The sequence below is a fragment of the Brucella tritici genome, from assembly GCF_008932285.1.
GTDB lineage: Bacteria > Pseudomonadota > Alphaproteobacteria > Rhizobiales > Rhizobiaceae > Brucella > Brucella tritici.
Genome location: NZ_WBVY01000001.1, coordinates 225,706 through 340,611, shown reverse-complemented (window position 1 = coordinate 340,611; position 114,906 = coordinate 225,706). Strand labels below are relative to the sequence as shown.

The following is a 114,906-nucleotide window of genomic DNA, read 5'->3' as shown; positions in this document are numbered from 1 at the left end:
TGTGATCTTCTATGCGACGTCGAACCGGCGTCATCTGATGCCGCGCGACATGATCGACAATGAGCGTTCAACGGCAATCAATCCTTCGGAAGCCATTGAGGAAAAAGTATCGCTTTCAGACCGTTTCGGTCTCTGGCTTGGCTTCCACAAATGCAGCCAGGACGATTATCTCGCCATGGTTGACGGCTATGCGGCTTATTTTAAGCTGGCTTACGATCCGGCCAAGATGCATGCCGAAGCGCTGGAATGGTCCACGACACGCGGAAACCGTTCGGGACGTGTTGCATGGCAATATATCCAGGATCTGGCAGGTCGCCTCGGGATTGCGATGTAAAACGATGAACCGACCATAAAAAGAAAGGCGGGCTTTTGGCCCGCCTTTCTTTAGTTGAACATTTTTTATCAGGATTCCAGATACTTGTTAGGATTGACCGGAGACGAATTCTTGCGCACTTCGAAATGCAGCTTCGGAGACTTCGCGTTGCCGCTCATACCCGACTTTGCAACTTCTTCGCCGCGACGAACCTTCTGCCCACGTTGAACCAGTATCTGGCTGTTGTGACCGTAAACAGTGACAAGGCCATTATCGTGACGGATCAGAACCGTCTGTCCGAATTCCTTGAGACCGTCACCGGCATAAATGACGACACCGTTTTCAGCAGCCTTCACCGACGTACCTTCCGGAACCATAATGTCGATGCCGTCGCTCACCGATGTACCGTCACGCTGGCCGAAGCTTGCGAGAATACGACCACGTACCGGCCAGCGCATCTGGGAAATGCCGGTTGAGGAAGGCGCTGCCGCCTGATCCTTCTCGGCATCCTCGATCACCTTGTTGCTCGCCTGTGGCGGCGTGTAAGGCTTCACATCTGCATTGGCGGTCGGTGCCGCGGCTGCTTTGGCCGGATTTTCCGGCGGCTGCGAAACCGCTGCAACCTGCGTTGCATTACCTGCTGCGGCAGAAGGAATGACGAGTGCCTGGCCGACGCGGATAGCGCCGTTCGACAGACCGTTTGCCTTCTTCAACTGCTCGATAGGAACATTGTGCTTCTGCGCAATGGAGAAGAGCGAATCGCCACTCTTAACCGTGTATGTACCGTTCGGCGCCGGCGGCGTCGTAGCATTTGCGCCTGCCGAAGCCATATCGTTTGCCGAAGGCTTCTTGCCGTTGACGGCAGGTGCCTGCGGGACAACCGCGATGTTGTTATCCGTTGGCCGTGGCATGGATGGGTTCGCCGGAAGCTGACCGAGAACCTTTTCCTGCGCGCCATTTACGGTGTTGCGCGTAGATGTTGCCGCGCTGGCAACTTTGGTTTCAGCGGCATTGACCGTGTTGTTCACACGGTTTGCGGCCATATCCTGCGCCTGCCCGACGTGATTCTGAATGTTATTGGATGCCGCTGCGACCGGAGCCTGAACCGACTGTCGTGCTGCCGCCACAGGCGCTGCCATCGGCGCAGAAGACACCGGAGGCAGTGAATTGCGCTGAACGGAACCGCTCGATGCGGGAGCTACGGGAGCCGCAGATGCATAAAGATCGCCAGCCGGCTGCTGTGCGACACGCTGACTGGACGTAGAGCCCGTACTGATACCATCAGTGAAGCGCATCGTATCGGCACTGCACCCGGCACCAAAACCGGCAATCAGAACGATCGCGACATTCCGCAGGAGACGTTCAGACGTGTGCTGCAAAATTTGTAAACGCATGTTCAACTCGCCCATACTCGAAACTCAGTAAGGTGATTAAAACGCGTTAATGTTACTCTCTGGTTAAGAACGGTAAATCTTCGAAAAAAGATTCACCAATTAAATACCATAAGCGCACAAAGCGACCGAAAGCCCTCCCCGGTGCGGACGGAGAGAGCCTGATAGCCATCATTTTGACGAATCGATACGCGCGCCGATCACAGAACGGACGAGACACCCTCGATGAAAGGCTGGTAGCGGACCGCCATCAGGTCCTCCTGCTCGAATCGGCTGCCGACCTTGGCGATGCGGGTCATGACCTGCCGACCATCGCCTGGGCCGATCGGGGCGATCAGCACGCCGTGCGTTGCCAGCAAATCGACGAAATGGCGTGGCACTTCTTCAAAGGCGAGCCAGATCAGGATACGGTCAAAGGGGCCCCCCGGCATTCCATGGCGACCATCGGCATGTTTGACCATGATGTTTTCGCGCTTCAGCGATACGAACTGCTGCAAGGCGTGATCACAAAGCTTGCGATAACGCTCAACGGTCGTGACGCGACCGGCCAACGACGACATGACAGCCGCCGTGAAACCCGACCCGGTTCCGATCTCCAGCACCCGATGACCCGGCTCCAGCTTGAGCGCGGCAATGGCGCGGGCCTGCTCATCAATCCCCTCCATGTACTCGCCGCAGTCAAGCGGCGCGGTACGGGGACTATAGGAAAGATGAGACCACGACGACGCGAGAAAGCTCTGGCGCGGTGTGGACTCGATGGCTGCAAAGAGGCGCGGATCGTCAATCCCATATCCGCGCATCCGCATAACGAAGGATATAAATCCTTCTCTGTCCGAAAGCCGTGGGCGCTCAGACGCTGCCTGCCTCATGCTTCAACCCCAAGTGCTGCGCTCAATTCTGCCCGCACCTTATGCGCGGTCAGATCAAGGTGCAACGGGGTTACCGAAATGCAATCGGAACGAATGGCTGCGATATCGCTGTCGTCCGCGACCGGCGCTTTGCCCCGACCAAAATGCAGCCAGAAATACGGGAAGCCGCGTCCGTCGCGACGCTCATCGAGGCGTGCGTCATGGCTGAGCTTGCCTTGAGCCGTAACGCGCGTTCCCTTGACTTCATCCGCACCGCAATTCGGGAAGTTGAGGTTCAGCAGGACGCCTTCCGGCCATCCTGCTTCCATCAGCTTGCGGATAAGGTCAGGGGCGTGGGTTTCTGCCGTTTCCCAAGGCACGATGCGGCGGTCGCCTTCATATTCATATTCCTGCGACAGTGCGATGGACCGGACGCCGAGCAGCGTGCCTTCCATAGCGCCGGCCACAGTGCCCGAATAGGTGACATCGTCGGCAATATTCGCACCGGAGTTCACGCCCGAAAGAATGAGATCGGGCGCACCCGGCAGAACGTGGCGCACACCCATGATGACGCAATCGGTCGGCGTACCGCGCAATGCGAAATGGCGGTCATCGATCTGGCGAAGGCGGAGTGGTTCCGACAGCGTCAGCGAATGCGCGAGGCCGCTCTGGTCGGTTTCCGGAGCGACTACCCAGACATCGTCGGAGAGCTTGCGTGCGATCCGCTCCAGAACTGCGAGGCCTTCAGCGTGGATACCATCATCGTTCGTCAGCAGAATTCGCACGTCGTCACTCCTTCATTTATCAATAAATGTGATTCACGCAGCTTTCTCTATCCGCGTGAGGCCGCCCATGTATGGCTGCAATGCTTCAGGAATATGAATGCTGCCATCTTCTTCCTGATAATTTTCCATGACAGCGATCAGCGCACGACCGACGGCGACACCCGAACCGTTCAGCGTATGCACGAAACGGGTCGATTTCTCGCCTTCCGGACGATAGCGGGCATTCATGCGACGTCCCTGGAAATCACCGCAGACCGAGCAGCTGGAGATTTCGCGATAGGCGTTCTGGCCAGGCAGCCATACTTCAATATCGTAAGTCTTCTGTGCGCCGAAGCCCATATCGCCGGTGCAGAGCACGACGGTACGGAACGGCAGACCAAGGCGTTTCAGCACTTCTTCTGCACAGGCGGTCATTCGCTCATGCTCTTCAACCGAGCTGTCGGCATCGGTGATCGACACCATTTCCACTTTCAGGAACTGGTGCTGGCGCAGCATGCCGCGCGTGTCGCGACCGGCGGAACCCGCTTCTGAACGGAAGCATGGGGTCAGCGCCGTGTAGCGCTGGGGAAGCGACTTAGTATCGACGATTTCATCTGCAACCAGATTGGTCAGCGGAACTTCGGCGGTTGGAATCAGCCAGCGGCCGTCCGTGGTGCGGAACAGGTCTTCCGAGAATTTCGGTAGCTGGCCGGTGCCGTAGACAGCTTCGTCGCGCACCATCAGCGGCGGCATCGTTTCGGTATAGCCGTGTTCCATGGTGTGCAGGTCGAGCATGAACTGGCCAAGCGCACGTTCAAGACGCGCAAGCGGCCCCTTCAACACGGTAAAGCGCGAACCTGCGAGCTTTGCAGCGCGCTCAAAATCCATGTAGCCGAGCGCCTCGCCTAGCTCGAAATGTTCCTTCGGCTGGAAGGCAAAGTTGCGCTGGTTGCCGACGCGACGAACTTCGACATTGTCGCTTTCGTCCTTGCCGAGCGGTACGTCTTCAAGCGGAATATTGGGGATGGTCGACAGGGCGTCGTTCAGTTCCTTGGTCAGGCGACGTTCTTCATCTTCGGCCTGAGCAAGAAAATCCTTCAACTCGGCGACTTCGGCCTTCAGCTTGTCAGCCGTTGCTGCGTCCTTCGCAGCCATGGCCTTGCCGATTTCCTTCGAGGCAGCGTTGCGGCGCTCCTGGGCGGCCTGAACCTTGCCGACATATTCGCGGCGTTTTTCATCCAGCGCCATCAATTCGGACGACAGCGACTGAGCCCCACGCTTGGCGAGCGCTTTGTCGAGGGTTTCAGGGTTTTCGCGAATCCATTTGATGTCGAGCATGGGAAAAGCCGTTTCGTGAAATTGAACAGAAGCGAGGCCGCACAACCTGCGACCTCACAGAATTATCGCGACAAATCAGGACGATGAAGCGTTGTTTTCAGCGTCGGAAGCTTCCTGCGCCTCATCCCGCTTCTTCTCGATCATGCGAGCCACGATGATTGAAATCTCGTAGAGAAGGATTGTCGGCAAGGCAAGGCCGATCTGGCTCGCCGGATCGGGCGGAGTAAGCACCGCCGCGACGATGAAAGCGATGACAATTGCGTATTTGCGCTTGTCCTTCAGGCCAGCCGAGGTCACCAGACCGACGCGAGCCATCAGGCTCGTCACGACCGGTAGCTGAAAAACCAGGCCGAAAGCGAAGATGAGCGTCATGATGAGGCTCAGATATTCCGATACTTTCGGAAGGAGCGAAATCTGCACTTCGCCGCTGCCGCCAGTTTGCTGCATTGCGAGGAAGAACCACATCACCATTGGCGTAAAGAAGAAGTAGACGAGCGCGCCCCCGGTCAAGAACAGGATCGGCGATGCGATCAGGAACGGCAGGAACGCCATACGCTCATGCTTGTAGAGGCCGGGTGCCACGAACTTGTAGATCTGCGCGGCAATGATCGGAAATGCCAGCACGATGCCGCCGAACATGGCGACCTTCACCTGCGTGAAGAAGAATTCCTGCGGCGCAGTATAGATCAGCTCTGCTTTCGAACGATCCATGCCCGCCCAGTCGAGCGCCCACTGATAAGGCACGACGAGCAGGTTGAAGAGCTGTTTTGCGAACGCGAAACAGAAAATAAATGCCACGAAAAATGCCAGAATTGCCCAGATCAGGCGGCGGCGCAGCTCGATCAGGTGCTCAAGCAGAGGCGCTGCGCTCTGTTCGATTTCGTCCTCGTCGCGTTTCACGCTTTGGTTCCTGTCTTCTTCGTGGTCTTCTTGGCAGTTGCGGCAGCAGCCTTGGCTGTTTCCGGTTTCGCCGCTGCGGGCTTTTTGGCAGCAGGCTTTGCGACGGAAACCGCCTTCGGAGCAGCTTTCGCTTTGGCTGTCTTGGCTTCGGTCGCGTTATTCTCTGCCTTCGGTGCAGCCTTGCGGGTGGTCTTCTTCGGCGCTACGGCTTTTTCCGCGGCTGGCTTCACAGCAGGCGGAACCGGTGCGCCACCGGCATCGACCGGCGTCGTCACTTCAGCGACTTTATCAGGTGTCGCCGGCGACATGGACGATGTGGACTGGAGGCCGGCACGCAAATCCTCGCCTGCACTTCGAATCGGATCGAACACTTGCGTGATTTTTGAGCGCGGATCGAGCTTGCGGGTCTCATCGATGATGGTTTTGACGTCGTCAAGCTCGGCCTCTTTCAAGGCTTCGTCGAACTGCTGCTTGAACTCGTTGGCGGTCGCACGCATGCGCGCTGTAGCCTTGCCGAATGCACGCAGCATTTTCGGCAAATCCTTGGGACCGACCACCACGATCATCACGATCGCAATAATCAGAAGTTCAGACCAACCGATGTCGAACATATTCTTGATACCCCGCGCAATTCGCGCGCGCGTCCCGTCTTTCGGCGGAAAACCGCACTTGTAAATGGCAAAATATGCTGCGCGCGCTTGCACGTGCGCAGCATGCTTTATCCGTTAGATCAGGACTTGGTGGTTTTCTTGACGTCGTTGACGGTTTCGTCAGCCTTGGCGTCGATCGTACGACCCGCATCCCTGGCTTCATCCTTGGCGTCTTCGTCGGACATGCCCTGCTTGAAGTTCTTGATGCCCTTGGCAACATCACCCATCAGCTCGGGAATCTTGCCGCGGCCAAACAGAAGAAGGACAACCGCCAGGACGATCAGCCAGTGCCAGATGGAAAAGCTACCCATTTTATTCCTCTCATTGCCGCGAACGCGCGGCATGTTCCTGCAATGCCAGTTACGATTTAAGCGCTTTCAACAAATCTTTCAAACAGAAGTGTGACGGTGAACGGCTCTGCAGCAAATAAAATTCACTTGAAAGGGCAGACTGAGACTATTCACCACGTGGGGCGAGCAGGCCAAGGCTCTCCAGATCGATATCTTCGAGCGGCTCTTCGTCTTCTGTCAGCTCGTCGGGGTCGATATTCGGTACCGGAACGGCAAAGCTCGACGGCATACGTGCAGAAAGCAGCCCTGCCCCCCGTAGCTCTTCCAATCCGGGCAGATCACGGATTTCAGGCAGGCCGAAATGGTCAAGAAATGTGTCTGTTGTACCGTAGGTAACCGGACGACCGGGTGTCCGACGGCGACCGCGCAATTTTATCCAGCCGGTCTCCATCAGAACATCCAGCGTACCCTTTGAGGTCTCCACACCGCGAATGTCTTCCAGCTCGGCACGCGTGACCGGCTGGTGATAGGCGATGATGGCCAGCACTTCCATCGCAGCGCGGGACAGCTTGCGCTGCTGCACAGCTTCGCGGCTCATGAGAAAGGCGAGATCGGGAGCGGTACGGAACGCCCATGCGCTACCGACCTGAACGAGATGCACGCCGCGCGTTTCATATATTTTCTGCAAATGCTTCAAAACTGGCACGACGTCCACATTGGCTGGCAGGCGTTCTGCCAATGCGCGTTCGGAAACCGGTTCGGAAGAGGCAAAGACAATGGCCTCGACAATGCGCGCGAGGTCAGCAAGTCCCTGTGTCGAGACAGAAACCTCTGTTTCGATCTGATCATCGTCACTATCGATTTCAGCCAGATTTCGACGTTCCGCTTCAGACATCCTCGTCCTCATCCAATTCGCTGATATCTCCTGTCGCCCGTATGTAGATCGGCTCGAAAGGAGCGTTTTGCCTGACTTCCAGCTTGCCTTCGCGCACAAGTTCAAGACTGGCGGCGAAGGAACTCGCAAGCGCCGAAGCCCTCTCGCGCGGCGAAAGCGCATAATCGATCAGGAAACGGTCGAGAGAAATCCAGTCCCCCACTGACCCCATCAAACGCACAAGCGCCACCCGCGCTTCTTTCAACGACCAGACTGCCCGCCTGGCAATCTGCACCTGCGAAACGGACTGTCGCTGCCGCTGCGAAGCATAGGCGGTGAGAAGGTCGTATAATGTCGCAGAAAACTGGCTGGTCCTGTCCACCATAACCATTTCTGGCATGCCGCGCGCAAAGACATCCCGCCCCAGCCGGTTGCGGTTGACGAGTTTTGCCGCCGCATCGCGCATGGCTTCAAGTCTCTTCAAACGGTAATGCAACGAAGCAGCCAGTTCTTCACCGGTCGCTCCATCATCGCCCTGTTGCTTCGGGATCAGCAGTTTCGACTTGAGATAGGCAAGCCACGCCGCCATGACGAGATAGTCGGCGGCAAGTTCAAGGCGCAAGGCGCGTGCCTGTTCCACGAATACCAGATACTGCTCTGCGAGCGCCAGAACGGAGATACGGGCGAGATCGACGCGCTGGCTCCGCGCAAGGTGGAGCAGCAGATCAAGCGGACCTTCAAATCCCTGCACATCGATGAGAAGCGACGGCTCGCTTTCACTGCGCTCGGAATCGCCCTGCCACAGCGCATCCATCGGCACGAGCGTACCGTCTTTGCCGTCTGCGTCTGCTCCCGATGCCGCCAAACCCGTTTCCCTGCTGATAAGGTCCACCGGCGGTTCAGTCCGCCGGTGAAGTCAGTTTACCAAGTTTTGACGATTACGCTATCAGTTCGAACATGGCGTTGAATTCTGCGCGCAGTTCGTCCTCATCGGAAAGATCGGGGTCGCCCGCATAGACTTCCGCCAGATCGGCACGACGCTTCGCCTTGCCTTCAAGAACCGGCACACGCGCCGCAACCTGCTTCAGTTCTTCCATCACGCCTGCGCAATAGAGAACCATATCGCAACCGGCACCGATGATGCCGTCCGCAATATCGCCAAGCCCGCCCGAGAGCGCCTTCATGGAAATGTCGTCGCTCATAACGAGACCGTCAAACTGAATGACATCGCGAATGATCGTATTGATGACGGTCGGCGACAATGTCGACGGGCGCTGCGGATCAATGCAATCGAACACGACATGCGCCGTCATTGCCATTGGCAGGTCATTGAGCGCCTTGAACGGCACAAAATCATGCGCAACCAGTTCATTCAGGGGAACGGTGACACGCGCCAGTTCCTTGTGGGTGTCTGCAAACGCACGACCGTGCCCCGGCATATGCTTGACCACAGGCAGCAAACCGCCGGCAAGCAGACCTTCAGCAGCAGCTCGCCCCATCTCGGCAACCGCGTGCGGATTCTTGGAATAGGCCCGGGCACCGATGACATCATGTGCGCCTTCGACGGGTACGTCCAGAACCGGCAGGCAGTCCACATTGACGCCAACCTTCAGCAAATCGAATGCGTGCAGGCGGGCATGAAGCCATGCGGCGCGCAGGCCAGCTTCGCGATCACGCGCATAGATCGCACCGACTTCCGAGGCCGAAGGATAATTTGGAACAAGCGGTGGACGAAGGCGCTGAACGCGGCCACCTTCCTGATCGATGAAAACCGGCGTCTGGTCCCGGCCCGTCAGGTCGCGCATATGCGCCGTCAGCTCGGAAACCTGTTCCAGACTTTCGACATTGCGCGCAAAAAGAATAAAGCCCCATGGTCTTTCATCGCGGAAAAACGCGATTTCGTCCTCGGTCAGTTTCGTTCCCGACACACCGGCAATCCATGCCTTGCACTCTTTCATGCGCTCTTCCCCAAAATTGTCTGGAAATGCTGTACTCAAACACCCCTGCCCCGGTCTAACCGAAAAGAACAAGGCTAGTGGTCTGATTCCGACATTTGCATCCCTCGGATATGAGCGCCGGGCAAATGTCGAAATCAAAAAGACCACTAGTAACTTTATGAATCTAGTGGATTTTTCGAATTTGACGTTTGAAACGAGATTTATATCGGAAGGGTATCAAACGTCAAATTCAATCCACTAGATAGTGGACCATGAAAAAGGGCGACCGAGGCCGCCCTTTCAATAATCAATGTCCGACAAATCACTGCGTCACAAAGCAGCTGCCGCCAGCGGACTTGAGGCGTCCGCAAAGTGCGGATGCGTCTTCCTTGGAGCCCCCCTGAACGCGGACACGATAGTAGGTGCCTTTGCCCGGAATGTCGGCACGCTTGATGTCGACGCTGCGGCCACCGATCACGCTGCCATATTTCTGGGCCATGTTGGCATAGGACTTCTGAGCCAGCTCGGCTGATGGTTGCGACGCAATCTGGATGAAATAACCGCCTGCACCTGCTGCCGAAGCAACCTGCGGCGCTGCCGGAGCTGGAGCAGGATTGGCAGCAGCCGGGGCCTGCGTGCGCTGCGGAACATTGCCGACGATGTTGACCGGCTGTTCAGCAGGCCGTGATGGCACCACCGGAGCACGGACAGGAAGACGCGGCGCTTCCGCAGCCGGCTGAGGCTGTTGTGCCTGAGGAGCCGGTGCAGGTGTTTGCGCAGCCGGTTCTACAGGTGCATTGCCAGCGGCCAGCGCAGCGATTTCATCGCTGCCGGCAGGAGCCACCGGCTGAGCAGTATTGTTTGCCGGAGGCAGTTGCGAAACGGTTTCCTCCGGTGCCGAAGAAGGCTGGACGATAGAACCATCCGGGCGAACGATCATGGTTTCCACTTCGCGCGGCTGGACCAACGGCGCATTGTGGTTCGCGTTCTGATTCTCGACCGGGGCATTGTTCGCTACGGGCTGCTCGTCTGGCGTATTGTCCGCCATGTTCTCGCTGTCATCAGTACCGGAAATATCCACCGGCTCTTCACCGGAAGTAATCAGGGACTTTTGTTCCGGATTATTCGGCAGCGTACCCGCAACGCGATCATAAACCGCCTTGTCCTGGTTTGGCACCGTAGCACCGCCCGGATTTTCCGGCTGCATCTTGATCGGCTGATTGTCGGCGCGAATCACGACCGGTTCACCGGAGCCGCTTCCTCCGAGGAAATGATAGCCGATCCCGCCAAGAAGCACCGCCACACCGGCCACGCTGGCCAGAATGAGGCCGCGACGGCCACGAACCGGACGATTGCGATAGGCCTCGGCGGCGCTGCCAAGATCGTCTTCCGCCTGCATCGCAGCGCGTTCGCCATAGTCGCCGCCTTCAAGGGTCTGTGCGCCCTGGGCTGCCCAATGATTGTAGAAGTCGTCTTCATTGCCCAATGGATTGGAGGCTTTTGACTGCGCTGGCGCCTGGGCCGTTGCCTGCGAGCGACCATATGCCCCCGCAGCAGCGGCAGCACCAACGCCCATTGCGGCAGCGCCCACGGCAGCACCGAGGCTGGCGCCGGAGTTTGGCAGATAGCTCGAAGCGCTTTCGCGGAATATGTCCTCAAAAGCCCTGTCAGCTTCGCTCTGCGCGTCGGTCTTAGCCGTTTCATCCACACCGACCGTATTAAAGACCTCGGCGAATTCCGCTTCGAGATCAGTCAGTCCGGCATTGGTTTCTTCTTCGCCGTAATTGATTTCCGGCAAATCGAGGGAATGCGTCTGCTCGACTTTTTCTTCGGCCACGCTCAAGGTTTCGACTTCGGGTGCAGGCGCGCTGACCGCAGCCGCATGAGCACTGCCGAACTGCGAGAACGAAGCCGGAGACGAGCGGTAATCGTCGTCGGGGCGTACCGCATGTGCGTAGGCAGTGGCTTCTTCTACAGGTTCCGAGCTCAGATCGAGGTCGTCTTCCGTGAAGAAATCATCTTCGCTGAAAACATTCTCGTCCTGAATGCTGGAAACATCGCCAGACGTTTCAAAACCAAAATCATCTTCCGAAAGGCTTATTTCATCCAGCTCCGAAAGATCGTCTTCCGTGCCTTCAGCAGCGATTGCGGCGGCTGTTTCCTCAACATCGAAGGAAAAATCGTCTTCGAAAGAGAAATCATCCTCGTCATCAAGCGAAGGCGCTGAAACCGCAACAGGTGCAAAATCAGCCTGTGGCGCGGTTGCTACCGCGTCCTGCCCTGCAACGCCTGAGGAGAAATTGCTCCGCGTATAGTATGGATACCCCGCAGGCACAGCCTGAGGCTGAGCGGCGTAGGTTTCGACAGCCGCAGCCGCCTGTGGCGCGGCATCATAGGCTGGCTCATCAAGTCGCAAATCGTCGAAATGCAGGTCTTCCAACTCCTGCTCGTCCTGATATCCGATATTCTGCACAGGCACCACGTCGTGGTGGACATAGGGTTCCTCTGCAGGGGCGACAGGGGACGTGACTTTGGAAAAGTGGGCCTCGTCGTGAGACACCGGCTGCGGCTCGTCACCGAACAGGAGATTTTCCAGTTCGTCCTCAAGCGAGACCGGCGCTGTAACGGCGGCATAGGACTGCTCTGCCGGCTCGACAGCCTGAACGTTCCAGTCATGATCGCGCGCAGGCTGGTAAGCCTCTTCATGCGGCTCAATGGCTGCCTGATAGATCGTCGGATCGTAATCGGTCTCATCGATATGGAGCGGTTCGACAGTCTCCCGGCGAACATAGACCGATGATGATGCGGCATAGCTCTCATCGTTCGAATCGCGCGCAGCCGAATAATCGCTGTAGTCGAATTGCGGCACCGGTTCGCTACGATCAGCTTCTTCAAACTCAAGTGCTTCGAATGAGGGCGCTTCCAATTCCGGCGCCTGCTCATCTTCATCCATCTGAAGATCAAGCTCGTCTTCCAGAGCCGAAGCAAGTTCTTCCTCATGAATCAGAGGTTCATCCAACAGATGAGAATCATCGTGCGTGGGCGTCGCTGCGAACTGTGAGTGGTCCGTAGGCTGAGAATAATCATTGAAGTCACCGAGCAATTCGCGCTCCAGATCCAGCGATGGATCGAAGCCCGGCTCTGTCCGGTTGTCTTCAAAGTAACTAGGTCGGCGCTCATTCCAAGCGACGTTGTCATCAGCAGGCGTGCCGAAGTCCATGATCCGTGACAGTTCCATCAGTGGATCGTCTTCGTGCAACGGACGCTCGCCGTAATTACGGGGATTTGCACTGCTGTCCGTCATGGCGTGTTCCTAACTCAAACCCTGGACGTCGCAAGACGTCTCCATACATTGCTTTTTAGCGAGGCAATGTGGGCAAAAGTTGACGGAAGTTTCCTGCGCCAGAAGGAAGACCAATGACTTGCGTTCATTATGGCCTTCCACCTGTTCGACTTGCCAACTTTTGCCTTCAATCAGTCTTTCGACCTGAAAAGCTTTGTGACAGCCGCCTGATCTCCGAAGTCATCTCGAACCGCATAGCGCGGCCTGCACACTGCGGAGACCATTCTTCGAGTATAATCCGTCTCAAACGGCTTTCACCTTCGAACTATACTCTAGCGCATTTCCGTTGGAGCATCCGCACCGATTATCGTCAATCCGGAAGTCAGCACATCGGAAACAACCTGTACCAGCCCTAGCCTGGCTAATGACAAGTCTGGATCGTTAACCTTAATAAAACGTAAGTCCGGGTTCTCTGTGCCTCTATTCCACTGCGAATGGAACGCGCTGGCGAGGTCATAAAGGTAGAAAGCAAGCCGATGCGGCTCCTGATGAACGGCTGCAGCCTCGATCAGACGCGGATATTCTGCCAGCTTGCGAACGAGTGCAATTTCGCTTTCGTCGGTCAGCTTGTCGAAATGCGCAGCCATGCCGACTCGGTCGAGATCGGCGAGACCAAGCTGGTCCGCAGCCTGACGGAAAACCGAATGGCAACGTGCGGAAGCATATTGCACGTAGAAGACGGGATTATCCTTGGACTGCTCCGTCACCTTGGCAAAATCGAAGTCCAGCGGCGCATCGTTCTTCCGGTAAAGCATCATGAAGCGAACCGGGTCACGACCGACTTCGTCCACCACATCGCGCAGCGTGATAAACTCACCTGACCGCTTCGACATGCGCACAGGTTCACCATCGCGGAAAAGCTTGACCAACTGGCAGAGCAACACCGTCAGCTTGGCCTTGCCGTCGGAAACAGCTCTTGCGACCGCTTCCAGACGCTTGACGTAACCGCCATGGTCGGCGCCCAGCACATAGATCATCTCGTTGAAGCCGCGGTCGTACTTGTCCTTGAAGTATGCCACGTCGCCCGCAAAATAAGTGAAAGCCCCGTCAGACTTCATCAAAGGACGATCGATATCGTCACCCACTTCCGTCGAACGGAACAAGGTCTGCTCGCGATCTTCCCAGTCTTCCGGCAACTGCCCCTTTGGCGGCGGCAGCTTGCCCTTATAGACATGGCCCTTGAGCGTCAGATCGTTGATTGCATTGCGAATCGCCCGTGCGTGATCGACATGCAGCTTGCGCTCGGAGAAGAACACATCATGGTGCACATTGAGCGCATCCAGATCAGCGCGGATCATCGCCATCATGGCATCGATCGTGCGATCCTTTACGAGAGCAAGCGCTTCGGCTTCCGGCATTTCCAGAAGCTTCGTGCCAAACTCCTTGGCAAGTTCCTGCCCGACCGGAACGAGATAGTCTCCGGGATAAAGACCAGACGGAATTTCGCCGATATTTTCGCCGAGCGCTTCGCGGTAGCGCAGCATGACGGACCGTGCCAGTACATCGATCTGCGCACCAGCATCGTTGATGTAATATTCCTTGACCACATCATAGCCAGCGAATTTCAGCAGATTGGCCAACACATCGCCGACGACTGCGCCACGGCAATGACCGACATGCATCGGGCCGGTGGGGTTTGCCGAAACATATTCGACATTGACCTTCGATCCTGTGCCAAGCTTCGAGCGGCCGAAATCCGTGCCTTCGTTCAGCATCGCGGAAAGTTCGCGCTGCCAGTAGGTAGCCTTCAGACGCAGATTGATGAAGCCCGGACCGGCGACATCGACAGTTTCGACATCTTCGTCCGCGGCAAGAGCCTCGGCGATACGACCGGCAAGTTCACGCGGATTCTGACCGACGGCCTTGGAGAGCACCATCGCAGCATTGGTGGCAATATCACCATGGGAAGCATCTCGCGGCGGCTCGACACCGATGCGCGAAAGATCAAGTTCGCCACCGTCTTTCGGTTTCAGATCAATATCTTGCAACGTCTTTTTGATACGTGCGTCGAAATCTGCAAAGATATTCATGGTCTGTCCTGTCAGGCTTACGCCGGGCTTTGTTTTGTCGCATTGTCCTACGCAAAACCGCTTCGCACTTTTGCTGGAAATGCTCTAATCCTGTGCGGAATCCAGCTAAACTGCCGATAGATGCCGCTTCGTTTGGCCCCGATTAAGCTAAATCGGGTGTGTGGTCAAACAATCGTCGGTGTTCTCGCACGGCATAATTGTCAGTCATCCCCGCCAGATAGTCGGCAACCCGCCGCGCCCGAGCCGCCTCATCCAGCGTCTCGCAGCCAGATTGCCACTCTGGCGGCAAGATCGAGGGGTTGGCGAAACAGGTATCAAAGAGGTCCTGCAATATCTTGTCCGCAGCATGCCTGCGCACCACGACGCTGTCGTGGAAATAGAGGTTCTTGAACAGAAACCGCTTCAGCACCTTTTCGTCGGTGCGCATGGCATCGGAAAACGCCACCAGTGCATGCGACTGGCCGTGCACATCTTCCACGCTTTGTGGCTTCGCCGCTGCCAGACGACGTTGGGTCTCTTCGATCACATCTTCCACCATGATGGTGATCTGCCTGCGCACCAGTTCATGTCCGGTTCGCACGGGATCAAGATCCGGATAACGTGTCCGCACGAGATCGAGCAGGCGCTTCGTCAACGGTACGTCATCAAGAGCTTCAAGGCTCAAAAGCCCTGCCCGCAGACCGTCATCAATATCATGGGCATTATAGGCAATATCGTCGGCAATGGCCGCACATTGCGCTTCCAGACTGGCGAACCGCGTGAGCTCCAGATCATAGCGTTCATTGAAATCGAGAATCGGCAATGGAACAGCAACATCCGGATGCGTCGCAAACGCGCCCAACAGAGGCCCGTTGTGCTTGACCAACCCCTCCAGCGTTTCCCACGAGAGATTAAGCCCGTCGAAATCTGCATATCGATGTTCGAGCTTGGTCACGATCCTGAGCGACTGCGCATTATGATCGAACCCACCAAATGGCTTCATGCGCTCGTTGAGCGCTTCCTCTCCGGTATGACCGAAGGGTGTGTGGCCAAAATCGTGGACAAGCGCCACCGCCTCGGCCAGATCTTCATCGAGCCGCAATGCGCGAGCCAAGGCCCGCGCAATCTGGGCAACTTCTATCGTGTGCGTAAGACGTGTGCGGTGATGATCGCCTTCATGAGCGATGAAAACCTGCGTCTTATGTTTCAGACGACGAAATGCCGTGGAATGGATGATACGGTCGCGGTCGCGCTGAAACGGTGTACGGGTTGGGCTTTCCGGCTCTGGTACCAGGCGTCCACGGCTTCGTGCAGGATCACAGGCATAGGGCGCGCGTTCGCGATAACCAAAGCCTATTCCTTCCAGCGACATTGCGATGCATCCTTCACTGTAATATGATTACACAAAACTGGTGCGGACCGGGTACAGACATTGACTTCCGCAGTTCGCGTTCATAGCTATCAGCTAATCATGAAGGCAAGTATGCGGCTATCGGAAATCTGGAAAAATCGTCCGGTTCGATATTCGTAATTGCAAACGGAACAAGGCAGATGACAGGCATTACCGTTTCAGATTCCGCAGCAAAGCGGATCGCCAAGATTCTCGGATCGGAACCGGGAAAGACTGCCCTTCGCGTTTCGGTCGAAGGCGGCGGGTGTTCCGGCTTCTCCTATAAATACGATCTGGTTGATGAGCAGACCGACGACGACATCGTTATCGAGAAGCTCGGCGCCAAGGTCCTGATCGATTCCATTTCAGTTCCCTATATGGATGGTTCGGAAATCGATTTCGTCGATGATCTGATGGGACAGTCGTTCCAGATCCGCAATCCGAACGCCACTTCGGCCTGCGGCTGCGGAACCAGCTTCGCCATCTGACTAACACGCACGAAAAAATTAAAACCGGCTGCCATGTGGCGGCCGGTTTTTTTCATGGCTGCCGGAAAACAACCAGCCTTAAACCTTTACCGAAGCGACAGTCGCTTCGATATGGTCCACCAGGGCATCCGGCAGACCGAGACGACCAGCCAGCATATCCAGATATCCGCGTTCAGCCCTGTTATCGGGGTCTATCGCAAGGCGCGACGCCGTATAAAGCTCGACCTTCTGCTCTTCCGTCTGTGCGGCTGAAACCAGAACATTGAGATCGACGGGATCGGCAAGTTCCTTCTCAAGGAAGGCTTCCGCTTCATCGTCGAGACCGGAAATCTTCACCTTCTCCATGATGCGAGCCCGCTCCGCATCATCAATATGGCCATCGGCTTTGGCGGCAGCAATCATCGCCTGCACAAGTGTCAGCGCAAAACTGTTGCTCATGGCTGGAGATTGCGGGTGGAACGGAGAATCGGCCGGAGGTGGCGGAAGCAGTTCAGGCTCTTTCGCGATCGGCTGTTCAGCTTCCTGCGGTGCCTGACCGGACTTATAATTCTTGTAGGCGAGATATCCCAATCCGGCGATGGCAGCGATGCCACCCACTGTCGCCACATTGCCCGCGAGCTTGCGTCCGGTCTTCGTGCCAAGAATGGCTGCGGCGATGGCACCCGTTGCAAGCGGGTTCTTCTTTGCCAGGTCTGTCACCTGCCCGGCCTTGTCGCGGACACTTCCCGATGTACCGGGCACTTTTGATCCCAGAAACTGTTCGAGAAGTTTCTTGGCGTCGAACATTCGAATATCTCCTGTTTGGCTCCTGTCCAGAGCAAATAGGAATGCAAAACCGGCAATACAAATAGTCTTGGGCCGAATTTTTCTCGGATATCGAGATTGTGGGCGATGAAAAGCTGTGACGCGCGATTGCGCCCTGCTTGCCCTCACCTCCCCAAGCGCATAATCATAAGGTTATGAAAATCGCGACCTGGAACATCAACGGCGTCAAAGCCCGCATCGAAAACCTCCAGCATTGGCTGCAGGAGTCCTCGCCCGACATCGCCTGCCTGCAGGAAATCAAGTCGGTCGATGACCAGTTTCCGCGTCTGGAGATTGAAGCGCTCGGCTATCATGTGGAAACACATGGCCAGAAGGGCTTCAACGGCGTCGCGCTTCTGTCCAAGAAATCACCGGATGAGGTCAATCGCGGCCTTCCCGGCGACGATGGTGATGAGCAGGCACGTTTCATCGAAGGCGTCTACTCGACGGACAAGGGCGTTGTCCGCGTCGTTTCGCTTTACCTGCCGAACGGCAATCCGGTAGATACCGAAAAGTTTCCCTACAAGCTTTCGTGGATGCAGCGGCTTGAACTGTGGGCGAAAGATCGCCTTGCCCTGGAAGAACCTCTGGTGCTTGCCGGTGACTACAACGTCATCCCCGAGCCGTACGACGCCAAAAATCCCGAGCAGTGGGTTGGTGACGCGCTCTTCAAGCCACAATCGCGCCAGGCATTCCGCAGGCTTGAAAATCTGGGCTTTACCGATGCAATCCGTGCGTCAACCGACGACACCGGGATTTACTCGTTCTGGGATTATCAGGCCGGTGCCTGGCAGAAAAACAACGGCATCCGCATCGACCATCTGATGCTGTCGCCGGAGGCGGCCAATCGTTTCATATCAAGTGATGTGGAAAAGCACGTCCGTGCCTGGGAAAAGCCGTCCGACCATGTACCGGTGACGATAACGCTTTCAGTCTGAGGCTCATTCAAGACGAAGATCAGAAATCGCCTTTGGTGGCATAGTCACTGGAGAGTGCGATCGCATTACGACGATCTGCTTCACCGGCAATCGAGAATGCCTGTTCCTGCATATCGCGTATCCATGGGCAATCCTCGGTCGGGCAGCGCTCGAATGCCGCCGTCATCATGGCAAGGCCGCGAACGGTCTTGCCTGCCTGAAACAGCATATTGCCGAGCATAGCCTGTGCACCGGCATTGCCTTTCTTGGCGGCAAGCTGGAACCAGCGTGCGGCCTGCACGGAATTGCGTTCTCCGCCGTCGCCATCAAGCAGCATCTTGCCAAGCTCGAACTGGGCCGCTGAATCACCGAAATTCGATGCGGCCTGCACATAGAGATTGCGCGCCATGCCCGGATTTGCATTGACCGGCGAACCCGGAATGCCACGCTTCACATAGCCCGCAAGCGCCACGAGAGCATCGGCCACATAGGAGTCGTTTTCCGACCCCGGTTCCGAGCCTTCGCGAACGATCTTTTCGAAAATCTTGTAGGCTTCGTAGTCGTTTTCCGGCACGCCATCGCCATCGGCATACATGCGAGCCAGTTTCCACTTTGCGCCCTGATGGCCGCGTTCCGCAGCATAGCGCAGCGCCTTGATCGCCTCGTCCTTGTGACCGTTCTTGTATGCGGAGAAGCCGAACTTGAAGAGTTCAAACGGGCTTCTCGACTTTTCGGAATCGTCATTAAGGTCGAAAGCAAAGGCGCTGTTACAGGCAATGGCCAAGCCGAGAGCCATAGCAAGGGCGCTATATGAAAAACTGCGGATACGCATCACAACGCTGGTCTTTCACACTCAGTGGAGGAAACATTCATAGGGGGCAGAATGCACGCTGTTTTCGTCAAGACTGAGACCCGATCTTGGCCGAAAAAAGCCTTACCATCATTGGAAAGAATAAAGGGCGCACGAACAGGGTTGATCCTGTTCCCAATCCGTTTGCTGTGCAACAACGCGCCCTTCGTCATTCCTGCCTATCCTGCTGGAGCTTGATAGCTCTCAATACTTTGGTGGCTTCTGCCTTTCCATGATCGGTGACGCCTGTTTGTGGCGGGAAATGGGCAAAATGTGCCTGAGCTCTTTCTAACCTAAAGCAACGGTAAAGACTGTTGCTAATTGACAACAAACTCACTGTTGTTCCGATCAACAATCTGCTCTTGTTGACGCGAAGGATAAGAGTTCGCAGTCTGCCGCAACATCAGGGACGCTGGGGAATCGGGAAGCCACCTATGAGCAAATACCGTCGTCCTTACAGACGTCCCTACCGGCCTGCCCGCAAAAGCAATAGCATAGGTTTTCGCGGCATCTTATTGACTCTATTGCTTTTTTCAATTCTCGTTGCACTCATCGCCTACCTGCCGATGCCATCCGCTCCAAGAGAAGCATTGAACGGTTCGGTCTATGTGATCGACGGCGACACTGTGGTCCTCGGCAAGAAACATATACGTCTCAAGGGTATCGATGCGCCGGAGATGCAACAGCAATGCGTGCGAGCAGGAAGCACTTACGATTGCGGCAGAGAAGCTCGCAACATATTGCGAGGCAGAATCGGCAGGTCCTCGATTCGGTGCGAGACGGAAGGGCGAGATCAGTATAGCCGCGATCTGGCGCGCTGTTATCTCGGTGAAACCGATCTCAACCGCTGGATGGTTGAGCAGGGCTGGGCCGTTTCCTATGGCGATTATCAGCGCGAGGAAAGAGACGCCCGCAGCAACCGGCGCGGCATATGGGCCGGGCAGTTCGAGCAGCCGTCCCTATGGCGCAAGGAACATCGCAATGAGGAAACTATACAGCAATCGGACAGCAAACCGCTGCTGGCTGTAATCGGCGATGCCCTTACCTATATAAGGGAGCATATTCGGACTTTTATTGAAATGATCCTGCCCCGAAACTGATGGAATTCGCTGATACAATTCATGGAAAAACTGGACGAACTCAGCCGCTCGATCCGGGCCTGTCGTATCTGTCGCGACACACCAGAATTTCTGCCGCCCCTACCGCACGAGCCCAATCCCGTCTGCATCGTCTCGGATACAGCGAGAATTGCCATTTGTGGTCAAGCTCCCGGCATTCGCGTGCACAACACTTCCCTGCCGTTCAACGATCCGTCCGGGGATCGCCTTCGGCAATGGCTCGGCGTGTCGCGCGAGGAATTTTATGATCCATCACGCTTTGCCATCGTCCCGATGGGCTTCTGCTTTCCCGGCTATGACAAGCATGGTGGAGATCTTCCGCCGCGTCGCGAATGTCGGCAGATCTGGCATGACCGTGTTTTCGCGGCAATGCCGCAACTGGAATTCGTGCTGGTGGTCGGACAATACGCCCTGGCCTATCACCTGCCCGGCTATCGGGGCCGTAATCTCACTGAAACCGTCAGGAACTGGCAGCATTTCATTGAAACGCCCAATCAGGCGGGTCGAATCGCCCTGCCCTTGCCACACCCATCCTGGCGCAACAGCGGATGGCTCAAAAGAAATCCATGGTTCGATGCTGAAGTTGTGCCTGTTCTTCAGGCAAAAGTACGAGACCTCATCCAAGACGATAAATAATTTTTACTCCATTCGTTTTCATCAGAATATTTTTCCTGTAACTTCGGATCATTGCGAACCATAAGGTATGACGTTTCACCTATTCGCAAAGTTCGGGAAACGATTTCTAAAACCGGGAACGGAAACGCATGGACAGGCTCGACAGGAAGATACTGCGCTTATTGCAGGAAGACGCGACACTTGCAGTGGCAGACGTTGCCAAGAAAGTTGGCCTTTCTACGACGCCATGCTGGCGCCGCATCCAGAAACTCGAAGAAGACGGCGTCATCAAGCGCCGTGTCGCCATTCTCGATCCGATCCGCGTCAATGCGCGGGTGACGGTGTTCGTATCGGTACGCACAAGCTCCCACAGCCATGAATGGCTCAAGCGCTTCTCCGAAGTGGTTCAGGAATTCCCTGAAGTCATCGAATTCTACCGCATGAGCGGTGACGTGGATTATTTGCTTCGCGTGGCCGTGCCGGACATCGGCGCTTATGACGCCTTCTATAAGCGCCTCATCAGCAAGATCGAAATTCGCGATGTGTCTTCGTCCTTCGCCATGGAGCAGATCAAGTACACCACCGAACTGCCGCTCGACTACATGGTGCTCGATAAAGATAATAACTGACGCTTTTAAGCCTTTGTTTCAAAAGAAAAGCCCGCCATTTGGCGGGCTTTTTTTGATGATCTGGCGACCATTATTTCGAGCCGGATATTCCAGCCTGTTCGAACGTCGCCATGCCGCTATGGCACAGTGCCGCCGCCTTGACGATACCGGCTGCGAGTGCCGCACCTGTGCCTTCGCCAAGGCGCATTCCCATATCAAGAAGCGGTTGCTTGCCCATCTTCTCAAGAAGCTTGCGATGGCCCGGCTCGGCGGAAACATGGCCGAACAGGCAATGATCTATTGCTTCCGGGTTGGCGGCATAGAGAACCGCTGCGGCAGCACTTGCCACAAAACCGTCGACGATAACCGGAATTTTCTCCATGCGCGCGGCCAGAATTGCGCCAGCCATGGCTGCGATTTCGCGACCGCCGAGACGGCTCAACACTTCCAGCGGGTCCTGGAGATGCGCCTGATGAAGAGCGACGGCCTGACGAACCGCGGCAAGCTTGCGCTCAAGCAACTCACCTGTTGAACCCGTGCCCGGCCCGACCCAGTCTTCCGCCGTACCACCGAAGAGCGCCAGCGCGATTGCTGCGGCAATCGTGGTGTTACCGATACCCATTTCGCCGATGCACAAGAGATCGGTTCCACCGGCAATCGCTTCCATGCCGAAAGCCATGGTCGCGGCGCAAGTGCGCTCATCCATGGCAGGTTCTTCCGTAATGTCCCCGGTCGGGTGTTCCAGCGCCAGATCGAAAACCTTCAGCCCGAGATCGTTGGCGATGCAGATCTGGTTGATGGCTGCGCCACCGGCAGCAAAATTCTCGACCATCTGCGCCGTGACGCTTGGCGGAAATGGCGTGATGTTCTTGGCCGTAACCCCGTGATTGCCAGCAAACACCGCCACCAGCGGGCGATTGATCTGCGGTGTGCGCTTGCCAGTCCATGCGGCAAGCCATGCCACGATGTCTTCCATGCGTCCGAGCGAACCTGCGGGCTTGGTCAGTGTAGCCTCACGCTCGCGAACAGCCCTTTCCGCTCCGAGATCAGGCCCCGGCAGATTTCGGATCAGTTCTCGGAAATCGTCAAAAGGTAGACCGCTAGCGCTCATAAGTTCAGTCCAATCAATGATGGGAGGTGTAAATTCGTTGGGCCCGTCCTATAAGCACTGACGCGAATTTTCAAATCACCTCTTTGAGTTGAAGCAACATTGAGGCGAATTATCGCGGAAATCCATTTCGGGAAACAAAGTGGAACAGTCACTTGCAGCGAAATAGTCTCATTGGCGACACGATCCGGAGTCTGGGCTTTCTGAGCCGCCTGCCGCTTCCACAAAGCTGGTTCGAAAACGGTGATGATTCGTTGCCCCGCAATGCCCGCGCCTTTCCGCTCGCAGGAGCGGTACTGGGCCTGCTGGCAGGCGCTGTGCTTTTCGTGGCCTATAAAATGAACCTCCCGCCCCTTGCCTGCGCGCTGCTGGCAATTGGCGCCCTCGCGGCGATGACCGGCGCACTCCATGAAGATGGCCTGGGCGATACTGCTGACGGCTTCTTCGGCGCATCTTCCGTGGATCGCCGGCTGGATATCATGAAAGATTCCCGCATCGGGACTTTCGCCGCGCTGACGCTGATTGTCTTCGTGGGTTTGAAAGCGGCTCTATTGATGGCGATCATCGATCGCGCAGGCACGGGATACGCAGCGCTTGCGCTGATCGGCTGCGAGGCGGCAAGCCGATCAGGCATGCTGGCATTCTGGCACGCCCTTCCTTCCGCGCGTCCCGGCGGGCTGTCCGACAGCGTTGGCCAGCCACAATGGGAGACCGTTGTTTGCGGTTTCGGGATTGGGCTGGTCTTTCTTGTCTTCACGCTCATACCATCGGGCGGTTTTCTCTCGCTCATCAATGCGCTTGTGCTGGCGACTGTTCTGCTTGTCGGCTTTGCCAGACTTTGCATCGCAAAAATCGGCGGACAGACGGGCGACACATTGGGCGCGGCACAGCAGATAGGTGCAGTTGCCGTTCTCGCCGGGCTTGTCATGGCCCTTTGATGCAACCACATTGCATTCATGGACACGACAACCATCGAATCCCCGTGCATATTGGTTTGCGCGATAGATACGGAAACCGGCTTCTGCCTCGGCTGTGCCCGGACGCTGGATGAAATCGCACGCTGGTCCAGCATGAGCGCGGAAGAGCGAATGGCCGTCTGGGCGCTTCTCGCCGACAGGCATGAGATTATTGTAGAAAAGAGAATTGGCTGATGGGGCGCTTTTTCTGGCTGATTATTGCGGCTGTCGCGATTGTTGTCCTGCTGCTGATGTCCAACAATGACAGCGGCTCAACGCTTGGCATGGACAATGACGTGTTTGCCCGCGCGGCCTATCTGGGCATTTGGGGCGTGGTGCTTGCTGCCGGTCTGCTCGGCTCCGGGATCAAGCTGACCGACTTTGCGCGCAATATGGCCATGTGGGCCGTGATTATCCTCGGCCTCGTTGCAGGCTACCAGTATCGTTATGAGCTGCAAGACGTCGCGAGCCGGGTCACGGCCGGGCTGATCCCCGGAAGCCCTATTTCAAGCCGTAATGCCGATGGCACTTTAACCGTCACGCTTGCAAAGGCTGCGAATGGTCATTTCGAGGTCAATGGGCGCGTGAACGGTGAACGCGTTCACTTTCTGGTCGATACCGGCGCATCTTCAGTCGTCCTGTCACAGCAAGATGCAGAGCGCGCAGGTATAGACACGGCCTCGCTCAACTATTCCGTTCCGATCATGACGGCCAATGGCACGGCAAGTGCAGCAGTCATCAACATTGCCACATTGCAGATTGGCGATATCGAGCGCCAGAATGTGCGCGCCATGGTGACCAAGGAAGGCCTGATGACAGGCAGCCTGCTTGGCATGAACTTCCTGCAAACACTCGGCGGCTTCACCGTTCGCGGCGACCAGCTTATTCTGATTGATTAGCGCGCATCCCGAAAAATGTGAAATGTTTTTCGGATAAGATACCTGTCAAAACAAATACTTAGAGCATCGATCTGATCCAATCAGATCGAAACGTGTTCTAAGCAGCTTCTGCTGCCGCTTCAGTCACGACGGCATAGGCCTGACGCAGCACATCACTGTTTGCGCCCGGCTTGGTGGCATCCGTCGAAAGGATTTGCCGCCAGCGCCGCGCACCCGGCTGCCCGGTAAAAAGCCCGACCATATGGCGGCTCACATGCGAAAGCCTGCCGCCTGCTGCGATATGACGATCTGTATAAGCGCACATTTCATCGATGATATCAGCGATCGAGGTAACTGCCTGTCCGCCTCCATAAAGGCGCGCATCCACCTCTGCCAGAATCTCGGGATTATGATAAGCGGCACGACCGAGCATCACCGCATCGGCGGCCTGCAAGTGTTGCTCTGCTTCATCAAGCGTATTGATCCCGCCGTTTATGCCGACGAAAACATCGCCAAGCCGCGCCTTGAGGCGATAGACGCGATCATAGTCGAGCGGTGGAATCTCGCGGTTTTCCTTCGGCGACAGTCCTTTCAGCCAGGCCTTGCGGGCATGGACCCAAAGCGCGTCAGCACCAGCATCAAGTGTCAGATCGGCCAAAGTATCGAGCGCAACTTCCACATCCTGATCGTCAACGCCAATACGGCATTTGACGGTAACGGGCACGGAAACGGCCTCTTTCATTGCAGAGACGCAACGCGCCACCACATCCGGGGTCTGCATGAGGCAGGCTCCGAATGTACCTGACTGCACGCGATCCGACGGGCAACCGACATTGAGATTGATTTCATCATAGCCGTAATCGGCGCCGATCTTCGCAGCTTCTTTCAGCTTCACCGGATCGGAACCACCTAACTGCAGCGCCACAGGATGTTCAGCGGTGTCAAAACCCAGCAACCGGTCGCGTGGGCCGTGAATGATCGCATCCGCCACAACCATTTCAGTGTAGAGCAATGCATGCCTGGAAAAGAGCCGGTGAAAATACCGGCAATGTCTGTCCGACCAGTCGATCATGGGCGCAACGGCAAAGCGCACATCCGGATAGTTGCGTGTTTTTGATTTTATTTCAGTCATTTATACAACAATCCTGAGAATGCGATTCAGTCGCAATCGGCGCTTTCGGCATTTATTTAAATTCGGAAGGGTGCCAAAAGCCACAATTGATCGAAATGATCAAGTTTCGCCAATATTGCAGTCGCCCCTCAATATAGTGAGCCGAAGCGAATTTTCATACCCGATGCGGGAACAGTATCTGCTCCAAAGACTGTCTTCTCACCCAATAAACATTATGATCGATCACGGAAGCATTCTCCCGATTCTCATCTGCGTAGTTAAAGGAAATTCGACGTGACCTCCTTTTCCCCTTTCGGCAAATCATTCGATGCGTTTCTGTTCGACATGGACGGCACGATATTGAGTTCCATCGAAGCGACCGAACGTGTGTGGAGCGAATGGGCTATACGCCATGGCATTGATCCAGTCACATTCCTGCCGACGATCCATGGTGTCCGGGCAGTTGAAACCGTCCGCCGTCTTGCTCTGCCGGGCGTGGACCCGATCCGCGAGGCGGAGATATTGCTTCAGGCCGAAATGGCGGATCTGGACGGCATTGCACCTATCGACGGCGCATATGACTTCCTCAGTTCATTGCCGCAAGACCGTTGGGCAATCGTGACCTCGGCACCACTTGAACTTGCTACCCGTCGCGTCGCCGCAGCAGGACTGCCGATGCCGAAGACCATCGTTTCTGCCGAAGATGTGGAGCGTGGCAAGCCAAGCCCCGAATGTTTCCAGCTTGGCGCGAAACGACTTGGTTTCGATCCGCATAATTGCCTTGTGTTCGAGGATGCGCCAGCCGGTATCGTTGCTGGAGAAACTGCCGGTGCGAGCGTTGTCGTAGTCACCGCAACGCACCCGCATTCCCCAAAGACATCCCATCTGAGCATTGACAGCTATCGCTCACTGCAGCTCGACATTCTGGATGATGGCAGACTGGCGCTGGAACCGACCACGCCAATCTCGGTAGGTTAGATAACCCGCCGTCCCTCTCGCCAGACGGTGCGGATGATCGGAACGTGATCGGCAATCTGCACCCGGACCAGATCAGCCCGTTTGCCGGCGACGATCTCGCCGCGATCATCCAGCCCTACCGCTTTGGCAGGGTTGGCGGAAACCAGACGAATGGCCTGCGGCAGCGAGATATTTTCGGCGACATCTGCGAGAAAGAACGCCGATTGCATCATGCTGGCCGGAATATAGTCCGACGATATGATGTCGAGATTTCCGGCCTCCGCCAGTTCGCGCGCGGACACATTTCCCGAATGTGAACCGCCGCGTACGACGTTCGGCGCTCCCATAAGCACCGACATCCCGGATTCTTTTGATGCCTTCGCTGCCGTGTGTGTCGTGGGAAATTCTGCAACGCGTATTCCCTGCGCCTTTGCTTCCGCGACATGCTCCGGCGTCGCGTCATCGTGGCTTGCCAGAATAACGCCGCGCTGGTGGCACAGTTCGGCAATCGCCTTGCGTGTCGGCGCGGAATATTGCTGGGACTGCCCGATACGCCGCTCGCAATAGAGCCGGAATTCTTCTTCCGAGAATTTCAGCTTGCGGATGAAATAGGTCTTGTAGGTTTCGATATCTGTAAACTGCCGCTGCCCCGGCGCGTGATCCATCAGCGACACCAGCCTGACCAGCGCCTGATTGCCAAACTGTTCGAAGGCCGGAAGACAGTCAGGCGCCGAAACCTCGCAACGCAAATGCAGGAAATGGTCGGCGCGCAGACGGCCCGCATCGCGGCCTTCGGCAATTGCCGACGATAGCTTGCGCATGTCGTCAATGCTCGTCTCGGCGTCGTCATCAAAGCCAATGCGCAACGCATCGAAAACAGTGGTAATCCCGGAAGCGGCAATCTGTGCGTCATGTGCCTGCACGGCGGCAATCGGGTTCCAGCGCACCTTCGGGCGCGGCGCATAGTGTCCTTCGAGGTGATCTGTGTGCAGTTCCACCAGTCCGGGTGTCAGGAAGTCGCCTGCCATATCCTCGCCGACACTGGATGCGCCAGCGGAGATATCGGCGATCTTGCCGTCAACAAGCTTCAGGGAACCGAGAACGACATCGTCGGAGAGCACGATGCGGGCATTGCGCAGAACCGTTTCATTTCCCATTGCTTACGGCCTCCCAACCGCTCGTGAGGCCCGAGCAGACGCTATCTTGCCGCCTGTCAGAGGATGCAGCGAATGAATCTCGAAAGGAGCCCCTTTCTCAGGTTCCACGAACAGAGCGAGATTCGCAACCTCTACGGCGTCATCCAGCAGCGGCGTGAAAAACTCGTCCAGCGTCCGCTCCACGCGAGCGCGGTCCTTCTCCTCCACCGGGCCGGTCAGGGTCATATGAAAGCGGAACTCGTCGAAAACATAAGGATAGCCCCAGCGTTCGATATTGTGGCGCTGTGTCTCGCTGAGACGCTCCGGTCGCCGCTTTGCAATTTCCGCCTCGGTGAGCGGTGCGCGAAACCGGTCGAAGGCAACCACAACATCATTGGCAAGCAGGTTCAGCTCGGCAACCGGCTCTTCCGGCACGAGAGCGAAGAACGGGCCAATTGCGTGCAGTTTCAGACGGGGAATAACGACCGGCGATGCCGACGATGCGAAATGCATCAATGCGGAAAGCAGGTCGTTTTCGGTGTGTTCTTCATCCAGACGGAAGGGAGCCTTCATCGTCGCATGAAAGCCATAACGGCGCGGCTCTTCCGTCAGTTGGGAGATTTCGTCGGTTGCGAGCGAGCGAATCGCTGGCATCTTGACCGGCTCGCCGCTGAACGCATTGCGTCCGAGCCAGTTTGCGGCAACCTTAAGAAGCGCATCACTGGATGGCGGCGTGAAATAAATCGCATAACGCATGTCAAATCCTTAGGCGAGGTTCGCTACACAACGTCAGCAGAACTCCAAAATATCAGGTAATGCATCGTGCTTTTAAAAAGCTATCCCGATTTTGAGGGCGATGCGGTCGGCGGATGCTTACACAATGAATGTGGCAAGTCGATAAAGGCCAGATGACAGTACCCACAAACCAATTTTACATAGCGGCAAATTAGTATAGGCGTTAGCCCCATTGGAAGTGAGGAGACTGACATGGGCGGATTTGCGTCTATCGGCGAATGCATGATCGAGCTTTCTGGCAATGAAGGCGATCAGTGGCGCATGGGTTTTGCGGGTGATACGCTGAACACCGCCTGGTACATGCGGGCGCTGACGGAAAAATCCTACCCTGTCGAGTACGTTACCGCTTTCGGCGAAGACAGCTTTTCGCAGAAGCAGCGCGTGTTCTTGACGTCGAACGGTATCGGCATCGCGCACAGTCCCATCATCGATGGACTTCATCCCGGCCTTTACGCAATCACGCTTAACGGTGCCGAGCGCTCCTTCACCTATTGGCGGAGCGACGCCGCGGCACGGCGTCTCGCCAGCGACCGCGAAGCCCTGGAAAAAAGCCTGACCGGCCGCGACATCATCTATTTTTCGGGCATTTCGATCGCCATCATCCTGCCTGAGCATCGCGAGACGTTTTTCGACGTCCTGCGGGAATGCCGTGCAGCCGGTTCGCGAATCGCATTCGACCCGAATTTCCGCCACCAGCTCTGGCCAGACCGGAAAGTTGCGCAGGAGATCATCAGCGAAGCCATGCGCATCGCGGATATCGCCCTGCCTACATTCCCCGACGAACAGGCGCTCTTTGGCGACAAGGATGCTGGCGCCTGTGCAGATCGTCTTGCCGCACTCGGTGTGAAAGAGATCGTCGTCAAGGACGGCACGGAACCAGCTCTGGTCGTCTCTGGCGATGAAAGGACGCTGGTGCCGTCCGTCGTGGCGCAAGCCGTGGACACTACCGGCGCTGGCGACAGTTTTAACGGTGCCTATCTTGCTGCACGCCTGAACGGGCTTTCTCCGGTGGAAGCCGCCCGCAAGGCGCATCTGGTTGCAGCGCGTGTGGTCGAGATACGCGGCGCGCTCGCTCCGATGGAAACCGCACGCGCCGCTTTTGCTGATTGATTATTTTTCGCGTGAAAAGCTGAAATGGCTGGTCTGGGCGTAAATCTCGCCCGGACGCAATATTGCCTGCGGGAAATAGGAATATTCCAGCGATCCCGGCCAGACCTGCGGCTCAAGGCAGAAGCCTGCATGTTTTCCGTAGGGCTTGCCCATCAGGCCGATACAATCATTGGCCATGGTGTTACCTGCATAGAACTGAACACCCGGCTCCGTCGTGGAAACGTCGAGGCGAATACCGGAACGAGCGCCCTTGACCGAAGCGCATGGGCGTAATGGTCCCCGCGCCGCGGTCATGCAGAAATTGCTGTCATATTCGACCTGACTGCCGTTTTCCTCGAAGCGAATCGGACGGAATTCCCGGAAATCATATGGCGTTCCTTTGACCGGCAGAACGCGTCCGTCCGGAATGAGAGCGTCGTCGACGGGCATATAGGCATCGGCTTCGATCTTGAGTTGATGATCGAGGATATCGCCCTCGCCGCCATCATCCAGATTGAAGTAGCTGTGATGCAGCAAATTGCAGACCGTTGGCTTGTCGGTCACTGCCTCCAGCCGCACGATGAGCGTCCCATCGCCTGTGAGCATATAGGTGCAGCTCACATTCAGGTTGCCGGGAAAGCCCATCTCTCCGTCAGGCGCCACTGTCGCAAGCGTCACGAAATCCGGACCGTTTCCGGTGATCTTCCAGACGCGGTTGCCAAGCCCCTTGCTGCCGCCGTGCAGATTGTGAATGCCCTGAAAATTCGGCTCCACCTCATAGGTCGTTCCGTCCAGATCAAACCGGGCGTTGCGGATGCGATTGGCCGAACGACCTGCAATCGCGCCCAAATGCGGTGAATGGGCCGGATAGTCGGCAAAGTCGCGATAGCCGATCACCAATGGAGCCGCATGGCCCTCCATGCGCAAATCCTGAATGGCCGCGCCCCAATTTATGATCCTGGCCGTCAGCGGGCCGTTGGAGATTGTGAGCCGGTGAACCGCCTGCCCGTCCGGTGCATATCCAAAGATTTCCGAATTCACTTTTGCCTGCCTGTATGTGATGCAGCGATGAGATGCTCATGAAGCCGCATCATCGCGCCGGACGCAAGACACATCGTCGATCAAAGGCCGATTTTAAACCAATCCTGACCGAGCCCACGAACAAGTAGTTTTCACACTATTTTCTTTGCAAGAACCAATGATATTCTGGGTCGTAAATTGCTGATTATTATCACTAAATACTAAATTAGAGGCTTTTCAATGAAATCGAATTTCCAGAAAGTCATGCCTTATATTTTTAGTGAAGAAGGCGGATACGCAGACAATCCTGCCGATCCCGGCGGTGCGACCAATATGGGTATCACCATCGCAACCCTGTCTGCGTGGGACGGGCATCAGGCATCGTCTGAAGATATAAGGGAAATGACACAGGCAACTGCGACCGAAATCTATCAGGCGCAATTCTGGAACAAGATCGACGGAGACAATCTGCCCTCCGGCATTGACTACGCCCTGTTCGATTTTTCGGTCAATTCAGGTCCCGCACGCGCGGCAAGGATGCTGCAAGGCATTCTGGATATGCCCGAAGACGGGATAATTGGCGCGCAGACGGTTGAGGCCGCCAATATGCGGCCCGCTGAAGAGGTCATCAATGCATTGTGCGACGCACGCGCATCCTGGCTGGAAGGGTTGTCCACAGCATCGACCTTTGGAAAAGGCTGGCTCGCCCGTGTCGAACGGGTGCGTTCTCGTGCTCTGGCGCTCGCCGCAAAGTCGCCAGTCACCCACATGGCAGAACCGGTGAAGGATATCGCACCCAAGGCCCGTCAGGGCGATATGGCCGTCACATCTGTTTTGAAGCATCCGGAAGCTTTGGGGACAATGGGGAGCGTGGCATCGGGTGTGGTGGCAATTGCATCGGGGAATAGCCCGGTGCAATACGCTCTGGCAATTGTGATGGTTGCATGTGCTGTGGTTGGTCTTTGGTACTTTGTGCGGCGCGTCAGAAACGAACCCTAGCCCAGTTGTAATAACTCAGTTTTGAGAATATTTCCAAAATTAGAGTTTGTCTTTATGTTGCGCTTCGCGCGTTGCGCGCCTTATATGCGCTTTTGAAAGCTCGGTGCTTATGAAAGTAATATGACTTTCCCTATCACCGGAAAAACGCTAGACACGCGCAAACAGTCAGTTGTGTGCCAACTGTGGCACCGCCATGAATAAAGGAATCGAAACTTGTCCTCTACTTTTGACAAAGTCGCCGACATCATCGCCGAAACCAGTGAAATCGACCGTGACACCATCACGCCAGATAGCCACACCATCGACGATCTGGGCATCGACAGCCTCGACTTCCTCGACATCGTCTTCGCTATCGACAAGGCTTTCGGCATCAAGATTCCGCTTGAGCAGTGGACCCAGGAAGTCAACGAAGGCAAGGTTCCAACTGAAGAATATTTCGTGCTCAAGAATCTCTGCGCGAAAATCGACGAGCTGGTTGCAGCCAAAAAAGGCTGACCCGGCACATAATATGGCGGTATTGAGGGGTGGACAGAAATGTTCGCCCTGATTCCGTTTCTGGTAGTGCGAATTTTTCGCTTGTCAGAGCAGTCTCAGCATCGACGGACAAACGGGACCCATGCAGAACAATAAAGTCGTCATCACAGGTATCGGCATCATCTCCTCGCTTGGCGAAGGGGTCGATGTGCATTGGAACGCTTTCTCCAAGGCTGGCACTGAACCGCGCCTCGAAGAGGAAGCCTTTGCACCCTACACTGTTCATCCATTGGGTGAAGTGGACTGGAGCCTGCAGATTCCAAAGCGTGGCGATCAGCGCCAGATGGAAACCTGGCAGCGCCTTGGCACCTATGCCGCGGGGCTTGCTCTGCAGGATGCAGGCATGAAGGACGACGAGGCGCTTTGCGCGACCATGGATATGGTCGTGGGTGCCGGTGGTGGTGAACGCGACATCACCGTCGATATGCAGATTCTGGATGAAGGCCGCACCCGTAACGATCGCGGCGTCATGCTGAACGAGAAACTCTCGACTGAACTGCGCCCGACCCTGTTTCTGGCCCAGCTTTCCAACCTGCTCGCAGGCAATATTTCGATCGTCCACAAGGTGACCGGTTCTTCGCGTACCTTCATGGGCGAAGAAGGTTCCGGCCTCTCGGCCATCGAGACCGCAGCCGCGCGCATCCGCACCGGTCAGAGCACCCATGCGCTGGTCGGCGGCTCCTACAATGCCGAACATTTCGACATGATTCTCGGTCACGAGCTTGGCGGATTGCTCAAGCATGATGGCTGGGCTTCGCTCTGGCAGCGTGACGGTTCTGCAGGTGGCGGAATGGTTTCCGGTTCCGGCGGCGTGTTCCTTGTTCTGGAAAGCGCTGACCACGCAGCCAAGCGCGGTGCACGCGCCTATGCGGAAGTGACCGGCATCGAAAGTGCACAGATCCGGCGCGACAATGCCGATCTTGCGAACACCATCCGTGAACTCATCCTTGCAGCCAATGGCGGCAAGGACCCGTCCTACGTTGTTTCGGGTGCTTCCGGCGCCCATGAAGCGACCGACGCCGAGAAAACAGCACTGGACGGTCTGTCGGCAACCTATCGCGGCATTTCCGGCCTGACCGGTCATTTGCGCGAAGCGCAGTTCCCGCTCGCGCTGGCACTTGCAGCTATATCTGTCTGGAAGGGCGAGGCTTTTGCACCGCTGGATGCATCCGAAAAGAATGCCGGTGGCCCGATCAGCGAAGCAATTGTCACCGTAGTTGGCGCTACACGTGCCGAAGGCGCAGCAAAGCTGGTGAGAGTATAAGATGACGAAATATACAGACCATCTCGGTCGTCCCATTGTCGCCATTACCGGCGCTGGCGTGGTTTCCTCGCTCGGTCAGGGCAAGGAAGACAACTGGGCTGCGTTGACCGGCGGAAAATCGGGTATCCATGCCATCACCCGCTTTCCAACCGACAATCTCAATACGCGCTTTTCTGGAACAGTCGATTTTCTGGCTGAAAGCGATGTAGGTGCATCGGCACTCTCCGAAGCGCTGGCCCAGCTCGCCGGTGAAGAAGCCCTCGCACAGTCCGGCCTTTCGTCTACCGATTTCGGCGGCCCGCTTTTTCTGGCAGCTCCTCCGGTCGAACTGGACTGGAAAAGCCGGTTTGCGCTTGATGCAACCGTGAAGAATGAAGGCCCGGCAAGCTATCCGCTCCTGCTGGAAGCCTGCCGTCGTGCGCGTCAGGATGACCTCTTCAACACGACCCAGTTCGGCTATATCGCAGAACGCCTGTCGAAAGCTTTCGGCACACGCGGCCTGCCGATCACGCTTTCAACCGCATGTGCTTCGGGTGCGACTGCGATCCAGCTTGGTGTCGAAGCCATCCGTCGCGGCGAAAGCGATCGGGTTCTTTCCATCGGAACTGACGGTTCCGTCTCTGCCGAAGCCCTGATCCGCTTCTCGCTGCTATCGGCCCTTTCCACGCAGAACGACAAGCCGGAAAAGGCTTCCAAGCCTTTCTCCAAGGACCGCGACGGCTTTGCCATGTCGGAAGGTTCCGGTGCGCTGGTGATGGAATCACTCGAAAGCGCCGTAGCACGCGGCGCCAAGGTTCTGGGCATTCTCGCCGGTTGTGGCGAAAAGGCTGATGATTTCCATCGCACACGCTCCAAGCCGGATGCCTCGCCTGCCATCGGCACGGTGCGCGCTGCGCTGGCCGATGCCGGTCTGACCGAAGAGCAGATTTCCTATATCAACGCCCACGGCACCTCGACACCCGAAAACGACAAGATGGAATATCTGGCGCTTTCGACCGTATTCGGCGACAGGCTTGCCTCCATCCCGGTTTCGTCCAACAAGTCGATGATCGGCCATACGCTGACCGCTGCGGGTGCCATTGAAGCCGTCTTCTCGCTTCTGACGATCCAGACAGGCACGCTGCCGCCGACCATCAACTACGACAATCCGGACCCGGCTATTCCGCTTGATGTCGTGCCGAATGTGAAGCGTCAGGCGGAGGTTTCTGCCGTGCTTTCCAACTCGTTCGGTTTCGGCGGACAGAATACGAGCCTTGTTTTGACGGCAAATCCGAATTAATCGGTCCGGCAAATACGAATTTTCCCATGATCCCGGACGGTTCGCCGTTTCCGGGATTATGTCTTGAAAAGGATTACTTCATGCGCGCCTTGCAGCTTCTCGATGATCGCCGCCTTGAAATTACAGATATCGCACCGCCGCCTGCCCCCGGCATTGGCGAAGTGACGGTGCGGATCAAGGCCGTTGCGCTCAACCACATCGATGTATGGGGCTGGCGCGGCATGGCGTTTGCCAAGCGCAAGATGCCGTTGGTTATCGGTGCGGAAGCTTCAGGAGTTGTGGATGCCGTCGGTCCTGGCGTTTCCAATCTCCTGCCCGGCCAGCTCGTCTCGATCTATGGTGCGCGCACCTGCGGGCTTTGCCGCGCCTGCCGCGAAGGCCGTGACAATCTGTGCGAGCATGTCGGCGGTGTACATGGTTTCCATCTCGACGGCTTTGCCTGCGAGGCCGTGAACCTGCCTGCCCGTCTTCTCGTTCCGGCACCTCCCGGTGTCGACGCCATCGGTGCCGCCGTCGCACCTGTAACCTTCGGTACGGTCGAGCATATGCTGTTCGACAATGCCAAGCTGGAGCCCGGTGAAACCGTACTCGTACAGGCTGGCGGTTCCGGCATCGGTTCGGCTGCCATCCAGCTTGCCAAGAAGATGGGCTGCACCGTCATCACCACAGTCGGTTCCGACGACAAGATCGAGAAGGCCAAGGCCCTCGGTGCCGATCATGTCATCAATTACCGTGAAGACCGCTTCGAGGGCGTCGTGCGCAAGCTCACCAAGAAGAAGGGTGTGGACGTGGTGTTCGAGCATGTTGGCGCGGATACCTGGGCGGGTTCGATGCTCTGCATGAAGCGCGGCGCACGTCTCGTCACCTGTGGCTCGACCTCCGGCGTTTCCACCAACATGAACCTGATGCAGCTCTTCCAGCAGCAGCTCAAGATTCTGGGTTCCTTCGGTTGCCGTTTGGAAAACATGGCCGACGCCATGCAGAAAATGGCGCGCGGCATCGTGCATCCGGTCATCGATACTGTGGTTGGCTTCAACGATATCGACACGGCGCTGAAGCGCATGGAAGGCCGCGACGTCTTCGGCAAGATCATTCTCGAGATCGACTGAGTCGCCCACGTCCATGATGTTCAAGCTGAAACTTCTGCTCTTCCGCTGGACCCGCAAGCTGAAGCAGTTCAACTACTGGCTCTGGGCGCAGGCCGTCTTTCTGCTGCTTGGCCTGCTGCGCCTTTTCCCGGCAAAGGCAGCGATCAGCTTTTCCGCCAAAGTGGCCCGTGTGATCGGGCCGCTGACGCCGCGCCACAAGGTTGCCACTGACAATCTGCGCCAGGCCTATCCTGAGAAAACCGACGCGGAAATCGAAGACATCGCCCGCGAAATGTGGGATTCGATGGCGCGCCTCTTCGCGGAATATATCTTCCTCGATGCTGTTTTCGATTTCGATCCCTATTCCACGAAACCGGGACTGGTCGAAGTGGAAGGCATTCCGATTTTCGAACGCCTGCGCGACGAGAAGAAGCCGCATATCTTCTTCACCGCTCATACCGGTAATTTCGAGCTTTTGCCGATCTGCGCCGCGACCTTCGGCCTGAACGTAACGGCCCTCTTCCGTCCGCCAAACAATCCCTATATCGCCGACAAGGTTCTGAAAGCCCGCCGTACCAATATGGGCCATCTGGTGCCGTCGAAAGCCGGGGCTGCATGGTCGCTTGCGCACATCCTCGATGAAGGCGGCAATGTCGGCATGCTGGTGGATCAGAAATTCCGCCGTGGCGTGCCTTCCACTTTCTTCAATCGCCCGGTGAAGACCAATCCGCTGTTGGCCAAGCTTGCGCGGCAATATGATTGCGACGTCTATCCGGCGCGCTGTATCCGCCTGCCCGGCGGACGCTATCGTCTTGAGCTTTATGAACGCATGGAATTACCGCGCGACGACAAGGGCGAGATCGATGTGGCTGCAACAGCGCAGCTTCTAAACGATACCGTCGAAACATGGGTACGCGAATATCCCGGCCAGTGGATGTGGTTCCACAAGCGCTGGGGATAGGATTCCTGCCCCTCATGTGCTAGGGGCTGGCCAAAGTTACGGAGATCACATATGCGCCCCATCGCCATCGCCCCGTCCATCCTTTCCGCCGACTTCGCTCGTCTTGGCGAAGAAGTCGATGCCGTGCTGGAAGCCGGTGCCGACTGGGTGCATATCGACGTCATGGATGGGCATTTTGTGCCGAACATCACTTTCGGCCCGCAAGTGGTGAAGGCGATCCGCCCGCGCACCAAGGCGTTCTTCGATGCGCATCTGATGATTGCGCCGTGCGATCCCTATCTGGCACCCTTTGCCGATGCCGGTTGCGATCTCATCACAATTCACGCCGAAGCCGGCCCGCACACGCACCGTTCGCTGCAGTCGATCCGCGCTCTCGGCAAGAAAGCCGGTCTGGCGCTCAACCCGGCAACGCCCGTCGAGGCGCTGACCAACGTTATCGAAGATATCGATCTCGTCCTCGTCATGACCGTCAATCCCGGTTTTGGCGGTCAGAAGTTCATCGCGCCGATGCTCGACAAGATCAAGCGCGTCCGCGAAATGGTTGGCGACCGCCCTATCGATATCGAAGTCGATGGCGGCATCACGCCGGAAACCGCAGGCTCGGTCGTTGCCGCTGGCGCCAACATTCTCGTGGCCGGTTCTGCCGTTTACAAGGGCAACTCCGTCGAGAGCTACCGCGCCAATATCGACGCCATTCGTGCCGCGGCTGAAGCTGCCCGCAATCGTTAAACTCCCACTTTCTACAGGATGCACCCATGATCCCGCGCTACTCCCGGCCTGAAATGGTCGCCATCTGGTCGCCCGAAACGAAGTTCCGCATCTGGTTCGAGATCGAAGCCTATGCCTGCGAGGCGCTGGCGCAACTCGGCGTCATCCCGAAGGAAGCGGCAAAGACCATCTGGGAAAAGGGTAGCGTGGCGAAGTTCGACGTCGCCCGTATCGACGAAATCGAGGCCGTCACGAAGCATGACGTCATTGCCTTCCTGACGCATCTGGCTGAATTCATCGGCCCGGACAGCCGCTTCGTGCATCAGGGCATGACGTCGTCGGACGTACTCGACACCACGCTCAACGTCCAGCTCGTACGCGCTGCCGATCTGTTGCTTGCCGACATGGACCGCGTTCTGGAAGCCCTGAAGAAGCGTGCTTTTGAACACAAGGATACGGTCCGCATCGGCCGCAGCCATGGCATCCATGCCGAACCGACGACGATGGGCCTAACCTTTGCGCGCTTCTATGCCGAGATGGCGCGTGGCCGCGCCCGCCTCGTTGCGGCACGCGAGGAAATCGCGACCGGCGCTATTTCCGGTGCCGTCGGCACGTTCGCCAATATCGACCCGCGTGTGGAAGAATATGTATGCGCCAAGCTCGGCCTCGAAGCAGAGCCGGTTTCGACGCAGGTGATCCCGCGCGACCGCCATGCAATGTTCTTTGCAACGCTCGGCGTTATTGCCTCTTCGATGGAAAATATCGCCATCGAAATCCGCCATATGCAGCGCACGGAAGTTCTGGAAGCAGAAGAATTCTTCTCGCCGGGCCAGAAGGGTTCGTCCGCCATGCCGCACAAGCGCAATCCGGTTCTGACCGAAAACCTGACTGGCCTCGCCCGTCTGGTGCGCATGTCAGTAACGCCTGCGATGGAAAACGTGGCTCTCTGGCACGAACGCGATATTTCGCATTCCAGCGTTGAACGTGCGATTGGCCCGGACACCACCATCACGCTCGACTTTGCGCTCAACCGTTTGGCCGGCGTGATCGAAAAGCTGGTGATCTACCCGGACAACATGCTGAAAAACATGAATAAGTTCCGCGGTCTGGTGCACTCCCAGCGTGTGCTTCTTGCACTCACGCAGGCAGGTGTGTCGCGTGAAGACGCTTATCGTCTGGTGCAGCGCAATGCCATGAAGGTCTGGGAACAGGGTGCCGACTTCCTTGAGGAACTGCTGGCCGACACAGAAGTGCGCGCGGCTCTTTCCGAAGACCAGATCCGCGAAAAATTCGATCTCGGCTATCACACCAAGCATGTAGATACGATTTTCAAGCGCGTCTTCGGTTGAGATTTCGGCTCTGACGGCCTGCAAATCGCGTCTTACTGCGCTTCCGGTGCTCACGTAGTTATTCTATTCGCATGGTCTTGTCCGAAAAGTCTGCAACTTTTCGGGACCATGCGTGAAGCACACTGCGCTCCGGTTCTCGCAAGCCACGATTTTCGGCACGTCATAACCAAAATCTGCGCCCTCTTTTAATTGGTTCATAATTTGAATCCGAAAAAAGCCCCATGCTTATGAAAACATGGGGCTTTTTTTACATTCTGAAGATCGGCTAATTACGCCTTGGTCTTGATCGTGTTGACCACGTTGCCCCATGGGTCCACGAAGGTGCTGTTATTGCCGCCACGCGTGTCTTCCAGCTCAACCCAGCCGAGGCCGGTTCGATCCTGGTCACGCTTGCCAGCACCGGCACTCTGCCAGGCATTGGCAGCGATATGGTGATGGTAGCGCCCAGTGGACATGAACACAGCCCGGTCACCATAGGTTTGAACGGTTTCGAGGCCGAGTTCATTGTGCCAGAAGGTTTCAGCTTCATGGGCATTGCCGACACGCAGATGAACGTGACCAACCACGGTGTTCTGCGGTGCGCCGTCCCATTCTCCGCCCTCGCGCTTGATGACATCGAGCAGATTTCCGACATCGAGCGGATCAGTGCTCATGGCAACCCGGTCGCCATTCCATTGCCACTCATTGTTCGGACGGTCTGAGTAGATTTCGATACCGTTACCCTCGGGGTCGGTCAGATAGATCGCTTCGCTCACCTTATGATCCGATGCACCGCTGACCGGCAATTGCTTGTCGATGGCGCGGCGCGACCAGCGCGCGAGATCGCCACGAGTCGGCAGCAGAAATGCGGTGTGATACAGACCAGCGCTGCGCGGATCGTCCGGTTTGGCAGCCGAAAACTGCTCAATTTCCATCAATTCGCGGTCGCCGGCGCCGAGTACAATCGACGCGCCACGGCGGGTCATCTCGCGCAAGCCAACGACATCGCGATAATATTCAGCCAATGTTTCGGCATCGCGCGCCCTCAGGCCAACACGTGCCACACGCATAGGCGTGGTCATTGCGAATGGAAGCGGAGCAACCGGACGTTCCGTTTCGACTGCCGTTGCTCTCAAATGCTGTGTCATGTCGCCCTCCTTCGACGGCATTTCTGCACGAACAGGAAGAATGTTGGCCATTACAGCAGTCCCGGCAGCGCCGAGAATCTTACGTCTGCTGATTGCCATCTCATTATCTCCGTCGCGTTTCAAATCTTGCCTAAACATCGCCATTTGGAGCGTGTTTCACAAGATCGCGATCAGCGAACAGGCTGTTCATCATTCGCACGCCTTCTATGCTAAGCATACAACAAGCACGGCTTGAAGAAGTTACAAAGCCTCTCTAAATGGGAAGCCATGAAAGTCAAAGACGCAGATATCCTCATCATCCCCGGCTATACCAATTCCGGCCCCGACCACTGGCAGACCCGTTGGGAGAGTAAACTCTCGACGGCGCGGCGTGTCGAGCAGGCCGAGTGGACCAAACCTGTTCGCGACGACTGGATTGGTGAAGTCGTCAAGGCTGCCAATGCAGCGACAAGGCCGATCGTTCTCGTCGCGCATTCGCTCGGCGTCGCAACTGCGGTTCATGCCTTGCCGCATTTTCAGCACAAGGTGGCCGGAGCCTTTTTTGTGGCGCCTCCGGACGTTTCAAACGACAAAATCCGCCCCAAACATCTGATGACGTTCGGCCCCTACCCGCGTGAACGCCTGCCATTCCCAACGATTACTGTGGTCAGCCGCAACGATCCCTTCTCCAGCTTTGAAGCTGCCGAAGATGTCGTGAAGGACTGGGGTGCAATGCTGATCGACGCTGGCGAATCCGGGCATATCAACTCGGAATCCGGGCATGGACCTTGGCCGGAAGGCTCGATGGTATTCGCCGAGTTCATGACGCAGCTACAAGCGCCCAAGCATCACTGATGTTTACTCATACTGCATGAAAAAGGCGGGCCACGAGCCCGCCTTTTCTTGTTCAATACCATGCAATGGAATTAGGGTCAGGACCTATTAATTTGGTGAAAATGGTGTGAGGCCATCCATTCGGATACGAGGAGAAAAGGCGAAGGAAATGTGGTTCATTTTCGAGCTTTTTCGACAAAGTAGCCGGTTGGATGGACCACATCCTCTGGACACCGAAATGACTGGCGATCTGCTGCGTCGAACCGCTTGACCGGGGAAACCACCCCGTTCTTCGCGTCTCTCCTAGCAGCCCTTGTCATTTCAGGTGCCATTTCCATCAAATTAATAGGTCCTGCCCCTAGTCGCGAACCGCTTTCGTCAGCGTTTCCGCTGCAAGCCGGATATAGCCGCCATCATTGCTGAGCGTCAGGAAGCGGAAACCAAGCGGAATGTAACGACGCGCAAACTCCGGTGACGGTGAATAAATACCGGCGATCTTTCCTGCCGCAGCGGCCTTGCGGGCAATATTGCCGATAGGTTCCACAATCGCATCCGAATTCGGATTTGCCTCACGCCCGTTGCTCCACGCAATGGAAAAATCAGCCGGTCCCACGAAAACACCGTCGATGCCGCGAACATCCAGAATGGCATCCAGCGCATCATAGGCATCGCGCGTTTCGATCATTGCGAAGGCAAGTGTGTCGTGATTTGCGGTCGTCAGATAATCGTTGGAACCCGGCGCACCGTAATCCGCATTGGCCCGGAACACGCCCCATGAGCGCTCGCCCACCGGCGGATATTTCATGGCGGCCGCAAACCTGCGGGCATCCTCGACCGAATTAATCATCGGAGCGATGACCGCCTGCGCGCCAAAATCCAGCGCACGGCTCGCCATATCGAAACGTCCGACAGGAACGCGCACGACCGGCGGCTTGCCAGCGTTCAGGATGAGACCAAGAGAGCGAAGAACACTCGCCTCGTCATGACCGCCATGCTGCATGTCGAGCGTTACGGCATCGAAGGCGCTATGGGCGAGAATTTCGACCGTCAGGGGTTCAGGAAGGGAGGACCATGCGGAAAGCACTGTTTCCCCGGCGCGAAGGCGCGACGACAACGACATTCGAATTTCCTTCATTTCAAAAGTTCAGGGCGGAAATGCCACCAGCACGTCCGCCCTGAATTATTCATCAATCCTGCTTCACCTGACGAACGGCTTCCTCAAGGAAAGCGAACATCTTTTCGCGGATTGCTTCATCGCTTACGCTAACGCTCGCCGCATCGAAGTCGGCGCGAATTTTGCGGAAAACATCCTCATCGCCAGCTTCCTCAAAGTCAGCGGCAACGACTTCCTTGGCATAGGCTTCGGCATCCGCATCCTTCTTGCCAAGCTGGTCAGCAGCCCAGAGTCCCAGAAGCTTGTTGCGGCGTGCCTCCGCCTTGAAGCGCAGTTCCGCATCAAGCGCGAATTTCTTTTCAAAAGCGTCGCGGCGATCATCCATGCCAGTGGTCATTCATAAAGCTCCCAGACTTACAAGTTAGAAGAGATCGTCATCCGTTCTCTTGCCTAAAGCTGGCAAGGGGCGCAAGATTATACAAGAGCTAAAGACTACTTTCTTGCGACTCATGCATAAACTTGCATCAGAAACAGCGAAAACGGGGGAACGGGCACAAAGCAGGATTGTTAAAAGCCCACAATTGCTATAGGTAGCCCGCGAGAATAGCGGCTTAGAGCCGATCACCATAAATATGGAAATCCGAGAAAAGCCATGAACCGTCGCCGCCGTATTTACGAGGGCAAGGCCAAGATTCTTTATGAAGGCCCTGAACCCGGTACGCTCGTCCAATTTTTCAAAGATGATGCAACCGCTTTCAATGCAAAGAAGCATGAAGTCATCGACGGAAAAGGCGTGCTGAACAACCGCATTTCCGAGCATATTTTTACCCAGCTCAACCGCATTGGCATTCCAACGCACTTTATCCGCCGTCTCAACATGCGTGAGCAGCTGATCAAGGAAGTGGAAATCATTCCGCTTGAAGTGGTTGTGCGCAATGTCGCCGCCGGTTCGCTTGCCAAGCGTCTTGGCCTTGAAGAAGGCACCGTGCTGCCGCGCTCGATCATCGAGTTCTATTACAAGGCGGACGCGCTCGACGACCCAATGGTCACCGAAGAGCATATCACGGCTTTCGGCTGGGCAAGCCCGCCGGAAATCGACGACATCATGGCGCTCGCCATTCGCGTCAACGACTTCCTGACCGGCCTGTTCCTCGGCATCGGCATCCAGCTTGTCGATTTCAAGATGGAATGCGGACGTCTCTGGGAAGGCGACATGATGCGCATCGTCGTCGCCGATGAAATTTCTCCGGACTCTGCACGTCTTTGGGATATCACCACCAATGACAAGCTCGACAAGGACCGTTTCCGCCGCGACATGGGCGGACTGGTCGAAGCCTATCAGGAAGTGGCTCGTCGTCTCGGCATCATGAACGAGAACGACACGCCGCGCCCGGCTGGCCCTACGCTTGTAAAGTAAAATGATCCGCCCAGCCCGGAAGGGCATGATCCTGAACAGTCGACACGGTTTTCGGGATCATGCCAAATCAAGCCTTCCGGGCTGTTTCATTCGTTCTAGAATTGCAGGAACTACAGAGTGATCAAGGCACGCGTCACCGTTACACTGAAAAACGGCGTTCTCGACCCGCAGGGCAAGGCAATCGTCGGCGCGCTCGGCAGCCTCGGTTTTGATGGCGTCAACTCGGCTCGTCAGGGCAAGGTTTTCGACCTCGAACTGAATGGTTCTGACAAGAGCAAGGCCGAAGCCGACCTGAAGGCCATGTGCGAAAAGCTGCTCGCCAACACGGTGATCGAAGACTATTCCATCGCCATCGCCTGAGCCTAGCAAAGGAAGCAGACGCCATGAAATCCGCAGTCATTCTTCTTCCCGGTCTCAATCGCGATCGCGACATGATCGCAGCGCTCACCAAGATCACCGGTCAGGCGCCGGTGACCGTCTGGCAGACCGATACGAGCATTCCCGACGATGTGGACCTGATCCTGATTCCGGGCGGCTTCTCCTATGGCGACTATCTGCGTTGCGGCGCGATTGCAGCCCGTATGCCGGTGATGCAGGCCGTTCGCGAGAAGGCCGAAAAAGGCGTCATGGTCATGGGCGTGTGCAACGGTTTCCAGATTCTCGTTGAAGCCGGACTTCTGCCGGGCGCATTGATGCGCAATGCTTCGCTGAAGTTCGTCTGCCGCGAAGTTAAGCTCGAAGTAACCAACGCCAACACGTCGTTCACGCGCGGCTACAAGCCGGGCCAGATCATCCGCTGCCCGGTCGCGCATCATGACGGCAATTATTTCGCCGATGCCGAAACGCTGAAGCGTCTCGAAGGTGAAGGCCAGGTTGTATTCCGCTATGCTGAAGGCACCAATCCGAACGGATCGGTCAACGACATCGCCGGTATCGTCAACGCACGCGGCAATGTGCTCGGCATGATGCCGCATCCTGAAAACCTGATCGAAGCCGCGCATGGCGGCAATGATGGTCGGGCGCTCTTCGCAGGCGCATTGGGCATTGCTGCGTAGGCTTGCAGACAGATAAACGGAAAAGGCGGCTTCAATCGAGCCGCCTTTTTTGTTGCGCGTGTTTCGCCGCAAAACTGCACTGGCAAAGCATCTATTTTCGTGGCAGCTTGGCTGCGGGAGGGTTCCAACGGAAGAGAAAACGTCGGGATCGCCCCATATTTGTTTCATGCGCTATCCAAGCAAGAGCGTTCACATTTTTGCTGGAAATGCCTCGCACATTTTAGCGATAACGAATCAGGGGAACTTAATTCATGCAGCTTTATTCCAGACCTCTTTCCCCTTACTCGGCCTTTGTCCGCGGAGTTCTTTACCTGAAGGACCTGTCTTTCAAGCCAGTGAGCCTACCCTACCCTTTTCCAGCCGATTTCGGCAATGTAACGCCGCTTCGCCGCGTACCCGTGCTGATTACCAGTTCCGGTGAAACACTGTTCGAGGGAGCGGTGATCGCCGAATATCTCGAAGATCACTTTCCAGAAACGTCCGTGCTGCCCGGCACGCCGCGCGAGCGCGCGCTTATTCGTCTCCTTGCCCGCGTGACGGAACTGGACGTGCTTGGCCCCGCGATGAAGCTTTTCATCCTTTTGAGCAAACCCGAGCGCGACGATGCAAGCATCGAACGCCTGTTCGAAAAGATGCATACCGGCCTGAAAGTGGTCGAAAGCCGTCTTTCAGACAAAGCCTATGCTGCTGGAGACGAACCGACGCTTGCGGATTGCTGGATCTTGCCGGTACGTTTTCTGATGGAACCGTTGAAGAAGCTCTCGGGCAAAGCGGATTTGCTGGACGAGTTCCCGAAGTTTGATGCATATGCCGCCAAGGCAAAACAGCATCCGGTTTTTGAGCGCATCTGGAACGAGATGAGCGACGGACTGAAAGCTTTCATGCCGCAACTAGTGGATTGAATTTGACGTTTGAATGCCGACTGAATGAGATGCTGTTTCAAACGTCAAATTCGAAAAATCCACTAGATACATAAAGTTTCTAGTGGTCTTTGTGATTCCGACATTTGCTCGGCGCCTGTATCAGAGGGACGCAAATGTCGGAATCAGACCACTAGCCTGACACTGTTTACCCCACCTCTCATGCGTGCCTTTTGAAGGCACGCACTATCGGAGCCCCTCCTTGAAGACCAAGACTTTCGCTCTTCTGGCCGTCCCGGCCATTGCATTGCTTGCAGCCTGCACTTCCAGCAAGCCCACGGGGCCCATCGCCGTAGACGCCAGCAAGGCGGCACTGCCTACCATGGAGCGCATTGCGCTAGCAGCAAATAGCTGCTGGTTCAAATCGAAGGACAAGGATTTCCGCGGTTACTCACTCGCACCGGAACTGAACTCCTTCACAGGACGCCCGCGTATTCTGGTCGTTCCAGCCCATAATCCGGCATTACGCCCGCTGCTCGTCGTACATGCGCAAGGCAATCCGGCTCGCGTCGAAGCCTTCGGCCCGATGATGCAGGAAGGCCACGGCGGCAGGATCGCCGCCGACGTCAACCGCTGGGCTTCAGGCCAGAGCGGCTGCCAGTAATCAAGCCGTCGCGGAAAGCTGCTTTCCGCGACGCATCTCAACGCAAGTGAAAACGCACCTTGCGCGCTTCGCGCTCTGCTTCGTCGCGCTGTAGTCCGATGTCGCGCAACTGATCATCTGTCAGTTCGCCCAACCTGATCCGGGTGCGCCGCAGTATCATTCGATAAGACATCCAATCTATAACGCGCCGTACATATCCGACTTGCGGCTGGGACGCCGTCGTCAGATTGACCTGCAAAGCTTTTGGCAAATCCGTGACGCTGTCAGCCTCGGGCACAGGAAGAATTGTATCTATTGTCTCGGTCTGCGGTCTAAAGTAGAACATTGGCTCGGTCCATTTCATTGCCAGTTGGGCCAGTTGGGCCAGTTGGGAGCTGGGCAGCAGTGGAGGCAAACCTTATGTTTAGCTCGATGTCTGCATTGTCACCAAGTAGCGACGAATTGACTCTATAATTGACTTAGCAATAGGTACAATTTATAAGTTGTCACCATGACAAATTGGATTCCATATCTTGCCGGTAAATCCGGCCCGTTTTATCTGCAGCTTGCCGACGCCATCGAAGAGGCTATCGGCAACGGCGGTTTGCCTGCGGGTGCCAAACTTCCCCCGCAACGCAACCTCGCTTTCGACTTGAAGGTGACAATCGGTACAATCGGTCGTGCTTATGCACTGGCCCATGAACGCGGCCTCGTGACGGGCGAAGTCGGGCGGGGAACCTATGTGTTGGGTGAAGAACCGGCAGACAATGCGCTCGCCGCCTCCGGCATCGCTGGCACAAAGCCTGCTGACGTCCCATCCGGGAAAATACGTTTCGACACGACTGCCGCTCCAGATGTCGGCCAGCACGAAGTTCTGGCCAAAATCAACGCCGACGTTCACCGGGATTTCCCGCAGGATATTGCAAGCTATTCGCGCTACTTCCCGCAGCACTGGCTGGAAGCCGGGCAGAAATGGCTTTCGCGGGCTGACTGGCGGCCAGACCTCGACAGTATTGTCGTTACCAATGGCGCGCAGGCTGCGAGCATCGCAATCATCACAGCCTTCACGAATCCGGGTGATCGCATCCTGTTCGAAAATCTGACCTATGCGCAGATCAGCCGCTCCGTGCGCCTTCTCGGACGCCGTACCATTCAGGCCGGTCTGGATGAATATGGTCTGATCCCGGAAGAATTCGAACGGGCCTGCCGCCAGCAGCATCCCACCCTCGCGTTTCTGATGCCGACGCTGCACAATCCGACATTATCCGTCATGCCTGAAGAACGGCGTCGCGCAATCGCCGACATCGCAAGGCGTTACAATGTCTGGCTTATCGAAGACGATATCTATGGCGTCATGTGCGACAGCCAGATTCCACCCTTGGCAAGTTTTGCGCCTGAACGCACCTTTGTCGTCTCCGGTCTGTCGAAGGCCGTTGCCGCAGGGATACGCAGCGGCTGGGTCGCCTGCCCTGCGCATTGCGCCCAACGTGTGAAGGTAACGCACAAGATGGTCACGGGCGGCGCAGCGTTTTTGCTCGCCGAAACCGGCGCTCAGCTTGTGTTGTCAGGTGAAGCAGACGCCATTCACAGCAAATGCCGCGAAGAAACAGTCATTCGCGAAAAAATGGCGAGAGAAATCTTCGACGGTTTCGATTTCGTATCCCGCCCGACAATTCCGTTTCTGTGGATGGGACTGCCCGAGCCGTGGCTTTCAGGCACATTCAAGGCGGCCGCCTATGAAAGCGGAATCCTGATCGATGATGAAGATGAGTTCAAGGCCGGTCGTGTCGATCAGATTTATCATCGGGTCCGCATTGCCTTTTCTTCTCCCGCCGATCGCAGCGTCGTCGAAAACTGTTTTCTGACGCTCCGTCGCCTGCTTGAAAACGAACAGGCAGGATATGAAGGGAGTGTCTGACCGCGCGCGCTTGCGTGCGATTATTATGGATATTCGATGAAGGGCTGGAAAAGCGGTATTTTCCTGTCGCACTTCGTGAAAACATAGGTTAAAGAGGCGCCTTGAAACCTTAGGCGACCGTCCCTTAGGCACAGGGCGTCGGACGCCGCAGCCTGCGACGGGGTTCCCCATTTCCATGACTATTTCCAATACGCGAGACATCACGCCGGAATTGATCGAAGCGCATGGTCTTAAGCCGGACGAGTATCAGCGCATTCTTGATCTGATCGGACGCGAGCCCACCTTCACAGAGCTCGGGATTTTCTCGGCGATGTGGAACGAGCATTGCTCCTACAAGTCCTCCAAGAAATGGCTTCGCACGCTTCCGACAACCGGACCGCGCGTTATTCAGGGCCCTGGCGAAAATGCAGGCGTGGTGGACATCGGCGATGGTGATTGCGTCGTCTTCAAGATGGAAAGCCACAACCACCCGTCCTACATCGAGCCCTATCAGGGTGCAGCGACCGGTGTCGGCGGCATTTTGCGCGACGTGTTCACCATGGGCGCGCGTCCCGTTGCGGCGATGAATGCGCTCCGCTTTGGCGAACCCGATCATCCGAAGACCCGTCACCTGGTATCCGGCGTCGTGTCGGGCGTCGGCGGCTATGGCAATGCCTTCGGCGTGCCGACCGTTGGTGGCGAAGTGAACTTCGACAAGCGTTATAACGGCAATATCCTCGTCAATGCCTTTGCTGCCGGTCTTGCCAAGCATGATGGCATCTTCCTGTCGGAAGCCAAGGGCGTCGGCCTGCCGGTTGTCTATCTGGGTGCCAAGACGGGCCGCGACGGTGTCGGCGGCGCGACCATGGCATCGGCTGAATTCGACGAGTCGATTGAAGAAAAGCGCCCTACCGTTCAGGTCGGCGATCCATTTACCGAAAAGTGCCTGCTCGAAGCCTGCCTTGAGCTGATGGCCTCCGGCGCGGTTATCGCCATTCAGGATATGGGTGCGGCTGGCCTCACCTGTTCGGCTGTCGAAATGGGCGCCAAGGGTGACCTCGGCATTGAACTCATACTCGACCATGTTCCCGTCCGCGAAGAGAACATGACGGCCTATGAAATGATGCTGTCGGAAAGCCAGGAGCGCATGCTCATGGTTCTGAAACCTGAGAAGGAAGCCGAAGCGCAGGCGATCTTCCGCAAGTGGGGTCTCGACTTCGCCATCGTCGGCAAGACGACCGACGATCTTCGTTTCCGCGTTATTCATCAGGGCGAGGAAGTCGCCAATCTGCCGATCAAGGATCTGGGCGATGAAGCGCCGGAATATGATCGTCCGTGGATGGAGCCGGGCAAGCACGCGCCGCTCCCTGCCAGCAATGTGCCGCAGGTGGAAGACTATTCGGCAGCCCTTCTCAAGCTCATCGGTTCGCCCGATCTTTCGTCGCGTCGCTGGGTCTATGAACAGTACGATACGCTCATTCAGGGCAATTCGCTGCAGGTTCCGGGCGGCGACGCCGGTGTAATCCGCGTCGAGGGTCATGAAACCAAGGCTCTTGCCTTCTCATCCGACGTGACACCGCGCTATTGCGAAGCCGATCCATTCGAGGGCGGCAAGCAGGCCGTGGCCGAATGCTGGCGCAACATCACCGCGACCGGCGCGGAGCCGCTGGCATCAACCGACAACCTGAATTTCGGCAATCCTGAAAAGCCGGAAATCATGGGCCAGCTCGTCAAGGCCATTGAAGGCATCGGTGAAGCCTGCCGCGCGCTCGATTTCCCGATCGTTTCGGGCAATGTCTCGCTCTATAACGAGACCAGCGGTCAGGCCATCCTGCCAACGCCGACCATTGCCGGCGTCGGCCTCATCCCGGACTGGTCGCAGACGGCCAAAATCGGCGGCATGCAGGATGGTGACACGCTGGTTCTGCTTGGCGGCGATGGCGCACATCTTGGCCAGTCCATTTACCTGCGCGATCTGTTTGACCGTGCCGATGGCCCTGCCCCGACAGTCGATCTGGCACTTGAAAAGCGTAACGGCGAATTTGTTCGTTCGGCCATCCGCAACGGCCAGGTTACGGCCTGCCACGACCTCTCCGATGGCGGTCTGGCGATTGCCGTCGCTGAAATGGCGATCAAGTCCGGCAAGGGCGCAGAACTTGATGCCGGTGATGGTCTGCCGCACGCGGTCCTTTTCGGTGAAGATCAGGCGCGCTATGTCGTCGCGGCTACGGCGGAAATGGCAAAACTCATTGCCCTCAATGCAGAAGGTGCAGGCGTTCCGTTCCGCGTGCTCGGCACGGTTGGCGGCGACCGCCTGAAGATTGGCGATCTGGTCAATGTCAGCGTTGCCGATCTGACCGACACGTTTGAAGGCTGGTTCCCCGGCTTTATGAGTGGCGAACCGGTCAGTGATAACTGATCGTATTTCTTGCGCCTGAACTCTTTGTTTTGCGCATTATCCGACGCGAAGGCGCCTCGCACTTTTGCTGGAAATGCTCTAATTGCCGCCCGGATGGAAAGCCTGTCCGGGCGGTTTGCTTGTCGGCTATTTAAGCGTTAGACAGATGTTAGTTGACGTTCCACGATGGTACGTTACGATTCGATAAAATGAGAAGAAGAAGCCGGAAACGGCGGGAGATTTTGCATGGCTATGGACGCACATGAGATCGAAAAACTGATACGCGAGGGGATTCCCGACGCAAAGGTGACGATCCGCGACCTTGCCGGAGATGGAGACCATTTCGCTGCCGAGGTTGTGGCCGAGAGCTTCCGCGGCAAGTCGCGTGTGCAGCAGCACCAGATGGTCTATGATGCTCTGAAGGGCAATATGGGTGGTGTGCTTCACGCGCTTGCCCTGCAGACAAGCGTACCGGAATAACGGAAGCCCGTTCCAGGGAGCCCCATTCGAGCAGCGAACCCCGCTGCGGCAAGATGCAGCTCCCCTTTATACGGATTTCTTGAGCATTTGACTTGCATTCGCCCCAACGGGGTGGTTACCAGCATTCAAATGACTATATTGGGGAAGACCTCCCTGTTTGCGTCGAAATTTGCCTCGACGTATTTGTTTGGCGCATAATCCTGTCCGAAAAGTCAGGCGACTTTTCGGGATTATGCTTGGAAAGGACCGCAAATGACCGGCATCAACGATTTCATCGCGAATGAAGTGAAGACCAACGACGTCGTGCTTTTCATGAAGGGTACGCCGGGTTTCCCGCAGTGCGGTTTCTCCGGTCAGGTCGTCCAGATCCTCGACTATCTCGGTGTGGAATATAAGGGCGTCAACGTTCTGTCCTCGGACGAGCTGCGCCAGGGCATCAAGGAATATTCGAGCTGGCCAACCATTCCTCAGCTTTATGTAAAGGGTGAATTCGTCGGCGGCTGCGATATCGTGCGCGAAATGTTCCAATCGAGCGAATTGCAGGCACTTTTTACCGATAAGGGTATTGCCACCAAGGCTGCTTGAGGATTAATTGCCGGTTATACGGCCTCAGCCTCACCTTTTTCCAAAGGCGCCGTTCTACGGCGCCTTTTGCATTTGCTAGATGCTACAATGACAGAATTCCATCTGTCTGCTTCTGCTTTCTAAATTTTGTCTTTCGTATCGTGTCTTTCAGACGCGATGCGCCACTTTGCCAGGGAATGCCAGTCATGCCGCTCGACATCAAGAACGGTTCGTCGGACCAGAAGACCTCCATGCGTGGACGCGGCGAATTCATTGCGCTCATCGCAGCGATCATGGCCATCAATGCGCTGGCGGTCGATATCATGCTACCCGGCCTGCCGCAGATCGGCGCAAGCCTCGGTGTGCAGTCGGAAAACCACGTCCAGTTCGTCATCACTGCCTATCTCCTCGGTTTTGGCGTTTCACAGCTTTTCTACGGCCCGTTGAGCGATCGCTTCGGCCGCAGGCTGCCGCTGTTCGGCGGGCTCGTCATTTACATTCTGGCGGCTTTGGGATCAGCCATCGTCACCGATTTCACGACGCTTATCATCCTGCGCGTGTTGCAGGGGCTGGGCGCTGCGGGAACGCGCGTAATCGCCGTCTCTGTCGTGCGCGACAAGTTCGCCGGTCGCCAGATGGCGGAGGTCATGTCGCTCGTCATGATGGTTTTCATGATCCTGCCGGTCGTTGCACCTGCAACCGGCCAGCTCATCATGCTTTTCGGCGAATGGCACCTGATTTTCCTGTCGATGGCCCTGATGGCGCTTATCGTCGGTATCTGGGCTTTCCTTCGCCTGCCCGAAACCCTGCCCGCCACTAACCGGCGCCCGCTGACGGTCAAGAGCGTGATCGGTGGCTTCGGTATCGTGCTTTCGAACCGCGTCGCTCTGTTCTACATGCTCGGCACGTCATTCATTCTCGGCGCGCTGTTCGGCTACATCAACTCGGCGCAGCAGATTTTCGTCGATATTTACAAGCTCGGCGCATTGTTCCCGCTGGCTTTCGCTGCTGTCGCCATGACACTGGCGCTTGCCTCGTTTTTGAACTCGCGCCTGGTCGGTCGCTATGGCATGCGGCGAATTTCCCAAACCATGTTGCTTGTCTTCACCAGCTTCAGCCTTTTGTGGATGGTGCTTTCCGTCACGCTGGAAAACCCTGTTCCCTTCCCGTTCCTGATGGCGATTTACATGATAATCATGTTCTCGTTCAGCCTCGTGACCGCCAATTTCAATGCGCTGGCGATGGAGCCGCTGGGCGAGGTTGCCGGAACTGCATCCTCCGTTCTGGGCTTTGCACAAACCGTGATCGGAGCGGCACTGGGCGCAATTATCGGTCAGGCCTTTGACGGCACGACCACGCCAGTTGCAACCGGCTATTGCGTGCTTGGATTTGTCGCCCTCGGCTGCGTTCTGATAGCCGAACGTGGTCGGTTGTTCAGGGTTCAAAACCCGCCCGCCGAACACGTGATCTGATCGATTTTGCCATGCAAAACAGGAAAGGCCCGCAGGTGTTGCAGGCCTTTTCGTATTAGACATTACTCTAACGGCGTTATTCTTCCCAGAGCGCCGTCTGAATGGCCTGCCAGCTATCCCTGCTCGGTGCGGCCAAAATGCCCCCGCCAGTGTGAGACGGCAGATAATCGCTTCCATCCCATCGGGCGAGATAACCGCCAGCTTCCTGATGGATCAGTGCGCCCGGCAGATGGTCCCACGGCATCAGCTTGTTGTAGACCACAAAATGTGCGCCGCCGGTGGCGAGGATGCGATATTCGTGCGCTGCACAGCGATAGCCGATCTGCGACAGAAACTTCGTATGATTGCGCGCCAGACGCGACCGCACCGGCTCAGCCGTATATTGCCACGAAATCGCACCGGTCATCTGGTCAATTGAGGCCGGTTCGGCAACGTTGACCTTGTTCATATCTCCATTGGCGTGGCGGATGTAGCTTCCGCCGCCTTTTGAAGCCATGATCCAGTCATTGCCGACGGGGTCGTGAATGATACCGGCAACGGTTTTGCCTTTCGACACGACCGCAAGCATGACACCAAAGAGCGGAACGCCGGATGCAAAATTGAAAGTGCCATCGACCGGATCGATGGTGAAGGCAAGCTCCGCATCATCAAGGCCGGTCAGCAATGCTGGATTGTCCGAGCAGGCTTCCTCACCGACGATCACCGCATCGGCAAAGCGTTCTTTAAGCTTGGCTGTGATGAACCGTTCAGCATTCACATCCGCTTCCGTTACCAGATCGGCGGGTGACGTCTTCTGCCGGATATCGCCGACATCCAGCCTGCGAAAACGGGGCATGATTTCCTGACGCGCCGCATCTGCCAGCAAATCGGCCAGCCAGTCCATCTGTCCTTCATCAAACCGCATGGTCACCCTCTCCCTCGCCATTTGTCATCAGTCCTGCAAAATCGAACAGTTTGCGATCCAGCAGATGGCTCGGACGAACATTCGTCATGGCGCGGATCATCGTGTCCTTGCGCCCCGGCATACGCTTTTCGATGTCGGTCAGCATGGCTTTCATCGCATTGCGCTGGAGCCCTTCCTGACTGCCGCACAGATCGCATGGAATGATCGGAAACTGCATCGCGGCCGCAAATTTCTCCAGATCGTCCTCCGCGGCATAAGCCAGCGGGCGGAACACCATCAGGTCTCCTTCGTCGTTCAACAGCTTCGGCGGCATCGCAGCCAGACGCCCGCCGTGGAACAGGTTCATGAAGAAGGTCTCGAGAATATCTTCCCGGTGATGGCCAAGAACGATCGCCGAACAGCCCTCTTCACGCGCAATGCGGTAGAGGTTCCCACGGCGCAATCGCGAGCAGAGCGAGCAATAGGTGCTGGTCTCAGGCAGCTTGTCGGTGACGATCGAATAGGTATCCTGATATTCGATGCGATGCTCGATTTCATACCGGTTCAGGAAGTCCGGCAGAATGTGCTTGGGAAAGTTCGGCTGTCCCTGATCCAGATTGACCGCCAGCAACTCGACCGGCAGCAGGCCGCGCCATTTGAGATCGAGCAGCAGCGCGAGCAGGCCATAGGAATCCTTGCCGCCTGAAAGGCAAACCATCCAGCGCTCGCCAGGCTTCACCATCGAGAAATCCTCGATAGCCTGCCGCGTCAGGCGCAAAAGACGTTTGCGCAGCTTGTTGAACTCGACCGTGGTCGGCACATCGCGAAAAAGCGGGTGGCAGCCGTCGCTGCCTGCGTCTTCTGCGATATCTGGATCGAAAGCGTTCATAATGCTTCCCGAAAAAACGATTGAAGATGTTGAAGGCTTAATAGCGAAAACTGGCGGCGGGGAAAACCGCGAAACAACATTTGTTTGCGAAAGACGCAAAACCGCTTCGCACTTTTGCTGGAAAAGAAAAAGCCGCGCTGCATGCACAGCGCGGCTTTTCGATTTCGGCATATATCCAGCGCGCCAGAGCGCGCCTGGAATTAACGCGAATAGAATTCGACGACGAGGTTCGGTTCCATCTGAACGGCGTAAGGCACGTCCGTCAGGGTCGGAACGCGGGAGTACGTCGCAACCAGCTTGTTGTGGTCGACTTCGATGTAATCCGGAACATCACGTTCTGCGAGCTGAACAGCTTCGAGAACGATAACCAGCTGCTTCGACTTTTCGCGAACTTCAACAACGTCACCAACCTTCAGGCGGTAGGACTGAACGTTGACGCGGCGACCGTTCACATTCACGTGGCCGTGGTTGATGAACTGGCGGGCAGCGAAGATCGTCGGAACGAACTTGGCGCGGTACACAACTGCATCCAGACGCGATTCCAGCAGACCGATCAGGTTTTCACCGGTGTCGCCCTTGCGGCGAGCGGCTTCTTCGTAGGTCTTGCGGAACTGCTTTTCGGAGATGTCGCCGTAGAAGCCCTTGAGCTTCTGCTTTGCGCGGAGCTGTACACCGAAATCCGACAGCTTGCCCTTGCGGCGCTGGCCGTGCTGGCCCGGGCCATATTCACGACGGTTTACAGGGGACTTCGGACGACCCCAGATGTTTTCGCCAAGACGGCGATCAATTTTGTACTTAGCGGATTCGCGCTTGCTCATCGCATTTCCTTCAAAAGGTTATAGCGCCCGGAGGCGCTGGAGGAAACGCGCCCTCCTCTGCCCTCCGTTTTAGAGGACTGACAGGATGAAGCGCGCGAGCGCAATCTTCATCCACGGGACACGTCAAATGAAACGCCGGCACGAAACGCGCCAGCGATGGGCGGCTTTTAGTCATGCAGCCGTTATCTTGTCAAGCTCAAGCAGCCGAAAAAGCCTGAAAAACCGGTCTGCAACGCCTGTTCCCTACCATTTGCTACGGCCTGCCATCAAGCGTGAAGGAACGCCACCGCCTGTTTCAACATTAGGCATGACGGAACCGCTATTCATGAGGCATCAATGGCTTTGTCTTTTTTCCTGCCCGGCAAGGGTGCATTCACCACTCTGATTGCGCTCAGCCTTGTCGCGACGCCGTGTTTTTCCGGCATCGGTTCCGATGAGGCACAGGCGCAAACTTTCATCGAACGCATCCTGAAGCAGGATGCCCAAAAGGCAAAACAACATCGCAAGCGCCCAGCGGCAAAGCGCAGCCAGAAGAAATCGGCTCCGAAACAGCAGACAACCAAACAGCGGGAAAGTGCCCCGGCAAAAGCCGATAGCAAACCCATTCCCGGCCTCATAATCCCCGTTCCCACGCCTGCTCCGCGCCCGGAAGATACCGCAAACAAGGCTCCGCAACCGGAAACTCCACCCGTTCCAACAGAAAAGCCGGAAGCAGAGCCCGAAAAACAACCGCTGGCCAAGCCTGCTCCTTCCACTCCGACACAGGCAGAGCCGCCAAAACCGGCTGATAACCCAAAGCCGACGGATGAGAAACCGCAAGAATCGAAACCTGGCCCTGAACAGCAGACAAAGCCGGAAAAGGACGAGCGTGTCTATCAGGTATCCTGCCCGGCACTGATCTCCGGCGATGTTGAGGGCAAGCTGTTACCTCCGATCGACGATGGCGAGCAATGCGGCACCCACTCTCCATTGTCGCTATCCGCCATTGGCAAGGACAATCCTTTGAAATTCGCCAATGCCGTCACTACAAATTGCGCCATGGCCGTCACGCTGGCTGAATGGAGCAGCGAGGTAACCAAAGCCGCCAAGGATGTTTACGGTCCGGATTTGAAAATCTCGGAAATCGGCACCGGCTCGGATTACCAGTGCCGGAAGGTCAACGGCGCTTCCACAGGACGGGTTTCCGAACATGCTTTTGCCAATGCGCTCGACATCATGTCGTTCAAATTTTCGGACGGCAGCAAGACGGAACTGGAAAGCGGATGGAACGGCTCCGACAAGGAGAAGGCTTTCTGGCGCGCAGTACATAGCGCAAGCTGCAAGCTTTTCATGACTGTCATCGGTCCGGACGGCGATGCTGCCCATCGCACCAACATGCACCTCGATCAGGGGTGTCACGGCAAATCCTGTCTTGCACGTATCTGCCAGTAGGATATCGTCGTAAGCGTTGGAAATTCATAAAAAAATCAGAATCGCAGCAGTAATCTCTATTTCATTATCGATTCAATCCCGTCACTCGCTGGTGAATGACGGGTTTCCAGAAGGACATGGGGCATGAAATCGACCAAATTTATTGTTTCCGCAATTTTCGCACTTGGCTTTTCCGCTGCGGCCCATGCCGATGCCGTTCCGAAAAGGACGAAGGATTTTACGGGCAATTACCAGACGCTCGTGAAGGATCAGCAGGCAGCTCCGCAAATCGCCGACTACATTGCCAGTGCCTATGATTACGTCAAGAAAAGCAAGAAATATGACCGTCTCGGCTTCACCAAGGATGACATTTCCGCGGCTGAAACCAATGATAAATCTTCGAAATTCAGCACCAGTGACCCACGCAAGGTTTCCGCTGTCATCTCGGTTCCCGGCGAAGCGCGCAACAAGGGTGCGTCCACAAAATGGGACAGCATCATGCTGCGCTGCGGCATCACCGATGGCAAGCTGAAGGCAATTGAACTGGCTCCGAACAAAGCGGGCAAGTAAACAACCTGACCTTTGCGGCGAGTGCCCGCTGGCGCTCGCCAATTCTGTTCAGTGCTTTTTCTTGTCGTCTACGTGTTCCGGCAAGCCTTTGCGCTTGGTTTCGGCAAACTCTTCCAGTTCCTTCTCGGTCATCGATTCAAACATTTCCTTCGACGCACCGAAGAGTTCGCTTTTCTTGATTTCACCGCGCTTGGCAGCAAGTGCAGCACCGGCGGCCTTCTGTTGGGCCTGGGATTTTGCGGGCATCAGACTTTCTCCTGTTTGAAAGTCAAACGCAAATGGAGTGAGGCCGGTTCCTTTCTATTCGACGCCTCCATCAAAACGTGATCGCGCATCGCGAAGCAAATCGCGATTCCTGACGGCCCATTGCCCCAGCACGTCGATAGGCACAGCGAGAGAATGTCCAAGTTCCGTCAGCGAATATTCCACCTCGGGCGGAGATGTCGGGCGAACATGCCGGGACACGAGGCCATCCCGTTCCAGCGACCGCAGTGTAACGGTCAGCATGCGTTGAGAAATACCTTCAATGGTTCTGCGTAAAGCATTGAAACGCATTGAGCCTTCCTGAAGATTGAAAATAACAAGAATGCTCCATGTGTCGCCCACCCGGTCCAGCACTTCGCGGATCGGACAGCCACCGTCCGCATCGGTTTCGAAAGCAGGCGTCGACGAAAGCAAAGGCGTCTTGCCATCTGGGCGTGTCGGTATGGTCATCTTGTTTCTCCAGGACAGCCAGTTGCAGACCGGCGTTCTTCTCCATCGTTACAAGCCAGAGCAATTCCGGCAAAAGTGCGAAGTAGTTCTCGTCAAATAGCATTTAAAAACGAAGAGATAGAACGATACGATGGTTCCACATTAACGGGAACCGCCCTGAACACTTGCCTTTATGGCGGTTACTTCCATGTATCCTGCTCATGTAAAAGTGCGTTCTTCACAAGCATGATGGCATTACATATGTGGTTATCAGAAATAACCTGATTATGAAACATACCTTATTTCGTTTGATACGAGAAGGTCGAAAAGGAGAATGCCATGACCAAGATCGCACTGATCGGCGCAACAGGTTTTGTCGGCGCTGCAATCCTCAAGGAAGCCGCTGCACGCGGCGACCTGGTTACAGCGCTTGTTCGCCATCCGGAGAAAGTTGAAAAACTGCCCAATGTGACGGCAGTAAAGGTCGATGTGTTCGATACCGACGCGCTTGCAAAGCAGCTTGCAGGACATGACATCGTGATTTCAGCCTATAATCCAGGTTGGAGCGACAAGAATATCCGCGAAAACCACATCAACGGCAGTCGTTCCATCACCGAAGCGACCAAAAAGGCAGGGATCAAGCGCCTCATAGCAGTTGGCGGCGCAGGCAGCCTTTCGGTCAATGGCAACCAGTTGGTCGACTCGCCTGAATTCCCCGCCGAATGGAAGGAAGGCGCGCTCGGTGCCCGTCAGGCGCTCGAAGACCTGCGTGGCGAGAATGAGCTGGAATGGTCATTCGTGTCGCCAGCGATCATTCTTCAGCCGGGCGACCGCACCGGAAAATATCGTCTTGGCGGCGACGAACCGGTTTTCGACGACAAGGGTGAAAGCAAGATTTCGGTTGCTGATCTGGCAGTCGCAATTCTGGATGAGGCAGAAAAAGGCCAGCATATTCGCAAGCGTTTCACGGCCGCCTATTGATGCCAATCACAAAAACGCCATGTTTTTGACAGGCGTTCGCCGCAAAACCGGTGGTGAAATACGCACATCACCACCGGCTTTTCGCACAAAAAGACCGCAAAACAGGCCAGTCCCCGCTTTGCCTTAATTAGAGCGGTGCTCTCACTCACACCAGTTCCACATCCACGACGCCCTGAATGGCTTTCATGGCGCTGGCGATCTGCGGACTGACGCGATAGCGATGCGGCAGCTCGATCTCGACTTCACGCTGACCGTTATCCTTGATGACGATGAGGCTCACCTGCCCATCGCCGCGCGTGTTGAAATGCGGAGCGATATGACGAACCGCATCAGCAGAGCGCAGATAAAGCCGCAACGCCTTCTGCATACGGCAGGCTTCGTCTTCCAACGACTGCACCGTCTGGATGCGCAAGCCGATACCTTCGGGGCGATTTTCCGCCTGAACGGTGATTACCACCGACTTGCCGCTCTCCAGAAGATCGCGATATTGCGCAAGCCCTTCGGAAAACAGCACCGCTTCGAACTGGCCGCTGGCATCGGACAATTGCACGATACCCATCTTGTTGCCGGTGCGTGTCTTGCGTTCCTGACGGGCAGTCACGGTGCCCGCCAGACGACCGGCATTGGCGCCACGTTTCACGGCTGCGGAAAAATCCGCCCAGCTTTGAACACGCATGCGGTTCAGCACATCACGATATTCATCAAGAGGATGGGCCGACAGATAGAAGCCGACCGCCTGAAACTCGCGGTGCAGCATTTCCGATGGCAGCCAGGGAGCGGCCTGCGGCAGGATAAGCGTTTCCTTCGGCGCGCCTGACAGTCCGAAAATATCGGATTGGCCGCTTGCGGCATTTTCCTGCGTGCGCTGGGCAAAGCCCATGATGCGGTCCATGCCTGCACTCATGGCTGGGCGCTCACGACCGAAACAATCCATCGCCCCGGCATTGATGAGACTTTCCAGCACGCGCCGGTTGACGATGCGCGGATCGACCCGCTCGCAAAAATCCTCAAGGCTTTCAAAAGGCTTCTCGGCACGCACATCGACAATATGATCGACTGCTGCCTCGCCAACGCCCTTGATGGCGGCAAGCGAATAGAAAATCTGCTTTTCGCCGACTTCAAACGGACGGAAGGAAGTCATCACCGAAGGCGGCACGACCTCAATGCCCAGACGGTTCGCCTCGCGGCGGAAATCGTTGAGCTTGTCGGTGTTCGACATATCGTAGGTCATCGACGCGGCGATGAACTCAACCGGATAATGCGCCTTCATATAGGCTGTCTGATAGGACACGATGGCATAAGCGGCAGCGTGCGACTTGTTGAAGCCGTAGTCAGCGAACTTCGCCAGCAGGTCGAAGATCATGTTGGCCTGAGCCTTGTCGACGCCGCCCTCAATCGCGCCATCCACGAAGCGGACACGCTGCTTGTCCATTTCCTCGCGGATCTTCTTGCCCATGGCACGGCGCAAAAGGTCAGCTTCTCCGAGCGAATAGCCGGAAAGCACCTGTGCGATCTGCATCACCTGTTCCTGATAGACGATAACGCCCTGCGTTTCCTTGATCAGGTGATCGATCTTCGGGTGGATGGAGGCAATCTCCTCCTCACCATTCTTGCGCGCATTATAGGTCGGAATATTCTCCATCGGACCGGGACGATAAAGCGCGACAAGCGCAATAATATCTTCAATCCGGTCGGGGCGCATGCCGAGCAGCGCCTTGCGCATACCGGCACTTTCCACCTGGAACACGCCGACCGTTTCGCCGCGCGACAGCATTTCATAGGTCAGTTCATCATCGAGCGGCACATGGGACAGATCAATTTCAATGCCCTTGCGCGCCACAAGTTTGACCGCCGTTTCAAGAACGGTCAGCGTCTTGAGACCAAGAAAGTCGAACTTGACCAGTCCCGCCTGCTCGACCCATTTCATGTTGAACTGCGTAACCGGCATGTCGGAACGCGGATCGCGATACATGGGGACCAGTTCCGACAGCGGACGGTCACCGATCACGATACCGGCGGCATGGGTCGAGGCGTGGCGGTAAAGCCCTTCGAGCTTGAGCGCCATATCGAGCAGCCGTCCGACCACCGGCTCCTTCTCACGCTCCTCATTGATCTTCGGCTCGGTTTCGATGGCCTGTGCCAGTGATACCGGATTGGCCGGATTCTGCGGCACCAGCTTGCAGAGACGATCAACCTGCCCGTAAGGCATTTCCAGAACGCGACCGACATCGCGCAATACGGCGCGCGCCTGCAGGGTTCCGAACGTGATGATCTGGGCTACCTGATCGCGTCCGTACTTTCCCTGCACATAGCGGATCACCTCTTCACGGCGGTCCTGACAGAAATCGATATCAAAGTCGGGCATCGAAACGCGATCCGGGTTGAGGAAGCGTTCGAAAAGCAGTGAGAATCGCAAAGGATCGACGTCGGTAATCGTCAGCGCATAGGCGACGAGCGAACCGGCACCCGAGCCACGGCCCGGCCCGACCGGAATGCCATGGGCTTTGGCCCATTTGATAAAGTCGGCAACGATCAGGAAGTAACCCGGGAATTTCATGCGGGTGATAATGCCGATCTCATATTCGAGGCGTTCGGCATATTGTTCTGTCGTGTAGCCTTCTGCGAGACCGATAGTCTCCAGGCGCATCTTCAGGCCTTCGCGCGCCTGCCGGGCAAGCTCATCAGCTTCTTCCTGAACGGCGGCTTCCGGATCATCGGATTCGCCGGTAAACCGTGGCAGGATCGGCGCACGGGTCTGCGTGTACCAACTGCAGCGCTCCGCAATTTCGACCGTGTTGTCGAGCGCTTCCGGCAGATCGGCAAAGAGTGCCGCCATTTCCGCACGGCTTTTCAGATGATGGTCCGGCGTCAGACGGCGGCGGTCATCATTTGATAGAATCTGGCCTTCCGCAATGGCAAGAAGCGCGTCATGAGCTTCGAAATCTTCCGCCTTGAGAAAGAAAGCCTCATTGGTGGCCACCAGAGGCAGATCCATCTCATAGGCAAGCGCAACCGTCTTGGCTTCCAGCGCACGGTCATAACCTGCCTGGCGCTGCAACTCGACATAAAGCCGGTCACCAAAGGTTTCCCGCAGGAATGCAAGTCGCGTCTCCGCCCTGTCAGGACGGTCGGCGGCAAAAGCACGACCGATTGGTCCCAGTGCGCCGCCGGAAAGAATAATGACGTCTTTCGACAATGGCGGGAGCCAGCTTGCTTCGACATGCACTGGATCGCCCGCGGGCGTCTCCATAAAGGCGCGGCTGACGAGCCGCACGATATTCGCATAGCCCTCTTCCGTTGCCGCGAGCAGCACGATTGGAGCAAGATCCAGCGCGACCCGGCGATTGACGCTGCGGCCATTATCATTGTGATCGCCGAAGGCAATATCGACCTGACAACCGATGATGGGTTGCAGACCATCTTTCGATGCCTTCTGCGCAAATTCGAGCGCACCAAACAGATTGTTGGTGTCGGTGACCGCGATAGCCGGCGCCTCGTCGGCAATCGCCTGTTTGATGATCTTGCCGAGCGGCAATGCGCCTTCCAGCAAGGAATAGGCCGAGTGTACCCGCAGATGCACAAAACGTGGCGTCAAAGCACCGTCTTTTGCTGCATTACCTGCTGCTGCATCACTCATTCCATCGACCCCGATCATCTGCCGAGCCGCCCGGATGGACATACATCCGGCGCTCCAAATCCACGCATCGCGCTTTCCGAAAACCGATTCAGGTCTTCGGGCTGATGCAGTAGCCGCCTGATAGCACATTGCTTGCAGGATGAACCACACATGGTTCAACGCGGCTGGCGACTCTGTCGCCTGATAGCGTCAGTTTCGGGGAATGATATGGCGATGTCCAGTAAGACTATCGCCACCTTGTAGCGGGTTCACAGGAACCGGCCAGAGCATCTCCAGTTTTTCCGGAATCATCGGAGATGCTCTATCTTTTCACGCATGTCTTTGCCCCAAAACTGGTTCCCACTTTTGGGAGGCATGCACTATCTCCTTCAGATCGCACTCACCCAGATGGCGAAAGTTGCAATGAACAGGCTTACCGAAATGAAAGACAGAACGTCGTGGACGAGATCGGTCATGTTGGAAACTCCTCTGTGTTCACGTATGTTTATTTTTTGTTCTATTTTTGTTCCAAAGTCAACACCCATTCCAGCACGGCATTCAATTTAGGGTTTACGAATAACTAATATAGCTGCGACCTATGGCCGAACATGCGAAGGCCAGTTTCTATACAGATGAGCCTGCCTTCGCCGATCATGAAAGGTTGTCGCCGCACCGCTGAGGCGGTTTTCATAAAGCAGGTCTATATCGACTGTCGCTGTTACCGTCGTTGCAATGCCTGTCGGCGCTTCGGCAATAATACCCGCCGCGTTTTTCCAGGCAAGATCGCACGGACCAAGGATCGAGCTTCTTGCGAAGTTGCTCGGGAGCGGCGCGCCCAGCTCACCGCCGAGACAGCTATGCACGAGGTAGACCTGGTTTTCGACGCAGCGCGCCTGAGCGCAATGCCGCACCCGCCAGAACCCCTGTTCGTTAAATGTCGCGGACGGCGCCAGAATTATTTCTGCGCCCTGTTCGGCCAGAGACGCAGCGCATTCTGGAATTTCGTTTTCATAGCAGACATTGAAGCCAACCTTGGCGAAGGGCAACGTAATCGCATCCATCCTGTCCCCCTCTGCAGTGGACCATCCGGCTTCGGCGGGGAAAATATGTGTTTTGCTATGCGGGAAGCATTCGCCATCCGGCCCGAAGAGATATGCGATATTCTCGTAGCGGCTTTCCGCAACCCTTTCCAAATGTGACCCTGCCGCGATGAAACAGCCGCGTCGTTTCGCTTCTTCCGCGAACAGCGCCTTATAGTCGGAAGTGAATTGATCGATCAGCACCAGATCGGAGATCGGGCGGTGTCGCCATTCCGGCAAAGTCGTGAAAAGTTCGATGGTGAACAGTTCAGGAAAGACCACAATGTCTGCCCCTGCCGCCTGGTCGAGAAACCTGTGCACACGCGCAGCCATATCCTCAAACCCGCGGATTTCCTCGACGCAATATTGGCAGACAGAAAGGGTGACTTCACGCGACATTCAAATTTTCCTTTCGCCAGTTGTTGGCCTCCGCAGTTCCCGTTCGACCGGAACTGCCTTGGAAACAGGAAGGAAAATTTAGAATGGAAGGAAACGGGCTGCCAGCCATACAAACGGCTGGCAACTATGCGCTCCTCAAATGGAACAATGCATGAGGAAGCCCCTCACAAATCGACGACCTTGCCATCCTTCAGCGTGACGCGCCGGTCCATCCGGCGGGCAAGTTCATGATTGTGCGTCGCGATCAGGGCCGCAAGCCCCGACTGACGCACGAGCGCTTCCAGAGCGCCGAAGACGTAAGATGATGTCGTCGGATCGAGGTTGCCGGTCGGCTCGTCCGCCAGAAGAACAAGTGGCGCGTTGGCAACGGCACGGGCAATGGCGACGCGCTGTTGCTCGCCGCCGGAAAGTTCAGATGGGCGATGCGAAGCGCGCTTGCCGATCTTCATATATTCAAGAAGCTGCTGTGCACGCTCTGCTGCGGCTTTCCTGGGCAGGCCGCGGATCATCTGCGGCATCATCACATTCTCCAGCGCGGAAAATTCCGGCAGGAGATGGTGGAACTGATAGACGAAACCGACATCGTTGCGGCGCACAGCCGTGCGCTCGTCATCGGACAATTTGCTGCAGGCACGTCCGTCAAGGAAAACCTCGCCGTTATCGGGGCGTTCCAGCAGGCCCGCCGTGTGCAGCAATGTCGACTTGCCCGCGCCCGATGGCGCAACAAGCGCAACCATTTCGCCACGGCGGAGCGTGAAATCGGCATCTTTCAGAATGACCAGTTCGCGGTCGGCTTCCTTATAGGCGCGGCCGACACGCTCCAGCCGCATAATGATTTCAGCCGCCATTTATTCGTACCTCAATGCTTCAACCGGATCGAGCTTGGCAGCACGCCAGGCCGGAAAAATGGTGGCAATGAATGAAAGCACCAGAGCCATGACGATAACGGAGATGGTTTCACCGGGGTCCATCTTCGCAGGCAATTGGCTAAGGAAGTAAAGTTCCGGATTGAAGAGCGTGGTTCCCGAGAGCCACGAGAAAAACTCCCGCAGACGCTCGACATTGAGGCAAACGACAACGCCCAGAACGACACCGGCTACCGTGCCGGTGACGCCGATGGCGGCGCCCGTCATCAGGAATATGCGCATCACCGCGCCACGGGTGGCCCCCATGGTTCGCAGGATCGCAATATCGTGCCCCTTGTCCTTCACCAGCATGATGAGGCCGGAAATGATGTTCAGCGCCGCAACGAGCACGATCAGCGTCAGGATCATGAACATGACATTGCGCTCAACTTCCAGCGCCGAGAAGAAAGTCTGGTTACGCTGGCGCCAGTCGACAAGCGAGAGCTGGCGTCCCGCTGCCTCTTCCACAGGCGCGCGCATCGCATCCACCTTGTCGGGATTATCGACAAAGATTTCCAGCGATTGCACCTTGCCTTCCTGATTGAAGAAGAGCTGCGCCTCGGAAAGCGGCATCATGACAATTGATGAGTCATATTCCGACATGCCGATCTCGAAGATCGCGACAATCGGATAGGCTTTCACACGCGGATTGACGCCAAACGGGGTCACATCGCCATCCGGCGAAATTACCCGCAGCGTATCACCGATGGAAAGGCCGAGATTTTCGGCCATGCGGGTTCCGATGGCGACGCCGCCGCCCTGATCGAATCCCTTCAATGTACCCTGACGAATATTGCCGGAAACGAGCTTGAGCTTGTCGAGATCCTCTTCACGAAGACCGCGCACCAATGCACCCGTTCCAGCGCCTATATTCCCCTGAACAAGCGCCTGCCCTTCCACCACGGGAATGGCGAACTTGATACCGGAAATGCCGTCGATCCGCTTGATAAGGCTGGCATAATCATCCAGCGGACGATCAATCGGCTGCATGATGAGATGGCCGTTAATGCCCAGAATTCGCGAAAGAAGCTCGGCACGGAAGCCGTTCATCACCGCCATGACGATGATGAGGGTCGCCACGCCCAGCATGATGCCGGTGAAAGAAAACCCGGCAATGACCGAGATAAAAGTCTCGCGGCGGCGCGCTCGCAGATATCGCCATGCGATCATCCGTTCGAAAGCCGAGAATGGACCGGACTTCGGTACCTTTTGGGCTACCTTTGCCTGATCCCCGGATTTTGCTGCCGCCGCGTTGCTCATGCTTCTGCCGTCAACAGGTTGATCGCAGCTTCAACGCTCAGGTTCTGGCGTTCGCCGGTCTTGCGATCCTTGATTTCGACTTCACCGGCGGCAACGCCACGCGGGCCAACGATCACCTGCGTCGGCAGGCCGATCAGGTCCATCGTGGCAAACTTTGCACCCGGACGGTCATCCGTGTCATCGAGCAGAGGATCGACGCCTGCATTGGTCAGCGCTTCGTAGATCTTCTCGCTTACGGCGTCGCAGCCTTCGTCGCCCGGCTTCATGTTGACGATACCGGCACCGAACGGCGCGATGGCTTTCGGCCAGATGATGCCTGCGTCATCGTGGAAGGCTTCGATGGCAGCCGCGACGAGGCGCGACGGACCGATGCCGTAGGAACCCATCGACACCAGATGTTCCTTGCCATCCGGGCCCTGCACTTTCGCGCCCATCGGTTCGGAATATTTCGTGCCGAAATGGAAGATGTGGCCGACTTCGATGCCACGTGCCGAAACCTGATCTTCCGGCTTCACCTTGGCCCAGTCGGCCTCGTCATGCATTTCGTCGGTCGCCGCATAAGGCGTCGTCCAGCGATTGACGATATCGGTCAGTTGCGCATCGTTGCGGAAATCGGTGTCCGCGCCCGGCACGGCGAGATCAAGATAGGCCTTGTCGCAGAAAACCTGGCTTTCGCCGGTTTCGGCCAGAATGATGAATTCGTGGCTGAGGTCGCCGCCAATCGGTCCCGTATCGGCCCGCATCGGGATGGCCTGCAGGCCAACCCGCGCAAAAGTGCGCAGATAGGACACGAACATTCGGTAATAGGCCATTTTCGCGCCCTCATAGTCGAGGTCGAACGAATAGGCGTCCTTCATCAGGAACTCACGCGAACGCATCACGCCGAAACGCGGGCGCACTTCGTCGCGGAACTTCCACTGGATGTGATAGAGATTGAGCGGCAGGTCCTTGTAGGAGCGCACATAGGAACGGAAAATGTCAGTGACCATTTCCTCATTGGTCGGGCCGAAGAGCATATCGCGCTCCTGACGGTCCTGAATGCGCAGCATTTCCTTGCCATAGGCATCGTAGCGACCGCTTTCGCGCCACAGATCGGCGGACTGGATGGTCGGCATCAGAATTTCATTGGCGCCCGCGCGGTTCTGCTCTTCGCGAATGATATCGCAAACTTTGTTGAGAACCTTGAGACCGAGCGGCAGCCAGGCATAGATGCCGGCTGACTGTTGACGGATCATGCCCGAACGCAGCATCAGCCTGTGGGAGACGATTTCCGCCTCCTTGGGGTTTTCCTTCAGAATAGGCAAAAAATACCGCGACAGACGCATCGTAACCACCAATCAAGAGGGACTGCCTGAGTGCTTCAAGAATCAGGCAAAAATTAAGCATATTCGTCGGTTTCTTACCGGGTTATACACCGGTTGGAAACCCGCCTGGAAAAGCTTTCACGGCAGCGGATTTCCCCATCCACAACCATAATAGCCCGCCGAAAGAACCAGAGGTGCGAAATACGGCCTCCAGATTCACATTCAATTTCAATATATTACAGATATATCACTCTCACTGAGGAAAATTTGCGAAAGAAATATGACGCCACAGAAGATTTTTCGTGACAAAAGCTGTGCAGTTCGCTATTTTTTTCATCATAAGAGCAACAACGGAATAAAACCGTTGGTTTCACGCGGTCAAAGTCTTGGGAGGATGGATCCAGGCGCGACTTTCGCAGCCGCCAGTCAAATGGAAACGGATCGAACGCGTATTTGATTAGCAAGGCGAAAGCCTTGCTTTTTTTTTGCACTTGCGGAACCCTCGTGCTTTCCGCATTTCCGCTATTTTATAGGCTGCAATAACACATTGATTTTGTGGGATTTATCGCAGTGCCCTCTGCGCATCCAAGTATTAAATTTCGTTTAAGTATAAATCGATTTATATGAAGAACACTGCATACGCAAAGGCATCACTGTCACAAATGACGCCGGGTTGTGCCGCGTCGGAAATTCAATACGTTACGCGAACTGGCTCAATATCTGGCACAACCCATGATAGGCATGTCCACTTTTCTTTGTACAAAAGAAAGGCTGCCTATTTTTTAGGCAGCCTCAAAATTCACATTGAACTGAACCTGAAATTTCAGGTCAGATCCGGGAAGAAATGCGGAATATCGTCGAGGCCGAAACCGCTGATCTGCGTCATATAATAATAGAGCAGGAAGATGAGCGTTGCGACGATGGTTGTCCGCAGAAATGCCCGACCGATACGCGGCTTGGCCGGAGCGCTGGCCACTGTGCCCAGAGTCACTTCATTTTCTTCAGCCTGTGTGCGCAAGCCGACAGGCAAAAGAGCAAACAGCGTCGTCCACCAGATGATGAAATAGATCGCGATTCCTGAAACCAGCGACATGATTACACCTCTTCCAGTTCGATCAGCGTGCCGTTGAAATCCTTGGGGTGCAGGAACAGAACCGGCTTGCCATGGGCGCCGGTCTTGGGCTCGCCATCCCCAAGGATACGCGCACCTTCCGCCTTGAGGCGATCGCGAGCGGCAATAATGTCCGCAACCTCGTAGCAGAGATGATGCATCCCGCCGGAGGGGTTCTTTTCCAGAAATGCCGCGATGGGAGAGCCCTCGCCCAATGGCTCCAGCAATTCGATCTTGGTGTTGCCGACGTCGATGAAAACCACGGTTACGCCATGTTCGGGCAATGCCTGCGGCTCGGTGACATTCACACCGAGCTTGCCGCGATAAAGCGCTGCCGCGGCATCAATATCCGGAACGGCAATCGCCACGTGGTTCAAGCGTTCGAGCATCAGCACCTCCCATGCCGGTCATTTTGCAATCCGTATGACTACCGTATCCTATTCACGAATACGGTCACTACCGGCTTTTTGCCCCATGCCTCATTTGCCGCAGCGCGAACTGCGCGGCGAACGGATTCCCGAACGATCTCGATATCCTTGCGGCGAACGCGCGGAATGCTGTCGATGGCCTCGATGGCCGCATCCAGCAGGATGTCTTCCAACAGGTCGCCCTGCGCGTTTTCTTCCGGCACGCCGAAAGTTACGAGATCGGGCTCATCGATGATCTTGTGTTCACGGTCCAGCAGCACCGAAACGGCGACATGACCGACATAGGCAAGCTTGCGGCGCTCGACCATGCCGATTTCTTCCTCGTCGCCGATCAGCTTGCCGTCCTTGTAGATGCGGCCAACCGGCGCTTCATCGATAATCTCGGCCTTGCCGGGTGCCAGACGCAGCATATCGCCATCACGCACCTGCGCGACCTGCTCGATGCCTTCCATCGCGCCAAGCGAGCCTTGAGCAACGAGATGGGCGGCTTCACCATGCACCGGCACAAGAATTTGCGGGCGAACCCAGGAATACATGCGACGCAATTCGCTGCGCCGAGGATGGCCCGAGACATGAACCAGTGCATCCTCATCACCGATGATCTTGATGCCGCGATCGATCAGGCGGTTCTTGATGTCGAGAATGGACTTTTCATTGCCCGGAATGGCGCGCGATGAGTAGATGACCGTATCGCCCGCCGTCAGCGCGAGGCTGCGCATTTCGTCACGCGCCAGTTTGGCGAGTGCCGCACGCGGTTCGCCCTGACTTCCGGTAAGGATCATCACCACGTTTTCGCGTGGAATGTAGCCGTAATCCTCTTCGCTGAGATATTCCGGCAAGCCTTCCATATAGCCAAGTTCGGTTGCAACCGAGATGGCGCGTTTCATCGAACGACCGACCACCAGCACCTGACGGCCTGCATCGCGTGCTGCTTCTGTAATCGACCGGATACGACCGACATTGGAAGAGAAAGTGGTGATGGCCACGCGGCCACGCGCATTTTCAATCAGCTCGCGCAGGCTTTCACCCACCTGGCGTTCGGAAGGAGATTCACCCTCGCGCAACGCATTGGTGGAATCGCAGATCAGCGCCAGAACGCCCGCATCGCCGATGGCACGGAAACGTGCCTCGTCGATAACCGGTCCGAGCGACGGTTCCGGGTCCATCTTCCAGTCACCCGTGTGCACGACCGTGCCGAGCGGCGTCGTGATAGCCAGAGAAACCGGCTCGGGAATAGAGTGCGTTACCGCGACAGCCTCGACCTTGAACGGCCCGACTTCGAATTTCTCGCCTGCCTTGTAGATCGTGATTGGAATTTCGGGCGCGCCGTCCTCCGACTGCCGCTTGGCTTCAAGCAGACCGGCGGTGAATGGCGTCGCATAAACCGGAACCTTCAGGCGCGGCCACAGATCGAGCAAAGCACCGAAATGGTCTTCATGCGCATGGGTGATAACGATGCCGCGCAGATTGTGCTTTTCAGCCTCGAGATAGCGGATATCCGGCAGGATGAGATCAGCGCCCGGCTGTTCAGGCCCCGCAAAGCTCACCCCCATATCCACGACAAGCCATTCACGGTTATCCGCAGGACCGAAGCCATACATGGCCAAATTCATGCCGATTTCGCCGACGCCGCCAAGTGGCAGAAAGACGAGTTCAGTAGTATTGGATCGGGCCATGAAATTTCCTCTGTGATTAATCCCGCCTTGCGGCATCAACTGGACCTAAAGTTGTCCTGTTGCAACCCTAGCAAGACAAAACAAAACAATTATTTGCGTATTGTAGCAGCAGTTCCGAAATAGACATCGCCAGCCGTTACCGCAACTCGCGAACCTTCGTCCTCGCGAATAACAAAACGGCATGCCTCATCGATTGTCTCAAAACGACCTTCGATGATACGGCCTTCAACCTGCATGGTTACATTCTGGCCAAGGCCATGCGCGCGCTGCAGCCAGCGCTTGCGAATATCGTCGAGACCGCGCCCTTCATTCCAGACGCGATAGTTGACCGACCAGGCATCCGACAAGGCTGCAAACAAAGTCTCGGCATCGCATTTGCTGCCGAGAGCCTGCAACGACGTTGCTGCATAAGGCAGATCATCGGGAAAGGCGACCACATTGGTCCCGATACCGATGGCAACGGCGAACAAATTCTTCGCCAGAATGGACGATTCAAGCAGGATGCCGGTGAGTTTCGCGCCATTGACCAGCACGTCATTCGGCCATTTCAGGCCGATTGTCGGCGGCACAGCAGGCCCCGTCGCAGCGAATACTGCATCAAGTGCATCGGCAAGCGACAAGCCGGCAACAAAACCAAGCGTTGCCGCCGTCTTCATTTCATAGGATTCAACAAGAAGCAGCGTGGAGGCAAGATTGCCTTCCGGCGTAGACCAGGCACGGCCCCGTCTTCCGCGACCGCTTTCCTGTTTCTTCGTAACAAGCCAGAGCTTGCCCGGATCACCGCTGGCTGCCCGTTCCAGAGCAACCGCATTGGTGGAACCTACCGTCTCGAAAGTTTCGAGACGGTAGCCCTCATTTGCCGCAACAGGCGAAAGCGCAAAACTCATTTATGCTTCCGCCTTTTGCTCTCTCATTATATTCCTACGCATGTCTTCATCCTATCGTAGCGGGACCAGAAATCAGTCCAGTGAACTGATTTCCCCGCGAAGGCGGTTCCCACTTTTGGGAGACATGCTTTAGAAAAACGTCTTGGCTGCGGCTTCGGCAAATCCGCCGATCGGACCAGCAAGGAAGACGTAGAAGAGCACGAAAGCACCCGTTACGCCGAGAACGAGACGAAGCTCGCCTGCGACCGGAACGAAACCACCCGTCGGCTCATCGAACCACATGATCTTGATCATGCGCAGGTAATAGAACGCACCCACGACCGAAGCCACGATACCGATGATGGCAAGCGGATAGAGGCCTGCTTCAACGGCAGCAAGGAAGGTGTACCACTTTCCGAAGAAACCGGCGAGCGGCGGGATGCCAGCGAGCGAGAACAGGAAGATGGTCATGATCGTTGCCAGCACCGGATTGGTGCGGGACAGACCGGCCAGATCCTCAATGCTCTCCACATTGCCGTCCTTGGTGCGCATTGCGAGAATGAACGCGAAGGTGCCGAGCGTCATGGCAAGGTAGATTGCCATGTAGATCATCACGCCCTTCACCCCGATCACCGTTCCGGCGGCCAGACCAACGAGCGCATAGCCCATATGGCTGATCGAGGAATAAGCCATCAGGCGCTTGATGTTACGCTGGCCGATGGCGGCAAACGCACCGAGGACCATCGAAGCAAGCGCGATGAAAATCACGACCTGCTGCCAGTCATGGGTGACCGGAGCAAAGGCTTCGGAGACGACGCGGATGATGAGCGCCATGGCAGCCATCTTCGGGGCGGCGGCAAAGAATGCCGTTACCGGGGTCGGCGCGCCTTCATAGACGTCCGGCGTCCACATGTGGAACGGAACGGCAGAAATCTTGAATGCCAGACCGGCCAGAATGAAGACGAGACCGAACACCAGACCGAGTTCACGCTGACCGCCGGAGACGGCCTGGGCAATTTCGGTAAAGCCGATGTGGCCGGTGTAACCGTAGACGAGTGAAATGCCGTAAAGCAGCATGCCCGAGGAAAGCGAACCGAGAACGAAGTATTTCAGACCAGCTTCCGTCGAACGGACGCTATCGCGGTTGAATGCTGCCAGAACGTAGAGCGCCAGCGATTGCAGTTCGAGACCGAGATAGAGCGACAGCATGTTGGATGCTGAAACCATCAGCAACATGCCGAGCGTGGAAATCACGATCAGGACCGGGAACTCGAACTTGTCGAACTTCTCCGCCTTGGCGAAGCCGACCGACATGATCAGCGTCACGATGGAGCCGATCAGCGTCAGCACCTTCATGAAGCGGCTGAAGCTGTCAATGACGATGGCACCGCCGAATGCAGCGCCGTTCGTCGGGAAAAGGACAACCAGTGCCAGCGCCGCAATAAGCACCGCGACGGATAATCCGTTGACGAGCGTGGTCGCCCGTTCGCCGGAGAACACGCCAATCATGAGCAGTGCCAAGGCGCCTACAGCAAGGAGAACCTCCGGTGCTGCAAGGGTCAGATGAGCTATCAGATCAGTCTGCATGACCTACGCCTTTATTTCTTACTGTGCCAGCACGGCGCTCGCGGTGCCCGCGAGTGCTGCGTCGTAATGTTGGACCAGGGCGTTCACGGCACCGGCGGTCACATTGAAGACCGGGGTCGGATACACACCGAAGAAGATGGTGAGCGCCACAAGCGGGTAGAGAATGATCTTCTCACGCGGGCTCAAGTCGAGGAGCGCCTTCAGGCTTTCCTTGGTCAATGCGCCGAAGACTACCTGACGGTAGAGCCAGAGCGCATAAGCGGCCGAGAGGATGACGCCCGTGGTTGCGAACAGTGCCACCCAGGTATTGACCCGGAACACACCGAACAGCGTCAGGAATTCACCGATGAAGCCCGAAGTACCCGGCAGGCCGACATTCGCCATCGTGAAGATGAGGAAGGCCACCGCATATTTCGGCATGTTGTTCACCAGACCGCCAAACGCTGCAATCTCACGGGTATGCATGCGGTCATAGATCACGCCGACGCAGAGGAAGAGCGCGCCCGACACGATACCATGCGAGAGCATCTGGAAGATTGCGCCCTGGATACCCTGCTCATTGGCTGCGAAAATACCCATGGTCACATAGGCCATGTGCGCAACCGACGAATAGGCGATCAGCTTCTTCATGTCTTCCTGCACCATCGCGACGAGCGAGGTGTAGATGATAGCGATGATCGACAGCGCGAAGATGAAAGGCGCGAAGTCGGCAGAAGCCAGCGGGAACATAGGCAGCGAGAAGCGCAGGAAACCGTAGCCGCCGAGCTTCAGCAGGATACCGGCCAGAATGACCGATCCTGCCGTCGGTGCTTCAACGTGCGCGTCCGGCAACCAGGTATGGACCGGCCACATCGGCATCTTGACCGCGAAGGACGCGAAGAAGGCGAGCCATAGCCATGTCTGCATCCCCGCCGGGAAGTCGTACTTCAGCAGCTCGACGATATTCATCGTACCAGCCTGCCAGTACATGGCCATGATGGCGATGAGCATCAGCACGGAGCCCAGAAGCGTATAAAGGAAGAACTTCAAGCTTGCATAGACGCGACGCTTGCCGCCCCACACGCCGATGATGATGAACATCGGGATAAGGCTTGCTTCGAAGAATACGTAGAACAGGAACAGGTCGAGCGCGCAGAACACGCCGATCATCAGCGTTTCCAGAATGAGGAACGCGATCATGTATTCCTTGACGCGCTTTTCCACCGACACCCAGCTTGCGAGAATGCAGAAGGGCATGAGGAAAGCGGAAAGCACCACGAACAGGACGGAGATACCGTCCACGCCCATATGATAGCTAATGCCGCCACCCATCCAGTCGACCTGCTCGACCATCTGGAAACCAGAGTTCGAATTATCGAACCCAGCCCAGACGACGAGCGACAGGATGAAGACGAATATCGTCGTCAGCAAAGCGACGTTGCGGATATTGCGACGCGAAGCCTCGCTGTCGTCCTTGATCAGAAGGATCAGTAACGCGCCGACGAGCGGCAGAAACGTGACCGTTGAGAGAATTGGCCAGTCGGTCATCAGAAAGAGCTCCCGAGCATCATCCAAGTGACGAGCGCGGCGACGCCGATCAGCATCGCGAATGCGTAGTGATAAAGGTATCCGGACTGCATCTTGACGACACGGTTGGTGACATCAAGCACGCGAGCCGAGATGCCATCCGGGCCGAAGCCGTCGATAAGCCAGCCGTCGCCACCCTTCCAGAACAAGCGGCCAAGCCAGCGAGCCGGACGTACGAAGAGGAAATCGTATAGTTCGTCGAAGTACCACTTGTTGAGAAGGAACTGGTAGAGGCCACGGTGACGGGCAGCCAGCGCCTTCGGCGTTTCCGGCGAGCGGATGTAGAAGATCCAGGCGACGATAAAGCCGAGGACCATCGCGATAAACGGCGATAGCTGGATCCAAAGCGGAACGTGGTGGTGCTCCTCAAGGATCTCGTTGTGCGCACCGGTAAACAGTGCACCCTTCCAGAACTCGGCATATTCATGGCCGAAGAAGAGTTCCTTGAACACGACACCGGCAAAGAGTGCACCGACGCCGAGGATCAGCAGCGGAACGAACATGACAGCCGGCGATTCATGGACGTGATGCATGACTTCGGCGGAAGCGCGCGGCTTGCCGTAGAAGGTCATGAAAATCAGGCGCCATGAATAGAAGCTCGTGAAGAGCGCTGCAACAATGAGAAGCGTCGAAGCGTAGCCGCTGGCAGCACTGTGCGAAGCGAAGACAGATTCGATGATCGCATCCTTGGAGAAGAAACCGGCGGTGCCAATGATCGTGCCCGGAATACCGAGGCCCGTAATGGCAACCGTACCGATGACCATCATCCAGTAGGTGATCGGGATCAGCTTGCGCAGCCCGCCCATGCGACGCATGTCCTGTTCTTCCGAAACGGCATGGATAACCGAGCCGGCGCAAAGGAACAAAAGCGCCTTGAAGAAAGCATGCGTGAACAGATGGAACACGGCGGCGCCATAGGCACCCACACCAAGGGCTGCGAACATATAGCCGAGCTGCGAACAGGTCGAATAAGCGATCACGCGCTTGATGTCGTTCTGCACGAGAGCGACCGTTGCTGCAAAGAAGGCAGTGGTTGCGCCAATGATCGTCACGACCAGAAGTGCGGTCTGCGACAGTTCAAAGATCGGCGACATGCGGGCGACCATGAACACGCCCGCGGTAACCATGGTAGCGGCGTGAATGAGCGCCGAAACCGGGGTTGGGCCTTCCATGGCGTCCGGAAGCCAGGTGTGCAGCAGGAACTGCGCCGACTTGCCCATCGCGCCCATGAAGAGCAGCAGGCAGGTGATCGTGATCGCGCTCTGCTTGTCGAGCTGATAGCCGAGGAAATTCAGAACGACCTGATTGGCATCGGCAGCGCCTTCAGCCGGCAGATAATTGGCTGCGGCAGCGAAGATCGTGTTGTAGTCGACAGACTGGAACAGCGCGAACACACCGAAGATGCCGAGCAGGAAGCCGAAGTCACCAACGCGGTTGACAACGAACGCCTTCATGGCGGCGGCATTGGCCGAAGGCTTCTGGAACCAGAAACCGATCAGGAGGTAGGAAGCCAGACCCACGCCTTCCCAGCCGAAGAACATCTGGACCAGATTGTCCGACGTGACCAGCATGAGCATGGCGAAGGTGAAGAGCGACAGATAGGCGAAGAAGCGCGGACGGTGCGGATCGTGGTGCATATATCCAATGGAATAGATGTGCACGAGAGCCGACACTGAGTTCACCACCACCAGCATGACACCGGTGAGCGTATCGATGCGCAATGCCCAGTCGAAGGAAAGCGTGCCCGACGTCACCCAGTGAAGAACCGGGATGCGGACGGTTTCCGCGTCGTGGCCGAGCGGAATCTGGAAGAACACGACCCAGGACAGGACCGCGACGATGACCATGAAACCGGAAGTGATGTATTCGCTCGCCTTGGCTCCGATCTGATTGCCGAAGAGACCGGCAATCAGGAAGCCGAGAAGCGGAAGGAAGACGATCGCGTAGTAGAGCATTTGCCCGTCAACCTTTCATAACATTGACGTCTTCCACCGCGATGGAACCGCGATTACGGAAGAAAACAACGAGAATTGCCAGACCGATGGCCGCTTCAGCAGCCGCAACAGTCAGAACGAAAAGGGCGAAGACCTGCCCGACCATGTCGCCGAGCTGGCTGGAGAACGCCACGAAATTGAGATTGACCGACAGAAGGATCAATTCGATCGACATCAGGATAACGATGACGTTCTTGCGGTTCAGGAAGATGCCGAAGACGCCAAGCGTAAACAGGATGGCCGAAACGGTGAGATAATGGGAGATACCGATTTCCATATGCTTATCCTCAAATGCCTTTGCCCGTTTCGACCTTCTTGATCTCGATCGCCGTTTCCGGCGTGCGAGCTACCTGGGTCGGGATGGACTGGCGCTTGACATTCGGCTTGTGCCGCAGCGTCAGAACGATGGCGCCGATCATCGCGACCAGAAGGACGAGACCAGCAACCTGGAAGTAGAAGACGAAGTCGGTGTAGAGAATGTCACCCAGAGCAGCGGTATTGGTCCGCTCGGCGATATTCGGGATCGGCACCGCGCCCTGCCCCAGCTTCGGCGCAAACATGTTGCTTGCGAACACGAAGATCAGTTCGCCGAGCAAGATGAGGCCGACGAGAGCGCCGACCGGTGCATATTGCAATGCGCCGCGCTTCAGCTCGGAGAAATCCACATCCAGCATCATGACGACGAAGAGGAAGAGAACCGCCACTGCTCCGACGTAAACGACGAGCAGGATCATGGCGAGGAACTCGGCCCCGGTCAGCAGAAACAGAGCTGCCGCATTGAAGAATGTGAGGATCAGAAACAGCACCGAATGCACGGGGTTGCGTGCCGCAATCACCATGAACGCGCTGGCGATCATGATGAAGGCGAACAGATAGAAGAACGCTGCCGCAATACCTGTCAGCATGGGGATCCCCCAACACCTTTCCGTGAGCAAAGCCTTATTGCCTCGCTCGCTTTAGTCTTTGTTTGCCGCGAATAATCGCGAAACTTAAATTCCAGCAACAAGATGGGCCGCCCCTTCCTGTTGCCGCTTTTCAAACCGGATGCCGAAACGAAGTTTCAGCAAAACCAATCAGCGATATGGCGCATCCATCGCGATATTGCGCGCGATTTCGCGTTCCCAACGGTCGCCATTGGCAAGGAGCTTGTCCTTGTCGTAGTAGAGTTCTTCGCGGGTTTCGGTCGCGAACTCGAAATTCGGACCTTCCACGATGGCATCCACCGGGCATGCTTCCTGGCAGAAACCGCAATAGATGCACTTCACCATATCGATGTCGTAACGCACCGTGCGGCGAGTGCCGTCATTGCGACGCGGACCGGCCTCGATGGTGATGGCTTGCGCCGGGCAAATCGCTTCGCAAAGCTTGCAGGCGATGCAGCGTTCTTCACCGTTCGGGTAACGGCGCAGTGCGTGCTCTCCACGGAAGCGCGGAGAGACCGGACCCTTTTCATGCGGGTAGTTCAACGTCGCCTTGGGCGCGAAGAACTGGCGCATGGAAAGAAAGAACGCGCCGACGAATTCCTTGAGCAGGAGCGATTTGGCTGCTTGAGTAAATGTTGCCATAGTTATTACTCCTTACGCCAGACCGAAGACTTTGAGGAAGGTCGCGGTTGCGACAACCATGAAGAGCGAGATCGGCAGGAACACTTTCCAGCCAAGACGCATCAGCTGGTCGTAGCGATAACGGGGAACGAAAGCCTTCACCATTGCGAAGAGGAAGAAGCAGAAGCAAAGCTTCAACATGAACCAGATGATGCCCGGAACCCAGTTGAGGAACCACACGTCCACCGGAGGCAGCCAGCCGCCAAGGAAGAGTGTCGTCATCAGGGCGCACATCAGCGTGATCGCCACATATTCGCCGAGGAAGAACAGAAGGAACGGCGTGGACGAATATTCGATCATGTGACCGGCCACGAGTTCGGATTCAGCTTCGACCAGATCGAATGGCGGACGGTTCGTTTCAGCAAGTGCCGAAATGAAGAAGATCACGAACATCGGGAACAGGCAGAGCCAGTTCCAGTCGAGGAACGAAGCCGGCAGGCCAAGCATGGTGCCAAGGCCGGTATTCTGCGAAAGTACAATGTCGGTGAGGTTGAGCGAGCCAACCGTCAGCAGAACCGTGACGATCACGAAGCCGATGGAGACTTCGTAGGAAACCATCTGCGCGGCGGAACGAAGCGCACCGAGGAACGGATATTTCGAGTTCGATGCCCAGCCGCCCATGATCACGCCGTAAACTTCGAGTGAAGAAATGGCGAAGATATAGAGAATGCCGACATTGATGTTGGCGATGGCCCAGCCTTCGTTGACTGGAATGACCGCCCAGGTTGCCATTGCAAGAACGGCGGAAACGAAAGGCGCAAGGAGGAAAACACCCTTATTTGCGCCAGACGGAATAATCGGTTCCTTGAAGACGAACTTCAACAAGTCAGCAAAAGCCTGGAACAGACCCCAGGGACCGACAACGTTCGGGCCGCGACGAAGCTGTACCGCTGCCCAGATCTTGCGATCTGCGTAAAGCAGGTAAGCGACGACGATCAGCAATACGACGAGCAGAACGACCGACTTCAGCGCTATGATCAGCGCGGGCAAGACGTAAGCTGCAAAAATACCTTCCATTGTTCCGTCTCTCTCTCGCTTACTCGGCAGCCTGCTGGAAGCCGCCAGCCGCGAGCGCCGAGCATTCGGCCATGACGGCGGAAGCGCGCGCAATTGGGTTCGTCAGGTAGAAGTCCTTGACCGGAGAGACGAACGCAGCGCCGCCGCCCAGGTTGGATGCTTTCGCTGCCAGCGCAACGAGATCGTCAGCGGAAGCAGGCGTGATGGTGTCGATGGCCAGCATATGCGGATAGTCCGCATAGAGCTTGGCGCGAAGCTGCTGCATCGAATCGAACGGCAGGCGCTTGCCCAGGCTGTCGGAAAGAGCGCGCAGGATTGCCCAGTCTTCCTTTGCCTCGCCCGGTGCGAAACCGGCGCGGCTGCCAAGCTGCACGCGACCTTCGGTGTTGAGCCAGGTGCCCGACTTTTCCGTGTAGGCGGCGCCCGGCAGGATAACGTCGGCGGCATGTGCGCCGGCATCGCCGTGCGTGCCGATATAAACGACGAAGCTCGAACCCTTTCTGGTCATGTCGAGTTCGTCTGCACCGAGCAGGAACACGACATCCAGATTGCCCAGCATGTCGCCAGCCACCTTGCCGCCCTCACCCGGCACGAAGCCGAGATCCAGAGCACCAACGCGCGAAGCGGCAGTGTGCAGAACGGAGAAGCCGTTCCACTCGTCCTTGATCGCGCCGACATCCTGAGCGAGCTTGGCGGCGGTCGACAGAACCGCAGCACCGTTTTCGCCGGTGAGCGCGCCCTGACCGATGATGATCAGCGGGCGTTCAGCCTTGGCCAACACATCGCGGAAGGCGCTCTTGCCAGCAGCGAGCGAGCCAAGTGTTTCAGCACCAGCGCCGAGATATTCGTAGTTGTAACGCAGTTCAGCCTGTTCGCCGATCAGGGCGACCGGGAAATGACCCATGCGCTGGCGCTTGCGGATGCGGGCGTTCAGAACAGCAGCTTCAACGCGGGGATTGGAACCGATGATGAGCAAAGCATCAGCGTTTTCAATGCCTTCGATCGTTGAGTTGAAGAGATAGGTTGCGCGCCCCAGAGCTGGATCAAGTGCAGCGCCATCCTGGCGGCTGTCGATATTGGCGGTGCCGAGCGAAGCCATCAGGCCCTTCAGCGCATAGATTTCTTCAACCGAAGCCAGATCGCCAGCGACTGCGCCGATCTTTTCAGCCGACGTTGCGGAGACCTTGGCAGCAATAGCGGCGAAAGCTTCCGGCCACGATGCTGCGACCAGACGGCCATCCTTGCGAACATATGGGCGGTCGAGGCGCTGGGTGCGCAGGCCATCCCAGATGAAACGGGTCTTGTCGGAAATCCACTCTTCGTTCACCGCTTCATTGACACGCGGCATGACGCGCATCACTTCGCGGCCACGGGTGTCAACGCGGATGTTCGAGCCGACCGCATCCATCACGTCGATGGTTTCGGTCTTGTTCAGTTCCCACGGACGGGCCTGGAACGCATAAGGACGCGAGGTCAGAGCGCCAACCGGGCAAAGATCGATAACGTTGCCCTGTAGTTCCGACGTCATGGCGCGTTCGAGATAGGTGGTGATCTCGGCGTCTTCGCCACGGCCGATGAGGCCGAGTTCCGAAATGCCTGCAACTTCGGTTGTAAAGCGGACGCAGCGCGTGCAGTGAATGCAACGCGTCATCACCGTCTTGACGAGCGGGCCGATATATTTGTTTTCAACAGCACGCTTGTTCTCGCGATAGCGGGAACCGTCGGTGCCGAAGGCCATTGCCTGGTCCTGCAGATCGCACTCGCCGCCCTGATCGCAGATCGGGCAATCCAGCGGGTGGTTGATGAGCAGAAATTCCATCACGCCTTCGCGGGCCTTCTTGACCATCGGCGTGTTGGTGAAGATTTCAGGCGCTTCGCCATTCGGGCCGGGACGCAGATCGCGCACGCCCATGGCGCAGGATGCCGCCGGCTTCGGCGGTCCGCCCTTTACTTCAACCAGGCACATACGGCAGTTTCCGGCGATGGAAAGCCGTTCGTGGAAACAGAAACGTGGCACTTCCGCGCCCGCGGCTTCGGCAGCCTGAAGGAGCGTATAGTGATCGGGTACTTCGATCTCTGTGCCGTCAACCTTGATCTTTGCCATCGCTTGTCCAAACCTGCGGCTTATGCCGCATCTTCCAGATCTCAAACTCTTGTCCTGCCCCGACAGGTCTGTCGGGCAGGCTCACACAACTTATTCAGCCGCTTCCAAACGGATATTGCGGCTCTGAACGGCGTTGCGGGTATAATCGTCAATGCGCTTTTCAATTTCCGGACGGAAATTGCGGATCAGGCCCTGGATAGGCCATGCAGCAGCATCGCCGAGAGCGCAGATCGTGTGACCTTCAATCTGCTTGGTCACGTCGAACAGCATGTCGATTTCACGCTTCTGCGCGTTACCCTTGACCATGCGTTCCATCACGCGCCACATCCAGCCGGTGCCTTCACGGCACGGCGTGCACTGGCCGCAGCTCTCATGCTTGAAGAACGCTGCCAGACGGGCAATCGCCTTGATGATGTCGGTGGACTTGTCCATGACGATCAGGCCGCCGGTGCCGAACGACGATTTCTTGTCGCGCATTCCGTCGAAGTCCATGATGGCATCCATCATGTCCTCAGCCTTGATGACAGGGCACGATGCACCGCCGGGAATGACCGCAAGCAGATTGTCCCAGCCGCCGCGAATGCCGCCGCCATGCTTTTCGATCAGATCGCGGAACGGAATGCCAAGGCCTTCCTCCACGACGCAAGGCGTGTTCACGTGGCCCGAAATCTGGAACAGCTTTGTACCGACATTGTTCGGGCGTCCGATGGACGAGAACCATGCTGCACCACGACGCAGGATCGTCGGCGCAACGGCAATCGATTCCACGTTGTTCACAGTCGTCGGGCAGCCATAAAGGCCCATATTTGCCGGGAATGGAGGCTTCAGACGCGGCTGGCCCTTCTTGCCTTCAAGGCTTTCGAGCAGAGCCGTTTCTTCACCGCAGATGTAAGCGCCAGCGCCGTGGGATACGAGAACATCCATATCCCAGCCGCACTTGTTGCCCTTGCCGAGCAGACCGGCTTCGTAGCACTCGTCGATTGCAGCCTGAAGGGCTTCACGCTCACGCATGAACTCGCCGCGAATATAAATATAGGCGGTGTGTGCGCCCATGGCGCAACCGGCGATCAGGCAGCCTTCGATCAGCGTATGCGGATCGTGGCGCAGAATTTCGCGGTCCTTGCAGGTGCCCGGCTCGGATTCGTCGGCATTGACGACCAGATAATGCGGGCGACCGTCGCTCTGCTTCGGCATGAACGACCACTTGAGACCCGTCGGGAATCCAGCGCCGCCACGGCCACGCAGGCCCGAAGCCTTCATCTCGTCGATGATCCAGTCACGGCCCTTTTCGATCAGACCCTTGGTGTTGTCCCAATGGCCGCGCGCCATGGCACCCTTCAGGGACTGATCCTTGAAGCCGTAAATATTGGTGAAGATGCGATCTTTATCAGCCAGCATGTCTCACCTGTTTCCGTTCGTGTTTGCCAATATCGAAGTCATCATACCGGCTTCTTTCCGAATACCTTGATGTATTCCTCGACGCCGCCCTTGGCCAAAGCCTTGGCCTGCTTTACCCAGTCTTCACGCTCGATGCGACCGTGGAAGCTGAGATAGCCGTCGACCCATTCGCGCTCGGCCTTCTTCCAGGAAGCGACCTGCTTGAAGGTGAAGATACCCAGCTCATGCAGGGTTTCCTCGATCTTCGGGCCAACGCCGGAAATCAGCTTCAGATCGTCAACCGCTTCCGGGCGCTCGATAGAAACCGGACGATTGGCATCGTCGAGCTTGAAGTTCTGCTTGGCTTCGACCGAAGCAGCCTTTTCGGCAGCCTTCGACACCTTGACATCCGAAGGCGTCTTGAGCGCCGGATCGGTTTCAGGTGCGTTGGTCACAGGCTTTGCAGCATTGGACGGAGCGACGTTCTTCGCTTCCTCGGCAGCTTTTGCAGCGGCTTCCGCCTTTGCCTTCTCCTCAGCTTCGGCCTTCGCCTTGGCTGCGGCGGCATCGGATGCCTTGCGGGTCTCAAGACCGACCTTCTTGTAGTCGAGATCTTCGGTCAGAGCGGTCAGGCCGCTGAGCGGCTCGGACGTCACGCGGTCGATCTGCGGACCCGGCTTGACGGTGTCGCCTTTGCCAGCTTCAAAAGCGTCGATGATCTCGGCAAGACGTTCCGGCGTCAGATCTTCATAAGCGTCCTTGAAGATCATGACCATCGGTGCATTGGCGCAGGCGCCCTGGCATTCCACTTCTTCCCACGACAGCGTTCCGTCGGCATTGAGCTCGAACGGATCGTGGTTGATCTTGTGGCGGCAGACATCCATCAGCGCTTCCGAGCCACGCAACATGCATGGCGTGGTGCCGCAAACCTGAATGTGAGCGCGCGTGCCAACCGGCTTCAGCTGGAACTGCGTATAGAAAGTCGCGACTTCCAGAACGCGGATCAGCGGCATTTCGAGCATGCCTGCGACATGTTCGATAGCTGCCTTCGTGACCCAGCCGTCCTGCTCCTGCGCACGCATGAGCAACGGAATAACAGCCGACTGCTGGCGGCCTTCAGGGAATTTTGCGATCGTCTTGTGCGCCCAGGCCTGATTTTCCGCGTTGAACGCGAAAGCGGCTGGCTGGACGGCATCATCTGCGAGACGGCGAACGGACATCAGCGGTCAACCTCACCAAACACGATATCGAGCGAGCCAAGAATTGCCGACACGTCAGCCAGCATATGGCCGCGGCACAGGAAATCCATGGCTTGAAGATGGGCAAAGCCCGGAGCGCGCAGCTTGCAGCGATAAGGCTTGTTGGAGCCGTCCGACACGAGGAAGACGCCAAATTCGCCCTTCGGGGCTTCAACTGCTGCGTAAACTTCACCGGCAGGCACGTGATAGCCTTCCGTATAAAGCTTGAAGTGATGGATAAGCGCTTCCATCGAGCGCTTCATCTCGCCGCGCTTCGGCGGCACGATCTTGTTGTCGGCATTGGAAACCGGGCCGACGCGCTCCTTGCCGAGCAGAAGATCGACGCACTGGCGCATGATGCGCGCCGACTGGCGCATTTCTTCCATGCGGATCAGGTAGCGATCATAGCAGTCGCCGTTCTTGCCGATCGGAATGTCGAATTCCATCTCGTTGTAGCACTCGTAAGGCTGCGACTTGCGCAAATCCCATGCAGCGCCCGAACCACGAACCATGACGCCCGAGAAGCCCCATGCCCATGCATCTTCCAGCTTCACGACACCGATATCGACGTTACGCTGCTTGAAAATACGGTTCGGTGTGATGAGGTCATCAAGATTGTTGAGCGTATTGAAGAACGGATCGATCCATTTGCCGATGTCTTCAACGAGCTGATCCGGCAGGTCCTGATGAACGCCGCCCGGACGGAAATAGGCTGCGTGCATACGCGCGCCACAAGCGCGTTCGTAGAACACCATCAGCTTTTCGCGCTCTTCGAAGCCCCAGAGCGGCGGCGTCAGTGCGCCAACGTCCATGGCCTGCGTGGTCACGTTGAGAAGATGGTTCAGGATACGGCCGATTTCCGAATAGAGAACGCGGATAACCTGACCGCGCTTCGGCACATCGATGCCCAGCAGGCGTTCGACGGCAAGCGCATAGGCGTGCTCCTGATTCATCGGCGCCACGTAATCGAGGCGGTCGAGATAAGGCACAGCCTGAAGATAGGTCTTGGCTTCCATCAGCTTCTCGGTGCCGCGATGCAGCAGACCGATATGCGGATCGACGCGCTCGACGACTTCGCCGTCGAGTTCAAGCACCAGACGCAGCACGCCGTGCGCGGCAGGGTGCTGCGGACCAAAGTTGATATTGAAATTGCGGACCTGAGTCTCAGCCATGTTCAGCTTCCTGTCGCTCAGTTCGTCTTTGCTTTCTCATCGCCCGGCAGAACGTAATCCGTTCCTTCCCATGGCGAGAGAAAATCGAAATTGCGGAATTCCTGGCGCAGTTGCACAGGCTCGTAGACGACACGCTTCAGCTCATCGTTGTAACGAACTTCAACGAAGCCGGTGAGCGGGAAGTCCTTGCGCAGCGGATGGCCTTCAAAACCGTAGTCGGTCAGGATGCGGCGCAGGTCCGGATGGCCGGAGAACAGAACGCCGTACATGTCGTAGGTTTCGCGCTCGAACCATTCGGCACCGACGAAGACCGGCACTGCGGAAGGCACCAGCGTATCTTCATCAGCCTGAACCTTGACGCGGATGCGCTGGTTCTGGCGTGGAGACATCAACTGGTAGACGACATCGAAACGCTTGGCGCGCTGCGGATAGTCGACGCCCGAAATATCCGTCAAGTTGACGAACTGGCACTGCACGTCGTCACGCAGGAAAGTCAGAACGTTGATGATGCTCGCAGCCGGAACCGAAAGCGTCAACTCGCCATAAGCAAGTTTCGCCTCTTCGATCGCGTCGCCGAGGCGTTCCTTGATATAGCCGGAAAGTTCACCGAGAGCTTCTTCGCTCATTTTCCTAACTTCCTTCTTTAGAACTCACACCGGCTTGCCATTGGGAGCCCCTTTTCAGGGGATGGCAGACAGTCGAACCCTAACAAAACTTGTCTTGCGCGAACCGGTCGATAACGGCTCAGCGCTCAATCGTACCCGTGCGACGGATTTTTTTCTGAAGCATAAGAATGCCGTAAAGCAGCGCTTCAGCAGTCGGAGGGCAGCCCGGAACGTAAATGTCGACCGGAACCACGCGATCGCAGCCACGCACCACCGAATAGGAATAGTGGTAGTAGCCGCCGCCATTGGCGCAGGAACCCATCGAGATAACGTAACGCGGCTCCGGCATCTGGTCGTAGACCTTACGCAGAGCGGGCGCCATCTTGTTGGTCAGCGTGCCGGCAACGATCATCACGTCGGACTGACGCGGTGATGCGCGCGGTGCAATACCGAAACGTTCGGCATCGTAGCGCGGCATGGAAATGTGCATCATTTCCACGGCGCAGCATGCGAGACCGAAGGTCATCCACATCAGCGAGCCGGTACGCGCCCAGGTAATCAGAGCGTCAGCAGATGTGACGATGAACCCCTTGTCGGAAAGCTCGCTGTTCAGATCGTTGAAGAATGCATCGTCGGAACCGACAGGCTTGCCCGTGCGCGGGTCAAGAATGCCCTTCGGCTGCGGAGCCACGAGCGTTGTGTTGGCTGAGGTCAATCCCATTCCAGCGCTCCCTTCTTCCATTCATAAATGAAGCCGATGGTCAGAACGCCAAGGAACACCATCATCGACGCAAAGCCGAACCAGCCGATTTCACCAAAGGACACAGCCCATGGGAAAAGGAAGGCGACTTCCAGGTCGAAGATGATGAAGAGAATCGACACCAGATAGAAACGGATGTCGAACTTCATACGGGCGTCATCGAAGGCATTGAAGCCGCACTCGTAAGCAGAAAGCTTTTCGGGGTCGGGCTGTCTATAGGCGACAAGAAACGGCGCAACCAGGAGGGCTACACCAATTACCATCGCAATGCCGAGAAAGATGACGATCGGCAGGTAGGAACTTAAAAGCTCGTTCATGGTCCTTTATCCGGCTTGAATACGAGGCTGCGCCGCCTGTCATAAGCTTTTTGGAGCTGACGACCATGCGACACATTGCATCTGTGCAACCTCGTCGCCCAAGCAGCTTCAAAAGGCATGCCGTGCGAACTAAGCGCTTTTCGCCGGGACGGTTATCGCAGCACGTGCGCAAGCGCAACCCCTCCGGCATGATCTATTGGGCAAAGACGAGCCAAGATGCTTAACAAGCTATGGCATCAAGCCCGCTTATCCCACTGAAAACCCCTATAACATGAAAAGATCATAATTTCGTGAGGAAAAGTCGCATGGACTCGTCGGCCAAGTGGTCTGATTCCGACATTTGCATCCGCTGGATATGAGCGTCGAGCAAACGGCGGAATCAAAACGACCACTGGCCACTCTATATATCCAGTGGATTTTTGGGAATTCGACGTTTGAAACGAGGTTGATATCGGGCAGATATCAAACGTCAAATTCAATCCACCGGCAATTGCCGGGAGAATCGATTGCCTGCAGCCTGGCAATGAAAGTTGTGGGTTTCAGCACTCGCTTTAAAATGAACTCATGGAGCAGCCGAAGCCCCTGCCCCAACCAGCCTGCCCGGCAGATAAAGTACAAGCGAAGCGGCGCCCTTGATTGCGGAAGCACCGTCTGCCAGCACCGCCTGTCCCGTCATCTGGTTTTCCTGTCCGTTCAAAGCGCCCAGCGACAGAGTGCCGTCGCTAACCAAGGCCATGAGCGATGGCGAGGACGCAAAGACATTATGTTCGCCGCCATCCAAGTCGGTCGCGTCTATCACCGCGATTCCATATTTCTGAAGCGTCGGAATGCTGGTGCCGTCCCCTACCCGCGCATGGCCGCCAGTGATGAAGGATGAGACACCAAGCGCACGATCGCTGCGCGATGTCATCACCGCTGTCGGATGCGGCATGGGATCGATATCCTTGATCTGCTTTTCGAAGACGTCGAGATCAATGTCCGGTGCGGCGAGCAACAGCGCACTGATGCGGCGCAGCACATTCTTTTCGCCGCGCAGCGACAGGGTCCTCAAGGCCTCCATGGTGACGAAACTGCCCATGGAGTGACCGACAAGAACGATGCGCTCGGCCTTGCTGCGGGCGACAAGCTGCAGCAGACGCGCCAGACCGTCGCGTGCGAAGTCCGCGCTATCGCGATCATAAACATAAAGGCCCAGATCGCCGCCCGACGGCCAGGCATATTCCACCGCCACCGACTTCATCTTGTAATCATGGACAAACTGCGCAGTGCGGAATGTGCTGTCGGCAAAATTATTGTTGTAGCCGTGCACGAAGATCAGGATTTCCTTGTCCTTCGGTCCCTGCTTCGCAAGTGCGGCATTTAATTGTGCGAGAAACTGTTCCGCGTTGTCGTAAGGCTGGAATGCCGTCGCAGCGAAATTTTTGGCGGGATCAGGCTTGTAGCCGGTCGACTCGACCTGCCCTTTGACATGAGCCGCCGGGATGCCGACATCGACCTGCGCAAAGTTCAGCGTGTCAGAGCGCTTTGAATTATACGGCTGCGAGAAATTATCCGAACGCTGACGGCTTGTCGCCACATAGATGGGAACCACTGCCGCCGGCTTCGCAGGCTTGACGATGGCGGCTTGCGCTGCGGCCACCGATTGCGGGCTTGAATGCGGCCCGTGCCACAGCACGGCGCGGGGTGAGCCACACCCGCCAAGAATCAAGAACGTTGCAAGCACAGCAAGATAAGCGTGTCGGGTCATCGTCGCAGCGATCCGTTCCTGTCATCCGATCCACGCGATTGAAAACAGGAAATTCGCTCCATGGCAATGCATTGGCGCGGCCATTGCCTTTTTGCCACGCGAACCACTCCAGAGGACCGACCGTCCGCGAGTGAAAATTCCGTTCTCATTTACGGGTAAAGTTGGAATGGAAACGTTCCAAATGCTGAAAGCTTTGCGAAGCCATGCCTTCAGATCGCATTCGCCCCGGCTATCATGAAACATATGTCGGCCGAAGCATCACAAGGAGGTCACGCATGAGCCATTACCTGCTCGCCAGCGGCGATCTTCTCGTCATTGCAGCGATCATTCTGTCGGTCGCCTATCTGTCCTGGAAGCAATTTTCCAAATAGCAGACATACGGCTCGGCGAAGCGGCTGCGCCCCGGCAATTCCCATGAAGTTTTTTGAAGAGAAGACGGCACCGTAAAACAGGCGGTAGGCGCCACTTTCGTGTCAACGTTCAATCTATTGATTTGTTGAGAGGAAAGTGGCGCGAGTGACGGGGCTCGAACCCGCGACCTCCGGCGTGACAGGCCGGCACTCTAACCAACTGAGCTACACCCGCGCATTTCTCGGCAACCTTGCGGCTGCGTCGCACCGGCGTTTCCGTCCGGTGTGAGCGGTCGTTTAAGGGGTTCTCGAACAAGTGTCAAGCGCGTGTTTGGAGAAGAATTGCGATATTGCAAAAATCATTCACAGGGCATTTCGATGCCCGTTCACGATCATCAATTCTGGCTTGAGAAAAAGTAAAAAACGGCGGTGGGCACCACTTTCGTGTCAACGTTCAATCTATTGATTTGTTGAGAGGAAAGTGGCGCGAGTGACGGGGCTCGAACCCGCGACCTCCGGCGTGACAGGCCGGCACTCTAACCAACTGAGCTACACCCGCGCATTTCTCGGCAACCTTGCGGCTGCGTCGTACCGGCGTTTCCGTCCGGTGTGAGCGGTCGTTTAAGGGGTTCTCGAACAAGTGTCAAGCAAGGGTCACGAAGAAAGAATAAGAATTTTCGATTTTGCTATCGAACGCCCGATTTCCGGGCTTTTTCAATGACATCAAACTTATCCACAAACCCGGCCAGCCCCCGGAATCGAAGCAATTTTCAGAATCATCCACATCGCGCCTTCCGAAAGCTGCGCCTTACGGCAACTAGCAAACCCCAATTAGTTGCTTGATTTCATACCAACCGGTTGGTATGATTTTAATCAGGAGCAAGATCATGGCACGCAAACAGAACCCGCAGACCCGTTCCAACCTGCTTGATGCAGCGTTGAGCGTTATTCGCACCAAGGGTTACACCGCAACGACGGTCGATGACATCTGCACGAAGGCATCCCTGTCAAAGGGCGCCTTCTTTCATCATTTTTCCAGCAAGGAAGATCTGGCAGTTGCCGCCGCAAACTACTGGTCGGAAACGACAGGCGCGCTCTTTGCCGATGCCGCCTATCATGCTCCTGAAGACCCGCTTGAGCGCGTGCTGGCCTATGTCGAGTTGCGGAATCAGCTCGTTCAAGGCGAACTGCCTGACTTCACCTGTCTCGTCGGCACCATGACGCAGGAAGTCTATGAGACCAATTCCGTGATCCGGGATGCCTGCTGGGACAGCATATCGAGCCATGCGGACACGCTTGTCCCGGATATAGCGGCCGCCATGGAGCGCTATGCGGTTGCAGGTGATTTCACCGCTGAAAGCCTCGCTCTTCATACGCAGGCGGTCATTCAGGGGGCTTTTATCATCGCCAAGGCAAGCGGCGACCCGCTGCGTGCGGTCGAAAGCATTGATCATCTCAAGCGATATATAAGCCTGCTTTTCCAAAAGCCTGCCAACACCCACTGAACTGAAAACCGACAAAGGGAGGAAACCATGCCCAGCACTATTCGCCTGCACCGTGTCTTCGCCACCAAGCCGGAGAAGGTTTATCGCGCATTTATCGAGCCGGATGCCGTAGCCAGCTGGCTACCGCCATATGGCTTCACCTGCACCGTCCACGAGCTGGACGCAAAGGTCGGCGGCAAACACAAAATGTCGTTCCGTAATTTCACGACCGGCCACAGCCATTCTTTCGGCGGCACATATGTCGAACTCGTTCCGGGAGAACGGCTGGTCTATACGGACAGTTTCGACGACCCGAACCTGCCCGGCGAAATGAAAGTCACGATAACCCTGAAAGCCGTTTCGGTCGGAACTGAAATCAACATCGAACAGCAAGGTGTGCCTGATATTATTCCCGCTGAAGCCTGCTATCTCGGCTGGCAGGAATGCCTGGAGAAATTGAAGAAGCTCGTTGAGCCCGAAATCAACCAGTAATGTTGTTTCGACAATGAAGCGCGGGGCTGGTCAGCAGAAGATGCCGCCCCCGCTTCGTCGATTGAATGAATATCTGCCAGAAATTCCCGATCTTCTTTGAGATACAACAAATCCGGTTTGCGCCTGTCACTCTAGAATGGCTCGAATGATGATGCGGCTGTCATCATCATGCTTCGAAGCCTGACAGCCACGGAACAATATGATGTCGGCAGAACCTGTCTCACTATCCCCTGTAATCGATGTCCGCACCATACCGCCGATTTCGCGGCATGCGACGATCTTCTCGATGATCGATTCGCTTGAACCCGGCGAAGCGCTGGAAATCGTCAACGATCACGATCCCGTGCCGCTGCGCCACCAGCTTGAAACCCGTAATCCGGGCGCATTCTCGTGGGTCTACAAGGAAACTGGTCCGTTATGGCGGGTCGAGATCGGTCGCAGGAAAGTCCATCATGGCGCTGACCATGAGTGTACCTGCGGCAATCACTGAAGTCTTATAGGCACAACGTCCGGGACGAACTGAGATGATCGGCGCGACGCTTTCCCGTTGGACCCTCTCCTACTTTGCCGCTTCGCTGGCTTTCCTCGTCTTTGGACTTGCCTTGATGGCGGGCGGTTTCGGCTATCCCGGTCACGGCATTCGCGCGGCTGAAACACTTATAATCGTGCACGCCATCTGTATTGGATGGCTTGCACCGCTCATGAGTGGCGCACTTCTGCAATTCGTGCCGGTTCTGGTGAACAGATCCCTGTGGGGAAGCCGGGCAAGCCTCCCCGCCTTGCTTCTGCTGGTGGCGGGGCTTTCCGGTCTGCTCGTTGGCTTTGCAGGCATAGCCGGATTGACGGAAAGTCCGGCATGGCTGCTCCCAGTGTCCGGCATCCTGTTGACCTGCGGATTTTCTATCATTTTCGCAATACTGGGCATGACGCTCTGGCTCGCTCGCCCGATCGCACTACCCGCACGGTTTGTTGCGGCAGGCATCTGTTATCTTCTGATAACGGCACTGCTTGGCAGTATTTTCACCTTCGCGCTGTCCGGCTTCACGGAGCAAGCCGTTTTGCTCGATATTGCCGGTGCGGCATTGCCGGTTCACGCCGCACTTGGCCTTGGCGGCTGGATGACTTTCACAGCCATGGGCGTGAGCTACAGATTGCTGACAATGTTCATGCTGTCTCCCGATGCTGCGCGGCAGACAACCAGAATTATCTGGTGGGAAGGCGCTGCTGCCCTGACCATCCTCGCAATCGGAATCGTCGTTGTCGCCTTGGAAATGGGATCAATCGAGATAGCCGTGACAGCGGCCCTCATTCCCGGCATTGCCTGCATCGCACTCTATATCGTCGATATCCAGACGATCTACCGGCAGCGCAAACGCAAGACGATAGAATTGAACAGCGCCGCCAGCATTCCAGCCTTCATCGCGCTAGGGCTTTCGCTTCTTCTGGCAATTGCACTGTTCTGGACGGGCGCCACCGATGCGATGATTGCTGCCCTTGTCTATCTGTTCACCTTTGGTTGGCTGACCGGCCTCAGCCTTGCCCAGCTCTACAAGATCGTACCGTTTCTGACCTGGCTCGAATGTTATGGCCCCGTCATGGGGCGTGCGCCGACGCCACGTGTGCAGGATATGGTCAGCGAACGCCGCGCACGACAGTGGTTCGCTCTTTATTATACTGGCGTTGCAGTCGCGACGCTGGCTTTGATTGCCGAATATCCAACCGTATTTCGTTTGGCCATTATGCTGAATCTCATGGCGATCCTTGCATTGATCGTGCACTTCTTCCGCGCCCGGCGGCTTCTCGATGTACCGAACGGCCTACGCCTGCCAAAAGGGGCAACCCTGCCGCATCTCATCTATGCCGGTGAACCAATTCTCAGGAGATCGAAATGACACTCTCAGTTCAGGACATCACGCACCATGTGCTGGACGTACGCCCGCTGATCAAGGGCGGCGTGGAACCCTTCAATGCCATCATGGAAGCAGTCGATGGTCTTTCGCCGGGACAAAGCCTCCTGCTGATCGCCCCGTTCAAACCGGCACCGCTTTTCAGTGTCATGGAACGAAAAGGCTTTTCTGCAAAGGCAGAACCTCTGGATAATGGTGACTGGCAAGTCCTGTTCAGTCCGGCGGTGGATGCCACGCCGGAACTGCGGTTCTCGGACAATGTCGTATCGCCGGATGTCTGGCCTGAACCATCGCGCTATCTTGATTGTTCGGACATGCAGCCACCGGAACCGATGGTGCGCATCCTTGCCGAAGTGGAAGATATGCCTGCGGGCGCGGTTCTGTTCGCATTGCTGCACCGCGAGCCTTTGTTTCTCTTTCCCGAACTCGAAAATCGCGGTCATGAATGGGTCGGCAACTTCGATGAGACCGGTGCCGCCTATCGTATCATGATCCGCGTCGGAGACGCGAGGTAGTCGTCATGCAACACGAAACACATGCCCGGATGGAGACACAGATCATCGAAAACCTGCGTCTGGTGCTTGATCCCGAACTTGGGTTCAATCTCGTTGACCTTGGCATGATCTACAGTATCGACATTCGTGAAGGCGGGAATGTCGATATCAGCATGACGACGACGACACCCGGTTGCCCGGCTGCCGGTTATCTGACCGATGCCGTTCGTGCGAGCGCCGAATCTGTTGAAGGCGTTCATGCTGTGAATGTCGAACTGACCTATGAACCGGAGTGGATTCCGGAGATGGCGATGCCTGAGGTGCAGGCTCGATTTGGAGATTGATCTCCCACACATATCCGCATCAGGAAAACCAGCGAACGGTGCCGATCTGTTCGCTGGTTTCTCTTTTGGACAAACCCCTTTGTTCCAGCGCAAACAAAGGGAAACATACATCAATTGCATATATTAAGTGATTGATATTAATTAATAATTATTACTCAACTTTCTGCGCCACCTTGATCGCAGTCAAGGACCATCAAAGCGTCTCTTTCTATAGTCGGCATGACAGAGCAGGAAATGCTCGGTCCTATCGTAAAGGAGAGTATCGATGGTCGACCAGATGCAAATCAGCCGCCGTAGCATATTGGCAGGAGCCGCCCTCGCCGGGGCGCTTGCGCCGGTTCTGGCAACCACATCCGCCTGGGGACAAGGCGCGGTGAGGAAGGCAAGTGCGGCAGAAATAGCGGCACTCCCGCGCCAGAAAGTGGAGTTGGTGGACCCTCCCTTCGTGCATGCCCACAGTCAGGTTGCAGAAGGCGGACCAAAGGTGATCGAATTCACCATGGTGATCGAGGAAAAGAAGATCGTCATTGATGATGCGGGAACCGAAGTTCACGCCATGGCATTCAACGGCACCGTTCCGGGACCGCTCATGGTCGTGCATCAGGACGATTATGTCGAACTGACCCTCATCAACCCTGAAACCAACACGCTGATGCACAATATCGATTTCCACGCGGCAACAGGTGCATTGGGCGGCGGCGGGCTGACCGAAATCAATCCGGGTGAGAAGACCATCCTGCGCTTCAAGGCAACCAAGCCCGGCGTCTTCGTCTACCACTGCGCACCTCCCGGAATGGTTCCATGGCACGTGGTATCGGGCATGAATGGTGCCATTATGGTGTTGCCGCGCGAGGGATTGCATGACGGCAAGGGAAAAGCCCTGACCTATGACAAGATCTATTATGTCGGCGAGCAGGATTTCTATGTGCCGCGTGACGAGGACGGGAAGTTCAAGAAATATGATGCGCCCGGTGACGCTTATGAAGACACGGTCAAGGTCATGCGCACCCTCACCCCAACCCATGTCGTGTTCAACGGCGCTGTCGGTGCACTGACCGGCGACAAGGCCATGACGGCAGCGGTCGGCGAGAAAGTCCTGATCGTCCATTCGCAGGCCAACCGCGATACGAGACCGCATCTGATCGGGGGCCACGGGGATTATGTCTGGTCAACTGGCAAGTTCAACACGCCGCCGGATGTTGATCAGGAAACCTGGTTCATTCCGGGCGGCGCGGCCGGAGCAGCTTTCTATACGTTCCAGCAGCCCGGCATCTATGCCTATGTGAACCATAATCTGATCGAGGCCTTTGAACTCGGCGCTGCGGCCCATTTCAAGGTCACGGGTGAATGGAACGACGACCTGATGACATCGGTTCTCGCGCCATCCGGCACGTAAAGCAAATGTTTGAAGGCGCCTCAACTCCCAGGGTGCCTTCGGCAAAGCTTCCCTGAATCGTGCTTTACGAAGAAAGGCTTGGGCTGCATCCATCTGCCTCCCGGATGGATGCACTCCCTCGATATCCGATGAACGAAGGCAGAGGAAAAAAGCGCCTGCGTGAGCTTGCCGTAGCCGTTCCGGCGGTTGTGCTGGCAGTCGTCGCGGGGTTGTTTGTCGTTGACGCCGTCGGGCGTTCGGACCACGCAATGTCGGGCGCATCACCTATCGGTCCCGAAACGATTGTCATCGCGCCGCGCACCATGACTTATCGGGCGGATGGCGACTTTCAGAAGAACAATTATCCCGTCGATGCTCCATTGACGACCCGCAAGCTGCAACGGGCATTCGAGATCATGAAGTATCAGGTCAGCACGACCGAATACGCGCATTGCGTCGCCGATGGCAACTGCCAGCCTGCCGAGACCTTGCCGCACAATCACGATGTATCCGATGCAGATGGCCCAATCGTTGGCGTCAGCTATGATGATGCACAGGCCTATGCCGACTGGCTTTCACGCAAAACCGGCGAAAACTGGCACCTGCCGACAGACGAGCAGTGGGCATTCGCCGCTGGCTCGCGCTTTCCCGACGACGCGCTCGGCATCGAGGACGATGCTGCAACCAACCCGGCACTGCGGTGGCTGAGGGATTATGAAAAACAAAGTGCCCGCAAGCTGGACAGGAACCCTGCCAGACGCCCTGCCGGTGCTTTCGGTGTCAATGAACTGGGTGTCGCCGATATAGCAGGCAATGTGTGGGAATGGACCCAGACCTGTCACCGTCGCGTCAATATCGATGCCTATGGCAAGCAGGTTGCCGAAATGCCGTCATGCGGTGTTTACGTCGTCAATGGCAAGCACCGCGCAGCAATGAGCTCGTTCATTCGCAACCCGAAAACCGGAGGATGCAGCGTCGGCGTTCCGCCCGACAATCTCGGTTTCCGGCTGGTTCGCGACAACCGCTGGTATGCTGTGGTGTGGAAGCGCATCCAGAACATCGGCGCATGAGGGATTAGCTGTGAATGCCCGATCCCCGGCCCCGAAAACAATTCCAAGCCTGCTTTGCTGTGCTAAAGTAGATGTAGGATTTTGGAGTGTGAGAAACGCAATGTCCATGATAGATCGCGGACTTGTCAGGAAACTGTCCTTGTTCGCCAAAATGAGTGATGGCGAACTCGACAAACTCGTTTCCTATGCAACTACAAAGCGTGTTCCTCCGGGAGAGGCGATTTTCGAACAGGGCGATGAAGCCGTTCTATTCTACCTCCTCCTGCATGGTCGATTGAAGGTCAATCAGGTGACGCCGGACGGGCAGCAGATCATTGTCCGCATGGTGCATCCGGGCGATCTTTTCGGATTTGCCAAAGCCTTGCAGAGAAGCGACTACCCCGGCACAGCGATCGCGGTCGCGGAAAGCATCGTGTTGGCCTGGCCGACTGAGCTTTGGGACTATTTTGTCGAGCAGAATCCCGGTCTGGCAATGAATGCCATCCAGACAATCGGCAAAAGGCTGGAAGAAGCCCACACGCGCATCCGCGAAATGTCGACGGAAGAAGTGGAACGGCGTGTCGCGCACACGGTTCTGCGCCTTGCACGTCAGGCCGGACGGAAAGAGGAAGACGGCATCCGGATCGATTTTCCGATCACGAAACAGGATATTGCCGAAATGACCGGAACGACGCTGCATACGGTGTCACGCATTCTCACCGGCTGGGAAGCGCAGGGGTTTGTTCGCGGCGGTCGCCAGAAACTGACCGTTCTCAACATGTCGGGTGTGAGGCGACTTGCCGACGGCGAGCAATAAAGTCAGTAGAAAGCCGGAATTTCCAGGCGGAAAATGCTCCGCACAAGATAATCAAAACTCAATAAAAACAATTGGATAATCTGGTTTTCTTCCAAAGAGATTCGGATAGCGTCTTTGCGCTATCCGAAAACTTCGCGTTCTTCGGATTTCGCTGCCAGCAATGCTTCTATCATCAGCTTTTCCGACAGAATATGACGCCGCACGCTCTCCATAAAGCCGCGCACCATGTATGAGATCGTGTCGCGAGCGAGGCTGCAACGACCTTCTGCAATCGCCATCAATGTCTGCGACAACTCCTCGGCGGCCAGCCGGTCACAACGATGTTCGGCCTTCAAACGTTCGATGATGGCGGTGGCAAAATGGGAATGAGCCTGTCGGCTGAAATCGGGGAAAAGAACCTCTTCTTCAAGCGCATGGGTTTCACCCACGAGCCGGGGAATGAGCATGGCGATCCGCTGATATTCCTGCACTGAAGCGCCGGTTTCGAGGTCATCGGCGATTTCCTCTAACTGCAGACATAGTTCCAGCAGGTCGTGATGGTGGGCCTCAAGGCGGCTGATATCAGTGGCATGCAAGACTGGCGGCGTGTTCATCGCTCTTTTCCCAACCTACTGTCCCAAGAAAAGAACGGCTGCAATCACGATGGACGCAGCAACGGCGGATAGCGTGCCCGCACCCTGCAACGCCCCCATGCGATAGAGAACCAGTGAGAATCCGATAATCGCCGGTGTCGCGACCATGAGCCCGATCTGTGCATCCGTCATTGAAATTTCCTTTGCTTTGGCAGGGATACAATGTCGCCGCCAGTGCATTTCTTCTTTGCCAAAACGCAAAGAAGGTCCGAACTGCGGACGCTAGGCATGTGCCATGTCTGGAACCGAAGATTTGGCCATAGCTGTAATAAGTTCTGAGGATCGCGCGGAAGACGATCTGCTGCTCTGGATTCTCGTTTGGAGTGAACTCGTTGCCTTCGCGATCCTGCTGATCGCGTTCATGGTGATGTCGATCGTCAATGTAGAAGGCGTCGCGCAATTGCGTGCGCATCTGAGCCCCGGTCTCGCTGCAACCAACACCGTCGTGCTGCTGATGAGCGGCTGGCAGGCAGCGATAGCCGTGCGCAGGCGCAACGATATCAATCAGGCTCGCCGACCGCTTTTATATGCCGCCTTTTTCGGCCTCGTGTTTGTTGCGATCAAGCTCATCGAATATTCGCATGAAATCCAGTTTGCGGGCGATGAAAGCGCAGGCTCGTTCTTCGAGCTTTATTTTCTCCTGACAGGTTTTCACCTGATGCATGTGGCGTTCGGCTCTGTCGTGCTGGCACTTGTCGCATGGCGACCGACACGCTCGAATATTCTGCTGATTACGACGCTCTGGCACGCCATCGACCTTGTGTGGCTGGTGATGTTCCCTGTTCTTTATCTCGCTTGAGGCCCGCGGTGTCCGATCTCAACCACTCTTCCCTGATCCGCACATTCATCATTCTGATTCTCCTCGCTCTAAGCGGCGCATTCATCGCAAGCACCAGCGCCGGAATGCTCGCAGCCATAGTCATCGTGTTGATTCTCGCTTTTGCAAAAGGCTGGTTCGTCATCCTCGATTTCATGGAAATGCGCGGAACCAGCGGCACATTGAAGCCAGCTTTGCTGGCCTGGCCTGCTCTTTTGCTGGCGCTTGCCCTTGCGCGGTCCGTCCTCGTGCGCGTTCTCCTTTGAACAACCGTGTTGGTGTTTGCCAAATCGCAAAGAAGGCTTTCCCCCGACCGATAGAACAGTCCTGTCCCGTGATGCTGGCGAGGGGATCGACCAGCCGCATTATCGACGGGGGGATTTGTTGTCGGGGCCTTGTCCTCCGGCAGATGAAAGGACGAAGGGATGGCAGAACGCCTAACCAAGACCGGCGCACGAAACGTCTTCTATGGCGGGTCTATTTTCTTTTTCGCGATCTTCGTGGGGCTGACGGCGCACAGTCACTACTACATGAAAACAACTTCCACGGATGAATCCACGCTGACGGCCTCGGTCGCCCGCGGCAAGCACATCTGGGAGAAAAACTCCTGCATCAACTGCCACACGCTGCTTGGCGAAGGGGCTTATTTTGCGCCTGAGCTTGGCAATGTCTGGAAGCGCTGGGGCGGCGAAGAAGACCCCGAAGGCGCACGCGAAACGATGAAAGCGTGGATGCAGGCACAACCTACCGGGATCGAAGGGCGTCGCCAGATGCCCCAGTTCAACCTGAGCGAACAGGAACTCAACGATCTGGCTGATTTCCTTGAATGGACCAGCCGCATCAAGACGCAGGACTGGCCGCCCAACGAGGCAGGCTGAGCGCGGGATGAACGGAGTTACACAATATGAAATATGAAAGCCAAAAAGTCGCGATGCTCTATTTCTATGGAGCGCTCGTGCTGTTCATCGCGCAGGTCGCATTCGGCGTTCTCGCCGGTACGATCTATGTTCTGCCCAATACGCTCTCCGAGCTGTTGCCCTTCAACATCGTTCGCATGATCCACACCAATGCGCTGGTCGTCTGGCTGCTGATGGGTTTCATGGGTTCGACCTATTATCTGCTGCCGGAAGAGACCGAAACCGAGCTTTACAGCACCAAACTCGCCGTCATCCAGTTCTGGCTGTTCTTCGTGGCGGCCGGTGTCGCCGTTGTCGGCTATCTGTTCCATATTCACGAAGGGCGTGAATTTCTCGAACAGCCATTCATCATCAAGGTCGGCATCGTTGTCGTCTGCCTGATCTTTCTGTTCAACATCACGCTGACAGCGCTCAAGGGCCGCAAGACCACCGTAACCAACATTCTTCTGTTCGGCCTGTGGGGCCTTGCCCTGTTCTTCCTGTTCGCCTTCTATAATCCGATCAATCTCGCACTCGACAAGCTTTACTGGTGGTACGTCATCCATCTGTGGGTTGAAGGTGTGTGGGAACTCATCATGGCGTCGATCCTCGCCTTCCTGATGATAAAGCTGAACGGCATCGACCGCGAAGTCGTCGAAAAATGGCTCTATGTCATCGTCGGTCTGGCGCTGTTTTCCGGCATTCTTGGAACAGGTCACCATTATTACTGGATCGGTGCGCCGGGCTACTGGCAGTGGATCGGTTCGCTGTTCTCGACACTGGAAGTCGCTCCGTTCTTCACCATGGTCATCTTTACCTTCGTGATGACATGGAAAGCCGGTCGCAAACATCCAAACCGTGCGGCTCTTCTCTGGTCCATCGGTTGTTCGGTCATGGCCTTCTTCGGGGCCGGCGTGTGGGGCTTCCTGCACACGCTGTCGTCGGTCAACTACTACACCCACGGCACGCAGCTTACCGCCGCCCACGGGCACCTCGCCTTCTTCGGCGCCTATGTCATGCTCAATCTCGCAGTCATGGCCTATGCGATCCCCGAACTGCGTGGACGGGCGCCATACAACCAGATGCTCTCCATGGTGAGCTTCTGGGCCATGTGCACGGCCATGTCCGTAATGACCTTTGCGCTCACCTTCGCAGGCGTTGTCCAGACCCATCTGCAGCGTGTTCTGGGTGAAAGCTTCATGGTCGTGCAGGACCAGTTGGCGCTGTTCTACTGGATACGCCTCGGCTCCGGCGTCGTGGTGGTGATTTCGGCCTTCATGTTCATCTGGGCCGTCTTGGTTCCAGGCAAGGAACGCCGCGAAAACACCTCCGGCTTCATACAACCCGCTGAATGATCGACACCAAGCCCCGCCATCAGGCGGGGCTTCATTGCCTGATACAAAGGAAAACGGCCATGAACCCCATTCTCAGAAATGTAGAAAATGCCAATGTCTCGATCCCACCATACAGCCCGTCCGGCAATGAATGCACGCTCTTCGAAATGGCCTGGACGCGCAAGCTGCCACTGCTTCTCAAAGGACCGACCGGCTGCGGCAAGACGCGGTTTGTAAGCCATATGGCCGCAAAACTCGGCCTGCCGCTTTCTACGGTTTCCTGCCATGACGATCTGGCGGCGGCTGATCTGACCGGGCGCTATCTGCTGAAAGGTGGCGATACAATATGGGTCGACGGTCCGCTGACCCGCGCGGTGCGTGAAGGCGGTATCTGCTATCTCGACGAGATCGTCGAGGCGCGCAAGGACGTGGCCGTGGTTCTGCACCCACTGACTGACGACCGCCGTCTTCTTCCATTGGAACGTACCGGCGAGTTGCTTGAAGCACCAGACCGCTTCATGCTCGTCGTATCTTATAATCCGGGTTACCAGAACCTGTTGAAATCACTGAAGCCGAGCACGCGCCAGCGCTTCGTCGCCATTGAATTCGACTTCCTGCCCAAGGAACAGGAAATCGCAGTGGTGAGCGAAGAGAGCGGCCTCGCGGCTCAAAAGGTTGCGCCACTGGTGGCGTTGGCTCACCGGCTGCGCGGGCTGAAAGGCCATGATCTGGAAGAAGGCGTTTCAACCCGTCTGCTGGTCTACTGCGCCACGCTGATCGACGCCGGCATGTCGCAACGCGAAGCGGCGCGTGCCGCGATGATCGAGCCGCTGACCGATGAGCCTGACGTGAAAGCCGCTTTGATTGAAGTTGCCGATGCAATGCTGAAATAGGCGGGCATATCATGCTGGATTTTCTGGAACTGGAGGAAACCGTTGGCCGGGCCTGGCACCGCCTGATCGGCAAGACCGGATCGTGGCCGCATTATCCCCAGCACGCCGTGCAACTTGGCGATATTCGCCAGAAGCTCGCCATCTGCTTTCGTGGTTTTGGTGGCGATGTCGCCGTACAGATTGCCCCGGCCCGTGCGCGAACCTCAGGGCACAGGCTGGGATTGCGGCAGCGCATGGCTCTGGGCGAAGAGAAACTTAGTCAGCCGTTGCGGGATGAAGCGACATTGATGCTGCCGCCCGAAATTGCGCTCTTTCCGGATCGAACGCTCAATTACGATCTCTATGTCTGGCTCACGGGCTATATGGCGGTTATGCCGACTGAAGTGGGCGAGCTTCCGCATGACCCATTGCGCCGTAATCTTGCAGCGCTTGCAGCGGCATCGGATACGGTTGCGAAGACTTGCCGGGTATTTCCCGGCCTTCAGAAACGTTATGCCCGCCTGTGCGAAGCGATGCTGGCTGTACGTCCCAAACGCTCGCTCTATGGTCTTGAACAGCAAGTGGAAGAGCGCATTCTGACGCTTCTGAAACAGGGCGCAGGACTGCCGGATGACAGTCTCGCTACAATCTTCCCGCATTGCGCCCCCGCAGGCTATCTGCCCGCCCTGCCCGTCCCGCTTTGGCCGGAATTGATAAAGCGCGAGGAAACCACACCACGCGACAGCGACGACCAGCCGGTGCTCAACAGCAAGGCGGAAGGGGTCGAAACCGGGCGGCAGATTGCCAACCGCGAGAAGCAGGACCCGAAACTGGCCAACAGAAGCCCGTTCATTCTCAATCGCTTCGAGAAAATCCTTGCCATGGCAGAAATGGTGAGCGTCGACAGGCCAACGGACGATAGCGACGAGCAGAACACAAAATCCGCCGATGAGCTTGATGATCTGACATTGGGCGAGCGCAAGGGCAGACCCGCTGCCCGTTTCCGTTTCGATCTCGACCTGCCGCCCGAAGCCGTCGACCGAACGGCTCTTACCGCCAAACTAACCTATCCGGAATGGGATTATCGGAAAGGTGTTTATCTTCCCGACCATTGCAGTGTTCTGGCAGGACCAGCAAAGGACCGTGAAGAAGCGCTGGAACTGGATGACGAAGCACAAAGCCTTGTGCGTCGGGTGCGCCGCCAGTTCGAGATATTGCGGCCAGGGCGTGAATTGATGCGGGCACAACTCGATGGCAACGATCTCGATCTTGATGCCGTGGTGCGTTCACGATGCGACTTTGCCGCCGGAGGACAGGGCAGCGACCATGTGCACCTGATGAGCAGGCCCAAGGCAAACGACCTTGCGGTCACCATTCTGGTCGATGTCTCCCTGTCTACCGATGCATGGATCGACAATCGGCGCGTGCTGGATGTGGAAAAGGAAGCGCTTCTGGTTCTGGCCAACGGCATCGCCGCCTGTGGCGACCGCTGCTCCATCCAGACATTCACCTCACGCCGCCGCTCATGGGTGCGGGTCGAAACCGTGAAGGACTTCGACGAAACCTTCGGTCCTGCGGTCGAACACCGGATTGCGGCGCTGAAGCCGGGCTTCTACACACGCATGGGAGCCGCTATTCGCCACTCAACGGCAAAGCTTGCCGAACAGCCGAACCGAAAGAAGCTTCTGCTGGTTCTGACCGACGGTAAGCCGAACGATGTCGATCACTATGAAGGCCGGTTCGCGCTTGAGGACAGCCGCAGGGCCGTCAGCGAAGCGCGCGCCACAGGCGTCAACGTCTTTGCCGTGACGGTCGACCGGGAGGCGAGTGCTTATCTTCCAGCACTTTTCGGCCGGAGAAACTATGCACTCGTCGCCAAGTTGTCGAAACTGCCCGTCGCTCTACCGGCAATCTATCGAATGATGACCGGGTGAATCGGGCGGGCTACCAAGCCTGTCCGACAAGAGTGCGAAGTGCACGGCAGCCGCTATTGTTTCCCGCGCATCCCGGAAACCGTTTCACACGTTTCGGGATGCGCATCAGGCAGGTTGAGGTTGTCGCACCGACGAAAGATGGCGAACCACAACCGGAACCAGCAACACCAGTCCCAGAAGCGACGAATAAATCTCCGGGGCGACCAGCAGAACCGCGGCGACGATCATCAGGATATTTTCCCAGGCTTTCGTACGCACCAGTAAAAAGCCCGACAGTGCAGCACCCAGTGCTGTGATGCCGATAGCACAACCGAGGAATGCCACGAAGAAATCCGGCCAATTGAAGTCAGATGTGACCAACAGAAGCGACGGAGAGAATACGAAGACAAATGGCACAAGCACCTTGCCGAGACCGAGCCGGAAAGCCGTATTGCCGGTCTTGAACGGATCGGCGCCCGCCATACCCGCCGCCGCATAGGCCGCGAGCGCGACAGGTGGTGTGATATCCGCCAGAACCCCGTAATAGAAGACGAAGAAGTGGGCCACGATCGGCTCAACGCCCAACAGCCCCAGCGCAGGCGCGGCAATCGTTGCCATGATGATGTAGTTGGCGGTCGTTGGAATGCCACAGCCCATCAAAATGCAAACGATCCCCGTCATGATGAGCGTGAAAAGCAGCGTCAGTGTTTGCGGGCCAAACCATGCGGTCGGCAGAATGGTGCCAAAATATGTCGCGAGTTGCCCTGCTGTCGACGTCACGATATAGGAAATCTTGAAGCCGACGCCTGTGAGCGTCACCACGCCGACGATAATGCCGACAGTCGCCGCAGCAGCGCCAACGGCGAGCGCATATTTGGCGCCATCGCGCAGTCCGTCAAAAATCTCGCCTATCGACATGCGCTTGCGCGGATTGAGCAATCCCACTGCGATACAGAGCGTAATGCCCCAGAATGCAGCCAGATAAGGCGTATAGCCCGACAGCAGAACGCCGATCAGCACAATCAATGGAATGACGGTCGGCCAGTCACGCTTGAAAGCTTCCTTCAGGTCAGGCAGCTCTTCCTTCGTCATGCCGCGCAAGCCATTGCGCTTGGCTTCGAAATGGACCTGCATAAGAACGCCAAAGAAATGCATGAAGGCTGGCACGATAGCCGCCAGAATAATGGTTGTGTAAGGCAGGTTCAGGAATTCGATCATCAGGAACGCGGCTGCGCCCATGATCGGCGGTGTGATCTGCCCGCCTGTTGACGATGCTGACTCGACGGCGGCGGCAAAGTGGCGCTTGTAACCAAGCCGGATCATCGCCGGAATGGTCAGCGAACCGACGGTCACCGTATTGGCGACCGACTAGCCTGAAATCATGCCGAACAGTGCGGAGCCGAAAATGGAGACTTTTGCCGGACCGCCTGCAAAACGGCCTGCTACCCAGGCCGCGCAATCCAGAAACAGCTGACCGAGACCGATGCGGGTTGCAAAAACGCCAAACAGCACGAAATGGAAAACATACGTTGCCACCACACCAAGAGCGATACCGTAGATGCCCTGTGTCGTCAGATAAAGATGATCGACAAGCTGGCTGACGGTCGCGCCGGGATGGACGAGAATGCCCGGCATATGCTGCCCGAAAATGGCGTAGAGCATGAACAGGACTGATATGATCGGCAGTGGCCAGCCGACCGACCGTCGCGTCGCTTCCAGCAGAACCAGAATGAGAAGGCCGCCGAGGACAACATCTGTCGTCGTCGGATTACCAACGCGAAAGGCAAGATCATCGAGCGGTATCATTGGAACGTGGGCGACGGACACGACCGCTATGATCGCCAGCGCCCAGTCGATGACGGAAATGCCAAGCGGCCTCAACCATGACGATGTGGTGGGCTGATCGTAACCCTTGCGGGAGAACGGGAAAACAAGAAAGACCAGACCGAGCACGAAGGAAAGGTGAATGCCGCGATGCACCATTTCCGAGAGAAGGCCAAAGCCCGCCGTGTAATAGTGGAAGATGGAAAGTATGATCAGCAGCGCGCCGACAATGCGTGCCGCAAGCGGCCCTAGTGGGCGAAAGCGAATCTCGGAGTCGAACTTTTCCTCAAGCTCGCGCGCTTTGGCTTCGTCCAGTTCCATGGGCGATGTTTTCGCCTCTTGCTCGCTCACCATAGGGCCCTCTTCATTCAGAGCGCAAGTTGATCCATTTGAATCAAATAATCGCTCTAACCATTTGTTTTAACAAAATTATATATCTGGAAGATGCTTCATTCGGGCTGGAAGCAAATGCACGGGGTTCTGCTGAAGCCCCGTGCATTTTTCATCCGAACCGGAATGGACAACCTATTTCAGAACGCCAGCTTCCTTGTAGAAGCGTTCTGCACCGGGATGCAGCGGAATGCCGAGGCTGGTCGTCGCCGTATCAAGCTTGATGAGCTTGCCTTTTGCGTGCCCGGCATCAAGTGCCTTTCTGCTGTCCTCGTTAAACAGGGTCTTGGTGATATTGTAGACGAGTTCATCCGGCTGCTTGGCGTTCGTAACCCACTGTGCTGCAACCGCCAGCGTTTCGGTTTCGCCTACGTCCTTATAGGTGTCGGCTGGCACGGCATCCTTCGAGAAGAACGAATATTTTTCGAGAATCTTCTGCGCTTCAGGACCGGAAATCGGAACCAGCGAAATGCCGTTCGATGTGGCCAGCTCAGAGATCGCGCCGGTCGGATATCCGCCAACGAAGAAATAGGCATCAAGTGCGCCATCCTTCAAACGTTCTCCCGCAGGACCCGGCTTCAGATGTTCGGCCTTGATGTCGCTTTCGCTCAATCCGTATGCTTCCAGAACGATGCGGGCATCAACGATCGTACCTGATCCCGGCTCATCGATGGAAACGCGCTTTCCCTTGAGGTCGGCAACGGATTTGATATCTGCGCCTTTACGAGCGACCAGATGAATGGTTTCAGGATAAAGGGTGGCAATCAGGCGCAGATCCTCGACCTTGCCCTTGCCGTCATAAAGACCGGTGCCGGTATACGCCCAGTAAGCCACGTCCGACTGGGTGAAGCCAGATTCGAGCGATCCTGACTGGATAGCGTTGATATTAGCCACCGAACCGTTCGACGAAACCGCCGTAGCCACCAGACCGGGAACGCCCTTATCCCCTGCTCCGGAAATCGCGTTGGCGATCAACCCGCCAATCGGGTAATAGGTGCCCGCTGTCCCTCCGGTGCCGATGCGAAAGAAGGCCGGAGCCTGCGCAAAGGCAATACTGGCCCCTACGGCAACGATGCCTGCAAATGCAGCAACCACACCACGCCGGGTGAACTTTCCCATTGTCATATCTGCTCTCCGTTCCCTGATTGATTTTGTTCAAATTGTGTTGCCGAGCATGGAAAGCCGGGCGCGGCTTGTCAAGCATTCCTTCCAACTCTGTTGTATACCCTCTGAAACGATCTATAATGTAGATGAAAAATGCAGATTACTTTAGGCTCAACTCCGAGTATCTATTGTAATATTTAATTCAGATAAGATGTTACAGGAAAATTATTCCATATTAAAACCAACGAAATAGAAATGATAATTGAAACGATTAAATAAATTGCAATCCTATTCAATAATCGAGTGATAACTTCACAAAGTGACTTGAAACTGCGGAATTTGTCGCTATCTTGGCCTTATGGCGTGTGCTGCGTGCGCCCAGGGACTACCCTGAATACGGAGACTGTTTTTAACTGTTTCTGTCAGGGAGCTGCCATGGCTGGTCGCATTCACAATACTATTCGCAATTTTCTTGATAGCGAGTCTTCAGGCGGCTTGCTGCTTATAGCTTCAGCTATAGCAGCATTGCTGGTAGCCAACTCGCAACTTTCCGAAGCCTATTTCGGCGCTCTTCATGCCTATCTTGGACCACTTTCTGCCCAGCATTGGGTCAATGATGCGCTGATGGCGATATTCTTCCTGATGGTCGGACTGGAGATCAAGCGCGAGATGGTTGATGGCCATCTCTCGTCCTGGCCCCGCCGCATCCTGCCGGGCGTAGCCGCTGCGGCGGGTATGGCAGTACCGGCTCTGATCTATCTTTCCTTCAACCTCAATAGCGGCGCTTCCCACGGCTGGGCTATCCCGGCTGCAACCGATATCGCATTTGCGCTTGGCGTCATTTCGTTGCTGGGGCCAAGAGTTCCCACCTCTCTGAAAGTGTTTCTCGCTGCCCTTGCCATCATTGACGACCTCGGCGCGGTGATCGTTATCGGCCTGTTTTATACAACCGGTGTTTCCCTGATGGATCTGGGGTTGGCTGCGGCAGTCGTCGCTGCCCTGATCGCCTTGAATCTTGGCGGCGTGAAGCGCCTGACGCCTTATCTGCTGCTCGGTCTTGTACTGTGGTTCTTCACCTATCGCTCCGGCGTTCACGCGACCATTGCAGGCGTTTTGCTTGCGCTGACCATTCCGATCAAGCGCACCCCTGCAAAGCCTGAAGCGACCGTCTCCGAAAGCCCGCTGCATCTGCTAGAGCACAGCCTTATCAAGCCGGTTTCGTTCATCATCGTACCCATATTCGGCTTCGCCAATGCGGGTGTCAGCTTTTCCGGCCTTGGCATGGAAGCACTCTTCGCGCCAGTGACCTTGGGCGTAGCTGCCGGTCTGGCTATCGGCAAGCTCGTCGGTATTTTCGGCGCAGTGCTGCTTTTGGTGAAAAGTGGAATCGTTGATCTGCCTGCCGGGGCAAGCTGGCCGCAAATGCTCGGAACGACGCTTCTATGCGGCATCGGCTTCACTATGAGCCTGTTCATCTCGCTTCTGGCTTTCGATGACGTGCTGCTGCAGAACGAAGCGAAGATCGGGATATTGATTGGCTCGCTCATTGCCGGACTGGCCGGCTTCACCGTTCTGCGTTTCGCAAAACGCGCCGATGGGCGAAACTTCAGCCAGTAAACTGGATGGAAATATTGCCCGGACTCTCTGCATCCGGGCATTATATCGTCAATCAAAGTAACTTTGCGGGGCGGGCTATCCGCGTTGCGCGTTGTGCGTTTCGTCCGACGGCTTCCAGATCCTGTAACGGATTTCGAAGCCATCTTTCGCATAGATGACGATTGGAAGCCGGCTGTTGTAGCGCAGCATGAAATTTTCGCCGCGAACCGGAACGAAATCAGTCCGCTTGCTGTCCTCCGGACAAGCCATCAGCGTGCCTGACATGCGATCGCTTGCTGTCAAAGTGAAATAGTCAAATCCCCACCCCTCGACGGTGCTAGGGGTCAAACTTCCGCCGAACCAGCTGATATTGCAGTCCACCGTTGCGTTGCGTCCCGCGATAATCTCGACTTTGGCATCCTGTTCCTTCTCAAGCGGGGGAAGATGGATGACATAACGGTAGGAACCGGATGGGGCTGCCGGGAAAGCTTCGAGATTCCTTTCAGATTCGGTCTTATCCTGAGCGATCGCGCCATGTGGGACGCCGAAACTGGCGGCGACCAGCGCTATCTGTAAGAAATGTCTGACTTTCATGTTCATGCTCTCATCTGTTGCAGGTTTATTGCGCCTATTCAGCCAAACCACCGGTTCCGGTGGCGGTTGCGCTATCAAACAAGAGGAAGACGATCGGCGTGCCCGGCTCGCATGAGGCGTCGGTACGCCTGGCACCGACCTTGCCTGCCACGGGTGCGGAATATTCAGCCACGACTTCCCCGAATGAATTTCTCTGAGTAACCACTTTTTGTCCCGCTTGCACCTGTTCATTGAGTTCAACGTGATGTTCGATAAACCCGCCATGTGTCGTCAGAACCGGCGCCATTCCATCCGCAGCGAAGAGACCGGAATCCTTGCTGGTTTTGCCTATATTGCCTTCAATGACCTTATGGTGTTTGAGAACATTCATGGTGCCTTCGACAAAAAGGGCAATCATCGCATGATCGAAGATACGCGGTCGGCCTATTTCCGGCGTGAAGGCTGGAATACCCGCATCGATCAGCGCATTTGCGAGAAGGCCGTGGGCGCCGAAATTGTCGAAAATCTGCTCTATCGGATAAAGTTCGGCCATCGCCCGAACTTCCGGCAAGTCCATTCGCGCCAGATGAAATGAGGCCATATCCATACCTGTAGCTGCGGTATGAAAATCGATTCCGTAGTCGATATTGGGTTGCAGCAGGTGATTGAACACTAGCCAGGCGTGACGCGCCGCCGCTTCCGGTGCGTTCTCGTTACCCGGAAACAGCCGGTTTATATCGACAAGATCAATCCCGCGCCCCGAACTCGGCCATCGTCTTGCCATCGCTTCAAGCGCCGGGCGAGACACGTCAAAAACGGCCACCACGGAGCCGGACATCTTTTGCGGGTCGAGCTGGTTCACAATGGTGTGCAATGTGTGCACGGGGCTCATTTCGTCACCGTGGATGCCGCTGATCAATCCAATCCGCTTTCCCGGTGACTTACCCTTCATCACGGTGACTGAAACATGCCAATGCTGGCCCGTCGGCATCTGCACACCTTGAAAATATAAATCGTGCCGCTTGCCTGCCTCCAGATCGGAAATATCAAGGAAGGAGATTACCTGCTTGCCATCTATGACATCGCCGGTGTAGGCCGTACCCGACCCGTTGCTGCCGGTATCCGGCTTTGCATCACCAGTCTGTGCCTGTGCCTGCCCCGATGCGAGCGCCACAGACCCGGCTGCGGCGATGGATGCGAGCATGAAATCGCGCCGGTCTACGCTCTGTGATTTTGTCTCGACCATTGGGTTCCCCAGTATCGAATAATGGATCGAAGGCCCTCCAGCCTTCACTCCTGCACAGTTTCAGACGCTGCGTCTTTTTTCTCCTCGGCCTGCCTGCCCAAACGCTCGGTCAGACGCTGGATGACGAAGTAGAGGCCGGGCGTGAGAAGCAGTCCGAGCGTGGTTGCAGCAACCATCCCGCCGAAGATTGTCACGCCGACGGCCTGACGTGCACCGGCGCCCGCGCCCGAAGACAGGATAAGAGGAAGGATACCAAGGATGAACGATACCGCCGTCATCATGACGGCGCGGAAACGCTGTTCGGCTCCGGTACGGGCCGCTTCTGCAGCCGTCAGGCCGGTCTCGCGTTTTTCCTTGGCAAACTCCACGATCAGGATTGCATTCTTTGCCGCCAGACCGATCAGCAATACCATCGCGATCTGGACATAGAGACTGTTCTGCAGCCCGAAGAATGTAAGAGCGGCAACGGCCCCCAGCAAAGCAGCACCGAGCGACAGGATAACCACCGCTGGCAATGCCCAGCTTTCATATTGGGCAACAAGAAAGAGATAGGCGAAGAGGAAGGCAAGCGCGAAAACGATTACCTCCTGACCGCTGCTTCTGCTTTCCTGGAAAGACAGTCCCGACCACTCATAGCCATAGCCATCCGGGAGGGCTTCCGAAGCAACCTGTTCCATCGCCGCCATGGCCTGACCGCTACTGGAGCCGGGGGCCGGAACAGCATTCACCTGCGCCGAGACCGAGAGGTTGTAGCGGGTGATGACGAAAGGCGCCAATACCGTGGTCAGTGACACCACGCTTCGCAACGGCACCATGGTTCCGTTGCGACTTCTGACATGAAGTTTCAGGATATCTTCGCTATGCGCGCGGAAATCGGAATCGGCCTGAAGATTGACCTGAAATACACGACCATTCAGCGTGAAATCATTGACGTAGCGCGAACCGAAATTCGCACCGATAGCGGCATAAATATCCGACACACTAAGGCCGAGGGCTTCCGCGCGGGCGCGATCCACGTCAACATAGATCTGCGGCACATTCGCGTTGAACGTGGTCGCCGCACCACCGATTTCCGGTCGCCGGTTGAAGTAACCGAGCAAGGCGCCGGTCACCTGCGCTATTTCCTGCGGGGGCTGGCCCTGCAATGCCTGCAGGCGGAAATCGAGACCACCCACAGCACCGATGCCCGCAATTGCAGGCGGTGCAAATACCGAGATATTTGCGCCCGGCACCTGCGAGAACTGCGCGCGCAGGGTGTTGATGATATTGTTGAGCTGCAGCGCCTCTGTCTCGCGGTCTTCCCATGGCGTAAGAGCAGCGACCGCCATGGCACCGTTTGGTGTGCTGGTTGATTGCAGGATGCTGAACCCGGCAACCGTTATGACATCCTGAACGCCTTCGGTCTCGCTCAGAACCTTGCGCACATTCTCGACAATCAGGTTGGTGCGGTCGAGCGAGGCCGCACTTGGCAGTTGTATATCGACAAAGAGCGCGCCCTGATCCTCATCAGGCAGGAATGTCGCCGGAAGATTGACGAAGACGAAATAGGCCAACGCAAAACAGGCGATGATGCCTGCAACCGGTACAATCCAGTATTTCACCAGAAAGCCGACGATCTTGCCGTAGCCTTCGCGGGTTTTCTCCATGAAGCTTGAAAACCACGCCAGAGGACCGCGCTTGTAGCCTCCCTGACCGTGCTTGAGCAGAAGTGCTGCAAGCGCCGGACTAAGGGTCAGGGCTACGAATGACGAAAGGACCAGCGCCGACGAAATCGTGACCGCGAATTGCCGGTAGAGCTGCCCGCCAATGCCTTCAAGAAAAGCCGTGGGTGTGACCACCGCCAGCAGAACCAGCGTTGTGGAAATGATCGGCCCTGTAATCTGATGCATCGCCTTGCGCGTGGCTTCGATGACCGAGATGTCAGGCGTATCGTCCAGCACATGCTTGACGTTTTCCACGACCAGAATTGCGTCGTCCACCACAAGCCCGATGGCGAGGACAAGCGCCAGCAGGGAAATCATGTTCAGCGAATAGCCGACGGCCAGCAGCACCGCGACCGCACCCAACATCGAAGCCGGAATGGCAAGCGCAGAAATAAGCGTTGCCCGCCAGTCCTGCAGAAAGATGAATGTCACCACGAGCACGATCACGAAGGCTTCGAACAATGTTCGCGCGGTCAGTTGCAGGCTGGCCTCGACGAACCGTGTCGCATCGTAGACGACATGATATTGCAGTCCCGGCGGAAATCTGGACGACAGACGCTCAAGCTCTGCCTGCACGGCAGTCGCCGTCTGGATCGCATTTGCATCGGGCGACTGGTTGATCTGCAGCATGGCCGATTCATGACCGGCAAAACTTGCGCGCGATGCATAATTGCGCGCGCCAAGCTCAAGACGTGCAATATCCCGCAGAAACACTTTTGCTCCATCCGCGCCGGTGCGGATGACGATACCTCCAAATTCATCGGTATCGCGAAGCCGCCCCTGCGCCACCAGCGTATATTGAAGCTCGGTGCCCACCCGCATGGGTGGCGCGCCTGCCTGACCGAGCGTTGCCTGAATATTCTGACGCTGGATCGCCGCCGAAACCTCATCGACTGTTATGCCCAGCGCATCCATTCTTTGCGGGTTGAGCCAGACGCGCATCGAATATTCGGATGCGCCCACAACGCTCGCCTCGCCGACGCCGGGCACACGCGAGATCGCATCGACAATCGTAGTCGTCGTGAAATTGGTGATCTCAAGCGCGTTCAGGCTATCGTCCGGCGAATAGAATGCTATCCCCAACACGAAATCGGGGGAACGCGAGCGGACCGACACACCTTGCTGCGCTACAGCGGCGGGCAAACGCGAGATCGCCAGTTGCGCCCGGTTTTGAACATTGATCTGCGCCAGTTCGGGATCGGTCCCGACTTCAAAGGTTACCGACAGCGAATATTGCCCGGCATTGGAACTGGTCGAGGACATATACATCATGCCGTCGACGCCGTTGATTGCGGTTTCCAGCGGACCGCCGACAACATCTGCAATCACCTCCGCACTCGCACCGGGATAAACAGCCGATACGTTCACTGTCGGAGGCGTGATCTGCGGATATTGCTGGATAGGCAATGAAAAGATCGCAATCGCACCCGCGATGGAAATGATGATCGAGATGACGATTGCGAGGCGGGTTCGTCGTATGAAGATTTCGGAAATCATTGCCCCACCCCTGCAGTACCAGGGATCGGGTCACGAGGAGATACGGCCTGCCCGTCGGCAATACGCTGCAACCCTTCGACGACAATTGTTTCACCAGCCTTGAGGCCATCAGTGACCGACCAGCCATTGTCGATGCGCGTGCCTGTGGTGATCGGACGCCGGGAAACCGTATTACCCTCGTTGAGAACATAGACATATTTCCCCTGACGATCCTGCAACACGGATGACATGGGAACTATCGGCAATTCACCAACCGTCTCATCCAGCAGATTGACGGCAACCACCTGCCCCGGAACCAGAATATGGTTTGGATTGGTGAACAGCGCGCGCACCGCGACTGTGCCAGTCTGCGCGCTCACCTCATTGTCGATGAACTGGATTGTTCCGCGTTCGCCATATTGCGTACCGTTGGCCAGCGTCAGGGTCAGCTTGAAGCTTCCGGGATTGACCGTCCCGCCTCCTGCTTCCTTCTGGCGAATAGCGATCAGAGCGCGGTCCGTGATCGAAAACACAACACGCACAGGATCAAGCTGCACGATGCGCGCAAGCGGTCCCATGCTTGGGCCAACGAGATTGCCAACGGTAAAGAGCGAGCGTCCTATCGTCCCGTCGATGGGTGATCTGACCTGCGTATAGGAGAGATTGAGCCTGGCATTGTTCAGCGCGGCTTCCGCATTGCGGACATCCGCCGTAGCAATATCAAACGCAGCCTGAGCGTCATCGAGAGAGGCTTGCGAAGCGGTGTTGCGGTTGGCGAGCGTTCTTGTGCGTGACAATGACTGCCGCGCCGCATTCTGGGCAGCTTCGGCACGTGCAACCTGCGCCTCCGCAGACATGACCGCCGCTTGCATCTGATCCGGTTCTATTTCGAAAAGAAGATCGCCAGCCTTGACCGCTGCTCCCTGCTCAAAGGCCTTTTCCTTGAGGAAGCCGGTTATGCGTGCCTGAATATCAACCGCTTCAATCGCCTCGACCTGTCCGTTGAAACGGAGCGGTGCGGTCGCCAGCGCCATTTCCACTTTGCGCACGATTACAGGAGGTGCGGCACCGGTTGGAGCCTGTTGAGCCAGACTTGGCTGCAGAAACATTGGCGCAAACAAAGCTACAAAAGCAGCGTTCACAGAACGACGAACGAGAGTCTTCTTCAATTGCGCGTCCTCCCTCCGGCCGGGCATCGGCCGATCATTCACGCATTTCGGGTACTCAAGGCTATTCCGATATAGGCAACACCTGCGATCAGCAGTGCAATCCCTGCGATTGACCCCGACGGCAAATCACGTGTCCAGGGCCATTTCATCACCAGCATGGCGCTGGCAGTCCAGGCGATCAGGCCTGAAAGCGTAAACCACCACCAGCCGCTTGCCGGTTTGATCTTCCACGACAATGCCAGTTGAAGGAAACCATGCACAAACACCACGATGGCAATCAGCAGCGTGATGGCGAGCGCACCTTTAAGCGGGTTCAGATAAATCATGACCCCGCCAACGAGCTCCACAGCTCCGGACAGTTCCTGCCAGACAAAGCCCGCCCAGCTTTTGACCCAGAGTGACTGGATTATCTTGACGACGCCAATAGCCACAAGGACGAGGCCAAACATCGTGCTGGCTGCAAATTCAGAGAATACGGGCAAGAACAGGCAGAGTATTCCACCTGCCATCAGAAGAACGCCAAGACCGAGAAAACCTTTCCATTTTCTCTGTTC

At 56.5% G+C, this 114,906-nt stretch carries 110 protein-coding genes, 2 tRNA genes and 1 pseudogene (2 of these 113 cut by a window edge); 49 read left to right on the top strand and 64 right to left on the bottom strand.

Annotated elements, in window-relative coordinates:
- On the top strand, nt 1–334 hold the final stretch of the coding sequence (locus tag F9K94_RS01745; protein WP_151643300.1) for an ATP-binding protein. It extends 530 nt beyond the left edge of the window; the window shows 334 of its 864 coding nt (coding positions 531–864); its start codon lies beyond the left edge, outside the window; the stop codon is at nt 332–334.
- 68 nt (nt 335–402) lie between these two features.
- On the opposite strand, the gene dipM is transcribed toward F9K94_RS01745, so the two are convergent.
- The 13 genes from dipM to F9K94_RS01680 form a co-directional block, all read right to left on the bottom strand.
- Nucleotides 403–1,722 carry a cell division endopeptidase DipM gene (gene dipM, locus F9K94_RS01740; RefSeq protein WP_151643298.1) on the bottom strand — a complete coding sequence of 440 codons (1,320 nt, stop codon included), beginning with the start codon at nt 1,720–1,722 and terminating at the stop codon, nt 403–405.
- A gap of 182 nt (nt 1,723–1,904) precedes the next feature.
- A complete protein-coding gene (locus tag F9K94_RS01735) occupies nt 1,905–2,573 on the bottom strand; it encodes a protein-L-isoaspartate(D-aspartate) O-methyltransferase (protein ID WP_061346418.1) in 669 nt (222 codons plus the stop codon).
- The gene (surE, locus tag F9K94_RS01730) at nt 2,570–3,337 is read right to left on the bottom strand and encodes a 5'/3'-nucleotidase SurE (protein WP_061346419.1); all 768 of its coding nucleotides are present in this window, start codon (nt 3,335–3,337) and stop codon (nt 2,570–2,572) included. Before surE ends, F9K94_RS01735 begins: the two co-directional genes overlap by 4 nt.
- A 33-nt stretch (nt 3,338–3,370) precedes the next feature.
- Nucleotides 3,371–4,654 carry a serine--tRNA ligase gene (gene serS, locus F9K94_RS01725; protein WP_151643296.1) on the bottom strand — a complete coding sequence of 428 codons (1,284 nt, stop codon included), beginning with the start codon at nt 4,652–4,654 and terminating at the stop codon, nt 3,371–3,373.
- A gap of 75 nt (nt 4,655–4,729) precedes the next feature.
- Nucleotides 4,730–5,554, bottom strand: a complete 825-nt coding sequence (tatC, locus tag F9K94_RS01720) for a twin-arginine translocase subunit TatC (protein WP_061346421.1) — start codon at nt 5,552–5,554, stop codon at nt 4,730–4,732.
- Complete coding sequence (gene tatB, locus F9K94_RS01715; protein ID WP_151643294.1) at nt 5,551–6,165, bottom strand: Sec-independent protein translocase protein TatB; 615 nt, start codon at nt 6,163–6,165, stop codon at nt 5,551–5,553. Before tatB ends, tatC begins: the two co-directional genes overlap by 4 nt.
- Nucleotides 6,166–6,284: 119 nt before the next feature.
- Nucleotides 6,285–6,515, bottom strand: a complete 231-nt coding sequence (locus F9K94_RS01710; protein ID WP_151557404.1) for a twin-arginine translocase TatA/TatE family subunit — start codon at nt 6,513–6,515, stop codon at nt 6,285–6,287.
- A gap of 145 nt (nt 6,516–6,660) precedes the next feature.
- Entirely contained in the window at nt 6,661–7,389 is a 729-nt protein-coding gene (gene scpB / locus F9K94_RS01705) for an SMC-Scp complex subunit ScpB (protein ID WP_151643292.1), read from the bottom strand.
- Nucleotides 7,382–8,233, bottom strand: coding sequence for a segregation and condensation protein A (locus tag F9K94_RS01700; RefSeq protein ID WP_151643290.1), 852 nt, complete (start codon nt 8,231–8,233; stop codon nt 7,382–7,384). The genes scpB and F9K94_RS01700 overlap by 8 nt, the downstream gene beginning before the upstream one ends.
- A gap of 73 nt (nt 8,234–8,306) precedes the next feature.
- A complete protein-coding gene (nagZ, locus tag F9K94_RS01695) occupies nt 8,307–9,326 on the bottom strand; it encodes a beta-N-acetylhexosaminidase (RefSeq protein WP_061346424.1) in 1,020 nt (339 codons plus the stop codon).
- Between the two features lie 301 nt (nt 9,327–9,627).
- Entirely contained in the window at nt 9,628–12,609 is a 2,982-nt protein-coding gene (locus F9K94_RS01690) for an SPOR domain-containing protein (RefSeq protein ID WP_151643288.1), read from the bottom strand.
- A gap of 311 nt (nt 12,610–12,920) precedes the next feature.
- On the bottom strand, nt 12,921–14,678 hold the full coding sequence (gene argS / locus F9K94_RS01685) for an arginine--tRNA ligase (RefSeq protein WP_151643286.1): 1,758 nt from the start codon (nt 14,676–14,678) through the stop codon (nt 12,921–12,923).
- A 142-nt stretch (nt 14,679–14,820) separates the two neighbouring features.
- Complete coding sequence (locus F9K94_RS01680) at nt 14,821–16,029, bottom strand: deoxyguanosinetriphosphate triphosphohydrolase (protein ID WP_061346427.1); 1,209 nt, start codon at nt 16,027–16,029, stop codon at nt 14,821–14,823.
- Between the two features lie 179 nt (nt 16,030–16,208).
- Between F9K94_RS01680 and erpA the strand changes: the two genes are divergently transcribed.
- A complete protein-coding gene (erpA, locus tag F9K94_RS01675; protein WP_006471759.1) occupies nt 16,209–16,535 on the top strand; it encodes an iron-sulfur cluster insertion protein ErpA in 327 nt (108 codons plus the stop codon).
- Nucleotides 16,536–16,613: 78 nt separating this feature from the next.
- Here the strand turns inward: erpA and F9K94_RS01670 are convergent, their stop codons facing one another.
- Nucleotides 16,614–17,321 (bottom strand): tellurite resistance TerB family protein, encoded by a 708-nt coding sequence (locus F9K94_RS01670; RefSeq protein WP_151643284.1) that lies wholly within the window; start codon nt 17,319–17,321, stop codon nt 16,614–16,616.
- A 173-nt stretch (nt 17,322–17,494) separates the two neighbouring features.
- Between F9K94_RS01670 and xth the strand changes: the two genes are divergently transcribed.
- Nucleotides 17,495–18,277, top strand: coding sequence for an exodeoxyribonuclease III (gene xth / locus F9K94_RS01665; protein ID WP_151643282.1), 783 nt, complete (start codon nt 17,495–17,497; stop codon nt 18,275–18,277).
- 19 nt (nt 18,278–18,296) lie between these two features.
- On the opposite strand, the gene F9K94_RS01660 is transcribed toward xth, so the two are convergent.
- Nucleotides 18,297–19,088 (bottom strand): tetratricopeptide repeat protein, encoded by a 792-nt coding sequence (locus tag F9K94_RS01660; protein WP_151643280.1) that lies wholly within the window; start codon nt 19,086–19,088, stop codon nt 18,297–18,299.
- A gap of 452 nt (nt 19,089–19,540) precedes the next feature.
- On the opposite strand from F9K94_RS01660, the gene F9K94_RS01655 reads away from it, so the two are divergent.
- The 3 genes from F9K94_RS01655 to F9K94_RS01645 all read left to right on the top strand — a co-directional run bounded on the left by F9K94_RS01655 (nt 19,541) and on the right by F9K94_RS01645 (nt 21,468).
- Nucleotides 19,541–20,206, top strand: a complete 666-nt coding sequence (locus F9K94_RS01655; RefSeq protein ID WP_151643278.1) for a thermonuclease family protein — start codon at nt 19,541–19,543, stop codon at nt 20,204–20,206.
- Nucleotides 20,207–20,218: 12 nt separating this feature from the next.
- Nucleotides 20,219–20,860 carry a uracil-DNA glycosylase family protein gene (locus F9K94_RS01650; RefSeq protein WP_061346432.1) on the top strand — a complete coding sequence of 214 codons (642 nt, stop codon included), beginning with the start codon at nt 20,219–20,221 and terminating at the stop codon, nt 20,858–20,860.
- Between the two features lie 128 nt (nt 20,861–20,988).
- Entirely contained in the window at nt 20,989–21,468 is a 480-nt protein-coding gene (locus F9K94_RS01645; protein ID WP_010661230.1) for an Lrp/AsnC family transcriptional regulator, read from the top strand.
- 70 nt (nt 21,469–21,538) lie between these two features.
- Here the strand turns inward: F9K94_RS01645 and cobT are convergent, their stop codons facing one another.
- Nucleotides 21,539–22,558 carry a nicotinate-nucleotide--dimethylbenzimidazole phosphoribosyltransferase gene (gene cobT, locus F9K94_RS01640; RefSeq protein WP_151643276.1) on the bottom strand — a complete coding sequence of 340 codons (1,020 nt, stop codon included), beginning with the start codon at nt 22,556–22,558 and terminating at the stop codon, nt 21,539–21,541.
- A gap of 152 nt (nt 22,559–22,710) precedes the next feature.
- Between cobT and F9K94_RS01635 the strand changes: the two genes are divergently transcribed.
- Genes F9K94_RS01635 through F9K94_RS01625 form a run of 3 tightly spaced genes read left to right on the top strand, consistent with a single transcriptional unit; the run spans nt 22,711 to nt 24,410 of the window.
- Nucleotides 22,711–23,493 (top strand): adenosylcobinamide-GDP ribazoletransferase, encoded by a 783-nt coding sequence (locus tag F9K94_RS01635; protein ID WP_151643274.1) that lies wholly within the window; start codon nt 22,711–22,713, stop codon nt 23,491–23,493.
- Nucleotides 23,494–23,511: 18 nt separating this feature from the next.
- Nucleotides 23,512–23,706 carry a DUF1289 domain-containing protein gene (locus tag F9K94_RS01630; RefSeq protein ID WP_151643272.1) on the top strand — a complete coding sequence of 65 codons (195 nt, stop codon included), beginning with the start codon at nt 23,512–23,514 and terminating at the stop codon, nt 23,704–23,706.
- Entirely contained in the window at nt 23,706–24,410 is a 705-nt protein-coding gene (locus tag F9K94_RS01625) for a TIGR02281 family clan AA aspartic protease (RefSeq protein WP_151643270.1), read from the top strand. Before F9K94_RS01630 ends, F9K94_RS01625 begins: the two co-directional genes overlap by 1 nt.
- A 97-nt stretch (nt 24,411–24,507) precedes the next feature.
- Here the strand turns inward: F9K94_RS01625 and dusA are convergent, their stop codons facing one another.
- Nucleotides 24,508–25,521 (bottom strand): tRNA dihydrouridine(20/20a) synthase DusA, encoded by a 1,014-nt coding sequence (gene dusA, locus F9K94_RS01620; protein WP_151643268.1) that lies wholly within the window; start codon nt 25,519–25,521, stop codon nt 24,508–24,510.
- 273 nt (nt 25,522–25,794) lie between these two features.
- On the opposite strand from dusA, the gene F9K94_RS01615 reads away from it, so the two are divergent.
- The gene (locus F9K94_RS01615) at nt 25,795–26,478 is read left to right on the top strand and encodes an HAD family hydrolase (protein ID WP_151557372.1); all 684 of its coding nucleotides are present in this window, start codon (nt 25,795–25,797) and stop codon (nt 26,476–26,478) included.
- On the opposite strand, the gene F9K94_RS01610 is transcribed toward F9K94_RS01615, so the two are convergent.
- A complete protein-coding gene (locus F9K94_RS01610) occupies nt 26,475–27,614 on the bottom strand; it encodes an alpha-D-ribose 1-methylphosphonate 5-triphosphate diphosphatase (protein ID WP_151643266.1) in 1,140 nt (379 codons plus the stop codon). The genes F9K94_RS01615 and F9K94_RS01610 overlap by 4 nt on opposite strands.
- Nucleotides 27,615–27,617: 3 nt before the next feature.
- The gene (locus F9K94_RS01605; RefSeq protein WP_151643264.1) at nt 27,618–28,349 is read right to left on the bottom strand and encodes a DUF1045 domain-containing protein; all 732 of its coding nucleotides are present in this window, start codon (nt 28,347–28,349) and stop codon (nt 27,618–27,620) included.
- 231 nt (nt 28,350–28,580) lie between these two features.
- Here F9K94_RS01605 and F9K94_RS01600 point away from each other — a divergent pair, with 231 nt between their 5' ends.
- A complete protein-coding gene (locus tag F9K94_RS01600; protein WP_151643262.1) occupies nt 28,581–29,498 on the top strand; it encodes a sugar kinase in 918 nt (305 codons plus the stop codon).
- Here F9K94_RS01600 and F9K94_RS01595 read toward each other — a convergent pair whose 3' ends face one another.
- Complete coding sequence (locus F9K94_RS01595; RefSeq protein ID WP_151643260.1) at nt 29,499–30,518, bottom strand: aldose epimerase family protein; 1,020 nt, start codon at nt 30,516–30,518, stop codon at nt 29,499–29,501. It abuts the gene before it with no gap.
- A gap of 219 nt (nt 30,519–30,737) precedes the next feature.
- Here F9K94_RS01595 and F9K94_RS01590 point away from each other — a divergent pair, with 219 nt between their 5' ends.
- The 8 genes from F9K94_RS01590 (at nt 30,738) to purB (ending at nt 38,679) form a co-directional block, all read left to right on the top strand.
- Nucleotides 30,738–31,496 (top strand): glycoside hydrolase family 108 protein, encoded by a 759-nt coding sequence (locus tag F9K94_RS01590; protein ID WP_151643258.1) that lies wholly within the window; start codon nt 30,738–30,740, stop codon nt 31,494–31,496.
- A 213-nt stretch (nt 31,497–31,709) separates the two neighbouring features.
- Nucleotides 31,710–31,991: an acyl carrier protein gene (locus F9K94_RS01585; RefSeq protein WP_006466638.1), complete on the top strand. Its 282-nt coding sequence runs from the start codon at nt 31,710–31,712 to the stop codon at nt 31,989–31,991.
- A gap of 121 nt (nt 31,992–32,112) precedes the next feature.
- The gene (locus tag F9K94_RS01580) at nt 32,113–33,294 is read left to right on the top strand and encodes a beta-ketoacyl-ACP synthase (RefSeq protein WP_151643256.1); all 1,182 of its coding nucleotides are present in this window, start codon (nt 32,113–32,115) and stop codon (nt 33,292–33,294) included.
- A 1-nt stretch (nt 33,295) separates the two neighbouring features.
- Nucleotides 33,296–34,573, top strand: coding sequence for a beta-ketoacyl-ACP synthase (locus tag F9K94_RS01575; protein WP_151643254.1), 1,278 nt, complete (start codon nt 33,296–33,298; stop codon nt 34,571–34,573).
- 80 nt (nt 34,574–34,653) lie between these two features.
- Nucleotides 34,654–35,682, top strand: coding sequence for a zinc-binding dehydrogenase (locus tag F9K94_RS01570; protein WP_151643252.1), 1,029 nt, complete (start codon nt 34,654–34,656; stop codon nt 35,680–35,682).
- Nucleotides 35,683–35,695: 13 nt separating this feature from the next.
- Entirely contained in the window at nt 35,696–36,622 is a 927-nt protein-coding gene (locus F9K94_RS01565) for a lipid A biosynthesis lauroyl acyltransferase (protein WP_151643250.1), read from the top strand.
- A gap of 51 nt (nt 36,623–36,673) precedes the next feature.
- Nucleotides 36,674–37,351 (top strand): ribulose-phosphate 3-epimerase, encoded by a 678-nt coding sequence (rpe, locus tag F9K94_RS01560; RefSeq protein ID WP_151643248.1) that lies wholly within the window; start codon nt 36,674–36,676, stop codon nt 37,349–37,351.
- Between the two features lie 26 nt (nt 37,352–37,377).
- On the top strand, nt 37,378–38,679 hold the full coding sequence (gene purB, locus F9K94_RS01555) for an adenylosuccinate lyase (protein WP_151643246.1): 1,302 nt from the start codon (nt 37,378–37,380) through the stop codon (nt 38,677–38,679).
- Nucleotides 38,680–38,948: 269 nt separating this feature from the next.
- Here the strand turns inward: purB and F9K94_RS01550 are convergent, their stop codons facing one another.
- A complete protein-coding gene (locus F9K94_RS01550; RefSeq protein WP_407922018.1) occupies nt 38,949–39,905 on the bottom strand; it encodes a VOC family protein in 957 nt (318 codons plus the stop codon).
- Between the two features lie 168 nt (nt 39,906–40,073).
- On the opposite strand from F9K94_RS01550, the gene F9K94_RS01545 reads away from it, so the two are divergent.
- A complete protein-coding gene (locus tag F9K94_RS01545) occupies nt 40,074–40,640 on the top strand; it encodes an alpha/beta hydrolase (RefSeq protein WP_061345420.1) in 567 nt (188 codons plus the stop codon).
- 337 nt (nt 40,641–40,977) lie between these two features.
- On the opposite strand, the gene F9K94_RS01540 is transcribed toward F9K94_RS01545, so the two are convergent.
- Nucleotides 40,978–41,745: an HpcH/HpaI aldolase family protein gene (locus F9K94_RS01540; RefSeq protein ID WP_029376246.1), complete on the bottom strand. Its 768-nt coding sequence runs from the start codon at nt 41,743–41,745 to the stop codon at nt 40,978–40,980.
- 61 nt (nt 41,746–41,806) lie between these two features.
- Nucleotides 41,807–42,130: a DUF1476 domain-containing protein gene (locus F9K94_RS01535; protein ID WP_151643243.1), complete on the bottom strand. Its 324-nt coding sequence runs from the start codon at nt 42,128–42,130 to the stop codon at nt 41,807–41,809.
- Between the two features lie 255 nt (nt 42,131–42,385).
- On the opposite strand from F9K94_RS01535, the gene purC reads away from it, so the two are divergent.
- From purC to F9K94_RS01505, 5 genes are all read left to right on the top strand, one after another.
- Nucleotides 42,386–43,150: a phosphoribosylaminoimidazolesuccinocarboxamide synthase gene (gene purC, locus F9K94_RS01525; RefSeq protein WP_010661209.1), complete on the top strand. Its 765-nt coding sequence runs from the start codon at nt 42,386–42,388 to the stop codon at nt 43,148–43,150.
- Between the two features lie 117 nt (nt 43,151–43,267).
- Complete coding sequence (gene purS / locus F9K94_RS01520; protein ID WP_061345423.1) at nt 43,268–43,510, top strand: phosphoribosylformylglycinamidine synthase subunit PurS; 243 nt, start codon at nt 43,268–43,270, stop codon at nt 43,508–43,510.
- 23 nt (nt 43,511–43,533) lie between these two features.
- A complete protein-coding gene (purQ, locus tag F9K94_RS01515; protein ID WP_151643241.1) occupies nt 43,534–44,205 on the top strand; it encodes a phosphoribosylformylglycinamidine synthase subunit PurQ in 672 nt (223 codons plus the stop codon).
- A gap of 251 nt (nt 44,206–44,456) precedes the next feature.
- Nucleotides 44,457–45,107 (top strand): glutathione S-transferase family protein, encoded by a 651-nt coding sequence (locus tag F9K94_RS01510; RefSeq protein WP_151643239.1) that lies wholly within the window; start codon nt 44,457–44,459, stop codon nt 45,105–45,107.
- A 220-nt stretch (nt 45,108–45,327) separates the two neighbouring features.
- Nucleotides 45,328–45,729: a hypothetical protein gene (locus F9K94_RS01505; RefSeq protein WP_151643237.1), complete on the top strand. Its 402-nt coding sequence runs from the start codon at nt 45,328–45,330 to the stop codon at nt 45,727–45,729.
- Nucleotides 45,730–45,766: 37 nt separating this feature from the next.
- Here the strand turns inward: F9K94_RS01505 and F9K94_RS01500 are convergent, their stop codons facing one another.
- Nucleotides 45,767–46,054: a DUF1127 domain-containing protein gene (locus F9K94_RS01500; RefSeq protein ID WP_235920556.1), complete on the bottom strand. Its 288-nt coding sequence runs from the start codon at nt 46,052–46,054 to the stop codon at nt 45,767–45,769.
- 165 nt (nt 46,055–46,219) lie between these two features.
- On the opposite strand from F9K94_RS01500, the gene F9K94_RS01495 reads away from it, so the two are divergent.
- The 5 genes from F9K94_RS01495 to F9K94_RS01475 all read left to right on the top strand — a co-directional run bounded on the left by F9K94_RS01495 (nt 46,220) and on the right by F9K94_RS01475 (nt 52,519).
- Nucleotides 46,220–47,626, top strand: coding sequence for an aminotransferase-like domain-containing protein (locus F9K94_RS01495; protein WP_151643233.1), 1,407 nt, complete (start codon nt 46,220–46,222; stop codon nt 47,624–47,626).
- 175 nt (nt 47,627–47,801) lie between these two features.
- Complete coding sequence (gene purL, locus F9K94_RS01490; RefSeq protein ID WP_151643232.1) at nt 47,802–50,024, top strand: phosphoribosylformylglycinamidine synthase subunit PurL; 2,223 nt, start codon at nt 47,802–47,804, stop codon at nt 50,022–50,024.
- Between the two features lie 225 nt (nt 50,025–50,249).
- Nucleotides 50,250–50,483, top strand: a complete 234-nt coding sequence (locus F9K94_RS01485; protein WP_002963968.1) for a BolA/IbaG family iron-sulfur metabolism protein — start codon at nt 50,250–50,252, stop codon at nt 50,481–50,483.
- 252 nt (nt 50,484–50,735) lie between these two features.
- Complete coding sequence (gene grxD / locus F9K94_RS01480; protein WP_061345429.1) at nt 50,736–51,068, top strand: Grx4 family monothiol glutaredoxin; 333 nt, start codon at nt 50,736–50,738, stop codon at nt 51,066–51,068.
- A gap of 185 nt (nt 51,069–51,253) precedes the next feature.
- Complete coding sequence (locus tag F9K94_RS01475) at nt 51,254–52,519, top strand: multidrug effflux MFS transporter (protein ID WP_151557345.1); 1,266 nt, start codon at nt 51,254–51,256, stop codon at nt 52,517–52,519.
- Nucleotides 52,520–52,595: 76 nt separating this feature from the next.
- Here F9K94_RS01475 and F9K94_RS01470 read toward each other — a convergent pair whose 3' ends face one another.
- The 3 genes from F9K94_RS01470 to rpsD all read right to left on the bottom strand — a co-directional run bounded on the left by F9K94_RS01470 (nt 52,596) and on the right by rpsD (nt 55,109).
- The gene (locus F9K94_RS01470; protein ID WP_151643230.1) at nt 52,596–53,423 is read right to left on the bottom strand and encodes an inositol monophosphatase family protein; all 828 of its coding nucleotides are present in this window, start codon (nt 53,421–53,423) and stop codon (nt 52,596–52,598) included.
- Nucleotides 53,413–54,291: a tRNA 2-thiocytidine(32) synthetase TtcA gene (gene ttcA / locus F9K94_RS01465; RefSeq protein ID WP_151643228.1), complete on the bottom strand. Its 879-nt coding sequence runs from the start codon at nt 54,289–54,291 to the stop codon at nt 53,413–53,415. The genes F9K94_RS01470 and ttcA overlap by 11 nt, the downstream gene beginning before the upstream one ends.
- A gap of 200 nt (nt 54,292–54,491) precedes the next feature.
- On the bottom strand, nt 54,492–55,109 hold the full coding sequence (gene rpsD, locus F9K94_RS01460; protein WP_061345432.1) for a 30S ribosomal protein S4: 618 nt from the start codon (nt 55,107–55,109) through the stop codon (nt 54,492–54,494).
- Between the two features lie 336 nt (nt 55,110–55,445).
- Here rpsD and F9K94_RS01455 point away from each other — a divergent pair, with 336 nt between their 5' ends.
- Complete coding sequence (locus F9K94_RS01455; protein WP_151643226.1) at nt 55,446–56,540, top strand: extensin-like domain-containing protein; 1,095 nt, start codon at nt 55,446–55,448, stop codon at nt 56,538–56,540.
- A gap of 123 nt (nt 56,541–56,663) precedes the next feature.
- Nucleotides 56,664–57,089 (top strand): type IV secretion system effector BspC, encoded by a 426-nt coding sequence (gene bspC, locus F9K94_RS01450; RefSeq protein WP_151643224.1) that lies wholly within the window; start codon nt 56,664–56,666, stop codon nt 57,087–57,089.
- Between the two features lie 48 nt (nt 57,090–57,137).
- Here the strand turns inward: bspC and F9K94_RS01445 are convergent, their stop codons facing one another.
- The gene (locus F9K94_RS01445; RefSeq protein ID WP_139975688.1) at nt 57,138–57,335 is read right to left on the bottom strand and encodes a DUF3008 family protein; all 198 of its coding nucleotides are present in this window, start codon (nt 57,333–57,335) and stop codon (nt 57,138–57,140) included.
- 54 nt (nt 57,336–57,389) lie between these two features.
- Nucleotides 57,390–57,803 (bottom strand): winged helix-turn-helix transcriptional regulator, encoded by a 414-nt coding sequence (locus F9K94_RS01440; RefSeq protein ID WP_061345436.1) that lies wholly within the window; start codon nt 57,801–57,803, stop codon nt 57,390–57,392.
- A gap of 318 nt (nt 57,804–58,121) precedes the next feature.
- On the opposite strand from F9K94_RS01440, the gene F9K94_RS01435 reads away from it, so the two are divergent.
- Nucleotides 58,122–58,763, top strand: coding sequence for an NAD(P)-dependent oxidoreductase (locus tag F9K94_RS01435; protein WP_151643222.1), 642 nt, complete (start codon nt 58,122–58,124; stop codon nt 58,761–58,763).
- A 145-nt stretch (nt 58,764–58,908) separates the two neighbouring features.
- On the opposite strand, the gene dnaE is transcribed toward F9K94_RS01435, so the two are convergent.
- From dnaE to F9K94_RS01300, 26 genes are all read right to left on the bottom strand, one after another.
- Nucleotides 58,909–62,400, bottom strand: a complete 3,492-nt coding sequence (gene dnaE / locus F9K94_RS01430; RefSeq protein WP_151643220.1) for a DNA polymerase III subunit alpha — start codon at nt 62,398–62,400, stop codon at nt 58,909–58,911.
- 575 nt (nt 62,401–62,975) lie between these two features.
- A complete protein-coding gene (locus tag F9K94_RS01425) occupies nt 62,976–63,857 on the bottom strand; it encodes a carbon-nitrogen hydrolase family protein (RefSeq protein ID WP_151643218.1) in 882 nt (293 codons plus the stop codon).
- Nucleotides 63,858–64,021: 164 nt separating this feature from the next.
- Entirely contained in the window at nt 64,022–64,705 is a 684-nt protein-coding gene (locus tag F9K94_RS01420; protein WP_061345439.1) for an ABC transporter ATP-binding protein, read from the bottom strand.
- Nucleotides 64,706–66,022, bottom strand: a complete 1,317-nt coding sequence (locus tag F9K94_RS01415; RefSeq protein ID WP_151643216.1) for a lipoprotein-releasing ABC transporter permease subunit — start codon at nt 66,020–66,022, stop codon at nt 64,706–64,708.
- Nucleotides 66,019–67,347, bottom strand: coding sequence for a proline--tRNA ligase (proS, locus tag F9K94_RS01410; RefSeq protein ID WP_061345441.1), 1,329 nt, complete (start codon nt 67,345–67,347; stop codon nt 66,019–66,021). The genes F9K94_RS01415 and proS overlap by 4 nt, the downstream gene beginning before the upstream one ends.
- Nucleotides 67,348–68,149: 802 nt before the next feature.
- Nucleotides 68,150–68,419, bottom strand: a complete 270-nt coding sequence (locus tag F9K94_RS01400; RefSeq protein WP_061345442.1) for a DUF1467 family protein — start codon at nt 68,417–68,419, stop codon at nt 68,150–68,152.
- A gap of 2 nt (nt 68,420–68,421) precedes the next feature.
- Nucleotides 68,422–68,826: a methylmalonyl-CoA epimerase gene (gene mce, locus F9K94_RS01395; RefSeq protein ID WP_151643214.1), complete on the bottom strand. Its 405-nt coding sequence runs from the start codon at nt 68,824–68,826 to the stop codon at nt 68,422–68,424.
- Between the two features lie 38 nt (nt 68,827–68,864).
- On the bottom strand, nt 68,865–70,541 hold the full coding sequence (locus F9K94_RS01390) for a ribonuclease J (protein WP_151554670.1): 1,677 nt from the start codon (nt 70,539–70,541) through the stop codon (nt 68,865–68,867).
- 89 nt (nt 70,542–70,630) lie between these two features.
- Nucleotides 70,631–71,428, bottom strand: a complete 798-nt coding sequence (locus F9K94_RS01385) for a biotin--[acetyl-CoA-carboxylase] ligase (RefSeq protein ID WP_010661184.1) — start codon at nt 71,426–71,428, stop codon at nt 70,631–70,633.
- 129 nt (nt 71,429–71,557) lie between these two features.
- Nucleotides 71,558–72,994: an NADH-quinone oxidoreductase subunit NuoN gene (gene nuoN / locus F9K94_RS01380; protein WP_151643212.1), complete on the bottom strand. Its 1,437-nt coding sequence runs from the start codon at nt 72,992–72,994 to the stop codon at nt 71,558–71,560.
- Nucleotides 72,995–73,012: 18 nt separating this feature from the next.
- A complete protein-coding gene (locus F9K94_RS01375; protein WP_151643209.1) occupies nt 73,013–74,521 on the bottom strand; it encodes an NADH-quinone oxidoreductase subunit M in 1,509 nt (502 codons plus the stop codon).
- Nucleotides 74,521–76,515, bottom strand: coding sequence for an NADH-quinone oxidoreductase subunit L (nuoL, locus tag F9K94_RS01370; RefSeq protein ID WP_151643207.1), 1,995 nt, complete (start codon nt 76,513–76,515; stop codon nt 74,521–74,523). The genes F9K94_RS01375 and nuoL overlap by 1 nt, the downstream gene beginning before the upstream one ends.
- A gap of 7 nt (nt 76,516–76,522) precedes the next feature.
- A complete protein-coding gene (gene nuoK / locus F9K94_RS01365) occupies nt 76,523–76,831 on the bottom strand; it encodes an NADH-quinone oxidoreductase subunit NuoK (protein ID WP_061345449.1) in 309 nt (102 codons plus the stop codon).
- A 10-nt stretch (nt 76,832–76,841) separates the two neighbouring features.
- Entirely contained in the window at nt 76,842–77,459 is a 618-nt protein-coding gene (locus tag F9K94_RS01360; RefSeq protein WP_061345450.1) for an NADH-quinone oxidoreductase subunit J, read from the bottom strand.
- A gap of 168 nt (nt 77,460–77,627) precedes the next feature.
- Nucleotides 77,628–78,119, bottom strand: a complete 492-nt coding sequence (nuoI, locus tag F9K94_RS01355; protein WP_151643205.1) for an NADH-quinone oxidoreductase subunit NuoI — start codon at nt 78,117–78,119, stop codon at nt 77,628–77,630.
- A gap of 12 nt (nt 78,120–78,131) precedes the next feature.
- Nucleotides 78,132–79,175 (bottom strand): NADH-quinone oxidoreductase subunit NuoH, encoded by a 1,044-nt coding sequence (gene nuoH, locus F9K94_RS01350; RefSeq protein WP_006466595.1) that lies wholly within the window; start codon nt 79,173–79,175, stop codon nt 78,132–78,134.
- Between the two features lie 19 nt (nt 79,176–79,194).
- Complete coding sequence (gene nuoG / locus F9K94_RS01345) at nt 79,195–81,279, bottom strand: NADH-quinone oxidoreductase subunit NuoG (RefSeq protein ID WP_151643203.1); 2,085 nt, start codon at nt 81,277–81,279, stop codon at nt 79,195–79,197.
- A 90-nt stretch (nt 81,280–81,369) separates the two neighbouring features.
- Nucleotides 81,370–82,677, bottom strand: coding sequence for an NADH-quinone oxidoreductase subunit NuoF (nuoF, locus tag F9K94_RS01340; protein WP_061345452.1), 1,308 nt, complete (start codon nt 82,675–82,677; stop codon nt 81,370–81,372).
- 41 nt (nt 82,678–82,718) lie between these two features.
- Nucleotides 82,719–83,876, bottom strand: coding sequence for an NADH-quinone oxidoreductase subunit E (locus tag F9K94_RS01335; RefSeq protein WP_061345453.1), 1,158 nt, complete (start codon nt 83,874–83,876; stop codon nt 82,719–82,721).
- Nucleotides 83,876–85,066 carry an NADH-quinone oxidoreductase subunit D gene (locus F9K94_RS01330; RefSeq protein ID WP_061345454.1) on the bottom strand — a complete coding sequence of 397 codons (1,191 nt, stop codon included), beginning with the start codon at nt 85,064–85,066 and terminating at the stop codon, nt 83,876–83,878. Before F9K94_RS01330 ends, F9K94_RS01335 begins: the two co-directional genes overlap by 1 nt.
- A gap of 17 nt (nt 85,067–85,083) precedes the next feature.
- Nucleotides 85,084–85,692, bottom strand: coding sequence for an NADH-quinone oxidoreductase subunit C (locus tag F9K94_RS01325; RefSeq protein ID WP_061345455.1), 609 nt, complete (start codon nt 85,690–85,692; stop codon nt 85,084–85,086).
- A gap of 118 nt (nt 85,693–85,810) precedes the next feature.
- Nucleotides 85,811–86,392: a NuoB/complex I 20 kDa subunit family protein gene (locus tag F9K94_RS01320; protein ID WP_006466589.1), complete on the bottom strand. Its 582-nt coding sequence runs from the start codon at nt 86,390–86,392 to the stop codon at nt 85,811–85,813.
- Nucleotides 86,383–86,748, bottom strand: a complete 366-nt coding sequence (locus F9K94_RS01315; RefSeq protein WP_006466588.1) for an NADH-quinone oxidoreductase subunit A — start codon at nt 86,746–86,748, stop codon at nt 86,383–86,385. Before F9K94_RS01315 ends, F9K94_RS01320 begins: the two co-directional genes overlap by 10 nt.
- A 562-nt stretch (nt 86,749–87,310) precedes the next feature.
- Nucleotides 87,311–88,495 (bottom strand): alpha/beta hydrolase, encoded by a 1,185-nt coding sequence (locus F9K94_RS01310; RefSeq protein ID WP_151643201.1) that lies wholly within the window; start codon nt 88,493–88,495, stop codon nt 87,311–87,313.
- A gap of 508 nt (nt 88,496–89,003) precedes the next feature.
- A tRNA-Asp gene (locus F9K94_RS01305) sits at nt 89,004–89,080 on the bottom strand.
- Between the two features lie 247 nt (nt 89,081–89,327).
- A tRNA-Asp gene (locus F9K94_RS01300) sits at nt 89,328–89,404 on the bottom strand.
- A gap of 328 nt (nt 89,405–89,732) precedes the next feature.
- On the opposite strand from F9K94_RS01300, the gene F9K94_RS01295 reads away from it, so the two are divergent.
- The 9 genes from F9K94_RS01295 to F9K94_RS01255 all read left to right on the top strand — a co-directional run bounded on the left by F9K94_RS01295 (nt 89,733) and on the right by F9K94_RS01255 (nt 96,807).
- A complete protein-coding gene (locus F9K94_RS01295; protein WP_151643199.1) occupies nt 89,733–90,350 on the top strand; it encodes a TetR/AcrR family transcriptional regulator in 618 nt (205 codons plus the stop codon).
- A gap of 27 nt (nt 90,351–90,377) precedes the next feature.
- Nucleotides 90,378–90,821, top strand: coding sequence for an SRPBCC family protein (locus F9K94_RS01290; protein WP_061345458.1), 444 nt, complete (start codon nt 90,378–90,380; stop codon nt 90,819–90,821).
- Nucleotides 90,822–91,023: 202 nt separating this feature from the next.
- The gene (locus F9K94_RS01285; RefSeq protein WP_061345459.1) at nt 91,024–91,311 is read left to right on the top strand and encodes a DUF2249 domain-containing protein; all 288 of its coding nucleotides are present in this window, start codon (nt 91,024–91,026) and stop codon (nt 91,309–91,311) included.
- 34 nt (nt 91,312–91,345) lie between these two features.
- A complete protein-coding gene (locus tag F9K94_RS01280; protein ID WP_151643197.1) occupies nt 91,346–92,713 on the top strand; it encodes a hypothetical protein in 1,368 nt (455 codons plus the stop codon).
- Nucleotides 92,710–93,243: a DUF2249 domain-containing protein gene (locus F9K94_RS01275; RefSeq protein WP_061345461.1), complete on the top strand. Its 534-nt coding sequence runs from the start codon at nt 92,710–92,712 to the stop codon at nt 93,241–93,243. The genes F9K94_RS01280 and F9K94_RS01275 overlap by 4 nt, the downstream gene beginning before the upstream one ends.
- 5 nt (nt 93,244–93,248) lie before the next feature.
- Nucleotides 93,249–93,566 (top strand): metal-sulfur cluster assembly factor, encoded by a 318-nt coding sequence (locus F9K94_RS01270; RefSeq protein WP_151643195.1) that lies wholly within the window; start codon nt 93,249–93,251, stop codon nt 93,564–93,566.
- Between the two features lie 265 nt (nt 93,567–93,831).
- Nucleotides 93,832–94,962, top strand: a complete 1,131-nt coding sequence (nirK, locus tag F9K94_RS01265) for a copper-containing nitrite reductase (protein WP_061345463.1) — start codon at nt 93,832–93,834, stop codon at nt 94,960–94,962.
- A gap of 128 nt (nt 94,963–95,090) precedes the next feature.
- The gene (locus F9K94_RS01260; protein WP_151643193.1) at nt 95,091–96,011 is read left to right on the top strand and encodes an SUMF1/EgtB/PvdO family nonheme iron enzyme; all 921 of its coding nucleotides are present in this window, start codon (nt 95,091–95,093) and stop codon (nt 96,009–96,011) included.
- A 100-nt stretch (nt 96,012–96,111) separates the two neighbouring features.
- Nucleotides 96,112–96,807 carry a Crp/Fnr family transcriptional regulator gene (locus tag F9K94_RS01255; RefSeq protein WP_061345464.1) on the top strand — a complete coding sequence of 232 codons (696 nt, stop codon included), beginning with the start codon at nt 96,112–96,114 and terminating at the stop codon, nt 96,805–96,807.
- A gap of 119 nt (nt 96,808–96,926) precedes the next feature.
- On the opposite strand, the gene F9K94_RS01250 is transcribed toward F9K94_RS01255, so the two are convergent.
- On the bottom strand, nt 96,927–97,400 hold the full coding sequence (locus tag F9K94_RS01250; RefSeq protein WP_151643191.1) for a hemerythrin domain-containing protein: 474 nt from the start codon (nt 97,398–97,400) through the stop codon (nt 96,927–96,929).
- Between the two features lie 15 nt (nt 97,401–97,415).
- Nucleotides 97,416–97,571: a hypothetical protein gene (locus F9K94_RS24350; RefSeq protein ID WP_010660610.1), complete on the bottom strand. Its 156-nt coding sequence runs from the start codon at nt 97,569–97,571 to the stop codon at nt 97,416–97,418.
- A gap of 103 nt (nt 97,572–97,674) precedes the next feature.
- Between F9K94_RS24350 and F9K94_RS01245 the strand changes: the two genes are divergently transcribed.
- From F9K94_RS01245 to F9K94_RS01220, 6 genes are all read left to right on the top strand, one after another.
- Complete coding sequence (locus tag F9K94_RS01245; protein WP_151643189.1) at nt 97,675–98,238, top strand: cytochrome c oxidase subunit 3 family protein; 564 nt, start codon at nt 97,675–97,677, stop codon at nt 98,236–98,238.
- An 8-nt stretch (nt 98,239–98,246) separates the two neighbouring features.
- Entirely contained in the window at nt 98,247–98,522 is a 276-nt protein-coding gene (locus F9K94_RS01240) for a cytochrome C oxidase subunit IV family protein (protein WP_151643187.1), read from the top strand.
- 159 nt (nt 98,523–98,681) lie between these two features.
- Nucleotides 98,682–99,134, top strand: coding sequence for a c-type cytochrome (locus tag F9K94_RS01235; RefSeq protein WP_006466562.1), 453 nt, complete (start codon nt 98,682–98,684; stop codon nt 99,132–99,134).
- A 26-nt stretch (nt 99,135–99,160) separates the two neighbouring features.
- Nucleotides 99,161–100,507, top strand: a complete 1,347-nt coding sequence (locus F9K94_RS01230; RefSeq protein ID WP_151643185.1) for a nitric-oxide reductase large subunit — start codon at nt 99,161–99,163, stop codon at nt 100,505–100,507.
- Nucleotides 100,508–100,566: 59 nt separating this feature from the next.
- Nucleotides 100,567–101,379 (top strand): CbbQ/NirQ/NorQ/GpvN family protein, encoded by an 813-nt coding sequence (locus F9K94_RS01225; protein WP_010660605.1) that lies wholly within the window; start codon nt 100,567–100,569, stop codon nt 101,377–101,379.
- A gap of 11 nt (nt 101,380–101,390) precedes the next feature.
- Nucleotides 101,391–103,292 (top strand): nitric oxide reductase activation protein NorD, encoded by a 1,902-nt coding sequence (locus tag F9K94_RS01220; protein ID WP_151643183.1) that lies wholly within the window; start codon nt 101,391–101,393, stop codon nt 103,290–103,292.
- 105 nt (nt 103,293–103,397) lie between these two features.
- Here the strand turns inward: F9K94_RS01220 and F9K94_RS01215 are convergent.
- Together F9K94_RS01215 and F9K94_RS01210 are read right to left on the bottom strand one after the other, a co-directional pair.
- Nucleotides 103,398–105,449: pseudogene (locus F9K94_RS01215) on the bottom strand (TRAP transporter permease).
- Nucleotides 105,450–105,620: 171 nt separating this feature from the next.
- Entirely contained in the window at nt 105,621–106,610 is a 990-nt protein-coding gene (locus F9K94_RS01210) for a TAXI family TRAP transporter solute-binding subunit (protein ID WP_151643181.1), read from the bottom strand.
- A gap of 414 nt (nt 106,611–107,024) precedes the next feature.
- Here F9K94_RS01210 and nhaA point away from each other — a divergent pair, with 414 nt between their 5' ends.
- Nucleotides 107,025–108,206, top strand: coding sequence for a Na+/H+ antiporter NhaA (gene nhaA, locus F9K94_RS01205; protein WP_151643179.1), 1,182 nt, complete (start codon nt 107,025–107,027; stop codon nt 108,204–108,206).
- A 75-nt stretch (nt 108,207–108,281) separates the two neighbouring features.
- Here nhaA and eco read toward each other — a convergent pair whose 3' ends face one another.
- The 5 genes in view from eco to F9K94_RS01180 are tightly spaced (at most 44 nt apart) and all read right to left on the bottom strand, a layout consistent with a single transcriptional unit that may run on beyond the window.
- Nucleotides 108,282–108,779 carry a serine protease inhibitor ecotin gene (gene eco / locus F9K94_RS01200; protein ID WP_235813470.1) on the bottom strand — a complete coding sequence of 166 codons (498 nt, stop codon included), beginning with the start codon at nt 108,777–108,779 and terminating at the stop codon, nt 108,282–108,284.
- Nucleotides 108,780–108,813: 34 nt separating this feature from the next.
- Nucleotides 108,814–110,004, bottom strand: a complete 1,191-nt coding sequence (locus F9K94_RS01195; protein ID WP_151643177.1) for a succinylglutamate desuccinylase/aspartoacylase family protein — start codon at nt 110,002–110,004, stop codon at nt 108,814–108,816.
- Between the two features lie 44 nt (nt 110,005–110,048).
- Entirely contained in the window at nt 110,049–113,204 is a 3,156-nt protein-coding gene (locus F9K94_RS01190; RefSeq protein ID WP_061345474.1) for an efflux RND transporter permease subunit, read from the bottom strand.
- On the bottom strand, nt 113,201–114,352 hold the full coding sequence (locus tag F9K94_RS01185; protein WP_151643175.1) for an efflux RND transporter periplasmic adaptor subunit: 1,152 nt from the start codon (nt 114,350–114,352) through the stop codon (nt 113,201–113,203). Before F9K94_RS01185 ends, F9K94_RS01190 begins: the two co-directional genes overlap by 4 nt.
- Before the next feature lie 38 nt (nt 114,353–114,390).
- A protein-coding gene (locus F9K94_RS01180; RefSeq protein WP_061345476.1) for an HdeD family acid-resistance protein crosses the window boundary here: on the bottom strand, nt 114,391–114,906 show its 3' portion. 42 nt of this gene lie beyond the right edge of the window; the window shows 516 of its 558 coding nt (coding positions 43–558); its start codon lies beyond the right edge, outside the window — the gene reads right to left on this strand; its stop codon occupies nt 114,391–114,393.

Bases quoted from the DNA above. Each gene is read 5' to 3' on its own strand.
- dipM (WP_151643298.1), bottom strand. From the start codon at position 1,722: ATGGGCGAGTTGAACATGCGTTTACAAATTTTGCAGCACACGTCTGAA.
- F9K94_RS01735 (WP_061346418.1), bottom strand. From the start codon at position 2,573: ATGAGGCAGGCAGCGTCTGAGCGCCCACGGCTTTCGGACAGAGAAGGA.
- serS (WP_151643296.1), bottom strand. From the start codon at position 4,654: ATGCTCGACATCAAATGGATTCGCGAAAACCCTGAAACCCTCGACAAA.
- tatB (WP_151643294.1), bottom strand. From the start codon at position 6,165: ATGTTCGACATCGGTTGGTCTGAACTTCTGATTATTGCGATCGTGATG.
- F9K94_RS01710 (WP_151557404.1), bottom strand. From the start codon at position 6,515: ATGGGTAGCTTTTCCATCTGGCACTGGCTGATCGTCCTGGCGGTTGTC.
- scpB (WP_151643292.1), bottom strand. From the start codon at position 7,389: ATGTCTGAAGCGGAACGTCGAAATCTGGCTGAAATCGATAGTGACGAT.
- nagZ (WP_061346424.1), bottom strand. From the start codon at position 9,326: ATGAAAGAGTGCAAGGCATGGATTGCCGGTGTGTCGGGAACGAAACTG.
- F9K94_RS01690 (WP_151643288.1), bottom strand. From the start codon at position 12,609: ATGACGGACAGCAGTGCAAATCCCCGTAATTACGGCGAGCGTCCGTTG.
- argS (WP_151643286.1), bottom strand. From the start codon at position 14,678: ATGAATATCTTTGCAGATTTCGACGCACGTATCAAAAAGACGTTGCAA.
- F9K94_RS01680 (WP_061346427.1), bottom strand. From the start codon at position 16,029: ATGTCGCTGGAAGGAATAGGCTTTGGTTATCGCGAACGCGCGCCCTAT.
- erpA (WP_006471759.1), top strand. From the start codon at position 16,209: ATGACAGGCATTACCGTTTCAGATTCCGCAGCAAAGCGGATCGCCAAG.
- F9K94_RS01670 (WP_151643284.1), bottom strand. From the start codon at position 17,321: ATGTTCGACGCCAAGAAACTTCTCGAACAGTTTCTGGGATCAAAAGTG.
- xth (WP_151643282.1), top strand. From the start codon at position 17,495: ATGAAAATCGCGACCTGGAACATCAACGGCGTCAAAGCCCGCATCGAA.
- F9K94_RS01660 (WP_151643280.1), bottom strand. From the start codon at position 19,088: ATGCGTATCCGCAGTTTTTCATATAGCGCCCTTGCTATGGCTCTCGGC.
- F9K94_RS01655 (WP_151643278.1), top strand. From the start codon at position 19,541: ATGAGCAAATACCGTCGTCCTTACAGACGTCCCTACCGGCCTGCCCGC.
- F9K94_RS01645 (WP_010661230.1), top strand. From the start codon at position 20,989: ATGGACAGGCTCGACAGGAAGATACTGCGCTTATTGCAGGAAGACGCG.
- cobT (WP_151643276.1), bottom strand. From the start codon at position 22,558: ATGAGCGCTAGCGGTCTACCTTTTGACGATTTCCGAGAACTGATCCGA.
- F9K94_RS01630 (WP_151643272.1), top strand. From the start codon at position 23,512: ATGGACACGACAACCATCGAATCCCCGTGCATATTGGTTTGCGCGATA.
- F9K94_RS01625 (WP_151643270.1), top strand. From the start codon at position 23,706: ATGGGGCGCTTTTTCTGGCTGATTATTGCGGCTGTCGCGATTGTTGTC.
- dusA (WP_151643268.1), bottom strand. From the start codon at position 25,521: ATGACTGAAATAAAATCAAAAACACGCAACTATCCGGATGTGCGCTTT.
- F9K94_RS01610 (WP_151643266.1), bottom strand. From the start codon at position 27,614: ATGGGAAATGAAACGGTTCTGCGCAATGCCCGCATCGTGCTCTCCGAC.
- F9K94_RS01605 (WP_151643264.1), bottom strand. From the start codon at position 28,349: ATGCGTTATGCGATTTATTTCACGCCGCCATCCAGTGATGCGCTTCTT.
- F9K94_RS01600 (WP_151643262.1), top strand. From the start codon at position 28,581: ATGGGCGGATTTGCGTCTATCGGCGAATGCATGATCGAGCTTTCTGGC.
- F9K94_RS01590 (WP_151643258.1), top strand. From the start codon at position 30,738: ATGAAATCGAATTTCCAGAAAGTCATGCCTTATATTTTTAGTGAAGAA.
- F9K94_RS01580 (WP_151643256.1), top strand. From the start codon at position 32,113: ATGCAGAACAATAAAGTCGTCATCACAGGTATCGGCATCATCTCCTCG.
- F9K94_RS01575 (WP_151643254.1), top strand. From the start codon at position 33,296: ATGACGAAATATACAGACCATCTCGGTCGTCCCATTGTCGCCATTACC.
- F9K94_RS01570 (WP_151643252.1), top strand. From the start codon at position 34,654: ATGCGCGCCTTGCAGCTTCTCGATGATCGCCGCCTTGAAATTACAGAT.
- F9K94_RS01565 (WP_151643250.1), top strand. From the start codon at position 35,696: ATGATGTTCAAGCTGAAACTTCTGCTCTTCCGCTGGACCCGCAAGCTG.
- rpe (WP_151643248.1), top strand. From the start codon at position 36,674: ATGCGCCCCATCGCCATCGCCCCGTCCATCCTTTCCGCCGACTTCGCT.
- purB (WP_151643246.1), top strand. From the start codon at position 37,378: ATGATCCCGCGCTACTCCCGGCCTGAAATGGTCGCCATCTGGTCGCCC.
- F9K94_RS01550 (WP_407922018.1), bottom strand. From the start codon at position 39,905: ATGGCAATCAGCAGACGTAAGATTCTCGGCGCTGCCGGGACTGCTGTA.
- F9K94_RS01545 (WP_061345420.1), top strand. From the start codon at position 40,074: ATGAAAGTCAAAGACGCAGATATCCTCATCATCCCCGGCTATACCAAT.
- F9K94_RS01535 (WP_151643243.1), bottom strand. From the start codon at position 42,130: ATGACCACTGGCATGGATGATCGCCGCGACGCTTTTGAAAAGAAATTC.
- purC (WP_010661209.1), top strand. From the start codon at position 42,386: ATGAACCGTCGCCGCCGTATTTACGAGGGCAAGGCCAAGATTCTTTAT.
- purQ (WP_151643241.1), top strand. From the start codon at position 43,534: ATGAAATCCGCAGTCATTCTTCTTCCCGGTCTCAATCGCGATCGCGAC.
- F9K94_RS01510 (WP_151643239.1), top strand. From the start codon at position 44,457: ATGCAGCTTTATTCCAGACCTCTTTCCCCTTACTCGGCCTTTGTCCGC.
- F9K94_RS01500 (WP_235920556.1), bottom strand. From the start codon at position 46,054: ATGTTCTACTTTAGACCGCAGACCGAGACAATAGATACAATTCTTCCT.
- F9K94_RS01495 (WP_151643233.1), top strand. From the start codon at position 46,220: ATGACAAATTGGATTCCATATCTTGCCGGTAAATCCGGCCCGTTTTAT.
- purL (WP_151643232.1), top strand. From the start codon at position 47,802: ATGACTATTTCCAATACGCGAGACATCACGCCGGAATTGATCGAAGCG.
- F9K94_RS01485 (WP_002963968.1), top strand. From the start codon at position 50,250: ATGGCTATGGACGCACATGAGATCGAAAAACTGATACGCGAGGGGATT.
- grxD (WP_061345429.1), top strand. From the start codon at position 50,736: ATGACCGGCATCAACGATTTCATCGCGAATGAAGTGAAGACCAACGAC.
- F9K94_RS01475 (WP_151557345.1), top strand. From the start codon at position 51,254: ATGCCGCTCGACATCAAGAACGGTTCGTCGGACCAGAAGACCTCCATG.
- F9K94_RS01470 (WP_151643230.1), bottom strand. From the start codon at position 53,423: ATGCGGTTTGATGAAGGACAGATGGACTGGCTGGCCGATTTGCTGGCA.
- ttcA (WP_151643228.1), bottom strand. From the start codon at position 54,291: ATGAACGCTTTCGATCCAGATATCGCAGAAGACGCAGGCAGCGACGGC.
- rpsD (WP_061345432.1), bottom strand. From the start codon at position 55,109: ATGAGCAAGCGCGAATCCGCTAAGTACAAAATTGATCGCCGTCTTGGC.
- F9K94_RS01455 (WP_151643226.1), top strand. From the start codon at position 55,446: ATGGCTTTGTCTTTTTTCCTGCCCGGCAAGGGTGCATTCACCACTCTG.
- bspC (WP_151643224.1), top strand. From the start codon at position 56,664: ATGAAATCGACCAAATTTATTGTTTCCGCAATTTTCGCACTTGGCTTT.
- F9K94_RS01445 (WP_139975688.1), bottom strand. From the start codon at position 57,335: ATGCCCGCAAAATCCCAGGCCCAACAGAAGGCCGCCGGTGCTGCACTT.
- F9K94_RS01440 (WP_061345436.1), bottom strand. From the start codon at position 57,803: ATGACCATACCGACACGCCCAGATGGCAAGACGCCTTTGCTTTCGTCG.
- F9K94_RS01435 (WP_151643222.1), top strand. From the start codon at position 58,122: ATGACCAAGATCGCACTGATCGGCGCAACAGGTTTTGTCGGCGCTGCA.
- dnaE (WP_151643220.1), bottom strand. From the start codon at position 62,400: ATGAGTGATGCAGCAGCAGGTAATGCAGCAAAAGACGGTGCTTTGACG.
- F9K94_RS01425 (WP_151643218.1), bottom strand. From the start codon at position 63,857: ATGTCGCGTGAAGTCACCCTTTCTGTCTGCCAATATTGCGTCGAGGAA.
- F9K94_RS01420 (WP_061345439.1), bottom strand. From the start codon at position 64,705: ATGGCGGCTGAAATCATTATGCGGCTGGAGCGTGTCGGCCGCGCCTAT.
- F9K94_RS01415 (WP_151643216.1), bottom strand. From the start codon at position 66,022: ATGAGCAACGCGGCGGCAGCAAAATCCGGGGATCAGGCAAAGGTAGCC.
- proS (WP_061345441.1), bottom strand. From the start codon at position 67,347: ATGCGTCTGTCGCGGTATTTTTTGCCTATTCTGAAGGAAAACCCCAAG.
- F9K94_RS01400 (WP_061345442.1), bottom strand. From the start codon at position 68,419: ATGTCGCTGGTTTCAGGAATCGCGATCTATTTCATCATCTGGTGGACG.
- mce (WP_151643214.1), bottom strand. From the start codon at position 68,826: ATGCTCGAACGCTTGAACCACGTGGCGATTGCCGTTCCGGATATTGAT.
- F9K94_RS01390 (WP_151554670.1), bottom strand. From the start codon at position 70,541: ATGGCCCGATCCAATACTACTGAACTCGTCTTTCTGCCACTTGGCGGC.
- F9K94_RS01385 (WP_010661184.1), bottom strand. From the start codon at position 71,428: ATGAGTTTTGCGCTTTCGCCTGTTGCGGCAAATGAGGGCTACCGTCTC.
- nuoN (WP_151643212.1), bottom strand. From the start codon at position 72,994: ATGCAGACTGATCTGATAGCTCATCTGACCCTTGCAGCACCGGAGGTT.
- F9K94_RS01375 (WP_151643209.1), bottom strand. From the start codon at position 74,521: ATGACCGACTGGCCAATTCTCTCAACGGTCACGTTTCTGCCGCTCGTC.
- nuoL (WP_151643207.1), bottom strand. From the start codon at position 76,515: ATGCTCTACTACGCGATCGTCTTCCTTCCGCTTCTCGGCTTCCTGATT.
- nuoK (WP_061345449.1), bottom strand. From the start codon at position 76,831: ATGGAAATCGGTATCTCCCATTATCTCACCGTTTCGGCCATCCTGTTT.
- F9K94_RS01360 (WP_061345450.1), bottom strand. From the start codon at position 77,459: ATGCTGACAGGTATTGCGGCAGCGTTCTTCTATCTGTTCGCCTTCATC.
- nuoI (WP_151643205.1), bottom strand. From the start codon at position 78,119: ATGGCAACATTTACTCAAGCAGCCAAATCGCTCCTGCTCAAGGAATTC.
- nuoH (WP_006466595.1), bottom strand. From the start codon at position 79,175: ATGGAAGGTATTTTTGCAGCTTACGTCTTGCCCGCGCTGATCATAGCG.
- nuoG (WP_151643203.1), bottom strand. From the start codon at position 81,279: ATGGCAAAGATCAAGGTTGACGGCACAGAGATCGAAGTACCCGATCAC.
- nuoF (WP_061345452.1), bottom strand. From the start codon at position 82,677: ATGCTGGCTGATAAAGATCGCATCTTCACCAATATTTACGGCTTCAAG.
- F9K94_RS01335 (WP_061345453.1), bottom strand. From the start codon at position 83,876: ATGTCCGTTCGCCGTCTCGCAGATGATGCCGTCCAGCCAGCCGCTTTC.
- F9K94_RS01330 (WP_061345454.1), bottom strand. From the start codon at position 85,066: ATGGCTGAGACTCAGGTCCGCAATTTCAATATCAACTTTGGTCCGCAG.
- F9K94_RS01325 (WP_061345455.1), bottom strand. From the start codon at position 85,692: ATGAGCGAAGAAGCTCTCGGTGAACTTTCCGGCTATATCAAGGAACGC.
- F9K94_RS01320 (WP_006466589.1), bottom strand. From the start codon at position 86,392: ATGGGATTGACCTCAGCCAACACAACGCTCGTGGCTCCGCAGCCGAAG.
- F9K94_RS01315 (WP_006466588.1), bottom strand. From the start codon at position 86,748: ATGAACGAGCTTTTAAGTTCCTACCTGCCGATCGTCATCTTTCTCGGC.
- F9K94_RS01310 (WP_151643201.1), bottom strand. From the start codon at position 88,495: ATGACCCGACACGCTTATCTTGCTGTGCTTGCAACGTTCTTGATTCTT.
- F9K94_RS01295 (WP_151643199.1), top strand. From the start codon at position 89,733: ATGGCACGCAAACAGAACCCGCAGACCCGTTCCAACCTGCTTGATGCA.
- F9K94_RS01290 (WP_061345458.1), top strand. From the start codon at position 90,378: ATGCCCAGCACTATTCGCCTGCACCGTGTCTTCGCCACCAAGCCGGAG.
- F9K94_RS01285 (WP_061345459.1), top strand. From the start codon at position 91,024: ATGTCGGCAGAACCTGTCTCACTATCCCCTGTAATCGATGTCCGCACC.
- F9K94_RS01280 (WP_151643197.1), top strand. From the start codon at position 91,346: ATGATCGGCGCGACGCTTTCCCGTTGGACCCTCTCCTACTTTGCCGCT.
- F9K94_RS01275 (WP_061345461.1), top strand. From the start codon at position 92,710: ATGACACTCTCAGTTCAGGACATCACGCACCATGTGCTGGACGTACGC.
- F9K94_RS01270 (WP_151643195.1), top strand. From the start codon at position 93,249: ATGCAACACGAAACACATGCCCGGATGGAGACACAGATCATCGAAAAC.
- nirK (WP_061345463.1), top strand. From the start codon at position 93,832: ATGGTCGACCAGATGCAAATCAGCCGCCGTAGCATATTGGCAGGAGCC.
- F9K94_RS01260 (WP_151643193.1), top strand. From the start codon at position 95,091: ATGAACGAAGGCAGAGGAAAAAAGCGCCTGCGTGAGCTTGCCGTAGCC.
- F9K94_RS01255 (WP_061345464.1), top strand. From the start codon at position 96,112: ATGTCCATGATAGATCGCGGACTTGTCAGGAAACTGTCCTTGTTCGCC.
- F9K94_RS01250 (WP_151643191.1), bottom strand. From the start codon at position 97,400: ATGAACACGCCGCCAGTCTTGCATGCCACTGATATCAGCCGCCTTGAG.
- F9K94_RS24350 (WP_010660610.1), bottom strand. From the start codon at position 97,571: ATGACGGATGCACAGATCGGGCTCATGGTCGCGACACCGGCGATTATC.
- F9K94_RS01245 (WP_151643189.1), top strand. From the start codon at position 97,675: ATGTCTGGAACCGAAGATTTGGCCATAGCTGTAATAAGTTCTGAGGAT.
- F9K94_RS01235 (WP_006466562.1), top strand. From the start codon at position 98,682: ATGGCAGAACGCCTAACCAAGACCGGCGCACGAAACGTCTTCTATGGC.
- F9K94_RS01230 (WP_151643185.1), top strand. From the start codon at position 99,161: ATGAAATATGAAAGCCAAAAAGTCGCGATGCTCTATTTCTATGGAGCG.
- F9K94_RS01225 (WP_010660605.1), top strand. From the start codon at position 100,567: ATGAACCCCATTCTCAGAAATGTAGAAAATGCCAATGTCTCGATCCCA.
- F9K94_RS01220 (WP_151643183.1), top strand. From the start codon at position 101,391: ATGCTGGATTTTCTGGAACTGGAGGAAACCGTTGGCCGGGCCTGGCAC.
- F9K94_RS01210 (WP_151643181.1), bottom strand. From the start codon at position 106,610: ATGACAATGGGAAAGTTCACCCGGCGTGGTGTGGTTGCTGCATTTGCA.
- nhaA (WP_151643179.1), top strand. From the start codon at position 107,025: ATGGCTGGTCGCATTCACAATACTATTCGCAATTTTCTTGATAGCGAG.
- eco (WP_235813470.1), bottom strand. From the start codon at position 108,779: ATGAAAGTCAGACATTTCTTACAGATAGCGCTGGTCGCCGCCAGTTTC.
- F9K94_RS01195 (WP_151643177.1), bottom strand. From the start codon at position 110,004: ATGGTCGAGACAAAATCACAGAGCGTAGACCGGCGCGATTTCATGCTC.
- F9K94_RS01190 (WP_061345474.1), bottom strand. From the start codon at position 113,204: ATGATTTCCGAAATCTTCATACGACGAACCCGCCTCGCAATCGTCATC.